Origin of the sequence: Streptomyces cyaneochromogenes, from assembly GCF_003963535.1 — a bacterium.
GTDB classification, from domain to species: domain Bacteria; phylum Actinomycetota; class Actinomycetes; order Streptomycetales; family Streptomycetaceae; genus Streptomyces; species Streptomyces shaanxiensis.
Window position 1 is genome coordinate 8,326,810 of the sequence record NZ_CP034539.1, and the last position, 111,805, is coordinate 8,438,614.

Consider the following 111,805-nt stretch of genomic DNA (forward strand, 5'->3'; position numbering starts at 1 on the left):
CCGAGCAGTCCCTCCTCACCGGCCACCCCTACCACCCCGCCCCCAAGGCGCGCGGCGGCGGCCCGGTCGCCGCCTGGCTGCCGTACGCCCCGGAGGCCCACGCCCGCTTCCCGCTGACGCTGCTCGGACTGCGCGAGGACGCGGTCGTCGAGGAGGGCGACGTCTCGGCCCTGGACGCCCTCGGCGAGGCCCCGCCCGGGTACCGCCTGCTCCCCGCCCATCCCTGGCAGCTCGACCTCGTCGACCTGACGCCCGCCTTCGCCGACGGCCGGCTGATCCGGCTGGGCACGACCGGATTCGACGTCTGGCCGACGGCCGCGATCCGCACCCTGTACGCCCCCGAGCGCGACCTGTTCCTGAAGTTCAGCCTGGACGTCCGCATCACGAACGACATCCGTCGGCTGTGGCGCCATGACCTGCTGAATCTGCGCAGGACCGATACGGCGGCCGCCCGCGCTTTCGCCACGGGCCCCGCCGCCTGGCTGTCCGACCGCGGCTACCGCACCGCCGACTTCGCGTTCGAGGAGCTGGCGGTCCTGGCGCGCGACGGGTTCCACGGCAGGCTGGCGCCCGGCGCCACTCCGTTGCTCGCCGCGGGCCTCGTCGAGGGCTTCGAAGGCAGCCCGTTCGGCGGTACGGCCTGGTGGGAGGCGTATCTGCGCGCCGTCGTGCCGCCCGCGCTGTCGGCCTTCGCCGAGCACGGCGTCGTCCTCGAGGCCCACCTGCAGAACACACTGGTCGCCGTCGACGCGGACGGCACCCCGGTGCAGGCGCTGTTCCGGGACGCCGAGGGCGTGAAGCTGCTGCGGGACGTCTCCCGTGAGTCCGGCTGGGAGCGGCTGGTGTACACCCTGGTCGTGAATCATCTGTGGGAGGTCGCGGCGGCCATGGCCGAGCGTCACCCGGGACTGGATCCCTGGCCCGCCGTACGCCGCGAACTCACCCGACACGACCTCCCCGAGATCGCCGGCCTGCTCACCGCGCCCACCCTCCCCGGCAAGACGAACCTGCTGCTGCGCTGGACGAACGCCGACGGCGCCGACGCCCGCTACCGGCCCCTGCCGAACCCGCTGGCCCGTACATGATCTGAATTACCCTGGCCGTTGTGCTGCGCGACGTGACTGCTGTTCGATACGTGACCCCGCTGCGGTCCGGCGGCTCCGTGCCCGGAGTCGTCGAGGCCGACGACCTGGGCACCTACGTCGTGAAGTTCACCGGCTCCGCGCAGGGCCGCAAGGCGCTGGTCGCCGAGGTGATCGTCGGCGAGCTGGCCCGGGCGCTGGGCCTGCGCTTCCCCGAGCTGGTCCTCGTGCACTTCGACCCGGCGATCGCGGACAGCGAGCCCCACCAGGAGGTGCGCGAGCTCCACGGCGCCAGCGCGGGCGTCAACCTCGGCATGGACTACCTGCCGGGCGCCGTCGACTTCACGCCTGAGGTCGCCAGGACCTTCCGGGTCGATCCGCTGGAGGCGGGCCGGATCGTCTGGCTCGACGCGCTGACCGTGAACGTGGACCGTACGGTGCACAGCTCGAACCTGATGGTCTGGCCGACACTCGGCACCGTGCCCCCGCGCCTCTGGCTCATCGACCACGGCGCGGCCCTCGTCTTCCACCACCGCTGGGACGCCACGGACCCCGCGAAGCGGTACGACTTCCGGCACCACGCCCTCGGCCACTACGCCCCCGAGGTACGGGCCGCCGACGCGGAGCTGGCGCCCAAGGTCACGCGGGAGCTGCTGCGCCGGATCGTCGCCGAGGTCCCCGACGCCTGGCTGACCGACTTCACGACACCCGACGAGGCACGCGAGGCCTACGTGACGTACCTCCACGCGCGCGTGGAGGCCTCCGAGGCCTGGCTGCCCACGGACTTCCCCTCCCGGGAGGAACTCGCCGCGGAGGAAGCCCTCCGGGCGGCGAGGAACCAGCAAGGACGCCCCGCGTGGCTCAAGCAGGTACCTGACCTGCACGGCAAGCCCGCGGCCGAACAGGATTGGTCGGTGCACCTCGGATGAGTGGCCGTGTCGAGATCGAGTACTGCACCCAGTGCCGCTGGCTGCCCCGCGCGGCCTGGCTGGCGCAGGAGCTGCTCACCACCTTCGAGGCGGAGCTGACGGAACTCGCGCTCAAGCCCGGCAAGGGCGGGATCTTCGTGGTCCGCGTCGACGACGAGGTGGTCTGGGACCGCAAGGAGCAGGGCTTCCCGGAGCCCACGGCGGTCAAGCAGGTCGTACGTGACCGAGTGGCCCCGGGAAGGTCCCTGGGCCACTCGGACAAGCCTGCTTCCTGAAACCGCTGCGGGACGTCAGCCCTTGAGCTGCTCGTAGGCCGGCAGCGTCAGGAAGTCCGCGTAGTTCTCGTCGAGGGAGACCTCCAGGAGCAGGTCGTGGGCCTGCTGCCAGTGGCCGGCCGCGAAGGCCTCCTCGCCGATCTCGGCGCGGATGTTCGCCAGTTCCTCGGCGGCGACCTTGCGGGCCAGCTCCGGCGTGGCCCGCTCGCCGTTCTCGAACTCGACGCCCGCGTTGATCCACTGCCAGATCTGGGAGCGGGAGATCTCGGCGGTGGCCGCGTCCTCCATGAGGTTGAAGATGGCGACGGCGCCCAGGCCGCGCAGCCAGGCCTCGATGTAGCGGATGCCGACCTGGACGGCGTTGACCAGGCCCGGGTAGGTCGGCCTGGCGTCCAGCGAGTCGACGGCGATCAGGTCGGCGGCCTCGACGTGGACGTCCTCGCGCAGGCGGTCCTTCTGGTTCGGCTTGTCGCCGAGGACCTTGTCGAAGGACTCCATGGCGATCGGAACCAGGTCGGGGTGGGCCACCCACGAGCCGTCGAAGCCGTCGCCGGCCTCGCGGTCCTTGTCGGCGCGGACCTTCTCGAAGGCCACCTTGTTGACCTCGGCGTCCCGGCGGGAGGGGATGAACGCCGCCATGCCGCCGATCGCGTGCGCGCCGCGCTTGTGGCAGGTGCGGACGAGGAGCTCGGTGTACGCCCGCATGAACGGGGCCGTCATCGTGACCGCGTTGCGGTCCGGGAGGACGAACTTGGCGCCGCCGTCACGGAAGTTCTTCACGATGGAGAACAGGTAGTCCCAGCGGCCGGCGTTCAACCCGGAGGCGTGGTCGCGCAGTTCGTAGAGGATCTCCTCCATCTCGTACGCCGCCGTGATCGTCTCGATCAGGACGGTGGCGCGGATGGTGCCCTGCGGGATGCCGACGTAGTCCTGCGCGAAGACGAACACGTCGTTCCAGAGGCGGGCCTCCAGGTGCGACTCCGTCTTCGGGAGGTAGAAGTACGGGCCCTTGCCGAGGTCGAGCAGGCGCTGGGCGTTGTGGAAGAAGTACAGGCCGAAGTCGACGAAGGCGCCCGGGACCTGCTCGCCGTCGATCTGGAGGTGGCGCTCGTTCAGGTGCCAGCCGCGCGGGCGCATGACGACCGTCGCGAGTTCCTCGTCGGCCTTGAGCGCGTACGACTTGCCGGACTTCGGGTCGGTGAAGTCGATGTTGCGGGTGTAGGCGTCGGCGAGGTTGATCTGACCGAGGACGACGTTCTCCCAGGTCGGCGCGGAGGCGTCCTCGAAGTCGGCGAGCCAGATCTTCGCGCCCGAGTTGAGGGCGTTGATGGTCATCTTGCGGTCGGTGGGACCGGTGATCTCGACCCGGCGGTCCTGCAGCGCGGGCGGGCAGGGACCCACCTTCCAGGAGTCGTCCGCGCGGATCGCGGCGGTCTCCGGGAGGAAGTCGAGTGTGGAGGTGCGGGCGATCTCGGCGCGGCGCTCCGCACGGCGGGCGAGGAGTTCGTCACGCCGGGGCGTGAACCGGCGGTGCAGCTCGGCCACGAAGGCGAGGGCCGCCTCCGTGAGGACCTCCTCCTGCCGGGGCAGGGGCTCGGCGTCGACGATGGCCAGCGGGGACGGCGCTGGTGCGGACATGAGCGTCACTTCCTTCAGCGAGCTACAAGCGAACTGCGTACGAGCTTTGGCACCGGGTGCCAGTCTTCCCGGATACGGCTTGGAGCGCCCGTGGAGCGGTCGGGCGCTTCTGAACAGTGGATACTAGTTTCCTCATGGTGGAAGTTCAATCGTTTGTTGATGTCGAGATTCTCTGAGTCGAGGAAAGGTGTCGCTCAGTGCCACCACGCTCACTCAAGGTGGCTCAGATCGGCTTCCGTGTCGATGTCGTAGGGCAGTGCCACGTCCCCGCACTCCACGAGCCGGATCGCCTCCTCGTGCTCCTTCAGATAGGCGCGTGCTCCCCGGTCGCCGGTCGCGGTCGCCGCGATGCCCGCCCAGTGGGCGGCGCCGAAGAGCACGGGGTGGCCGCGTACCCCGTCGTATGCGGCCGAGACGAGCGACGTCGTCCCCTCGTACGCGGCGAGCACCCGGGCGACCGCTTCCGGACCGATGCCGGGCTGGTCGACGAGCGAGACGAGCGCCGCCCGTGCCCCCGTGCCGGTGAGCGAGTCGAGGCCGGCGCGCAGCGAGGAGCCCATTCCGTCGGCCCAGTCCGGGTTCTCGACCAGGACGCAGCCGCCGAGCTCGGCCTGCTTCCGTACGGCGGCGGCGCGGGCGCCCAGTACGACGTGCACGCGGGCGCAGCCGGCCGCGCGCAGCACTCCGACGGCGTGCTCGACGAGGGGCCGGCCGCGGTGCCGGAGCAGTGCCTTGGGCCGTCCGCCGAGCCGTCGTCCACCGCCGGCGGCGAGGAGTAGACCGACGACCGGGGACGCCTCTTTCTCCGTCATGCGTCCTGCATACCTGACACCTGCGCGAGCGCCCGACTTCCAACGACTGAATTTCCGCCCGCGCGGTGGCGTATCGGCAACGGGTGGCGTTTACTGACCCGCGTCCCCGGCGCCCGACCGACGCGAGGGGTGCTCAGTGGGGGAGCGGGACTACTGGCGCACAACGGCGTGCGAGGGGGGAGTGCTGTGTTGCGGAGCTTGGGGCAGAGGCCGGTGACGGGCAGCGACGAGGACCCGAGGGTGGCGGAACTGCGGACGGCGGTGTCCCGTCTGCGCCGCGAACTCGCCGCGCACCCCGCCGAGTTCCCGGACCGGATGATCGCCGAGGACGAACTCGCCGCGCTGGCCGCGATGACGATCGACCGGGCGCCGGAGATTCCGCGGCTGCGCAGGTCGTTGCTGCTGATCGCCGGCGCGATCGGGTCGGTCAGCGCGTTGTCCCAGGGCCTGTCGGACGTACGCGAGGCGGTGGACCTGTTCGGGGAGCCGCCGCGCCCCTGAGAGCCGCGGCCCGTGCTCAGATCTCGACGACCAGTTCGTAGCCGCTGCTCTGCATGTCGTCGCAGAGGACGTAGGCGGCGTCGAAGTGCTCCTTGAATCCCGGGTCACCCTGCCAGGCGCGCATCGAGTCGAGGTCCTGCCAGGCGGCGAAGGACACGAAGGAGTCCGGGTTCTTGAGGTCCCGGATCAGCCGGGCTCCCAGGAACCCCTGGTGCGCCCCCTTGGTCCAGGTGAGGAATTGCCGCCAGCGCTCGATGAACTCGTCGGCGTTACCCTCCTTGACCTGCCACTTCCCCGAGGACCAGTGCTTGTTCTCCTGCAGCATGGTGGCCACCTCGCTGTGCTGAGGGTCCCCTGCTTTCCAGGGTAGGCGCGCCCGCGGATCTACGCCGTCGGGTTCGAGCTCGCCAGCGCCTCCGACAGCTCACCGGCCACCTGCTGCAGCACCGGCACGATCTTGTCCGTCGCCGCCTCGGTGACGCGGCCCGCCGGGCCCGAGATCGAGATGGCGGCCGCGGTGGGGGAGTCGGGGACCGAGACCGCGAGGCAGCGGACGCCGATCTCCTGCTCGTTGTCGTCGACCGCGTAGCCGTTGCGTCGTACGTCCTCCAGGGCGGCGAGGAAGCCGTCCGGCGTGGTGATCGTCTTCTCCGTGGCGGCGGGCATCCCGGTACGGGACAGCAGCGCGCGCACCTCCTCCGGCGGGAACCCGGCGAGCAGTGCCTTGCCGACGCCGGTGGAGTGCGGCAGCACGCGCCGGCCGACCTCGGTGAACATGCGCATCGAGTGCTTGGACGGCACCTGGGCGACGTACACGATCTCGTCGCCGTCGAGCAGGGCCATGTTCGCCGTCTCGCCGGTCTCCTCGACCAGCCGGGCGAGGTACGGCCGTGCCCAGGTGCCCAGCAGGCGGGAGGCGGACTCGCCGAGGCGGATCAGGCGCGGGCCGAGGGCGTAGCGGCGGTTGGGCTGCTGGCGGACGTACCCGCAGGCGACCAGGGTCCGCATGAGGCGGTGGATGGTGGGCAGCGGCAGCCCGCTGCTCGCGGAGAGCTCGCTCAGACCGACCTCACCGCCCGCGTCCGCCATCCGCTCCAGCAGGTCGAAGGCGCGCTCGAGGGACTGGACCCCGCCGCCGTTGGATTTGGCGGAGTCGGTGGTGCTGGCGCTGGACGTCGGCACGGCGCGTTCCTTTCGGGACCGGTGGGAGGGCAGAAGCCTACCCGTCAGTCGGTTGACTCCCCGCTTGTACGTAGCTACGTTCTGCGTGCTGGAATTCTAATTCCGCTTTGTGGAAACGTCCAGAGAGTGCGGATCGGGTGCACTGTGGAGAAGTGTGCCCTTGACGGCGCGAGAGCGGGAGTGAAGACTCCTTCAACAGAAAGTTGAATTCCGTTACGCGGAAGTAAACGGCGGCAGAGAGGGGTCCGGGTGTCCGACGCTGAACTGGTGCTGCGCTCGACGCGCGTCATCACACCCGAGGGGACGCGTGCCGCCTCGGTCGCGGTCGCCGGCGGAAAGATCACGGCTGTGCTGCCGTACGACGCCGAAGTCCCGTCCGGCGCCCGGCTGGAGGACCTCGGTGACGACGTCCTGCTGCCCGGCCTGGTCGACACGCACGTGCACGTCAACGACCCGGGCCGCACCCACTGGGAGGGCTTCTGGACCGCCACGCGCGCCGCGGCGGCCGGCGGCATCACCACGCTCGTCGACATGCCGCTCAACTCCCTCCCGCCCACCACGACGGTCGACCACCTCCGCACCAAGCAGGACGTCGCCGCCGACAAGGCGCACATCGACGTCGGCTTCTGGGGCGGCGCCCTGCCCGACAACGTCAAGGACCTGCGCCCGCTGCACGAGTCCGGCGTCTTCGGCTTCAAGGCCTTCCTGTCGCCGTCCGGCGTGGACGAGTTCCCGCACCTGAACCAGGACCAGCTCGCCCAGTCCCTGGCCGAGATCGCCTCCTTCGGCGGCCTGCTGATCGTGCACGCCGAGGACCCGCACCACCTCGACGCCGCCCCGCAGCAGGGCGGCCCCAAGTACGCCGACTTCCTGGCTTCGCGCCCGCGCGACGCGGAGGACACGGCGATCGCCCAGCTGATCGCCCAGGCCAAGCGCCTCCACGCGCGCGTGCACGTCCTGCACCTGTCGTCGAGCGACGCGCTGCCGCTGATCGCCGAGGCCAGGCGGGACGGCGTACGGATCACCGTCGAGACCTGCCCGCACTACCTGACCCTGACCGCCGAGGAAGTCCCGGACGGCGCCAGCGAGTTCAAGTGCTGCCCGCCGATCCGCGAGTCCGCCAACCAGGACCTGCTCTGGCAGGCGCTGGCCGACGGCACCATCGACTGCGTGGTGACCGACCACTCGCCCTCCACGGCCGACCTGAAGACCGACGACTTCGCGACCGCCTGGGGCGGCATCTCCGGCCTCCAGCTGAGCCTGGCGGCGGTGTGGACCGAGGCACGCAAGCGCGGCCACGGCCTGGAGGACGTGGTCCGCTGGATGTCCGCGCGGACGGCCGAGCTCGTGGGCCTCGACGACCGCAAGGGCGCCATCGAGGCCGGCCGCGACGCAGACTTCGCCGTCCTCGCGCCCGACGAGACGTTCACCGTGGACCCGGCCGCCCTCCAGCACCGCAACCGCGTGACGGCGTACGCGGGCAAGACCCTGTACGGCGTGGTGAAGTCCACCTGGCTGCGCGGCGAACGCATCGTCGCGGACGGCGAGTTCACCGAGCCGCAGGGGCAGCTGCTCTCCCGCACCCCCTGACCGTCTCTCCCGCACCCGCAGCGGCCGACTCCAGAAAGGCACACCCCGTGACGGCGATACCCAGCTTCACCGGCGACTCGAACCCCTACGGCGGCGGCGACCCCTACGCGGACTACCGCACCGCCGACTTCCCCTTCACCCAGTACGCCAACCTCGCCGACCGCCGGCTGGGCGCCGGTGTCATCGCCGCCAACGACGAGTTCTTCGCCCAGCGCGAGAACCTGCTGGTGCCCGAGCGGGCCGAGTTCGACCCCGAGCACTTCGGGCACAAGGGCAAGATCATGGACGGCTGGGAGACGCGGCGGCGGCGCGGTGCCTCCGCCGAGCACCCGTGGCCGACGGCCGAGGACCACGACTGGGCGCTGGTGCGCCTGGGTGCGCCCGGTGTGATCCGCGGCATCGTCGTCGACACGGCCCACTTCCGCGGCAACTACCCGCAGGCGGTGTCCGTCGAGGGCACGTCGGTGCCGGGCTCTCCGTCGCCGCAGGAGCTGCTGGCGGACGACGTGAAGTGGACGACCCTCGTGCCGCGCACGCCGGTCGGCGGCCACGCGGCGAATGGTTTCTCCATCGCCGTGGAGCAGCGCTTCACCCACCTCCGGGTCAACCAGCACCCCGACGGCGGCATCGCTCGCCTGCGCGTGTACGGCGAGGTCGTGCCCGACCCCGAGTGGCTGTCGGTACTGGGCACCTTCGACGTGGTCGCGCTGGAGAACGGCGGCCAGGCCGAGGACGCCTCCAACCTCTTCTACTCGCCCGCCACGAACACCATCCAGCCGGGCCGCTCTCGCAAGATGGACGACGGCTGGGAGACGCGCCGACGCCGCGACCAGGGCAACGACTGGATCCGCTACCGGCTGGCGGCGCAGTCCTGGATCCGGGCGATCGAGATCGACACGGCGTACCTGAAGGGCAACAGCGCGGGCTGGGCGTCGGTCTCGGTGAAGGACGGCGAGGACGGTGAGTGGACCGAGGTCCTCCCGCGCACCCGCCTCCAGCCCGACACCAACCATCGCTTCGTCCTGCCGACCCCCGCCGTCGGCACCCACGCGCGCGTGGACATCTTCCCGGACGGCGGCATCTCCCGACTGCGCCTGCACGGCTCCCTGACGGAGCAGGGCGCGGCAGGGCTGGCGGCGCGGCATCAGGAGCTGGGCGGCTGAGCCCGGAGGGCCTCGCTCCTGGGGTGAACGTGAAGGGCCCTCGCTCCTCGAGCGCCGTCCCGGCATTTCAGCCCGTCCGGCGTTTGAGGACGAGGCCCCTTCAGGGCCGAAGCGGGGGTCTGGGGGCGGCAGCCCCCAGCGACAGCCACCGACTCACACCCGCACCGAACCCGGCCCAACCGCCGGAGGCCTACGCAGCGTGGCCCCCGTCCACCGAGAACTCCGCCCCCGTGACGTAGTCCGCCCCGGTCAGGTACGCCACCGTGGACGCCACCTCGTCGGCCGTGCCGAAGCGGCCGAGGGCGGTCATCGCCGCCTGGCCGGCCGCGTAGGGGCCGTCGGCCGGGTTCAGATCCGTGTCGATGGGCCCGGGGTGGACGATGTTCGCCGTGATCCCACGCGGACCCAGCTCGCGGGCCAGGGCCTTCGTCAGGCCGATGAGGGCCGACTTGCTGGTGGCGTAGAGCGTGCCGCCGGGGCCCGGAACCCGCTGGGACATGCACGTGCCGATGGTGATGATCCGGCCCCCGGCGCCCATGCGGGCCGCCCCGGCCTGGGAGGCGAGGAAGACACCCCGGACGTTCACGGCGAGGACCCGGTCGACGTCCGTGAGCGAGAGTCCCTCCAGCGGTCCCAGCACGCCGACACCGGCGTTGTTCACCAGCACGTCCAGACCCCCGAGGGCGTCCGCCGTACGCCCCACCGCGCTCGCCGCCTCCTGCGGGTCGGCGGCGTCCGCACGCAGGGCCACGCCCCGCCGCCCGAGGGCCTCGACGGCCCGTACGAGTTCCTCGGCCGCCTCCTTGCCGTTCACATAGGTCACGGCGACGTCCGCACCCTCCCGCGCGAGCCGCAGGGCCGTCGCCGCGCCGATGCCCCGGCTGCCGCCGGTGACCAGAGCGACCTTTCCGTGCAGGGTTCCGTGAGTGGCCGTCGTGGGTTCATGGATGGTTGTCATGGGTCCATCCCAGCGCCGCGCGGACCGAAGGGCTGGCGGTGAACGGACACCGAGATCGTGGGGCCCGGCCACCGGTGAGGGCGCGCACGACGCACCGATGAGTTGCGGGTGCCGACGGGGTCTGAGGTGATGAACAGCAGACCGCACCCCCGAAAAGAGGCACTCCTCATGGGCAAGCTCGTCTCGACCCTCTTCGTCACGCTCGACGGCGTCTACCAGGCACCCGGCGGCCGGGAGGAGGACACCCGCGGCGGCTTCGAGCACGGCGGCTGGGTCTTTCCGTACGCCGACGACGAATTCGGCCAGTTCATCAACGAGGTCTTCGCGCGCCCGGCCGCCTTCCTCCTCGGACGCCGTACGTACGACATCTTCGCGGCGTTCTGGCCGAAGGTGACCGACCCCGCCGACCCGGTCGCGTCCAAGCTCAACGCACTCCCGAAGTACGTCGCCTCCTCGACGCTGTCGGACCCCGAGTGGGCCGGCACCACCGTGATCAGCGGCGATCTCGCCAAGGAGGTCACCGCCCTGAAGGAGCGCACCGACGGCGAACTCCAGGTCCACGGCAGTGGCGCCCTCGTCAGGTCGCTGCTGGCCCACGGCCTCGTCGACACCCTCCACCTGCTGACGTTCCCGGTCGTGCTCGGCACGGGCCACCGCCTGTTCACGGAGGGCGCCGTGCCCACCAAGTTCGAGCACACCGGCGGCCTCACCACGAGCACCGGCGTCGCCATCCACTCGTACGACCTGGCCGGACGCCCCGACTACGGCACGTTCGGGCTCCCCGAGAACGCGTGACGCCCCCTCGCCGGCGTTCTCGCACGAGCGCCTCATGGCGATCGCGTGAGGACGCCGGGGCGCACGTTAACTTCCCGAAAACTCATCGGACTTGCCGGGAAAATCTCCGGCCTTGACATTGACCTGCCACTGTCTACGCGCGTCATCATGAAGCCATGAGATTCCCCCCACGAATCACCCGCATCGGCGCCGCAGCAGCCGTCCTGTCCGCCCTCCTCGTCGGCGGCACAGTCACCGCGACCCCGGCGGCCGCCGCGGTCGGCAGCATCTGCTACAGCGACCTGCCCTCCCAGGCCCACGACACGCTCGACCTGATCGAGCAGGGCGGTCCCTACCCGTACTCGCAGGACGGCACCGTCTTCCAGAACCGGGAAGGGATCCTGCCGAGCCAGGCGTCCGGGTACTACCACGAGTACTGCCTCTGACTGCCTCTGACCGCTTAGCGTGACCATTTGTGCAGGTCAGGCGGGTGTGCGAGGGGCAGGTGAAGGTGTGGGGTCGAATCCGGGTCGAAGTGGCCGGGCAGTAAACGGAAATTCTCTGGAGGGCTGGGGAGTCTCATCCTGAGGATTGGCCGCTGGTGAATTCAGATTGATTCCCGCTCGAACAGTACCCGGCGTACAGCCTGACTCGTCTGCCGCTCCATATTTCCGCAGGCCAGAGGCAATGTTTACCAGCTGAACAAACCATCGGGGTCGAATCCGGGTCGAATCTGCGCTAGAGGTATCGTCGTTTCTGTCTGCCATCCATGCGGCATATTCGGGCAATGTGGGTGCCAAATGCGGTCCAGTGCCGTTCTGGAGCAGACATCTCGGATTTTGATGCACTCGGAAGTACATGTACGAGGTGTCTTCTTGCCTAGCTGCTCTGACTGAACCTGAGCACCGATGGCGAGTCCTCCAGTGAGCCGTGCCCGGGCCGGAACGGGTGACATTGCTCGCGGCGTGTCGAGACAGCTGCCCATGCCGCCCTCTCAGGCGTCGCGGGACGCGTCGGACTGAACCCCCGTGCGGACTGGTCAGCAGTGTGCGGTGTCCCGGCGGGTGTAGTCGAGCCGCCTTCGTGATGCCGCAGATCGCGGCGCTGATCCGTCCGCCACCCGGGAACTTGTCGGGCATGCCGCCGTTATCAGCCCGGCTCAGCCGCGCGGCCCGATCACAGGCCATGCGGACCAGTGATGACGCCGTTGGGCCCCTGTCGGGTCGTAGTGCGGCTGTGGGTGCGCCGGTACTTCTGCGACTGGAAGGCTGTTCTCGCCGGAGGTTCACTGAGCAGGTGCCGTCCGAGCGGCACCGCCGCTCCAGCACGGGCTGACGGGCCGGCTGCGTTCGGTCGCCGTCGGGTGGGCGGTCGGCCGCGAGGTTATGCCGTCGGCTGCGGCTGGCCGCGGGCCGGAACCGGCTGCTCAGACCGCTGACGGCACCGGCGGTGCCGGACCGTGCCCCGCCGGGTGCTGGGGACGAATTCCCTTCCGCCAGGGCTGCATCTACAGCACTGTGATCGTCGACGTCGAAGCAGGTCGGGCCGCGGACGAGCTGCCCGAACGCGTCTCGGAGACGTTCGCGGCCCGGCTCAAGGGTCTTCTCAGACGTCGGTGATGCGCAGGCCGGCGTGGGCCTTGTAGCGGCGGTTCACCGAGATCAGGTTGGCTACCAGCGACTCCACTTGGTGGGCGTTGCGCATTCGTCCGCCGTAGAGGCCGCGTGCGCCCGGGAGGCGTGAGGCGAGTGCCTGGACGGTGTCGGTGGCGGCGCGTTCGTCACCGAGGACGAGTATGTCGGTGTCGATCTTCTCGATCTGCCGGTCTTCCAGAGTGACGGCGGAGAGATGGTGGAATGCGGCGGTCACCCGGGAGTCCGGCAACAGCGCGGCGGCCTGTTGGGCAGCGCTGCCCTCCTCGGGTGTGAGTGCGTAAGCGCCCTTCTTGTCGAAGCCGAGAGGGTTGACGCAGTCGACCACGATCTTGCCGGCGAGTTCCGCGCGGAGCGTGGCCAGCAGCTCGGCGTGTCCCTCCCAGGGCGTGGCGACGATCACCAGGTCGCTCTCCCGTGCGGTCGTGGCGTTGTCGGCGCCCCGGACGTCAGCGCCGATGGCGGCTGCCGTGGAGGCGGCCCGGGCGGCGTCCCGTGAGCCGATGATGACCTGTTGGCCCGCGCCGGCGAGCCGGTAGGCGAGGCCGCGCCCCTGTGGGCCGGTGCCGCCGAGGATGCCCACGACCAGGCCGGACACATCGGGGAGGCGATGGGGATCGTTTCGAGTGGCTTCGGCTGGAGTGGAGGGGCGGGTGCCGGCGGCTTCGTCGGGAGTCGTCATGTCGTGGTCCTTGGCTCGTTCGGTTCGTTCTTCCGTGGCCCGGTGCCGTCGGTCGTCAGCGGGCTGCTGGGGCCGCGATGCGGGACATCGGTCGGTGGCGTCAGGCGGTCACCGACTCCACGCGGCGCATCACCTCGCGGCAGAACGCGCCCACTCCGTTCGGGTCGTCGGTGAACTGCGAGGGCTTGACGCAGAAGGTGGTGAATCCCTGGGCGACCTGCTCGGGGATGGCCTCGAGAGCCTGTGCCAGGTCGGCGCAGGAGCTGTCGTCGGGGAACACGGCGCGGGTGCTGCCGATCATCTCCAGGTCGGCGATGTCGCGGCCCGCGGCGGCCATCGCGGTCCTCAGCGTCTGCATGTGCTCGGGCGTCACCTTGCCCAGCGGGTTGAAGGCGTGGCCGTACCGGACGATCCTGCGGACCATCGCCTCGTGCATGCCCGCGCCGCCGAAGCACAGTCGGGGGCCGTCCGGGCGGTGTGCCTTGGGCTCGAAGTAGACATCCTGGAAGGCGTAGTGCTCGCTCTCGTGGGACACGGGAGAGGGGCCCCACAACTTCGCCCAGATCTCCAGGTGTTCGTCGAGGAGCTTGCCACGCCGCGAGAACGGGACGCCGAGTGCCGCGTACTCGTCCCGGCTCCAGCTGACGTTGGGCAGCACGATCAGACGGCCCTCGGAGAGAAGGTCGAGGGTGCCGAGCTCACGGGCCAGGAGCAGGGGATGGCGCAGGGGAGCGATGACCGCCGACGCGGCCAGTCGCAGGCGTTCGGTGACAGCGGCGATCGCGCTGAGCAGCATGAGCGAGTTGGGCCATGGGGTGTGGGGGTCCTGGTTGCCGGGCAGGGCGTAGTCGCGGGGGTTGCCCATCACGCCGCCTGCTCCGGCGTCGGGGCCGAGCACGATGTGTTCGCTGATCATGACGGAGTCGAATCCGGCGTCCTCGGCCTCGCGGGCCCAGCGGATCACGGCCGGCAGATCCGCGCGGCCTGCGGTCATGGTCCAGTTCTCGCTCAGGACGAGCTGCATGCGGGGAGTGGTCATCGTGGCGATCCTCCGGGCGAGTGTGTCCGAGGGCAGACATGAGGGGCGGCCGCTCGTTCGGGCCCGGTGGTCCCGGCGGCCGCCCCCGCAGGCGGTCAGGCGAGGGTGACCTCGACCGGCAGCTTCTTGATGCCGTTGACGAAGTTGGAGCGCACGCGCGGGACTTCGCCGGTCAGACGGATGTCGGCGATCCTCGGGATGAGCTCCTCGAACATGATGCGGATCTCGGTGCGGGCGAGGAGGTTGCCCAGGCACAGGTGCGGGCTGCCCTTGCCGAAGGTGACGTGGTCGTTGTCGGCGCGGGCGACGTCGAAGTCGTAGGGGTTGCCGAAGACCTCCTCGTCGCGGTTGCCGGAGGCGTACCACATGACGATCTTGTCGCCCTCCTTGACCTGCTTGCCGCCCAGTTCCACGTCACGGGTCGCCGTGCGGCGGAAGTGGTAGACGGGGGAGGCCCAGCGCAGGAACTCCTCCACCGCCGTTGGTATGAGGGAGGGGTCCTCCTGGAGGCGGGCCAGCTGCTCGGGGTGCTGGAGGAGGGCCAGCATGGAGTGGGTGATGGTGTGGCGGGTGGTCTCGTTGCCGGCCACCACGAGAAGCAGGAAGTAGTTGTCGAAGTCCTGCGGCGAGAGCGGCACACCGTCCTTCGGGGTGGTGTTCACCAGCCTGGAGACCAGGTCGGTGCCGTCGCCGCCGCGCCGCTGCCGGGCCAGCTCACGGCCGTACTCGAAGACCTCCAGCGAGGCGGGGGAGCGGAAGGGCAGGTGGCGGTACTGCTCGCTCTCCGCGCTGTCCAGCAGGACGTCGGCGTAGTCGGGGTCGGTGTTGCCGATGATGCGGTTGCCCCAGTCGATGAGCTGCTGGTTGTCCTCCGGTGGTACGTCGAGGAGGCGGGCGAGGACGTTGATGGGGAAGTCGGCGGAGACTTCCTTGACGAAGTCGAGGGTCCCCTTGGCCAGCGCCGCGTCCAGCGTGGTGGCGGTCAGGCCGCGCAGGAAGTCGGTGTAGCTGTTGATGACGCTTGCGCCGAACTGGCGCTGGAGCAGGCTGCGCAGGGCGCGGTGGCGTACGCCGTCCAGCTCCAGGATGGAGGCGCGGGTCTTGATCTGGTCGTCGTCGACCTCTTCGAGGTTCACGAACTTCGTCGAGGTGAAGGTCTCGGCGTCACGGTCGACGCGGGCGATGTCGGCGTGCCGGGTCACCGCCCAGAAGCCGGAGTTGGGGGCCTCCTCGGGCTGCCAGTGCACCGGGTCCTGGTGGCGCAGGGTGTGGAACATGCGCCACGGGGTGGTCCCGTCGGTGAAGTTGTCCAGATCGGCGAGGTTGACGTCCGCCAGCGGCATCGGTTCGTGCACGGCGGCGGTCGGGGTCTCGGTCGTCATCGCATGGCTCCCAGTCGTCACAGGTGGTAGGCGTACTCGGTGAACTCCCAGTCGGTGACGTGCCGTTGGAAGCGTTCGATCTCGTCGCGCTTGTAGGAGAGGAAGGACGCGGTGAAGTCCTTGCCGAGGATGTCGGTCAGTTCCGTGTCCGCTTCCAGGGCGTCCAGCGCGGCCGGCAGGCTCATGGGCAGTACGGCTGCCCTTGCGGTGTCGTAGCCGTACCCCTCCAGTGGGGCGGGGGGCTCCTCGCCGGCCAGGACCCCGAGCAGCGCGGCGGCTATCGCGCCCGCGATCAGCAGGTACGGGTTGGCGCTGGCGTCACCGAGGCGCAGTTCGAACCGTGCGCCAAAGCCGCGCTCGGGCGGGATGCGCACCATGGCGCTGCGGTTGTCCAGGCCCCAGTCGATCAGCCAGGGCGCGAGGGTGTCCGGGCCGAAACGCTTGTAGGAGTTCACGGTCGGGTTGGCCAGTGCGGCCAGGGCCGGGGCGTGGGCGAGGATGCCGGCGACGGCGTGGCGGGCGGTGGCGGACAGCCCGTACCGCCCGGCGGGATCGTCGAAGGCGTTACCACCCTCGTCGTTTTCGCAGGACAGATGGAGGTGGAAACCGGAGCCGCCGGCGTCGTTGAACGGCTTGGCCATGAAGGTGGCGAGTTTCCCCTCCTTCCGGGCCAGCTCCTTGATCGCGGACTTGAAGCGGAAGGCGCGGTCCGCGGCGGACAGGGCTTCGGAGTGGGTGAGGTTGATCTCGAACTGCCCGCCGTCGAACTCGTGGTTGCCGCTGGTCACGCCGATGTTCATGTCCCGTAGCAGACGCAGCGTGCGCAGCAGGTGATTGTCGCCGTCGGCGCGCAGACCGGCGGTGTAGACGACGCCGGCGGCGCCCGAGTAACGCTTCCAGCCGCTCGGGGAGGCCTGGTCCTCGTCGCAGAGGAAGTACTCGAGCTCGGGGCCGACCACCGGACGCAGGCCGTGTTCGGCACACCGGGCGAGGACGGTGCGCAGCAGATCGCGGGGTGACTCCGGTGCGGGCAGGCCGGTGGCCGGGTCCGTGACGTCGGCGAGGCAGGAGGCGACGCCGGGTTCCCAGGGGAGGGGGACCAGGGTGTCCAGGTCCGGTCGCACGGTGATGTCGGGCAGGCCGGCATCGAGACCGCCGGAGACGGGGACCACGTCGCCCTGGGGGCTGGTGTGGTAGACGGCCCGGCAGAAGGCCAGGCCGTGGTCGCAGGCCGACGGCAGGTGGTCCAGCAGGATGTCGCGTGCGCGGTCGGTGCCGATGAGGTCGGGATAGGTCACGCGCACCACGTCGATGCCCTCGGCGGCGAGCCGCTGCATGTGCTGACGGAGGCTGGGGGTTGGGGCTGCGCTCACCGATGTCTCCTCGGGCGCTTGGGGATGAGGGTGGCGAGGGAAGTCAGAGGGCCGGTGCTGGTGGGCAGGGCTGACTTGTTTGGTGCCAAACGGTATGAGGGCTGCGAGCACCTCGCAAGAGGTGAGGGAAAAAAATTATCCGCATGGATAGGTATTGACCAGGGCCAGGCGGCTTCCTATGTTGTTTGAAGCCAAATGAGTAAGGGTCCGGTCAGCCGCCGAACCCTTGGCCGGGGCCCGGCCGACCGTGATTCGACGACGGGCGGGCCCCTTTTCCTCCCACACCCCGCCCCGACGCCCTCACTTCAGGAGGACCGGCCATGAAGGTCGTCGTCGACATGAACAAGTGCCAGGACCACGGCCAGTGCGTCTTCGCCGCCCCCGATGTCTTCTCCATGGACGACAGCGGCCACCTGGCCTACGTCTCCGACCCCGACGACGCGCTGCGCGACGAGGTCGAGGAAGCCGCCGACGTGTGTCCGCTCCAGGCCATCCGTATCGAGGACTGACCATGACGTCGAGGAGTGCACGCATCGTCGTGGCCGGCGCCTCCATGGCCGGCCTGCGCGCGGCCGAGCAGCTGCGGGCCGCCGGCTGGACCGAAGCCATCACGCTCGTCGGTGACGAGCCGCACATGCCCTACAACCGCCCGCCCCTGTCCAAGGAGGTCCTCGCCGGCAAGGCCGCCTTCGAGTCGCTCTCCTTCCGCCCGCGGGCGAGCGTGGCCGACGTTCAGTGGCGGCTGGGCACGAAGGTCGTCGCCGCGCGGCTCGCGCAGAACATCGTCGAGTTCGACGACGGCGAGGCGTTCTCGTACGACGGTCTGGTCGTGGCCACCGGAATGCGGCCCCGGCGCCTGCGCTGCCCCGGCCCGCTCGCCGGCCGGCACACGGTCCGCACCATCGACGACGCGCAGGGCCTGCGGCAGGCCCTGACCAGGCCCGGAACCCGAGTGGTCGTCGTCGGAGGCGGCTTCATCGGCTGCGAGGTCGCCGCCACCGCCGTCGCTCTGGGCGCCCGCGAGGTGACCGTCGTCGACCCGCTGCCCCTGCCGATGGTCGGCCCCCTCGGCGAGCTTCTCGCCAGGGCCCTGCTGAAGCGCCACGAGGAACGCGGTGTGCGCTTCGCCCTCGGCACGGGGGTGACCGGCTTCACCGGCGACGACCACGTCACCGGCGTCGCCCTCGCCGACGGCACCGTCCTGCCCGCCGACGTGGTGGTCGAGTCGGTCGGCTCGGTCGCCAACACCGAGTGGCTGGACGGCAACGGCCTCGACCTCAGCGACGGCGTGCCCACCGACGAGCACCTGCGCGTCGGCGGACGGTCCGACGTGGTGGCCGTCGGTGACGTCGCCCGCTTCCCCAACGCCCGCTACGACGGCGTACCGCGCCGTGTGGAGCACTGGTGCATCCCCACGGACACCGCCAAGCACGCCGCGAAGACCCTCGTCGCCCACCTGACCGGCGCCAGCCACGACCTGTCCCCGTTCGCGCCGCTGCCCACCTTCTGGAGCGACCAGCACGACTTCCGCCTGCAGTCCTTCGGGGCACCGGTGCTCGGCAAGGAGGACGTGCGCGTACTCGAAGGCGACCTCGACGGTGATGTCGTCGTCGGCTACCACGTCGGTGGCCGGCTGGCTGGTGTCGTCGCCCTCGGCGGTCAGGCCGCGGCGGCCGCCGCCTCCCGCTACCGCGCCGAACTGCTCAAGCAGCCCGCCCTCACCGCCTAAGGACCTTGCTGACATGACCACCGTCCGTGGATTCTTCTTCCCCAAGACGGCGAGCGGAGCCTCGTCGCTGGTCCCCTCACCGCCCTGGCGGTACTCCGGTGACCTGCTCACCGTCGAGTACCGCACCGACCCGGCACGCGTGCGTGAACTGCTGCCCGAACCGCTGGAGTTGGCGGACGAGGACCCCGGCGCGGTGGCGCTGATCTGGGCCGACTGGCAGTCCTGCTCGGCGTCCGGCGCGGAGCTGCTCGATCCCGTGCTCTCCCAGTACAAGGAGGCCTTCGCGGTCGTCCGCTGCAAGTACCGGGGACAGACCTACTCACGCTGCGTCTACATCTGGGTCGACAAGGACTTCGCCATCGCGCGCGGCCTGCACCAGGGCTACCCGAAGAAGCTCGGCTCGATCCACCAGACCCGCCCGCACCCGTACGGCCCCGCGCCGCGCATCGAGGCGGGGGCCCGGTTCGGCGCCACGCTCGCCGCCGCCGACCGGCGCCTCGCGCACACCGTGGTCACCCTGCGCGAGCCGTCGCAGACGAACGGCTTCGTCAACGCCCACCCGATGGCCCACCACCGCTGGCTGCCCTCCATCGAGAAGGGCAAGGGCCTCGCCCTGGACGAGCTGATCGAGTCGGGCGCCGCGTCCTTCGAGGCGGGACAGGCCTGGCGCGGCGACGCCGAGCTGGAGCTGTTCGAGGCGCCCACCGAAGAACTGGCCCGCCTGGAGATCCGCGAGCCGATCGCCGCCTACTACCGCCAGGTCGGCGTCGTCTGGGACGGCGGCCGACTGCTGGAATCCGGCACCTCCGGCGCCGAGTAGACCCCACCACCTCGTGAGACCGGAGGACCAGAGCATGAGCGAACACACCATCACCGTGGCCGGGGTCGCCGTCGACACCCGGCACTGGATCGGCGACGAGCGCGTCGCCTCTCCTCAGACGTTCGAGGACGTCTCACCCATCGACGGCGACACGATCGGCCACATCTCCCGGGGCACGGCCATGGAGGCGGCCGCCGCCGTGGCCGCCGCGAAGGCCGCGTTCCCCGCCTGGGCGGCCACCTCCCGCGCGCAGCGCGCCCGCATCCTGCACGCGATCGCCGACGGGGTCGAGAAGCGGATCGAAGAGCTCGCCATCGTCGAGACCACCGACAACGGAGCCCTGCTGCGCTCCCACCGCCGCGGAGTGATGCCGCGCGTGGCGCACAACTTCCGCTTCTTCGCGGACTGGCTGCTCCAGTTGGAGCACGAGGACTTCGAGACGCGGGGCCACACCAACCACGTCTCCTGGGACCCGGCGGGCCCCTGTGTCCTGATCACCCCGTGGAACGCCCCGCTCATGCTGGCCACCTGGAAGGTCGCACCGGCCCTCGCCGCGGGCGACACGGTCGTCCTCAAGCCCGCCGAGTGGTCGCCGCTGACCGCCTCCTTGCTGGCCGACATCGCCGCCGAGGCCGGGCTCCCGGCAGGTGTCCTCAACGTCGTCCAGGGCTACGGCTCCGAGATCGGCGACGCGCTGACCTCGCACCCTGACGTGCGCCGCATCAGCTTCACCGGCTCGGTGCCCACAGCCAAGCGCATCGCGGAGTCGGCGGCCGCGAACCTCACGCCCCTGAGTCTCGAACTGGGGGGCAAGTCGCCACTGCTGGTGTTCGCCGACGCGGACCTGGACCTTGCCGTCGACCTGGCGGTGGAGCAGTACGACAACGCCGGCCAGGTGTGCCTGGCGGCCACCCGACTGCTGGTCGAGGAGTCGGTCGCGGGGGAGTTCACGCGCCTGTTCGTCGAGAAGGCGAGCGCGCTGAGGCAGGGTGATCCGCGCGACGAGGCCACCGACATCGGGCCCAACATCCACCCCCGCCAGCTGGAGAAGATCGACGGCTTCGTGCAGCGGGCCGTGGCGGCCGGGGCCCGCGCGGTGATCGGCGGGCACCGGGGGGACGGCCAGTACTACGCGCCCACCCTGCTCACCGATGTCGACCAGGATGCGGAGATCGTGCAGGAGGAGGTCTTCGGCCCGGTCCTGACGCTGCAGACCTTCGCCGACGAGGACGAGGCCGTCCGGCTGGCCAACGGCACCCGCTTCGCTCTGGCCGCCACCGTCGCCACCGGCGACCCGGAGCGCGCCGAACGCGTCACCGGGCAGCTGGTCGCGGGCACGGTCTGGGTCAACTGCTTCTTCGTCCGCGACCTCCAGGCGCCCTTCGGCGGCTCCCGCCAGTCCGGGGTGGGCCGCGAGGGCGGCACCTGGAGCTTCGACTTCTACTGCGACCTGAAGAACACGGTCACCGCACCGAACGGATGGAACAACCATGGGTGAGATCGTCGGGGCGGGCCTCCTCGCCCACGTCCCCACCATCGTGCTGCCCGAGGAGACCCGGCTGGAGCTCAACGAGGGCAAGGAGATCACCCTCGTCACGGGCCTCCAGCAGCTCCGGAAGGACGTCTTCGAGCGGGACGACTACGACACCGTCGTGGTTCTCGACTCGCACTGGGCGACCACGGTCGAGTTCGTGGTGACCGCGCAGCAGCGCCGGGCGGGGTTGTTCACCTCCGAGGAGCTGCCGCGCGGGATGTGCCGGATGCCGTACGACTTCCCCGGCGATCCCGAACTGGCCCACAACATCGAGAAGTTCGCGGACAAGCACGGCACCTGGATCACCGCGATCGAGGACGAGTACCTGCCGATCTACTACGCCACCATCAACCTCTGGAAGTTCCTCGGCGAGGGCCTGCCCGACAAGCGGTGGGTGACCATCGGGGTCTGCCAGACCGGCGACATGGAGGACCATCTGCGGCTCGGCCGCGCCCTGGCGGACGGCATCGCCGCCACCCCGGGCCGCCGGGTCCTGCTCATCGCCTCCGGCGCGCTGTCACACACCTTCTGGCCGCTGCGCGAGCTGCGCGACCACGAGTCGAGCGACCCCGTGCACATCTTCACGCCGGAAGCGCGCGAGGCCGACCACGAGCGCATCGCCTGGTTCAAGGAGGGCCGCCACGACAAGGTCCTCGACACCATGCCGGAGTTCTCGAAGCACAAGCCCGAGGCGAAGTTCTTCCACTACCTGATGATGGCCGGCGCCCTCGGCGAGCAGGCGTGCGTCGCCAAGGCCCGTCAGTACGGCGAGTACGAGAACTCGATCGGCACCGGCCAGGTCCATCTGTGGTTCGACCGCCCGGCCGACGGCTGGACCGGCACCGGCCCGTCCGCGGCCCCCGCCCCGCGCACCCCTCACAGTCGTATCTAGGAGCCCGTGAAAATGCCCGAGTACCGCCGCATCCTCCTCGACGGCGCCGCAGTCCAGGTCACCGTCGACGCTGACGAGCTGGTCGCAGGGGACGGCCGCCGCGTCAAGACCGACGAGGCGCACCACCTGCCCCCGGTCGTCCCCTCCAAGGTGATCGCGGTCCACCTCAACCACCGCAGCCGTGTCGACGAGTTCCAGATCGGCCTGCCCGACACGCCCACCTACTTCCACAAGCCGACCTCGACCCTCAACTCCCACAAGGGCGCGATCGTCCGTCCCGAGGGCTGCAAGTGGCTCAACTACGAGGGCGAGGTCGCCATCGTCATCGGGAAGACCGCGCGCAACATCTCCCCGGCCGAGGCGGGCGAGTACATCGCCGGCTACACCGTCGCCAACGACTACGGCCTGCACGACTTCCGTGACACCGACGCCGGCTCGATGCTCCGGGTCAAGGGCTCCGACACCCTGTGCCCGCTCGGTCCGGGGCTGGTCACCGACTGGGACTTCCACGGCAAGAGCCTGCGGACGTATGTCAACGGCGAGGTCGTCCAGGACGGTTCGACCGACGAGATGCAATGGGACATGCACTACCTCGTCGCCGACATCGCCCGCACCATCACCCTGTACCCGGGCGACGTCCTCCTGTCGGGGACACCGGCCAACTCCCGGCCCGTACAGCCCGGTGACGTCGTCGAGGTCGAGGTGGAGGGCCTCGGACGGCTCACCAACCACATCGTCACCGGCCCCACTCCCATCCGCGCCGACGTCGGCGCGCAGCCCACCGAGTCCGAGGAGGTGCTGTCCACCGCGCTCGGCGGCGACTGGGAGTTCCGCGGCATCCGCCCGCCGAAGCGGTGACGCCATGCGGCGGCCTGCCGGTCCCGGTGTACGGATAAGCTCGCGCTCATGAGCGATTCCTCCGAGAAGCCCCCGGCCAGGCCCCGCAAGCGGGTGGACTACGGGACCGGCCGTGAGGCTCTGCTCAACGCGGCCGTGCGCGTGGTGGCCCGGGGCGGGCTGCGCAAGCTCACCTATCGCGCCGTCGCGGAGGAGGCGGGTGTCACGCACGGGCTCGTGGTGCACCACTTCGGTTCCCGGGACGCGCTGATCGAGGCCGCCCTCGAACACGCGGTGCGCACCAGCGCGAGTACGAGCTCCCTGGAACCCGGCACAGGTGACATCGCCGACTTCGCGGCGGGACTGGCGGACATGGTCACCCGTGAGCCGGCCCTGCAGACGTTCCAGTACGAGCTCATGCTCGAGTCCCGGCGCAGGCCCGAGCTGCTGCCACAGATCCGCGCGCTGTACGACGAGTACTTCCAGGCCACGGAGAGGGAGTTGTCCCGCAGCCTGCCCGAAGGCACCAACCCTGCCTTGACCCGGCTCGTCTTCGCCGCGTTGGAAGGTCTCGTACTGCATCAGCTGGTCCTCGACGAGCCGGACGTCACCGAGGCCGCGCTGAAGGAGCTGCGGTCACTGCTGACCCGGAAGCCTGGAGAGGCAGAGTAGCCGCCCATGTCGTTGTCCCTGCCATAACAGCAGGTCAGGACGAGTCCCCGTCGCCCAGCGACGGGGACTCGTCTGTTTCAGGCGGCGTAAAGAGTTGATTACCTGCCCGCGAAGTATTGACGAAATTATCCGACTGGATAATTCTCGGCGGTGTAGGGCCCCCGTCGCCCTCCCTTTTGCCGCTCCCCACCTCCGCTCCGCCTCGCGCCCGATACGAGGAGTGCCTCGCCATGACCGTCACCACCGTCGGACCCGCGTCCGTTACCGAGGATCTGCTGCCCTTCCGTGACCCCGGCTTCCGTGCGGACCCGTACCCGTACTACGCGCGGCTGCGGCAGGAGCACCCGGTCTACCGGCATCCGGTCGGCCTGTACGTCGTCTCCCGCTACGAGGACGTCGCCCGGCTGATCCGCAACCCCACCCTGAGCGTGCAGCAGCTCGACTTCGGGGTCGCCGACCCCATCCACCACACCATGCTCGGCAAAGACGCCCCCGACCACACGAGGCTGCGGCGGATCACCAACCGCTGGTTCACGCCCAAGGCCGTCGAGGAGTGGTCCAAGGTGATGCGCGCCTGCGTGGAGGCCGTGCTCGACGAGGTCGAGAAAGGCGACGGCACCCTGGACGCTGCCGACGGCCTCTCCCTGAAGTGCACCTTCGAGACGACCTGCCACATCTTCGGCATCGAGCCGACCGAGATGGACGCCATCCAGCGCAAGACCTACGAGATCGGGCTGAGCCTCGGCCCCGGCGGCAACGACGAGGAGGCCCGCGCCACCACGGAGGCGTTCGTCTGGTTCGCCGAGCACATTCGCCGGCTGGTGGCCGACAAGCGCGCCCACCCCGGCGACGGACTGATCGACGCCTTCATCGCCGCGCAGGAGGAGGGCAGGATGACCGAGGAAGAGGTCGTCTACACGATCTTCCTGTTCTTCGCCGTGGGGCACCTCGACGTCAAGCACCTGATCAACCACGGCATCTGGCTGATGACGCAGCGGCCCGAGCTGTTCGCCGCCTACCGCGACGAGCCGGAGGCGCGGCCGGGCATCATCAACGAGATCCTGCGGATCGACACGCCCGAGTCGATGGTGGTGCGCCTGACCACGCAGGACACGGTCATCGGCGACACCACCGTGCCGGCCGGAGAGGCGCTGGCCCTGCTCATCGCCTCGGCCAACCGCGACCCCGAAGTCTTCGCCGACCCCGACACCTTCGACCACGCCCGCCCGGTCGCCGCCAGCCAGCACCTGGCCTTCGGCTCCGGCATGCACGGCTGCGCCGGCCAGGTCCTGGCCCGCGCCGAGGCCGACATCGTCTTCAGCTCGATCGTCAACCGGTTCTCCGGTGTCGAGTTGGCGGGAGAGCCCGCCTATGCGCACACCGAGTTCCTGCGCACGATCACCCACCTCCCCGTCCGTTTTCTCTGATTCCCCCGACCCCTTTCGAGAGGCAGGAGCCGTCATGAAGGTCGAAGTCGATCTCAACAAGTGCCAGGACCACGGCCAGTGCGTGTACGCGGCCCCCGACCTGTTCGCACTGGACGACGAGGGACGCCTGTCCCTGCGGTCGCAGGCGACCGACGTCTATGTGGCCGACGTGGACGAGGCGAGAGCCGAGGAACTGCATGAGGCCGCCGAGGTCTGTCCGCTCCAGGCCATCACGGTGCACGAGTAGAGACGGGCACCGAGTCGAAGCCGGTCGTCGTACGACTCGTACGCCGGGGTGCGGCCGACCGGCCCGTCGCCTGAATCACGGTCCTGTAAAGACCTCGTGTCCGCAGAAGGATCTCACCGTAACCCCTTGCCAAACGGATAGTTCCAGCCCACCATGAGGCAACTCGTTTGGCCTAAAACAAAACTCCGCCCTCCCCGTCCCCGGCAGGTGATTCGAGTGGACAGTCAGACCGCGGTCGCCACGCAGACCGCTCATGACGCATCCATGGCAGGCAGACTCAAGCCCAACTCTCTCGGTGTCCTCGGCATCCTCTTCTTCGTTCTCTCCGCCCAGGCGCCGCTGACCGGCATCGCCGGGGCCGTGCCCATCGCCATCGCCATCGGCAACGGCGCCGGCGCTCCGGCCGCCTATCTCGCGGCCGGCATCATCATCCTGCTGTTCTCCGTGGGCTTCGTCGCCATGGGCCGCCACGTCGTGGACGCCGGCGCCTTCTACACGTACATCGGCAAAGGGCTCGGCCGCTCGGCCGGCTCCGGCAGCGCCGCCGTCGCGCTCTTCGCCTACTGCGCCGTCCAGGCCTGCATGTACGGGCTGTACGGCAGCATCATGAGCGGCCTTGTCGAGCACCACACCGGGGCCCACGTGGCGTGGTGGGTCTGGGCCCTCGTCACCATGGCGATCGTGCAGGTGCTCGGCGCCTCCGGCATCGAGATGGGCGCCAAGATCCTCGCCGTCTTCGTGCTGGCCGAGTTCAGCATCCTGATCGCCTTCGCCCTCGTGACCCTCTTCAAGGGCGGCGGCCCCGAAGGGCTCGGCCTCACGGACAGCTTCTCGCCGTCCGCCGCGCTCCAGGGCGCTCCCGGCGTGGCGCTGATGTTCGCCGTAGCGTCGATGTTCGGCTTCGAGGCCACCGCCATCTACGGCGAGGAGGCCCGCGAACCCCACAAGACCGTCCCTCGGGCCACCTACCTGTCCGTCGCGGTGATCACCGGCTTCTTCGCCTTCGCCTCGTGGATGCTGGTCTCCGCGCACGGCGCCTCCCAGGCCACGGCCGAGGCGGGCAAGGCCCTGGAGAGCGGCGACGCCGCGGCCTTCGTCTTCGCGCCGATCGCCGCCCAGTTCGGCGGCTGGGTGAGCGACGTACTGCCGATCCTGCTGGCCACCTCCCTCTTCGCCGGCCTCCTGGCCTTCCACAACTCCGCCAACCGCTACCTGTTCTCCCTCGGCCGCGAAGGGCTCCTGCCGCACGGACTGACCGCCCTCAACCGGCGTCACTCGCCCTGGGTGGCGGGCGCCGTGCAGACCGCGATCGCGGTGCTGCTCGTGGTGCCCTTCGCGGTCCTGGGCAAGGACCCGGTGCTGACCCTCTTCTCCTGGTTCAGCGGGGTCGCCGTCCTCGGCATCATGCTGCTGTACTTCCTGACCTCAGTCTCGGTCATCGTGTTCTTCCGCCGCTCCGGCGCCGACACCCGCCGCTGGAACACCCTGATCGCCCCCGTCCTGGGCGCGCTCGGCATCGCCGGTGCCATCTGGCTCATCATCGCCAACTTCACGACCCTCATCGGCGGCGACCGGACCACGGCCCTGTGGCTCCAGGCCACCGTTCCGGTGGTGTTGATCCTCGGCGTCGTCGCCGCCCGGCTGACGCGATCCAGGGCAGCGACCACCGACTGAACACCGCGATCCCTCACCGATACGGCCGGAGCCTGCGCCCCGGCCGTATCGGGCCTTGTCGAACAGCGTGAGTCGTTCGTGATCGAACGAGATGAACGAGACGGATGAAACGGAGATGGAGAGCGCATGCTGAACGCCACCCGCGAGGAACTGCTGCGCCGCGCCAAGGAACTCGACCTGCCCACGCAGCACCACATCGACGGCAACGACGAGGCCGGTGACGGTGGATCGTTCGCCGTGGTCTCCCCGCGCGACGGCCAGACCCTGGTCCACGTCGCCGACGCGCGGGAGGCGGAGGTCGATCTCGCCGTCGCGGCGGCGCGCCGCGCCTTCGACACCGGGCCGTGGCCGCACCTGGCGCCCGTCGAGCGGGGCCGGGTCCTGCTGCGGATCGCCGAGCTGCTGGAGGAGCGGCGCGAGGAACTGGCGCTGACCGTGAGCCTGGAGATGGGCAAACCCATCACGGACGCGTACGCCATCGAGCTGCGCGCTGCGATCAACACCTTCCGCTGGTACGGGCAGCTCGCCGACAAACTCACGGACGAGTCCCTCCACACCGCACCGGACTCGCTCGCCCTGATCACCCGGGAGCCGACCGGTGTCGTCGGCGCCGTCGTGCCGTGGAACTTCCCGCTCACGTTGGCGAGTTGGAAAGTCGCGCCCGCGCTCGCCGCGGGCTGCACGGTCGTCCTGAAGCCGTCGGAGTCCTCTCCGCTGTCCGCCCTCCTCCTCGGCCGCGTCGCCACCGACGCCGGACTGCCGCCGGGTGTCCTCAACGTCGTCACCGGCGACGGTCCGGTGGCAGGCCGGGCGCTCGGCCTCCACCCCGACGTCGATGTCCTGGCCTTCACCGGATCCACGGCCGTCGGCCGCCACTTCCTGCGCTACGCCGCCGACTCCAACCTCAAGCGCGTCTGGCTCGAACTCGGCGGCAAGTCACCGAACATCGTGCTGCCCGACGCCCCCGATCTGGAGAGGGCGGCGGCGACCGCGGCCTGGGGCATCTTCTTCAACCAGGGCGAGATGTGCACGGCGCCCTCCCGGCTGCTGGTCCACTCCTCCATAGCCGAACAGGTCACGGAGGCCGTCGTGGCGCGGGCACGCGAGCTGCGGGTGGGCGACCCGCTCGATCCGGACACCGAGATGGGCGCGCTGGTCGGCGACAGCCACCTCGGCAGGGTCCTGGAGCATGTCGCCTCCGGCCTGGACGAGGGCGCCCGGCTGCGCGTGGGCGGGGGCCGGGCCCTGGCCGAGACCGGCGGCAGCTACCTGCGGCCCACCGTGTTCGACCGGGTCGACCCGGGCATGCGGCTGGCCCGCGAGGAGATCTTCGGCCCCGTCCTGTCCGTCCTCGCCTTCGACGACCTCGACGAGGCGGTACGGCTCGCCAACGCCACCGAGTACGGCCTCGCCGCGGGGCTGTGGACCTCCGACCTGTCCACCGCCCACAAGGTCTCGCGTGCGCTCAAGGCCGGCACGGTCTGGGTCAACTGCTACGAGGAGGGCGACCTGACCGTCCCCTTCGGCGGCATGAAGCAGTCGGGCAACGGCCGCGACAAGTCCGCCCACGCCATCGACAAGTACACCGAGCTCAAGACCACCTGGATCCAGCTGTGACCCGTACGCACCCGCGACCTCTGATCGCGATTCCGGCCCGGTTCGCCGCCACCACGTCCGCGCTCCGCTACGCCGCCGAGGTCAACGCCCGCGCGCTGGTCGAGGCCGTGTGGCGGGCCGGGGGAGAGCCGGTGAGCGTCCACCCCGCCGACCCGGCCGGAGCCGACGTGGCCGAGCGGCTCGCCCGCTTCGACGGCGTGCTGCTCCCGGGCGGCGGAGACCTGGCTCCGCACCGCTACGGCGCCACCGACACCCATGACAGCGTCTATGACGTCGACGACCTCCAGGACGTGTTCGACCTCGAAGTCGCCCGTCAGGCAATGGACTTGGGACTACCCCTGCTGGCGGTCTGCCGCGGGCTGCAGGTGGTGAACGTCGCCCTCGGCGGCAGCCTGGAACAGGACATGGGCGGCGCGGACCGCGAACACCGGTACATCGTGCACCCGGTCGCGATCCAGCGCGGCACTCTGCTCGAACAGGCCACCGGCGCCGAGAAGACGGATGCCTCCTGCTACCACCACCAGCGAGTCGACCGCCTCGGCGGCGGGCTCACGGTCACCGCGCGGGCCGCCGACGGCACCGTGGAGGGGCTCGAACTGCCCGGACATCCGGGGTGGTTCACGGCGGTGCAGTGGCACCCCGAGGACACCGCGGACCAGGACCCGGCCCAGCAGGCCCTGTTCGACGCACTGGTCCAAGCCGCCCACCCCAGACACTGACCCGGACATGGCTCTCTTCGGTCCCAAGCGACAGGCACCCCGCCTCGCCCCCGAACTCGACGACGTTCCGCTGGGCCGGGTGCTGAGAGGCATCACCGCTGCCCGCGGCCCCGGGCCGCAGGACCTCGCCGTCGCCCAGGTGGAGCGGCTCCTGCGGGAGACCGGCGACGACTGGGACCGCCGCTGCCACCGTGTCGGCGTCCTCGCGCAGGCCGCGCCCGCGCTGGCCCGGGGCTGGCGCGAGCGCCGCCCCCGCGACCCGGATGCCCTGGCGCTGGCCGTGTGGTCCGAACTGGCGACCGACCCGCACGGGGCCCTGGTGCTCTGCCGCGTCGCCTCCGATGCCCGCCCTGCTGATCCGACCCCGTGGGTGGGTGCGCTGGCGGCGCTGCGACTCCTGGGGCGGCCGAGCTCTGAACTTTCCCCCGTCTGGCAGGAGATACGCGCGCGTGATCCATGGCACCGGGAGGCGCACCTGCAGATCCTCGGCTACCTCTCCCCGGAGGAGCAGGGCAGCCAGACCGCGCTGCGGGACTTCCTCGACGACGCCATCGCGGTCATGCCGTGGGACGCGCCGACGGCATGCCTGCCCCTGACGGCGGCTGTGCGGCAGTACCACCGCGAAAGGAGCGGCGGCGGAATCCAGGCACTGGGGGTGAGCCGGTACTGGTCGCAGCCGCACACCGCACGGCTGCTGGACCAAGGCACGGACTACTGGCTGCAACCGGGGCACCCGCGTCACGCGGCCGCCGTCGCGGACCTGGGAATCCTCGCCTACGCCCTGATCCGGGCGGGCCGCAGCGGTGACGCCGGCCCGGTCTTCTCCGCGGTCGGCGGGCTGGTGACGCCTTGGCCATGGAGCTTCGAGGGCGACCCGGTGGAGTGCTACACCAACTACTCCGGTCGGGCGTAGGTGCGCGGGCGGCTCTCCAGCCGCCCGGCGACGCATGCGGAGTGGGGGCAGGACCTTCGCGCGGCCCGGCCCCCACGCACTGCGTCGACGTCAGCCGCGCTCCGCGGTCTCGACGATGTTGGTCAGCAGCATGGCGCGGGTCATCGGCCCCACTCCGCCGACCGGCGGCGCGAAGGAGCCGGCGACCTGGTCGACGTCCGGGTGGACGTCTCCGAGGATGCCCTCGACGGTCCGGGTGATGCCCACGGACAGGACGGTGGCGCCCGGCTTGATCCAGTCGGGCCTGACCAGATGGGCCACGCCGGCCGCGGCCACGACCACGTCGGCGACGCGAGCGTGGGCGGCGGTGTCCTGGGTGGCCTCGTGGCACAGGGTCACCGTGGCGTGCTCGGTGCTGCGGGTCAGCATCAGGCCGAGCGGGCGGCCCACGGTGAGCCCGCAGCCGATGACGCAGAACTGCTGTCCGGTGATGGGCACCCGGTTGCGCCGCAGCAGGTCGATGATGCCGCGCGGGGTGCAGGGCAGCGGCCCCGGCATGCCCAGCACGAGTCGGCCCAGGTTGACCGGGTGGAGCCCGTCGGCGTCCTTGGCCGGGTCGATGAGTTCCAGCACGGCGTGCATGTCGATGTGGGCCGGCAGCGGTAGCTGGACGATGAAACCGGTGCAGGCCGGGTCGGCGTTGAGCTTGAGCACGGCGGCCTCGACATCGGCCTGGGTCGCCGTGCCGGGCAGCTCCACCCGGATCGACGCGATGCCGACCTGGGCGCAGTCGCGGTGCTTGCCGCCGACGTAGGAGCGGCTGGCCGGATCGTCGCCGACCAGGATGGTGCCAAGGCCGGGAGCGATGCCCCGGCTCTTCAGCACCTCCACCCGCTCGGCGAGTTCACGTTTGGTCTCGGCTGCCGCGGCCTTCCCGTCGAGCAGCGTCGCGGTGGTCATGTCGTACGAGCCTCTCGGTGCTGGTCGTCAGGCGAAGACGACGGTGCGGGAGCCGGTGAGGACGACGCGGTCCTCCGCGTGCAGCCGGACCGCCCGGGCCAGCACGATCCGCTCGACGTCCCGGCCGATCGCGACGAGTTCGGGAGCGGTGTGGCGGTGTGCGACGCGGACGACGTCCTGCTCGATGATCGGGCCCTCGTCCAGGTCGGCGGTGACGAAGTGGGCGGTGGCGCCGATGAGTTTGACGCCCCGGTCGTGGGCCTGGTGGTAGGGCTTGGCGCCCTTGAAGCCCGGCAGGAAGGAGTGGTGGATGTTGATGACTCTCCCGGACAGCTTGCGGCACAGGTCGTCGGAGAGGACCTGCATGTAACGGGCGAGCACCACGAAGTCGACCTGGTGCTCGGCCACCAGCCGCAGCAGCTCGGCCTCCGCCTCGGGCTTGGTGTCCCGGGTCACGGGGAGGTGGACGAAGGGGATGCCGTACTGCTTCGCGACCGGTGCCAGGTCGGGGTGGTTGGAGACGATCAGCGGGATGTCGACGGGCAGTTCGCCCAGGTCCCAGCGGTAGAGCAGGTCGACCAGGCAGTGGTCGAACTTCGACACCATCAGCAGCACCCGGCGGCGCTGCCCCTCGGGCCGGACGGTCAGCACCGGGTCGAAGCGGGCCAGCCGCAGCGCGAGTTCGTCCCGCAGCTTCTCGGTGTCGGCCGCGGGTGTCTCCAGGCTCACACGAATGGTGAAGATGCCGGTTCCGGGATCGGAGAACTGGGCGCTCTCCAGGATGTTGCCCTCGGCCTCTGCGACGCCCGCGGCGAGTGCGTGGACGATGCCCGGCTGGTCGGGGCAGCGGAGCGTGAGTATGTAGCGTTGCACGTCAGGAACTCCGTCGGGTCAGGCCCGCACGCGGGCGCGCTCGGGGTCGTACACGGGCGTGGGCCGGACCGTGGCGTCGGCCTTGGAACCGTCGGCGGCGACGGCGGTCAGCGCGGTGCCGGACTTCACGGCGTCGCGGTGCACCCGGGCCAGGCCGAGGGTGACTCCGTCGAGGACGGGGGAGGGCAGCGCCATCGTCACGTAGCCGATGTCCCGGCCGTCCAACTCCAGCCGGGCGCCCTCGGCGGCCTCCGGCGCGGCGTCCACGACGACGCTGACGACGCGGCCGGTGACGCTGTCCTTCTTCGCCAGCAGTGCGTCCCGGCCCTGGAAGGGGCCCTTGTCGAAGTCGAGCGCCCAGCCCATCCGGCACTCGAACGGGGTGACCGTGTGGTCGTACTCCAGCTCACCCATGATCATCCCGGCCTCGGTGCGGCAGGTCAGCAGGGCGAGGGCGCCGAACGCCCTGATACCCAGGTCCGCTCCGGCCTCGAGGACCGCGTCCCACAGCTCCAGCGCGCGCTCCCGCGGGACCTGGATCTCGTAGCCGAGCTCGGCGGTGAACCCGAGCCGGCTGACCTGTGCGGGAATGCCGGCGATGAGGGCGTCGCGCACGAAGGTGTAGTAGGGGAACGCGGCGTTGGACACGTCGACGTGGGTGAGGCGCTGCAGGACGTCGCGGCTGCGCGGGCCCTGCAGGGTCAGGACGGCGGACTCGTCGCGGCGCTCGGTGACCGTGGTCCCGGCGGGGGTGTGCGCGGCCAGCGACTGCTGGGTGGCCGGATTGCCGCCGGTGACGACGACGTGGTCAGGCGCGAGGACGGCCACGGTCACGTCGTCCACCATCATCCCGTCGTCGTCGACCACGACCCCGTAGGCGATGCGTCCGGCGCCCAGCCCCTTGACGCTGCGCGAGAAGACGGCGTCGACGGCGGGGACCGCGTCCTCACCCTCGACATGCCACTTGTAGAGCATCGAGTACTCGGAGGCCCCGACGGTGGTGCGGATCGCCTCGTACTCCTCGGCCGGATCACCGATGGCCAGCGGTACGGCGTTGCCGTAGACGTCGATCCACTCCTCGACCCGGTCCGCGTAGCGGGGAGCGAACGGGGTGGTGCTCAGTCCTTCGGGGATGGCCATGGGGACTCCAGTGGAGAGAGGTGGCATGCGCTGCAGCGAGAATCTATCCATCTGGATAACTTGTCAATAGGATAGATTGACCTTTGGGGGCGGTAGGCAGAGGGAGGGCGAGTGACTGCCGTGGCAGAGACGGACTGCGAGGCCGGCCAGGAGGCCCGGCCCGGTTACGGCGAAGGGCGGGAGGCGCTCCTGGCGGCGGCCGTCAGGGTGGTGGCCCGGGGCGGCCTGCGCAAGCTGACCTACCGTGCCGTCGCAGCCGAAGCCGGTGTCACGCACGGGCTGGTAGCCCACCACTTCGGATCGCGTGACGCCCTGCTCGAAGAGGCGCTGCGGTGGTGTGTCACCCGCAGCATCGAGACGTCCTCGCTGGTGCCCGCCAGTGGAAGGCTGGAGGACTTCGCCGCGACCCTGGCCGACTTCATCGCGGCCGACCCCGACGTCCAGGCCTTCCAGTATGAGCTGAAGCTCGAATCCCGCCGACGGCCGGAGCTGTGCCACCACGTGGACGTGCTCTACGACGCCTATCGCGACGCCGTCCGAGAGGCCTTGGCCTGCTTCGACGTGTCACAGGAGATGACGGAGATCGTCTTCGCGGCTCTGGACGGCCTGGTCTTCCACCAGGTCACGTCCGGCGCGCCGGACCGCACCAAGGAGAGTGTCGACGCCCTGCGCCGGCTCCTCGCGGCCCATCGCGCGCAGGCGTCACCGGGGGGCGACCGGCCGTACCCTGAATGAGCCGAAACTCTCCTGCACCGGCTTCAGGAGCGGCGATGACGAGCATTTTCAAAGGGCGTGACCAGCCATTCCGGCCACACGGCAGGCTTTCCTCAGTCATGCCGGCGCCCGTCGGCGCGACCGCGGTGCTGGACCAGGGCCTGCGGTTCACCGGGTGGAGCCGGGAAGCCGAGGAGCTGTTCGGTCCGGCGTCCGAAAGAAGTCCTCGGTCGGCCCGCCGACGCCGTCCTGGCCCCAGGCCCCCGAGGACGCCGCCGTACTGCTGCTGCTCCGCTTCCACGCCGTGGCCGAGGGACTGGTGGCGACGTGGGAGGTGGCCTCCGACCCCGAGAAGTGGAACGAGCGCGTTCGCTGGCCTGCAACCAGCTTACGAAGGCTTCCTCCTCGTTGAACGCCGGAAAGAGGCGCTGCATCAGCTCCTGCCCTTCGTCGGTCAGGCTCAGGAGCACCAGCCTGCCGTCGGTGGGATGGTCTGCTCGCTGCACAAGCCCTCGTCCTTCCAACGTCCGGGCCACCCCCGTGAGCGTGCCCTTGGAAATCCCGGCCTTTTCGGCCACGTGCCGCGTCGAGCGAGATCTGCCTCCGGAGTGGGGTGCGAAGGGCGGTCCACGCGGGCGGCCTTGACCGAACGAACCGGTCGTCATCCCGGAGTCGCCCTGCCGTGCCGCCAGTAACCGACGAAAGTGATGTCGGACTTGTCGACGCCGCGCTCATGGACGAGGTGCCGCCGCAGTGTCGTGGGCAGGTGATTCTCACCCGCCACGAAGGTGGCGAAGCGCCCTGCCGGCAGGGCGGCCTTCATCACGGTCTCGAGCGCGTAGCGCCCCGGAAGTCCGGGGCGGCCGTCGCGCGGAAGCCAGTGCACGCTGACGTTCTGTGGCGTGTTCAACTTCTGGATGTCCGCGCTGCTGGGTACCTCGAGGAACACTTCGCTGGGCAACGCGCCCTCGTCGGAGTCCAGGATGGACAGGATGGCCGGTACCGCGGTCTCGTCCCCTACGAGCAGTTGCCATTCCACGCCATGGGGCGGGCTGTAGGTGGCTCCCTCGTCGAGGATGCCGACCGGTTCGCCGGGGCGGGCACCCCGCGCCCAGGTGGAGGCCGGACTGTCCCCTTCGTGGAGCACGAACTCGATGTCCAGTTCGTTGCGGTCGGGCCAGAAGTGCCGGACCGTGTAGAAACGGACGTAGGGGCGTGCCGCCTTGCCCGTCATCATGTACTGCGCCATCCATGTGGCGTCGGACCGGGAGGGCAGCCAGAGCCGGTCCTGGCCGGGCCGCCGGAACAGGAGCCTGAATGCCTGGTCGACTCCGATCGGCCGGAAGTCCTTGAGGTCCTCTCCGCCCACGGTCACCAGCAGGAAGTTTCCGGGCCTCCACTCCTTGCGCACGACTGCGACCGACAGCACCCGACGGCTGACGGGCTTGATCCGGTTCATGGTGACGTCCTCTTCCTCTGCGTCGACGCCGCAACGGGAGGTGGGTGGGTACGCACCACGCCCGGGCATCAAGTAAGGCATGCCTAACCGTAGAATGGCGCTTGTGCGCATGGTGGCCATGCGATACCCCGGAACGGCCAGACCGTGATCGGAGCACGGGGCGAACGGGACTGGTGGGCTGGGACGGGACGGATCGGCGGATGGAGAGGTGAGCGTCTTGGCTCAGGTGACAGCTCTGGGCGAGGGAACCGCCTCTCCGATCCTGGGCATCGATCACCGGCGTGCGCATCCGCCCCTCCAGATGGCACCCCATACCCATGCGGAGCCGATGCTGTTGTGGGCGTCGACCACTTCCGTCACCCTGCGCACGGTCTCGCACGACTGGCTGGTACCTCCGGGGCACGGCCTGTGGATTCCCGGCCGCGTCGAGCACACGGGGACGACACGGCACGCCGGTGAACTGTGCGTCATCCGGTTCATGGCCACGCGCTGCCCCATCGACTGGGCGCAGCCCACCGGCGTCGCCGTCGGGCCGCTGCTTCGTGAGCTCATCCGATACCTGCGGGCCGAGCCGGACGCGGCGAGCCGCCGGCATGCCGAAGCTCTCCTCTTCGAGGTCCTCCGGCCGCTGCCGGCCCACTCGATCCAGGTGCCCATGCCCGCCGAACCGCGCTTGCGTACGATCACCGAGCGACTCATCGACTCGCCCGGAGATCAGCGAGAACTGGCGATGTGGGCGGCGGAGGTGCACAGCGGGGTGCGTACTCTGTCGCGGCTCTTCCTCGCCGAGACGGGACTGACCTTCTCGCAGTGGAGGACTCGGGTCCGTGTCCGCGCCGCAGTGGGCCATCTGGCGACCGGCACGTCCGTCAAGGCCACCGCGCGGGCTGTGGGATACCGAAAGCCCAGCGCCTTCATCGCCGCCTTTCAGCGCGTGACCGGGCAGACGCCCGGTACCTACGGGGGCGAGTAGGAGCCATGCAGCGAGTGCGGTTTGGTGTCACATGATGTGACGCTCGGGTTGAGCGGGTTGTCAGCTGTGCTGGGATTGGTCCCCTTTGGCGGACATCCTCCTTCTGGAGCGGCGGCGTCAGGATCGCCGCGAACCGTTCCTCGTCATCGGCGATCGACGCGAGGATGTTGTGGACGGTGAACGACACCTCCGCAACCCGCCGGTCCTTGGGCCACTTCGACGCGGTCTGCCGGGCCTGCTTCACCGTGCAGTAGGACATCCCGATGTCCTCGGACAGGCGGAACAGCGGCTCCTTCACCGTGAAGGAGCCCTCATCCGCCGCCCCTCCGCCGCGCCCGCGCACAGCTCGATCTCTTCGGGCATGGGTTCACCGCCAACCAGCAGGCCGGGCACGGAAGTTGACCGTGACGAGACCGAGGATCGAAAACAGGTACTGATGTCCGGGCAGCGGTGTCGCACGGACGTGCCGGATTTCTCGACGATGGCCAATGGGGTATGCAGAAGCGTCGACGGCCTGTGCAAACAATTCCCGGTCTCTGGCTCTGTCACCGACCGCAGGGATTGTACGGAGGAGAATTCCACGCTCGGAGAGGCGTATCCAGGGATAAAACTGTCCTACCCGGCCGCGTAGCGGACAGCGCACACTGGCCAGTATGAACAGCAGTAAGGAGCTGGGCCAATTCCTGAAGGCCGGTCGGGTCGAGCTCAGCCCCAGTACGGTCGGCCTGCCCGAAAGTGACCGCCCGCGCCGCGTGGCCGGCCTGCGCCGGGACGAGGGCGCCATGCTGGCGGCGATCAGCACCGACTACTGCACCCGCTTGGAGCAGGGGCGCACAACTCCTCCGCGTCCGTGCTGTCCGAGCTCGTCCGGGTCCTGCACCTGAGCGACGACCAACGGAACCATATGTTCGAGCTGGCCGGAATGAGGCCGACGCCGGTCGGGCGCCGCAGAAGGCGCATCCGCGACTGCGTACCGTACTGAACGAGCTCAGCGTGACCCCCGGGGGTGATCCTGGGCCGGTACCTGGACGTCCTGGCGTGGAACCCGATGGCCACCGCCTTGTCCGGCACCGATTTCGCCGAGGTCCCCGTGCGGCAGCGCAATTAAGTCCGGCAGCTCTTCACCGACCCGGCCATGGGGTGGTGGGGAGGCGGTCATGGGGTGCCCCGCACCGGAGGTACCAAGGTGTTCCGCCACCCGGTCGCCGGTGAACTCACCCTCGCCTGGGACGCTCTCACCTACGTGGCCGACCCCGACCGGCAACTGATCGTCTGGAGCGCCGAACCCGGTTCGCGCACCTATGCGGGGCTGAGCTTCCTCTCCTCCTGGGCGGCAACCTGCGCCATGAATTCGTAAAACCAACAGGTGGCCCGGGCATAAAAGCAGGGACAGCGCAGCCAGGGACTAATCCTTCCTACCTTCGCATTCGGATTTCGTGTCACGCTTCCGGAGCACGATTCACGCAATGCTTTCCGAGGAGCAATATCCCCATGTCCTCTCTCTCCCGTCCCGCTGTCGCCGTCGCTTTCCATTCCGGCTACGGCCACACCGCCGTGATAGCCGAGGCCGTGGCGCGTGGTGCCGCGCAGGCCGGGGCCGAGGTGATCTCCATTCCTGTGGACACGATCACGGATGAGCAGTGGGTACAGCTGGACGCCGCCGACGCGATCATCTTCGGTGCCCCCACCTACATGGGCACCGCCTCCGCCGCCTTCCACACCTTCGCCGAGGCCAGCAGCAAGCGCTGGTACACCCAGACCTGGGCCGACAAGATCGCCGCCGGGTTCACCAACTCCGGTGCGAAGAACGGCGACAAGTCCTCGACCCTGGGCTATTTCTTCACCCTGGCCGCCCAGCACGGCATGCACTGGGTCAGCCTCGGCGTGCAGCCGGGCTGGGCCTCCACCGAAGGCAGCGAGGACGACATCAACCGTCTGGGCTACTTCGCCGGTGCGGGCGCCCAGACCCCGGTCGATGCCGGTCCGGAAGCGGTCCACAAGGCGGACATCGCCACCGCCGAGGGCCTCGGCGCCCGCGTCGCGCAGCAGACCGCGTTCTTCCGCGCCGGCCGCGCCGCCCTGGCCGCCTGAACCCAGAACCACCCAGCTCCGCGCCGGCCTGTACGTCGTGCGCTGGACCGAGCCGGTGACCACGTCACCCACATCGAGGACTACACCGAGGGGACCTGCATGGCCGGCTCCGTCATCGGTGGCGAGTTTGTCCAGCTCCACGGGAAGTGGACCCGCGTCCGCTGAACCCGTGGTGACGGCCGCAGGTCGCACTTCATCTTGAAGGTGAGGGGCTTCCAGGGACAAATCTCTCCCCCTGACAACACCGCTCTCCGATGTCAGGGTGATGGCATGAACCGCGATCCTCACCGCCACGATCTGGGGGAATTCCTCAAGGCGCGCCGCGCCGAGCTCGACCCGGCCGCCGTCGGCCTGCCCGACGGCGGCGGCCCGCGGCGCGTCGCGGGTCTGCGCCGTGAGGAGATCGCCGTACTGGCGGCCATCAGCACCGACTACTACGCCCGCCTCGAGCAGGGCCGTATCCAGCCCTCGCCGTCCGTGCTGGAGTCCCTGGCCCGCGTCCTGCACCTGGACGACGACCAGCGGGCCTACCTGTACGAGCTCGCGGCCAAGGAGGAGTTCCGCCCGCCCCGCCGGAAGCCTCGCCCCAAGGCGCAGCCGCAGCTGCAGCGCATGATCGACGACATGGCGCACACCCCCGCCTTCGTGATCGGACCGCGCACCGAGATCGTCGCCTGGAACGCCATGGGCGCCGCCCTGATCACCGACTTCGCCAAGATCCCCGAGAAGCAGCGTTACCACATCAGGCTGCTCATCACCGACCCCGCGATGCGCCAGCTGTACGCGGACTGGGAGGGTGTCACCCGGCAGGCCATCGCCCTGATGCGGATGCACAACACGAACAACCCCGGGGACCCGCAACTCGCTGCCATCGTGGGGGAACTCTCCGCCCGGGACGAGCAGTTCCGCCAGTGGTGGGGCGCGCACCACGTCGCCTTCTGCGACACCGGCACCAAACACCTGCGCCACCCTGTCGTCGGGGACCTGCACCTGGACTGGAACGCCGTCACCTGGGCCGCCGACCCCTACCTGCACATCATCGTCTGGACCGCCGAGTCCGGCACCCCGACCCACGACAGCCTGCGCATGCTGGCCTCATGGGCGGCCGACCCGAGCCGCACGACCAGCGACAGCTCCACCTGACCGTCCCCGGTATTCCCTTCAAAGGGGGGAGCCGAGGCGCGCTCCATCACTTCGAGCGGCAGGCGCATCTCCTTGTCCTCGACCGGGATGGCGTCGTGGATGACGGGAGAGGCGTACTTCGCAGGCGACTGCTCCGCCAGGTGGAAGCGATGCCCAGGGCATCTTCCTGATCGAGAACGAGGACACCTTCGAACAGGTCTGCAAGATTCCGGAGATCGCCGACACCTGGCTGTGCATCTGGGGCAAGGGCTACGCAACCGAAGGCCTGGCCGAATTCCTCTGCGGCCTCGACGGTCTGCCCGTCGCGGCATGGACGACCTCCACGCCCACGGCGTCCGCATCATCGGCAACCTCGCCGACCGCATTGGGCGGCCCGTCACACCCGTCGCGATGACCGCCGACCTTTACCGTGCCAGCACCAAATACCACCAGGAGCCCGCGAAACCGGAGGAGAACCGCAAGCTCGCCGCCCGGCTTGCGCACCAGGGTATCGAGGCTCTGCGCGATCTGGCCGACGAGATCGCTCGAACCGGCGGGCGCGGCTGCGAACAGGAGACCCTCTACGACGAAGTCCTGCCCACACTCCCAGGCCTGCTGAAAGCCCTGCACCTGCCCGGCAGCTGCTGACTTCACGCCAGGCGGACAGAGCGGGGTGGCGCGCAATGCGGGCGGTCGGCACACACAGCTCATGGGACGAGGGTGCTTCGGCGACCATGGCGGGGGCGAACACGCCGCCCTCCTCGGGAGAGTGGGCCGTCAGGCGCGGGCGCCGGCCAGCAGCGGGCGTGCCCAGGCAGGGACGGCGTGCAAAGGGCAGAGCCGATGGCCGACCCGGTGGAGCTCGATGGCGCAGACGTCGCCGGTGATGTCGAGGTCGCGGGTGAAGCGCAGGCTGCCCAGGCCGGCCCGGGTGAAGGCTGGCACGCTCAGTGCTCCGGCGATGATCGGGTGCGCGAGAGCGGCCGGCGCGGGGGCCTCCTCGGACGCGGCCCGGATGGCAGGGGCGGCCTGGACGAGCTGCGCCGTGGCCAACGCACCGGCACAAGGGTGTGCTCGCCGCCCGGGCCTCGTCGACGCCGCCCCGGTCCCGCGTGGCTGCGGGGAGGGTGAATGCCCCGCAGCCGTCGCCATCGCCGGGAGAGCGGGAGGGAAGGACGGGCGCGCGGGTATCGGTCCCGGCTCGGCGAGGAGCGCCTCGAACTGGTCCCGGCCGCTGATGCGGCGCTCCACGCGTGCCGGCGCAGGCGGCAGTCCGCGCGGCGGCTTCTGCCACAGCAAGGTCAGCTGAGCCACCGTCAACTCGCGCCAGGCGAGCGGCTGGTCGATCCGCCGGAGGGTCAGCAGATGGGCCCGGAGGACCACCACGTGCCGCACCCCCATCGCGACACCCCAGGCAGCCGTGGCGAGCCACGCCGCGTTCACCGAGTCCAGCCACACATCGGGGGAGTTGGGCCCGGGGGCTAGCCGCAGAGATCCGGGCTCCCTCGTCCGGGACTGCTGCGGCTCAGGCCTTGCGGCGGCCGCTGCGGCGTGGCGCGGGGGCGGCACCGCCCAGCAGATCCTGGCGGCGCTGCTCGCCGTTCTCCTCCACCTGCAGCACCACCCGGCGCAGTCCGTCGGCGACGGTTCGGCAGTCCGCGTCGCTGAGCTGCCCGGTGACGAAGGCTTCCTCCTCGTTGAACGCCGGAAAGAGGCGCTGCATCAGCTCCTGCCCTTCGTCGGTCAGGCTCAGGAGCACCAGCCTGCCGTCGGTGGGATGGTCTGCTCGCTGCACAAGCCCTCGTCCTTCCAACGTCCGGGCCACCCCCGTGAGCGTGCCCTTGGAAATCCCGGCCTCTTCGGCCACGTGCCGCGTCTCCGACTCGCCCCAGATCCAGATGACCCAGAGCACCACGAAGGCGGTCCAGGTCAGGTCGACACCGCGCAGCACGGAGTTCTCCAGGTGCTGCCGCACCGCCGAGGCGGCGCGATAGATGTTGGCGACAACGGCCATCTGGTCATGCCGGACGGGGATACCGCCGAGCCTGGCCGCTGCCAGTTTCTCGGCTTCGGCGATGGATCGATGGCCGGGCACGAGCACGCTCCTTCGGGCCGCCTGTGAAGGCATGAGACATCAGAATTGTTCGGATCCAAATCATACGGTGCCTCGTTGCCCTCGGGCTCATGGAGTCGACCCCTCCGGGCTCGGGCGCTGCGTGCTCGCACCCCACGCGGACGGCTTCCCCTGTCCTCGGACCTGCTGCGGACCTACCGCAACCTGGCCCACTCCCATGGCGAGAAGCGAGCCGAACACGGTGCGGACCTCGATACAGCCGACCTTTTATCCGGCCGGTCGGGACGGGGCTTGTCCTGCGTTGCCGAGACTCTCGCTTCAGGAAGGTTCGGGGGAGGGCGAGATGGCTGTTCGACGTGGACGGAATCCGGTTCGTCGTCGTGCGCGGGCGACAGGAGCGAAGCCGATCGTGCTCGGGGGTGGCGGGCTGCTGATCGTGCTGATGGTGTTCTGGTCGGAGGTGTGGCCGTACGTCGTTGGGAGTGTGGTCCTCGGCGGTATCGGAGCCGTGGGCTGGTGGCTGTGGCGCACCGACCGGAGGGTGCGTGCTCGGGACCGCCGTTGGCGCCAGGACGAGGCGGTGAAGGCCGGTCGGCGGACCCTGGCCGAGGTGGATGCGATGACGGGTACTGAGTTCGAGGAGTTGGTCGCCGACTTGTGCCGTAGGGACGGGTGTACGGAGGTGCGGCGGGGGGTGGTTCGCACGACAACGGTGCTGATGTCGTCGGTCGTCTGCCGGATGGCCGGACGTTTGTGATCCAGTGCAAGCGGTACGCGCCCAGCAGCACCATCGCCAGCCGTGAGCTGCGTGATCTGCTGGGTGCCAAGGTCCACTTCCAGGCCGACGTGGCGGTGTTTGTGACGACCACCAGGTTCAGCCGTCCTTCTGAGAGGTTCGCGGTGGAGCACGGCATTCTCGCTGTGCACCGCGATCACCTCGGCTTGTGGAACAACGGAGCGTCCCTTTTGGCGCTGAGCCGTGTGAACGGTCGCGGACAGGGGGACTCCCGTCACCGGGCGCGTTGGAAGCAGGCCTACGGGAAGTGACCGGCGTCCAAGAGCCGTTCACCGGTCAGCGGGTGCTCGTGTCGTACAGTCGCCACGCCGGGTACCGCAGGGCGTGAGCGCTCTCTTCGCCGCAGTCCACGAGCCGACGGCGGTGCAGCATCAGGCGCAGGTGGCGGGCTTCGTCAGCGCCTTCGTCCGGCCCGCGGTCGAGCAGGACGGCCTGTGGACGGGCAGCGTCCTGGGCTCGTACCAGGACATCGACGGGGTGGCCGTGGACGCTCTCGCCGAGCGCCGCTGTCGTTCCCGGCTGTGTGGACATGACCTGGTAGAGGCGCTGCAGCAGGTCGTCTCCCGCATGGTCTTCGATGCGAGGCCCGGTCGTGGTGGCGGCGTTCAGGAGCTCGGTGGCGACACCGCCCCACTTGCGCCACAGGTTCATGTCGCCGACCACGATGAGGTGGCTGCGGGCGCGGGTGATGGCGACGTTCCAGAGGTTGAGCTGGCGGTGGACCCAGCCGATCGCGCTGTCGTGCATGCCTTCGCCGGCGACGAGGGAGAAGACCATGACGTCGCGCTCACGACGCCGACCAGGCGCATCACGGCTGCCGTGAGCGAGCCGGACGTCCTAGACGCGCCAAGCTGGCCACGGATCCTGAACTGAAGGTGGAGGTGCAGTCGAAGCTGAATCTGGAGTGGAGCCCGGAACAGATCGCGTCCCACCTGCGCACCCGCTGGCCTGACCGGCCGGAGCGGCACCTGTGCCACGAGACCATCTACCGAGCCCTCTACCAGGGCGCGAAAGGCGGCCTGAGCAGGACTCTGACGCGTAAGCTCCGCACCGGACGGCCGCTGAGGAAGAAGCGTCGCCGCCCTGACCAGCGCATGCCGAGATTTGTCGCGCCCGCCGTCCTGATCGACCACAGGCCACCAGTCATCGAGCTGCGCGAGCGTCTCGGCGACTGGGAAGGCGACCTCGTCGTGGGCGTCCGCAGCCAGTCCGCCGTCGCCACCCTCGTCGACCGACGCACCCGCTATCTCCGGCTGGTCCCGCTGCCCGAGGGACACTCGGCCGGCCACCTACGTGATGCCCTGATCACCGTCCTCAGCCGGCTGCCGGCCCATGCCCGACGGAGTCTCACCTGGGACCAGGGCTCCGAGATGGCCCGCCATCATGAACTCGCGCCCTACTTCGCCGACGGCATCTTCTTCGCCCGCCCTGGCAGCCCCTGGCAGCGGGGCACGAACGAGAACACCAACGGCCTTCTGCGCCAGTACCTGCCCAAGCGCACGAACCTGTCGCTCTACACCGTGGACGATCTCCGCAGCATCGAGCATCGGCTGAACAACCGACCCCGCAAAACACTGAGTTGGCAGACCCCCGCCCAGGCATTCACCGCCGCTCTGGCACTATGAGCCTGCAACGTTGCGACGATCATGCAAATCCACCTTAGAACCCAAGCGTCGGAACTGGGTCACGATTCACGCGTCGCCGACAGGCACCCACCCTCACCCCGACGCCGTGAGGTGCTGATGACGCCGCGGAGTCCGGCGCATGCTCCGTCGGGACGTCCGGATCGGTTCGCTCTCAGCGGCTGACTGCTCCGCGAACACCTACGCGACGATCTCCTATGTGATCTCCCGTCGCGGCAAATCTTTCCGGCCCCGCTCCAGCCGCACGGCCAACTCGGCCGCCGCAGCTTCAAGTTCCTGCCTTGCCCCGCGGCCTACGGCGAAGTGGGGGGAACACGGGGCAAGGAGCTCTGCGGTCGGGGACTGGGGCGACGTCAATCCGCGCCGCTGTCGCCCAGACGCGGCGAACCGCGAGGCCGGGAGTTTGGCGAGTGACGGGCCTGTTTCACCTGTCGGATGCCGCATGCACCTGCTTAGTGATGCAGACCAATTGCTGGTGGCAGCTGGAGGTCCGGCTGAACGCAGGACCGGACCTCCAGCCCGTTGCGCTGTACCTCGGACTGAGTCGTGGGGGACTCAGCAGCCGTAGTTGATCAGATCGAAGGACTCGTAGTGGTCGGCCGTGTAGTAGTCCTCCCGAGTCTCCTCACCGGTGACGATGCGGCGCGCGCCGCGTGTGGAGGAGCCCGGCGTGATCACGGTGTACTCGTGATAGTAGCCAGAGGACTGACTTGGCAGGATGCCTTCCCGGTTCTGGAAGACGGTCCCGTCCTGGGAGTACGGGTAGGGGCCGCCCTGCTCGATCAGGTCCAGGGTGTCGTACGCCTGGGAGGGCAGGTCGCTGTAGCAGATGCTGCCGACCGCGGCGGCTGCGGGGGAAGCCGTGGCGACGGTTCCGCCGACGAGGAGGGCGGACAGGACGGCGGCTGCGGCGCCGATGCGAGTGATTCGTGGGGGGAATCTCATGCCTTCATGATGACGCGCGTAGACAGTGGCATGTCAATGACAACTCCGGAGATTTTCCCGTCAAGTCCGATGAGTTTTCGCGGAGTTAACTTGTGGCCGAGTGTCACCACGCCGTCCTCACAGACGGCTGTACTGCCCGGTGACGTACCAACGGAGCCGCTCGACCTCCACGCCCCGAGCAGGGCCGATACCTGGCGCTGGCGCGCGGCTACTCACCTGCGGAACAAGAGTCAGGTCGCCCCTCGGCGGCCTGCGCTGCACGTGCCAGCGTGCGGGATGTGCAACTGGTAGGACTGGTACGTAGTTCACGGGTGGATGGTGCCCGACTCGAACCAGGCGTGGAGCGTGGACTTTGCTCCGTCCGGGAGATCGTCGATGAACACGACGGCCAGGCCGCGCTGGGCTCGGGAGCAGCAGACGTAGAACAGGTTGCGTGAGCGTTCGGTGCGGTCGGGTTTGTCGGTGCCGGCGAGCATCTTGCCGATGCTGTACCTGTTCCAGGCGCGGTCGTCGACCACCACTACGACGTTTTCGAATTCGTCACCCTTGACGCCGTGCTGGGTCGAGAACGGGGTGAGTTCATCGATGAAGTGGGTGATGCTGATGACCTCACGGTAGGACACGGTGCGGAGGTTGTGGGAGAAGTCCGCTCGTCGCTGGTCGCGCTCGTCCAGGTTTGTTGCGGATCTCCGGTGTTCCAGGTCCTTGAGCTTTCCTGGCAGGGCTAGGAGATGGCCGTCGGCCATCAGATCGAGCACCTCGCCGATGGTGCCGGTTGTGCGTACGGCGTCGAGTGCACGGATCGCGTCACTGATCGCGCGTTTGTGGGCGTGACGGGTGATCCGGGTCCGTCCCTCGTCCAGCAGCTCGGTCAGCTCGGCGAAGTCGTTGTTGTGGAACGCGGTGCTTACGGCTTCGACGCGTGTGAGGTACTGGATGTACGGCTCGTTGCGGGCCATGAGGTCGTCGGGGCCGTAGCGGCCCAGCTTTCGGTACTGTTCCAGGAGGTTCGCGTACTCCAGGGTGCCGGCTATCCCTCGGTGGGTGAGCAGCAGGTACTTGGAGTTCTCCCGGGTCCAGCCGTTCCGGGCCAGGACTGCTTCGGCGGCGGTGAGTCGCTCAGGGCCGGCTGGGGTGCTGCTGTTGAGGAAGAGGTGGACTTCGCCGGTCTGCTGCTCGCCGACGGCATCCTGGGTGAGCTCGGGACGCATCCGGTTGAGCACCTCGACGACCGGAGGCGAGCACCGGTAGTTCTCGTGCTTGGTGATCTCGGTGAGGAGACCGGGCCGTTTTACCGCTCCGACTCCGGACTCGTAGATCTTCTGCATGGAGTCGCCGAAGAGGCCGACCACGCATTTCTCGCGGCCTGCGCCTGCCAGGTGGTCCCGCAGCAGCTGGATCGTCTTGGGTGAGGTGTCCTGGTACTCGTCGACAAGGATGGCCGGGTACTTGCTGGTGATGATGCGTACGAGTTTGGGGTGGGCCGTGACGAGACGCAGCGACAGCGCGATGACGTCGTCGTGGGAGATGCGCCCCTCGTGCAGCCTGCGCCCGCGGTCGGAATACTCGATGGCGGGAGGATCGGTGACGTCATCAAGGTCTTCTGGTTTGGACAGGTCCTTGTTGTAGTCGAGGATTTGCTGCCAGAGCTCATGCTGGTACGGCTGGATGACACTCCACAGGAATTCGTGGATGGTGTCGACATCGACGAGCGGATCTGCGGCGATGCGTTCGTGGATCTTCTTCTTTGCGACGTTGGTGTAGGTGATGCAGGCGATCCGCCGGCCGTGTGCTTCCAGGTCTGCACGGCGGTGGGTCAGGAGGTGCTGCAGGGCGCGTACCAGGGTGGTCGTCTTGCCGGCGCCGGCCCCTGCTTCGACGAGGAAGCTGCGCCGGGCTTCCAGTTCGGTGGCGACGGCTTCGAGGGTGTCTAGGCGAGCCACTGCAGTCCTTCGGCGATGTAGCGGGGAACGGCCCAGTCCTCCAGGAGCATGACGTCGAAGGCGAAGTCCGTTTTGTGGTCGCTGAGTTGCTGTGCGATGTCGTAGGCCTTGGCTTCGATGTCGTCGGCGGTGGGGTCGGCCCCGACTTCCTTGACGAAGGCCGCCTTCAAGGCGAGCTGGCGAAAGCCACGTACGAGGGACTCTGCGTTGGCGATGATGAAGGCGTCCTCGAAGCTCCGCGCGCAGGCTCCCGAATCCTTCTCCGGGATCTGGTAGGCGACGCGGACGTGTCCTTGCTCCTTGTCAGCCGGGTCGGTGGCGAGCAGCTCGGCGATGCTGGACTTTGCGGGCAGCCAGGTCTTGAGCGTCGTATTCGAGGTGACCGTCTGCCCCTGGCCGGGTGGGCAGGCCTTGCGGTGCTTCGGGCACACGGAGTCGATGTCGGTGATGACGAGTGTCTTGACGTTCAGGAAGGCGAGCAGTTCCCGGAAGCGGACAGCGTAGGCGTCGCCGACCTCGATGACCGATACGTACTGGTGCAGAAGCCCCTTGGCACACCGCCGGACCATCTCCGGCAGGATCAGCCGTTCGGCGGTGCCCTCGATCAGGATCACCTTGTCCGCGAAGAACATGTCACACCGGTGCAAGACCATGTACTGGCGCAGGAAGCGCAGGGTCTCGTCACCCTGTGGAGTGGCCTTCACATTGGCCTCGAAGGTCGAGAGGTCCTTGACCGTGAGCTGCGGATCGGAACGGTCGAAGTAGCGCACCGTGTGGAAGCCGCTGCTGGCAACGATGTGGGAGGAGTGCGTGGTGATGACCACCTGCACCTTCCAGCCCGTCTTACGGTCAATGAAGTCCTGGATGTTCTTGATGAACGTCTCCTGCATCTGGGGATGCAGATGGGCTTCGGGCTCCTCGATGAACAGCACCTGCAGCGCCGGTTTGGGCGTGGTGCGCTCATAGGTCTGGTGAAAGCTGATGACCTGCAGGATCGTAAAGATCAGCTTGCTGTAGCCCAGCCCATTGTGCCCTTCGGGAATATGGAAGTCGTCGTCCCCGGATGGGTACTGGATGCGGGTACTGCCGCGCAGAATGCCGGAGGCCTCGATGAGGGAGACGATGCGGGGCTTCTGGACCGGGGTGATGGTGCCCACCCCGAAGGTGCGCAGGTCCTCAAAGATCGGGTCGAACAGCGTGGCGTAGTTGTCGTCGAGCTGCTGCGAGGCGGACGCCAGAGCTGTCTCGATCTGCTCGATGCTCTGGTGACGGTCCTCCTGCCCGCTGTTGACCTTGTAGTAGGCCTCGAACGTCTTCGACAACGTGCGGGCCTTGTCGCTCGGTGTGTCATCCATCTTGGTCTGCGCGTAGACGAACTTGACCGACAGGATGGACTCGGCGGCGCCGCGCTTGATCTCCTTGGGAACGTTCTCGTCCAAGGGGCTGACCGCGCGATAGGCCGGGGCGAAGTAGTCCGAGAAGTTCTTGCGCAGCCACTTGATGCGATCAAACTGCTCCCGCTGGCTGGCCGACCAGAAGTCCTTGAGGAACTCGTGCGGGCGTGCGACCTCTAGCGCCGCTTCGATCTTGACCTCGAAGCAGGTGTCGTCCAGGTCGAGGATCACACCCGTTGTATTGACCCGCAGGGTTGTTGACTCGACTGATGGGCGGCTGACCACCGAGCGCGGTGTGGCTGCGGTGGTGGTTGTATGTGTGGATGAATTCCGCCAAGGCGTCGGTGCGTTCGGCATTGCTGGAGTACGGGCGTACATAGGCCCACTCATCGAGCAGGGTGCGATTCAGGCGCTCGACCTTGCCGTTCGTTTGCGGGCGGTAGGGGCGGGTGCGTTTGTGAACGATGCCGGCATCGCTCAAGATCTGCGCGAACACCTTGGACCTGTAGCAGGAGCCGTTGTCGGTGAGGCCTCGCTCGACGGTGATTCCGTGCCCGGCGAAGAAGGAGTTGGCGCGCTCCCAGAAGGCTGCGGCGGTCTCCTTACGCTCGTCGGTCAAGGCTTCGCTGTAGGCGAGCCGGGAGTGGTCGTCTACGGCTGTGTGGACGAAGCTGTAGCCGATCACGGGACTGCCGCCCTTGCGGACCTCGGTTGTGGCCTGTCAGTTGCCAGCAGCCTGCTGGCGGGGCACGATCCGGTGCCCGCCGCCGTCAGGGATGTTGCCAAGTTTCTTGATGTCGACGTGGACCAGTTCGCCTGCGCGTTCGCGTTCGTAGCGGCGGATGACCTGGCCGGTGGGTCGGTCCAACCAGCGCAGACGGTTCAGGTTGTACCGGGTAAGAACTCGGTGGACGGTCGAGGTGGGCAGTCCCAGAATCGGGCCGATCCTCGCTGGGCCGAGCTTTCGTTCACGCCGCAGCTCGCAGATGCGGGCCTCGACGTCGGCGGGAGTGCGGTGGGGAGTGGTCCGTGGCCGACTGGGGCGGTCGTACAGGCCGGCGTCGCCTTCGGCTTTCCAGCGGCGGGCCCACTTGTGGGCTGTAGCACGGGAGATGCCCATCTCATCGGCCACGTGGGCGATGGGCCTGCCGCCTCGGACCCGGTCGACGAGGAGCCGTCTGCCGTGGACGGTCAGCCGGGCGTTGGGGTGGGACAAGAAGACCTCTGCGGTGATGTGTGCGGGGGATGTCGCCGGTTACCGCGGACACGCCACTGGACCCGGCTTCGGGCGGGTCGCAGTCATGAGGGGTGCAATCGAGATGCGTGGAGCCGGGACGTTCGCGTCGCTGCCGCGGCGGCCGTGGAGATCCTCGGGCCGTTCGGGCGGCCCGAGGATGACATCGGTTCAGTTCACGTGCGCGATGTTGTCGGCCAACCAGTCGTCGAAGCTCTTGAGCGCGGGGTTGAGCTGCCGTGCCGTGGTCAGGTCGCGGGCCCCGGTGAATTCCCGGTCGAAGTCGCCGTAGTACTGGAACATGTTGCCGACCTCGTCGGCGGCCGGGACGTCGAGGGAGCGGAAGACGTCGTAGGGCACCGCCTGGAAGCGCACCGGCTCGCCGAGCGCGGCCGCGAACTTCTCCGCGTACTGCGCCCCGGTCAGGTGGTCGCCTGCCAGGCCGATGGTCTCGCCGATGAACCGCTCGCCACTATTGAGCACGGCGAATGCGGTGCGGCCGATGTCCTCGACGTCCACCCCGGCGAGCAGCTTGCCGTCCTCGAGGGGCAGGGCAAGGGTCAGCACGCCGTCCTCGCCGCGCCGGGGAGCGAAGTTACGCTGGAAGCCCTGGAAGAAGAAGGTGGTGTTCAGGAAGGTCGTGGGGACCCCGGCCTGCCGGAACAGTTCGTTCGCCGCGCCCTTGGCGTCGAAGTGCGGCACGTTGTACTCACCCTGGAGGACGGGCATCCGGTCGTCCTCCAGGGGAAGCAGCTCGCGGGTGTCCTCGAGCGTCGACCAGACCACGTGCCGAAGGCCCGTCGCCTTGGCGGCCCGCACCAGAGCGTTGATCTCCTCGGTCTCCCTCGCCGCCGAGCCGTGGGCCCAGAAGTTGGTGACCAGGAAGGCACCGTAGGCGCCCTCGAATGCTTTGTGCACGCTCGGTTCGTTGTCGAAGTCGGCCCGAACGACCTCGGCACCACGTGCGGCGAGTTCCCTGGCCGCGGGCGAATCGGGATTCCTGGTGAGGGCGCGCACTGCGAAACCCGCATCAGGGTCGGCGAGGATCGCCCGGGCGGCACCGCCACCCTGGCCTCCCGTGGCGCCGGTGACCGCGATGATCTTCTTGCGGTTCATGGCTGCTTCTCCTTCGAAGCATCAAGTTGATGCTCCAGCTCAACTGAATTGCGGCCGATGCCTTCAGCTCTCGGCCAGCGGTGCTTACTGCTGGATGAAACGGAGCGGCACCGCCTCCTCGGCGACTCCGGTGGCCTTGGCTTCCGAGCGGAATTCGCCGTCACTCAGTGCTGCAACACTGGTGCACCACAGCTGTGGTCAGGTCGTGAGTGCTGGCGTTTCGCCGTCACCGGCGACAACCTGGACGGCTGCACGCAATGCGTCGAGCCGGTCAGGTCATAAGCAGGATCAAGGTGGCCAGGCGTGGTGTTAGCCGGCCGCGGGCCCGGCGGTGAGGGTGGTGGCGGACAAGGGCCACTCGTCCCGCAGGATCCTGGCCTACCTGCGCAGACTCGGCCCGCTCCAGGAGGGCCCACGGTCGGTGTTGCCGCCAAGGGTGGTGCGGGAGCGGGACGGAAACGGACCGGGAGGGTGCCTCGGGTTCAGTCCACGTGCTTGTCGAACCATTCGACCAGCTGCTCGGGGTGCTCGGAGAAGTAGTTGTAGCCGTCCCAGCGCCGGGTGCTGCCCTCGATCCAGAACAGCTTCTTGTCGCCTACAGGGACGGCGTCGAAGATCGCCTGCACGTCGGAGGGCTTGGTCAGTGCGTCGTCATGCACCTGGGTGATGAAGGTGGGCACCTGGCAGTTCTTGGCGTACTCGATCGGCGACACCTCGTCGATGGTGAAGCTGAGGTTGAGTTCCACCTCCCGGTCCACGGCCTCGAACTGGTCCGCGATCCCCATCGCTTCCAGGTTGCGCTCGACCATCGCGCGCATCGAGATCGGCTGGATGGCGACCAGGGCGTGCACGTCCGCGAAGAGCTCCGGATGCCGGTTCATCGCCATGAACGTGGCATTGGCGCCCATGCAGCGGCTGAGCAGGCCCACCTTCATGGTGGCCGCGTCGGGGCGGGACCTGGCGTACCGCAGCGAGCCGGCCACGTCGCGGGACTCGAACTGGCCCCAGGTGAAGATGAAGCCGTTGGCGTCGCCGCTCTGGCCATGGTTGCGTGCGTCGTAGGTCAGCACGTTGTACCCGGCCTCATGCAGGTGCTGGTACTCGCGCATGTAGTTGACCTCGATGGTGTTGCCGGGGACGAACTGCCACGGGGGCAGGTGCGAGGGGAAGCCGTAGCGGTTCATGGGCATCGGGTGGTTGGCGATGATCAGCTTGTCCGAGCCCGGGCAGGGAATCCACCACGCTTCCAGCGGGGTGCCGTCCAGGGACGGGAACGTGACGTCCTCGTACGCCATCCCGTACTCGTCCGGCGTGTGCAGGATCGGCGCACGCACCGGGCTGCTGAGGCCCTTCGCCAGACCCTTGACCATCTCCGAAATATCCGCCATGACAGTATCTCTTTCTGTTTCTCGGTGAGATCATCTGGTATTTCCTTCGGCTATAAGAACGTAACTTTCGGGCTGGGGAGAAGCCACTGGTGAAAGGTGTACTGGCAGGGCACCCCTCATTCAGGGATGGCTCCGAGATGTCGCCCTAATCTGGAAACCGTGGACAATGCAGCCGAGACCCGGGAGTTTCTGACCTCCCGCCGCGCCAGGATCAGCCCGCAGCAGGCGGGGTTGCCCGCCCATGGCCCCCGTCGGGTACCGGGACTGCGGCGCGCCGAGGTCGCGCAGCTCGCCGGCGTCAGCGTCGAGTACTACGCGCGGCTGGAGCGCGGTGACCTGTCCGGAGTCTCTGAGCAGGTCCTTGACGCCCTCGCTCGGGCGCTGCGGTTGAGTGAGGACGACCGCACCCATCTCGAGGATCTTGCCCGTGCCGCCGGTCAGGGACGGCGACGCCGACGCCGGGCGGTCGCCGCCTCGGTGCGGCCGAACCTGCAGCGTCTCCTGGACTCCATGGCCTGCCCGGCGTTCGTCCTGAACGGCCGTGGTGACGTCCTGGCCGCCAACAGCCTCGGCCGTGCCCTGTACGCCCCCATGATCGAAGCTGCCGGGGGAGCCACCCCCAACCATGGCCGGTTCATATTCCTGGACCCCCGCTCCCGCCAGTTCTGGGGCGACTGGGAAAGCGCCGCCGACAACCTGGTCGCTCTCCTGCACGCCCAGGCCGGCCGCGACCCCTACGACAAGGACCTCACCGACCTCATCGGTGAGCTGTCCACCCGCAGTGACGATTTCCGTACCCGCTGGGCCGGCCACGACGTCCGCCAGTACCACCAGGGCGCCAAAGCCATCCACCACCCCCTGGTCGGCACCCTTCACCTCGCCTACGAATCCCTCGACCTGCCCGCCGACGGCCTCATCCTGTTCGCCTACGGCGCCGAGCCGGGCAGCGACTCCGAAGACGCCCTGCGCATCCTCGCCAGCTGGGCCGCCGACCACGATCCCGACCCAGCCGCGCACCCGCACCGATAGCAGCCGGGCGTTGGGCCGACGCCCTCGCGTGGGACCGACGTCGCGCGACAAGGGCAGCTCCCGCTCCCGTCAGTCCATCACTACGACGAGCGGTGCCATCAAGTTCCCGGGCCCGGCATACCTGTTCGCTGCGGAGAGCAGCCAGGTGCCCCGTCGACCTCGACACGCTGACGCGCCAGTCCTGAGGACCTGCTGGGATCGAGAACACTGTCAACAACGCTCGTGGTCACTACAGGCTGCTCGTCGAACGCGTCCGTGCCGGCCGCCCGGTTGCGCATGTCGCGGCCGAGATGGGCATCTCACGCGTCACGGCCCACAAGTGGATCCGCCGCTGGCGGGCAGAAGGTGAACCAGGGCTGCACGACCGCTCCAGTCGCCCGGTGACGACACCCCACCGCACCGCGGCCGCCATGGGGGCCCGGGTGTGCCGACTGCGCCAGGACCGCAAGCTCGGACCCGCCCGCCTCGGCCCGATCCTGGGCCTGCCCGCCTCGACCGTGCACCGCATCCTGACCCGGCACGGCCTGAACCGGCTGGCGTTCATGGACCGGCCCACCGGACAGGTCATCCGCCGCTACGAACGCGCCCGGCCCGGCGAGCTGGTCCACATCGACGTCAAGAAACTCGGCCGGATCCCCGACGGCGGCGGCCACAGGACGCTCGGCCGCCAGGCCGGCCGGGCCACCCGCGGCGGCATGGGCTTCGACTACATCCACTCCGCCGTCGACGACCACACCCGCCTCGCCTACAGCGAGATCCACGCGGACGAGAAGGCCACCACCTGCGCCGGCTTCCTCACCCGCGCCGCCGCGTTCTTCCACACACACGGCATCACCCGCATCGAGCACGTGCTCACCGACAACGCCTGGGCCTACCGCAAGAGCCTGGCCTGGAAAGAAGCCCTCGCCCGGATCGGCGCCACCGGCAAACTGACCCGCATCTACCGGCCCCAGACCAACGGCAAGGTCGAACGCTTCAACCGCACCCTGCTCGAGGAATGGGCCTACCTGCGGCCCTACACCAGCAACACCGAACGCACCGCAGCCCTCGACAGCTTCCTGCACACCTACAACTACCATCGCTGCCACACCGCACTCGGCGGCCACCCACCGATCACCCGCGTCAACAACCCTGCGGGTCAATACATCTAGGGCGCTCATGAGCGCTTCCTCGGGGCGCGGGCCGGGCCGTGGTTGTGCTTGGGGCGCATGCGTGTGCCCGCCAGGTGCAGGAGCCGGTACACGGTGCCGACGGAGTAGCTGCACTCCTCGGCCAGGTCCGGCACCGTGGCGCCGGCCTCGTACCGCGCCCGCAGGGACAACGCGAGCTTCATGCGCCGTGCGGCATGGGCTGCGGAACGGATGCGCAGCGTCTGCTGAGTGGTACGGGGCGTGCCCCCGGCCTCGATCAACAGCCGCCGCGCCACACGTCGCGTCACCGACCCCGCCACAGCCAACTCCGCGAGCGTGGCGCCCTGTTGCTCGTAGAGGCGGCGCAGGCGAGCCGCGAGGTTGCGGCGGGCTTGCCCGTCGCGCAGCCTGCGCGTCTGCCACGAGGTACGCATCACGGTCCCGGCCTCGCGCAGACGGTTGAGGACCGTGCCGTACGACAGACCGCTCGTGGCGACGAGTTCGGCGACCGTGGCACCCAACTCGTACTGCTCACGCAGACCTTGAGGAGTGACCGATTCACTCTCGACATCGATAGGTGGAGGCTGTGGAGTCACGCGGCGGAGTTCCATTCCCTGAGGGCTTCGGCATGGGCAGCGGCCAGCTCGTCGTAACTGCGCTGGTCAGCAGGGGTGATGAGGATCAGTCGGCCATCGGTGGCCAGGCGCCAATCGGCGGCAGCCCGACCGGTGACCGGGTCGAGGACGCTCCCGCCCGGCGTCTGCCACGCGGACGGGACTTCATCGGGCCGCGGTGCCGGAACCAGGACCTGGCGCCCGTCGCGGACGATCACAACGGCCTTGCTGCGGTGCTCCGCGAACCGGTCCAGCGCCTCCCGGTACGCCGCCCGCTCGGCTGTGTGCAGAGTCCTGCGGCGGACCGCGACGCCCGCCGTGGCGTAGCACTGGGCGATGCCGTCCCAGCCCTCAGCCGGCCGTGCACCCAGTTCCGAGGCCGCGTCCTGAGAGCTGTTACCGAAGCCCTCCACGGCGTGGGGAGCGAGGGTCCAGGTCTCGCCCTCGTGGTGCACCAGACCGTGGTCGGCCAGGCGCCGCAGGGTCCGGTAGGCAGTGGCGCGGGACACGGAGGCCGTACCGACAAGATCGCTGACCGTCTGAGCGGGCCGGACGTGCAGCGCCCCGATGATCACGAGGGCGGAGCTGCCAAGGCCGCGGTGGGCGAAGGCGTCGTGGCCCATCAGGCGGGCGATGACGGTCGAGTCGATGTCGGCCGTCATGGCCGTCTCAGGGGTGGTCCACTCCTCAAGTGCCAGGTCGGGGGGGTACTGAGTGGTCCAGAAACGAGACAGTGAGGCGGAGCCACGACGGCCACCGGCGCTGCCGTGGTCGAGGTACCAGGTGGAGCCCTCCCGGCCGTGACCGACCCGCAGCCGCCGCAGCCAGCCCCCAGGCTTGAGAACGGTCTCGTAGACCACGCGCAGCGTCGTCCGCGAGATCCCTGCTTCCTCCGCGGTCTGCCGTTCGCTGGCGTGGTGCAGCGGGCCACCGGCAATCTCGGCGAAGTTCAGATGGGCCCGCAGCACCCGTAGCGCGGTCCGTCCCCGCTCGCCGGGCCAGGGCGTGGTCTCGATGCGGTCCCGCAGTGCGGCGAGAACCTCGTAGGCGTGGTGACGAGAGTCCAGCACCCGGGTTCCGGCGACCACAGCTGTCGCGCTGGCCCACACCCGGCGGATGTAGTCCAGGGCGCGTGCCTGCCCGAACGCAGTGCGATGTGCCGGGCGTGCCGGCCACCCTCGTGATCGGGGTGCAGCAGCAGCCGGATCAGCTCGTCGATGCTTCCGCCGGGCCGGGCGACATGGCAGGCGATCGCCGCTGTGACGCGGTGCCCGTGCTCGGCTGCCCCTGCCTGGTCGGGGCGCACGGTCACGGTCCGGCCATCGGAGCCGAGCCTGCTGTAACTGCCCGTCGCGTAGCGGCCGGTGAGATCCCCGAGCAGGACGAGTTCGGCCGCAGCCGGGCGAAGGTGGTGAAGGCCCAGTCGGCCGAACGGGTGAGGGATCTGCCGCTGTGGTTCTGCCTGATGACTGTGGTGTGGCACGGTGAGGTCGTCTCGCAAAGACAAGGGCGCCACCCAGGCCCGCTAAAACCACGGGTGATGCCCGGAACCGACCTCCAATCGGTGCCAGCGATGCCTCCAGGATTGCCGTCCTGGAGGCATTCGTATGCCTGGCCCCGCTCCGGAGGCAGGCGTCCCCATCACAACTCGACCAAGGCAGGAACAGAGAGAGCCGCCGAGGTCACCGCTCCTGATCGATCTCCGTCAACTCGGGTCCCTCAGCGGCAAGTTACAGAAGGATCGCCTCTGACTGCCTCTGAGCGACCCAGGTCGAACCGGGGTCGAATCGAGCGTTTCCCTCTGACTGCCTCCGATCGCCTCTGCAACCCGTCCTAGCAGGTCACAGCCGCTTCGACCTTCATGAGCCCAGGTCAGAGGGGTGCGGTCGGATTACCACGAGTACACGGTCATCACGCCTGGCTCCTCCACGCGCGGAGCTCGCCGGATCGTCACCGGTGAGGAGAACCAGGAGGACTACTACACGGCCGACCACTACGAGTCGTTCGACCTGGTCGACTACGGCTGCTGAGCCCCTGAAGGGCACGGTCGACGCCGCGCAGCGGCGCGATCGGCCGGAAGTCCGGTCCGAGCTCAGCCGGACTTCCGGCTCTCGGCCGCCGCGAACAGCGCGAACGCCAGCACCAGCAGTGCGACGCTCGCGTAGATCTCGAAGCCGTCGAGGAAGTCGAGTCCTTGGACGAGGCCCCAGTCCCAGTCGGTGAACTCGTTCACCAGGCCTGCGACGCCCTGCACCAGGGCGACGACTCCGAGGATCTCCAGAAACTGCTTCATGCCATGACTCTCGCCCCGCGGACCCCCCACGCCAATCGGCCGCGGGGCGAGCCATGTCCGACGGAAGTCCACGTTCCGGAGCGGCTCGCCGCGACCAGGGTCTCGGATGCCGCGACCAAGGTCTCCGACGGCGCGACCAAGGTCTCCGACGGCGCGACTTTGGTCGGCGATCACGCCCGAACGGACGCGTCGGGACCCCATACTGCGTAGATTTGTCGACCGTGAGTGGTGACAAGCAGGTGTCCGCACCGCAGGCGTTCGCGGGGCGGCGCTGGCTGCTGCCCTCGGCTCTGATCAAGGAGTTCGACCCGGACCCCGAGCGCTCCGGGCGGCCCCGGCGCACCGCGCGCGACTGGGTGGTCGACTTCACCTGCTTCCTGCTGGCCGTCTTCATCGGGCTGCTCGCCGCGGACACGATGAAGAGCGAGGACCTTCCGCCGGGCTACGCCGCCTTCGACCAGGTGGTGGGCGCGCTCTCCTGCGCCGCGGTGTGGCTGCGGCGCCGCTGGCCGGTCGGATTCGCCGTCGCGATGGTCCCGCTCGCCCTGGTGTCGAGCACCGCGGGCGGCGCGAGCATCATCGCCCTGTTCACCCTCGCCGTGCACCGGCCCTTCCGGTACGTGGCCTGGGTCGCCGGAACGTACGCGCTGCTGAACCCGGTGTACTTCCTGTACCGCCCCGAGCCCGACCTGTCGTACCTGTGGTCGGTCTTCCTGGCCTCGCTGCTGACCGTGGCAGTGGTCGGCTGGGGCATGGTCGCCCGGTCCAAACGGCAGCTCATGGTGAGCCTGCGCGACCGCGCCCGGCGTGCCGAGACGGAGGCGCGGCTGCGTGCCGAGCAGGCGCAGCGGCTCGCCCGTGAGGCCATCGCCCGGGAGATGCACGACGTCCTCGCCCATCGGCTGACCCTGCTCAGCGTGCACGCGGGCGCGCTGGAGTTCCGGCCCGACGCGCCCCGCGAGGAGATCGCGCGGGCGGCCGGTGTCATCCGGGAGAGCGCCCACGAGGCCCTCCAGGACCTGCGGGAGATCATCGGCGTGCTGCGGACGGGCGAGGGCGACGACGCCGGCCGCCCGCAGCCGACCCTCGCGGCCCTGGAGGGGCTGGTCACCGAGTCCCGCGAGGCGGGCATGAAGGTCACCCTCGACCAGCGCGTCGCCGACCCGGCCGCCGTGGCCGCCTCCGTCGGTCGCACCGCCTACCGCATCGCACAGGAGGGCCTGACCAACGCCCGCAAGCACGCTCCCGGCACGGAGGTGACGGTGACGGTGACCGGCGCACCGGGCGAGGGGCTGTCCGTGGCGGTGCGCAATCCCGCGCCCGACGGCGAGGTTCCGCATGTGCCCGGCTCGGGGCAGGGCCTGATCGGCCTGACGGAACGGGCCACGCTGACGGGCGGCCGGCTGGAGCACGGGCCGGCCGCGGACGGAGGCTTCGAATTGCGGGCCTGGCTGCCGTGGGGGTGACGCCGGGCGGTCCGGCCGCGCGGTGCCCAGGAGCCGCCCGGGTGTGGGCTGTTGCGGTTCCCGCGGTTCCGCGCCCACGCGCGCGTGCGTCACGGGATCACCGCTCGTGCCCGAGGGGCACGCTCCAGGCAGTCCGGCACCTCCACGCCGTACAACCGTGATTACGTAAGGCACATGACTGCGATCAGACTCCTCCTCGTCGACGACGACCCGCTGGTCCGGGCCGGCCTGTCCTTCATGCTGGGCGGCGCCGACGACATCGAGATCGTCGGTGAGGCGGCCGACGGCTCCGAGGTGGAGACGCTGGTCGACCGCACCCGCCCCGACGTGGTCCTGATGGACATCCGGATGCCGTCGGTCGACGGGCTCACGGCCACCGAACGGCTGCGCGGCAGGAAGGACGCCCCGCAGGTCGTGCTGCTGACCACCTTCCACGCCGACGAGCAGGTGCTGCGCGCCCTGCGCGCCGGAGCCGCCGGGTTCGTGCTCAAGGACACCCCGCCCGCCGAGATCGTCGACGCCGTGCGCCGCGTGGCGGCCGGCGACCCGGTCCTGTCGCCCACCGTGACACGCCAGTTGATGGACCACGCGGCCGGCAGCGCCGCCGACACCCGCCGCACGAGCGCGCGTGAGCGGCTCGCCGCGCTCAACGACCGCGAGCGCGAAGTCGCCGTCGTGGTGGGCCGGGGCCTGTCCAACGCCGAGATCGCCGCGGAGCTCTTCATGAGCGTCGCCACCGTCAAGACCCATGTCTCCCGCGTCCTGGCCAAGCTCGACCTCAACAACCGTGTGCAGATCGCCCTGTTGGCGTACGACGCGGGACTTCTGGAGGAACTGGAGGGCGACGGGCACTAGCGAGGCTTCCCCTGCGTTGTCGGGGTGGTGGGAAGGGGAGGGGCATGGCCGAAGTGATCGACCTGGGGGAGTTCGGGGGAGAGGGGTTCCGCGAGAACCCGCATCCTGTGTACGAGCGCCTGCGGGCAAGGGGCCCTGTGCACCGGGTCCTGCTGCCCGGCTGGCAGTCCGAGGTCTGGCTCGTCGTCGGGCACGAGGAGGCACGCGCGGCCCTCGCCGATCAGCGGCTGTCCAAGGACGGTGCCAAGATCGGCCTGAAGTCGCTCGAGGAGGAGCTGATCGGCAAGAGCCTGCTGGCCACTGATCCGCCCCAGCACACCCGGCTGCGCGGGCTCATCTCACGCGCTTTCACGATGCGCCGTGTAGAGGCACTGCGCCCGAGGGTCCGCCGGATCACCGACGACCTGCTCGACGCGATGCTGCCGCGGGGCCGCGCCGACCTCGTGGAATCGTTCGCCCACCCGCTGCCACTCACGGTCATCTGCGAACTGCTGGGCGTGCCCGATATGGACCGCGTGGAGTTCCGCAAGATGTCGACGGAGGCGATAGCGCCCACCACCCCGGGCAACGAGCTCGAGGCCTTCACCCGCCTCGGGGCGTACTTCACCGATCTGATCGAGGACAAGAGGTGCGCCGGCCCGAGCGGTGACCTGCTGAGCGACCTGATCCGCACCACGGCCGAGGACGGCGACCGGCTTTCCCCCGACGAACTGCGGGGCATGGCCTTCATCCTGCTGATCGCCGGCCATGAGACGACGGTCAACCTCATCACCAGCGGCGTCCACGCCCTGCTGACCCACCCCGACCAACTCGCCGCCCTGCGCGCCGACATGAGCCTTCTGGACGGCGCGGTGGAGGAGATGCTGCGCTACGAGGGCCCGGTGGAGACGGCGTCGTTCCGGTATGCCGCCGAGCCCCTGGCGATCGCCGGCACCCACATCGAGAAGGGCGAAGCGGTGATGGTCGGTCTCACCGCGGCCAATCGGGACGCGAGCCGCTATGCCGCTCCCGACACCTTCGACATCCGGCGCGACACTCGCGGCCACGTCGCCTTCGGCCACGGCATCCACTTCTGCCTGGGCGCACCCCTGGCCCGTCTGGAGGCCCGCACGGCGATCCGGTCGCTGCTGGAGCGTGCTCCGGACCTGGCTCCGGACGGCCCGCCGGGGGAGTGGCTGCCGGGGATGCTGGTACGCGGGGTGCGGAGTCTGCCGGTGCGCTGGTAGCTGAGCGGTGCCAAGGCCTTGTGCGACGGGCGCTTCACAGTGCCGCGGTCGCAGACCCGCCCGCGACCTCCGCGAGGGCGACCGGTCTTCGCTCCCGCCTCGACACCTCGCAGGCCTCCGAGATCCGCAGCGCCTGCAAGGCCTCCCGCCCGTCGCAGGGGTTGGCCCGCTCCCCGCGGACCACCTCCACGAACGCGTTCAGCTCCGCCTCGTACGCCGGCCCGAACCGCTCCAGGAACCCCGACCACGGCTTGTCCGCCGCGGGCGGCCCGGTCGGCTCGGTGGACGCGATCGGCGTACGGTCGTCGAGGCCGACCACGATCTGGTCCAACTCCCCGGCCAGCTCCATGCGTACGTCGTACCCCGCGCCGTTCAGCCGCGTCGCCGTCGCCGTGGCGAGCGTGCCGTCGTCCAGTGTGAGCACCACCGCCGCCGTGTCGACGTCGCCGGCCTCACGGAACATCACGGGCCCGGCGTCCGACCCGGCCGCGTACACGTCGACGACCTCGTGCCCGGTCACCCAGCGCAGCACGTCGAAGTCGTGGATCAGCGTGTCCCGGTACAGCCCGCCGGACAGCGGCAGCCAGGAGACCGGCGGCGGCGCCTGGTCGCTGGTCAGCGCGCGCACCGTGTGCAGGCGCCCGAGCCGGCCGGACCGCACCGCCTCGCGCGCGCCCGCGTATCCCGGGTCGAAGCGGCGCTGGAAGCCCATCTGGAGAATCGTCCCGGCCGTCTCCACCTCCCCGATCGCCTGCAAGGTGCCCGGCAGATCGAGCGCTATGGGCTTCTCGCAGAACACCGGAAGCCCCGCCCGTGCTGCCCGACCGATCAGTTCGGCATGGGCCGACGTCGCCGTGGTGATCACCACAGCGTCCACGCCCCACCGGAAGATCTCGTCCACCCCGGGCGCCGCGGTCTCGCCCAGCCGTTGCGCCAGTGACTGGGCCCGCGCGGCGTCCGCGTCCGTGAGGATCAGGGAGCCGACGTCGCGATGCCGGCTGAGAGTGTTGGCGTGAATCGTGCCGATGCGGCCCGTACCGATGACCCCGATGCGCATGGAAACAAAGTGCTGCTTCAGCGCGTACGCTGTCAATGCATATGTCAGGACAATCGAACTACACTACTTCCCGTCAACAACGCGTAGAGCTACGCTCGGCCCGTGCCGAAACCAGAAGTGGACCCGACCGTGGAACTCGAGCTCAGTGTGGACCGGAGCAGTCCGGTGCCGTTGTACTTCCAGCTGTCCCAGCAGCTCGAGGCCGCGATCGAGCACGGAGCGCTCACCCCCGGCAGTCTGCTGGGCAACGAGATCGAACTTGCCGCCCGCCTCGGCCTGTCCCGGCCGACGGTCCGCCAGGCCATCCAGTCGCTGGTCGACAAGGGCCTGCTGGTGCGCCGCCGAGGCGTCGGGACGCAGGTCGTGCACAGCCAGGTCAAGCGGCCGCTGGAGCTCAGCAGCCTCTACGACGACCTGGAGTCGGCCGGCCAGCGCCCGGCGACCAGGGTGATCGTCAACACGGTCGTCCCGGCGTCCGCCGAGGTCGCGGCCGCGCTCGGGGTGGCCGAGGACAGCGACGTGCACCGCATCGAGCGGCTGCGACTCGCGCACGGCGAGCCGATGGCGTACCTGTGCAACTACCTGCCGCCCGCCCTGCTCGACCTGGACACCGCGCAGCTGGAGGCCACCGGCCTCTACCGCCTGATGCGGGCCGCCGGGATCACCCTGCACAGCGCCCGCCAGACCATCGGCGCCCGCGCGGCCACCGCCGTCGAGGCCGAACGCCTCGCGGAGGAGGAGGGCGCCCCGCTGCTCACCATGCAGCGCGTGACGTTCGACGACACCGGCCGAGCGGTGGAGTACGGCACGCACACGTACCGGCCCACGCGGTACTCGTTCGAGTTCCAGTTGCTCGTACGGTCATGAGCCCGGCCGCCGTACGGTCCTGGCCGACGGGGGAGTCCGGGGACCCGGCTGGTCGCAATGTCCGGACAAAGTGCTGTGACCTGTGCCCCCCTTTGGCGCCCCGTTCGGCACCCAGCGTGAGCGTGCGGCACAATCGGCCCTGATGAGCACCTACCGCGACTTCACGGCCCCCATCGGCTCCCGCCGAGCCCCCGTGCTCCGAACGGTCGGCTCCCGGGAACGCCGGTCACATCTGACCGCACCCCGGGTGCCGACGGTCGGTATCGACATCGGTGGCACCAAGGTGATGGCGGGCGTCGTGGACGCCGACGGCAACATCCTGGAGAAGCTCCGCACGGAGACGCCGGACAAGTCCAAGAGCCCGAAGGTCGTCGAGGACACCATCGTCGAGCTGGTCCTGGACCTGTCCGACCGCCACGACGTGCACGCCGTCGGCATCGGCGCGGCCGGCTGGGTCGACGCCGACCGCAACCGCGTGCTGTTCGCACCCCACCTGTCCTGGCGCAACGAGCCCCTGCGGGACCGCCTCGCCGGCCGGCTCGCCGTGCCTGTCCTGGTCGACAACGACGCCAACTCCGCCGCCTGGGCCGAGTGGCGCTTCGGCGCCGGCCGTGGCGAGGACCACCTCGTCATGATCACGCTGGGCACCGGCATCGGCGGCGCGATCCTGGAGGACGGTCAGGTCAAGCGTGGCAAGTACGGCGTCGCCGGCGAGTTCGGCCACATGCAGGTGGTCCCCGGAGGGCACCGCTGCGCGTGCGGCAACCGCGGCTGCTGGGAGCAGTACAGCTCCGGCAACGCGCTGGTACGCGAGGCGAAGGAGCTGGCCGCCGCCGACTCTCCGGTCGCGTACGGGATCATCGAGCACGTCAAGGGCCAGATCGGCGACATCACCGGCCCGATGATCACCGAGCTGGCTCGCGACGGCGACGCCATGTGCATCGAGCTGCTGCAGGACATCGGCCAGTGGCTCGGCGTCGGCATCGCCAACCTCGCGGCGGCCCTGGACCCGTCCTGCTTCGTCATCGGCGGCGGTGTCTCGGCCGCCGACGACCTGCTGATCGGCCCCGCGCGCGACGCCTTCAAGCGCCACCTCACCGGCCGCGGCTACCGCCCCGAGGCCCGCATCACCCGGGCCCAGCTCGGTCCCGAGGCCGGCATGGTCGGCGCCGCCGACCTGGCCCGCCTGGTCGCCCGCCGCTTCCGCCGCGCCAACCGGCGCCGGGTCGAGCGCTACGAGCGCTACGCCCGGTTCGCGGAGGCCCGCCGTGCGTCGCAGGGGCCGGCCTGACCGTGACCGTACCCCGCCAGGCCGACTCCCCGGACGAGCCCCAGAAGCCGGCCGAGGACCGTCGCCACATGATCCGCCGCAGGGCGCTCACCCTGCTCATCATCGTGCTGCTCATCGGCGTACCCGCCGGCTATCTCGTCATCTCCGCCAACCAGAGCCGCGAGAGCGGCAAGGACAAGGAGGAGAAGTACTCGGCGACCGGCCTCACCCCGCACTGGCCGTCGAGGGTCCAGCGCCGCATCTACCAGGTGACGATCCCGGTCCCGTCGTACAACGTCGGCTACTACGAGACGAACAACTGGCGGACCAGCAGGCTCTACGTCCAGTTCTCGACCACCGACGAGAACCTGGACGCCTACCTGGCGACCATGGGTTTCGACCGGGACGACCTGAAGCCGGACGAGATCACCATCAGCGCCCGTGACCAGAAGATCACCGGCTGGAACTTCACCGGCCCGGGCCCCTGGTACGGCCTCATCCACCACCAGAAGAACCCGGCTCCCACGCACGACGTCGTCGTGAGCATGGCCGACCCGGAGAACCCGTTCGTGTACGTCGTCTCGCGCACGGTCCCTTGATCACGCCGTGACGCATCCGGTCCGAGCCGGACGCCGGGGCCGATTGTCAGACCCCGCCCGTAGAGTCGAAGACGGTTGATCCGACTCATGGGCGGGAGGTGACAGGACGTATGAGCGACAGGGCCGCGCACAGCGGCGGCACGGCGGTGGCCGAGCGTGCGGGGGAGACCGTCCCCGTCCGGCTCGCGGCCGTCTTCCTGCCCGCGCCCCTCCCGCGCGAGGGGCGGATGGCCTTCTGGGACCCCGAGGGCGGCCCGCTGCCCGGTGAGGACACCGAACTCACCGTCGTACGACGCCATGGAGCCGCAGTCCGCCGCAGGACCACCCCGGCGCTGTCGTTGCCGCTCGCCGAGGCGCTGCCGCTGCTCGTGCGCGCCCGGCGCGATCCGGCCGCCCACCCCGCCACCGCCTGCTGGGGCGCGGCCGCGCTGCACGCCCTGCGGCTCACCGCGCGCGGCCGGCTGCTGCCCGGCCTGACCCCGCTCGGCCACGACGCCTGGCGGGCCGGCCCCCTCGACCCGGACGACATCGCCCACCTGCGAGCGGTCGCCGCGGCCCTGCCGTACGAAGGGCACGCAGTACCCCTGACCGGCCCTGGCCCCCTCCGGCTGCCCGAGCCGGAGGCGCTGATGCGCTCCTTCCTGGACGCGGTGGCGGACACCCTGCCCCGCACCCCCGCCGCCCCGCACACCTCGGGCAGGCCCTTCGCCGCACGCGAGGCCCAGCGCCTGCCCGACGCGCACGACTGGGCGGCCGAGGTCGCCGCGGGCATGGACGCGGGCGTGCGGATCTCGCTGCGACTGGATCTGTCGGCCTACGACCTCTTCGACGACAGCGGCGACGGCGTACGCAGCGCGGGCGCGGCGATCGTCCAGGTGCACAGCCTCGCCGACCCCACCCTGGTGGCCGACGCGGCAGCCCTCTGGTCCGGCGGGGCGGACGCGGCGTTCGGGCCACGCGCGCGCGTGGACGCGGCGCTTGCGGTGCGGCGCGCGGCCCGGGTGTGGGCACCGCTCGACCGGCTGTCCGAGCAGGACGCGCCCGACGTGCTGGCCCTGTCCGACGAGGAGTTGGGCGACCTGCTGGGCGTGGCCGCGACGCGGCTCGCGGCGGCCGGGGTTGCGGTGCACTGGCCCCGGGACCTGGCGCACGACCTGAGCGCGGCCGCGGTCGTACGGCCCGCGCCGGGCTCGGCGACCGACGGCACCGGTTTCTTCGAGAGCGAGGAACTGCTCCAGTTCCGCTGGCAGTTGGCGATCGGCGGCGACCCGCTCACCGACGCCGAGATGGACGAGCTCGCCGAGGCGCACCGCCCGGTCGTCCGGCTGCGGGACCACTGGGTGCTCGTCGATCCGGGCCTCGTCCGCAAGGCCCGCAAGCGCGAACTGGGCCTGCTCGACCCGGTCGACGCGCTGTCCGTCGCCCTCACCGGCAGCGCGGAGGTCGATGGCGAGACGGTCGAGGCGGTACCCGTCGGCACCCTGGCCGCTCTGCGCGACCGGCTGACGGCGGGGGTGCGGCCGGCCGCACCGCCACCGGGACTGCGGGCGACCTTGCGGGACTACCAACTCCGGGGCTTGGCCTGGCTGGACCTCATGACGTCCTTGGGGCTCGGCGGCTGTCTGGCCGACGACATGGGACTGGGCAAGACGATCACGGTCATCGCCCTGCACCTCAAGCGTGCCCGTACGGCCCCGACCCTGGTGGTCTGCCCGGCCTCGCTGCTCGGCAACTGGCAACGGGAGATCACCCGTTTCGCGCCCGGCGTCCCCGTCCGCCGCTTCCACGGCCCGGACCGCACCCTGGAGGACCTGGACGGCGGCTTCGTCCTCACCACGTACGGCACGATGCGGTCCGCGGCGGCGACGCTGGCCCGGCACGACTGGGGCATGGTCGTCGCCGACGAGGCCCAGCACGTCAAGAACCCGTACTCGGCGACGGCAAAGGCACTGCGCACGATCCCGACACCCGCGCGCGTGGCGCTGACCGGCACACCCGTCGAGAACAACCTCTCCGAACTGTGGGCCCTGCTCGACTGGACGACACCGGGTCTGCTCGGCCCTCTCAAGTCCTTCCGCGCCCGGCACGCGCGCGCGGTGGAGAACGGCGAGGACGAGGAGGCGGTGACCCGGCTGGCCGCCCTGGTCCGCCCCTTCCTGCTGCGCCGCAAGAAGTCCGACCCCGGCATCGTGCCCGAACTGCCGCCCAAGACGGAGACCGACCACCCCGTCCCGCTCACCCGTGAACAGGCGGCGCTCTACGAGGCGGTGGTGCGTGAGTCGATGCTCGCGATCGAGACGTCGGAGGGGATGGCGCGCAGGGGCCTGGTGCTGAAACTCCTCACGTCCCTCAAGCAGATCTGCAACCACCCCGCGCTGTACCTGAAGGAGGAGGCGGCGACGCCGACCGAGCGACTGGCGGCCCGCTCCGGCAAGTTGACGCTGCTGGACGAGCTCCTGGACACCGTGCTGTCGGAGGACGGCTCGGCGCTGGTCTTCACGCAGTACGTCGGGATGGCGCGGCTGATCGCCTCCCACCTCGCCGCCCGGGCCGTCCCCGTCGACCTGCTGCACGGCGGCACGCCGGTCCCGGACCGCGAACGGATGGTGGACCGCTTCCAGAGCGGCGCGACACCGGTCCTGGTCCTGTCCCTGAAGGCGGCGGGCACCGGCCTGAACCTGACCCGCGCGGGCCACGTCGTCCACTTCGACCGCTGGTGGAACCCGGCCGTGGAGGAACAGGCCACCGACCGCGCCTACCGCATCGGCCAGACCCAGCCCGTCCAGGTCCACCGCCTCATCACCGAGGGCACGGTCGAGGACCGTATCGCGGAGATGCTGGAGGCCAAGCGGGCGCTGGCCGACGCGATCCTCGGCTCCGGCGAGTCCGCCCTCACGGAACTGACGGACCGTGAGCTGTCCGACCTGGTGTCGCTGCGGAGGGAGTCATGAACGGGGCGGGGGAGTGGGGGAGTTCGGGCGAGCGGGAGGCGGGGTCGGGGGAGGTGGAGCTGCGGGAGGCTGAGCTGCGGGGGGCGGGTCCGGGGGAGGCCGAGCTGCAGGAGGCGGAGTCGGGCGAGGCCGAGTTGCGCGAGGCGGGGATGTCCGACGACGAGCGGCCCACGGACTTCGCCCCGACCGCGGACGAGTCGAGCGGACGGGGGGACCCCGAGCCTCGACCGGCCGATGCGGCACGCCGGGCGCTGCGGGCCGCGCGGGAGCGGCGGGAGGGGGCGGCGGGGAGGAACGGGCGGCGTGGACCCGTGTCCGACGACTCCGCGGGTCAGAGTTCGCCTTCGGGGGCGGCGAGTTCCACCGTGCGGCGCGAGGAGTCCGCGGCCTCCGAGGGGCTGGAGCCGAGGGAGGGGCTGTCCGCCGGCGAGGAGTCGGTACCGGAGACGCACGACCACCCCGCAGCCCGGCCGGGTGATGCGGCCCGTGCGGCGCTGCGGCGTGCGGTAGCCCCCGCATCCGGTCCGGATCCGGAACGGGGCGGTGCCACCGGGGGGACCCCGACGGAGGGGGCCGACCCCGCGTCCGTCCGACAAGGGGCGCGTCCCGCGGACGTCGCCCGTGAGGCGCTGCGCGCCGCCCTGGGGGAGAGGCGGCGGGCTCAGGCGGAGGCTGCCGACAGGGGGGCCGAGGACACGCGACGGTCGCGCCGAACCGCATCGACCGGTTCCGCGGGCGGCCGGGCCGTGGGGGAGGGTGCCGAGGTCCGGCGTGCCCGGGATGTACGGAGCTTGCTCGCCGGCGCCTTCCAGATGCCGTCGTGGGACTCGCCCTCCGGCGAGGACGGGGCGGCGCCCGAACTGTCCGCACAGCGGCCGAACCAGCCTACGGACGCCACCGCGGCCTCGCCCCCACCCTCGCCCTCTACCCCGGCTCCTGCCACACCTCCCTCGGAGCCCACCACGTCCCTGCCGCGGACCGATCCAGGCTCACCCAAGGCAGAACCGCCCACAGGAACCACCGCACACCACCCCGTCCCCCGCACGTCCCCCGGACTCCCCCCTCCCGCCACCCCCCAGGTCCCCCGCTCCATGGCCGCCCCCGGCCGTGACGGTGAACTCCGCCGTACGTTCCCCGCCTTCGCGCCCCGCGCCTCCGACAGCGGCGACGCCCGCTTCGCCGAGACCTGGTGGGGCAACGCCTGGGTGAGCGCTCTGGAAGAGGGCGCCCTCGATCCCAAGCGGCTGGCCCGCGGACGCGGTTACGCGGAGCAGGGGCATGTCGACGCCATCACCGTGACCCCGGGGCTCGTGCTGGCGTATGTGCAGGGCAGTCGGCCGCGGCCGTACCGCGTGCAGGTGCGGCTGCGGACGCTCGATGAGGACGACTGGGCGCGGTTCCTGGACGCGGCGGCCGACAGGCCGGGACACATCGCCGCGTTGCTCGACAAGGAGATGCCCCACTCCCTCGCCGAGTGCGGCGTGCCGCTGCTGCCGGGTCCCGGCGACCTCGACCCCCACTGCAGTTGTCCCGACCGCGGCCATCCCTGCAAGCACGCCGCCGCCCTCTGCTACCAGACCGCACGCCTGCTGGACGCCGACCCCTTCGTCCTGCTCCTGCTGCGCGGACGGGGCGAACGCGAGCTGCTCGACGCCCTGTCCCGTCGCAACGCCACCCGTGCCGCCCGCGCCGCACAGGAGCGGGCACCGGAGCCGCTCCCGGGCGTGCGGGCCACCGACGCCCTCGCGCCGGACCGCCGGCTCCCACCCCTGCCGACGCCGTTGCCCGTCCCCGCCCACCCGGAGCAGCCCCCGGTCTACCCGGCGGCGCCCGGTGGCCCGGACCCCTTCACGCTGGACCAGTTGGCGACCGACGCCGCCGCCCGCGCCCACGCCCTGCTGAGCACCGGCCGGGACCCGGTCGCCGAACTGACCCTGTGGCAGGACGCGGTACGGCTCGCCGCCGCACGCCCCGGCTCCGGCCTCACCGCCACCACCCGCGCCCTGTACTCCTCGCTCGCCTCCGCCGCCGACCGCACCCCGGCCGAGCTGGCCCGCGCGGTGGCCGCGTGGCGCCAGGGCGGCCTGGAAGGTCTCGCCGTGCTCGAAGAGCCTTGGGACCCGCCCGCGGGCCGCTTCGACCGGGCCCGTCCTCTGCTCCTCGCCGCCGACCTCCCCGCCTTCCGCCCCTGGCGCAACCGCCTCACCCATCCCCGCGGCCATGTCCAACTCCGACTGGGCCGCGACGGCCTCTGGTACCCGTACGAGTCGGAACCGGGCCATGACGACTGGTGGCCCCATGGCACCCCCGACCTCGACCCGGTCGGCGCCCTGACGGGCCTGGGTACGTCGTCGGAAGGCTGACAACGACCGTGGCGCACGCCCCACTTGAGCCACTCGGCGGGTCACCGCACCGCCGGCGGCATGCCGTGGGAGACGCGGCGCGCGCACCCGGTTCGGGGCCACCGCTCGCGGCTGAGCGCCTGTGGTTCGCCCCCTACCGATGGCAAGGCCCTCCCCCACCGGGGTGAAGGGGCCCACGTGATGCAGGCCAACCCCTAGCAGCACGCCGCTGTGGAACAGCTACGAGTGGGGCTGTGGACGAGTGAGACGGGGACCCGGGCGCCCAATGTTGGATTCAGGCGCCGTCTTTCAGGCGTGCCCAGGGACGGCGATGCGAAGATCGAGGAGTTGTTGCGTATGCACGGGCACGTGGTCTTCGGCGAGGCCATCGATGAGGCTCGACAGTGGAATCGGCTGGTCCAGCACGAGTGCGTCGTTGGACAGGAGGAGCGACGGCACCAGAACCGTGGCGGCTTCCGCGTTGAGCTGGTCGGCGATGTCACACAGGACGGTGGCCTGGCTCCGGACATGATCAATCAGGTCCGCCCGGCCCGAGTGCTCGGCGATGATCCGGTCAAGATTCCAGCGGTCGAGGGAGACCCGGTTGTCGAAGGTGGGCCGCGAGCCGGCGACGACGCCCATGGCAACCGCTGCGATCGAGGCGTCGACGCTGAGGAGATGAGCCAAGATCTGGTCGGCGTTCCATCCTCCATCGTCCGCCTCGCCGAGGTCGGGGGTGGCCGCTGCATCGAGCAACCTGTCGTAGGCGCTGCGAAGGGCTGTCGTGTCCATAACGTGCTTCCCTTCAGTCGGGGCGTGTCGAACTCGAATCCCGCTCCGCTGCCTCAGCGACGCGTTTGATGTTCGCCAACCGCCGGTCCCATTCGGCCGCGAGTGAGGCCATCCACCGTGCCGTTGCGTCCAACGCCGCAGGCCGCACCGCGTACCGCACCTCACGTCCGACCCGGCTGCCTGAAACCAGCCCGGCGGCGTCCAGGACGGCGAGGTGCTTGACCACCGCCTGCCGCGAGATGGGAAGTCGTTCGGCGAGCGTCGTTGCAGTGGCCTCGCCCTGTGCGGCGAGCAGATCAAGCAGTTGGCGTCGCGTCGGGTCGGCCAGCGCACCGAGGACGCTGTCGACGACCTCGGCGGCGCCGGGAGGTTCTTCCGTCACGTGGAGGGCTGTTCGGCGCGTGCCTTGAGCGCGTCGAGCTCCAGGGGCCAGCCTTCGCTGTGGTCCTTCAGATTCTGACTGCGCAGCTCCTCGGACCCTGCCAGCGCCGCGAACCCGCTCTCGACGACGCGCAGCCGCGTCTGGTCGCCTTCCGGGGTCAACGTGAACTCCACGAGGGTGCTGTTGTCCTCGCGCAGCTCTTCTCCGGGGAACGCGCTGGTCCAGCGGTATGCCAGGTACGTCGGCGGCTCGACCTTCTCCACGCGCACCGGGAAGTCGCCGTGCTCGGCGTTCTTCACCACCATCGACTCGCCCTCCTTGGCCACGGTACCGGCCAGGCTCGCTTTGTCGGCCACCCAGAACCCGGGTTGGGCCACCAGCGACCAGACCCGCTCCAGGGGTGCCGCGATCAGGGTTTCGCGTTCGATCCGGTCCGCGCTCATGAGGGACTCCTCCATCGTCGACATCGAATGCAACCCCAGAGTTGCACATCGACCCCCTAGGCGCAACCCAAAGGTTGCACCTAGGGGGTCATCGTTGGTTGGTGATGATGGATGGAGGCTGGGTGAGGGCCGTGAGGCTGCTCAAAGACCGTAATGGTCGCGTCCCACCAGCGGTCGGCACATCCGTGCGCCTCGGCCACGAAACCAACCGCCGCGTCAACCCCCGAAGGACTTCCGGAGGTGTAGGAGGGCCCGCGCAGGCCGCCTACGAGGTCGGCAGGGACTGGTGCGACGTCCTCCCGCTGGAGGGCGGCAGGACCGCTCTCGTCGTGGGCAACGTCATGGGCAGCGGCATCGAAGCCGCCGCCACGATGGGTCGCCTGCGCGCCGCCACCGCCGCCTTCGCCGACCTCGACCTGGAGCCCGACCAGGTCCCGCAGCGCCTCGACACGAGCACGTCACGGTTGGAGCAGTACATCGCCACCTGCCGTTACGCCGCCTACGATCCCCACCGCGGCGAGTGTCACATCGCCAACGCCGGACACCTGCCACCCGCCCTCGTCCGCGGCGGCGGCCACCCCCGACTGCTCGACCTGCCCACCGGCACCCCACTCGGCGTCGGCGGCGTCCCACCGGACGAGTTGCGCGCAGTTACGCACCGTCGTCCGGCCGCCCTCAACAGGCTCATCGCAGCCTGTCCGAGCGCGACGAGACGTGCGCCGCGAACGAGCTATGCACCCTCGTTGTCGCCGCGCAGGGAATGGATCATGCTCTGCAGGATCCGGAACGCGTCCTCCTCCTCGGTCTCGTTCAGGCCGGCCAGCATTCTGGCCTCGACGGACCGGACGGCTGCGCTCGCCTTCTCGAGGCTTCGTCGGCCGCGGGGCGTGAGCCGCGTGGGAAGCGCCTTCCCGACGGGTGCCTCCGCGGGCCTGGTCACGTAGCCGTCTCGTTCCAGGGCCTGGAGCAGTACGTTCATCGTCTGCCGTGTCACGAACGCGCCCCGCGCGAGCTCGGAGTTCGACAAGCCCGGTCGTTGCGCCAGCAGCTCGAGGCAGGAGTAGTGGGTCACGCTCATCCCGAGCGGCCGCAGCACTTCCTCCATGGCCGCGCGCAGCGCGCTCGACGCTTCTTTGAGCAGGTAGCCCAGTGACGTCTCCAGGTCGACGCCGACACCTTCTTGCCTCATGTCAGTATTCTGACATAGGTTGATGCGTGTCAGAAAACTGACACGAAGAGAAGGAGTGTCATCATGCCCGCCACCGGCCCCGACTTCATCTCGCTCCAAGTGCGCGACCTCGACGCTTCGCAGGCGTTCTACGAGCAGTACCTGGGCCTCGTCCGCTCGCCGGCCGGACCTGCGCACGCCGTCGTCTTCGAGACGAAGCCGATCGCGTTCGCCGTCCGCGACGTCATTCCCGGCACCGACCTCGCATCCGTCGCTCAGCCCGGTATCGGTGCCGCGATCTGGCTCCACGCCACCGACGTCCAGGCCATCCACGACGCACTCGTCGCCGACGGTCACACCATCGTCTCCGCACCGATCGACGGTCCCTTCGGGCGGACGTTCACCTTCGCCGACCCCGACGGCTACCAGGTCACGCTCCACGACCGCGCTTGATCGACCAGACGCCACCGGACGATCATCAGCGGTTGCGCCCCAGGCCCGTGCGTGACGCTACCTTCTGCTCTGCTGATCTGACGACGTTTCGCTCCGCACACCACGCCGGGCTGAGGGACCGGTTCAGTCCTTCGCCGCAAACGGCAGGCGGGTGAGGCTGCGGTCGTGCAGGCGGCTGAGGAGCAGCAGTGAGCAGGTGGCGCCGATCAGCGCGCAGAACATGTCCCACTGGGTGTCCCAGACATCGCCCTGGGTGGCCAGGAACGCGTCGGCGGCCTGTCCGCCGATCACGGCCGCCGCCCACTCCAGCATCTCGAAGACGGCGCTGAAGGCGAGGCAGGCGCAGACGGCCAACGGGGCGAGCCAGCGGCTGCCGCGCAACGGCGAGGTGCGCACGAGGAGTTCCCGGACCAGGATCGCCGGGACGAAGCCCTGCATGAGGTGGCCGAAGCGGTCGTAGGGGTTGCGCTCCAGGCCGAACCAGTCGCGCACCCAGTCACCGGCCGGGACCTCCGCGTAGGTGTAGTGCCCGCCCACGATCAGGACCAGCGCGTGCACGGCGAGCAGACCGCACAGCAGGCCGCTCAGCGGGAACCGCCGCCGCAGCAGGATCGCCAGGGGCAGGCCCACCATCACCCACACCGTCTCCAGCAGCCAGGTGGTCGGGTCCTTGGCACCCCACGCCGACGCCATGAGCGCCGCGGCGACGACGGCCACGAGAACGGCGGGCAGTCGGCGACCGGTACCGCCGGGGACGGATGGTGCGTCCGATGGCGAGGGGTTGACGGCCATGTGGATGGCGGACATTGGGTGCTCCTCGTGTCTGTGTGGTGGCGCCATCCTCGGGGTCGTCGCGAAGCCCGGCATGAGTACGCCTACTCATCTGCCGTGTGGGGACGCCTGGTTGGGAACTCAGCGGAGGCTCGGGCCGGAACTCAGGAAGTGGGCGGCGGCGGTGCGGCCGGGTCCAGGTGGTGGCCGTCGTCCTTCACTCGGTCGCCCTGAGTGGCCAGCATGTGGCGGACGACGGGCTCCGGCATACGGATCACCACCGGGTGCGGCAGGGTCAGCTCCCGTACCGCCGTGCCGGCGCGGTCCCGCGCCCGGCCCGTCACGGTGGCCTGCACTCTGACATCCAGGGTGAACTGCACCAGGACCGCCTTCATCTTCGGTTTGGTCACGGGCATCGAGCCGGAGGAGTTCGCCATGGCGTCGTTCGTGCCGCCGGCGCCGCCCGCGTTGCCGATCAGCTGGTTGAGGCGGAACTCGGTGGCGTTGAGCACTCCTGCGCCGACCAGCGCGCGGGCGGTCCTGCTGTGATCGGTGCTGCTCTGGCCGTCGGCCTGGGTCGGCCGGGGAGCGGCCAGATCGCTCTGCCCGAGAGTCTCGAAGGTCATCTTGCCGCCGAGACCGAGGACCTGCCCGTTGCGCAACCGCGCGTGCACGGAAGCCCGCAGGTCCTGCCCTTCCAACCCGGTCGCGTACACGGGCGGCAGGTCGGCCCCGGCGGCGGTGAGCAGCGGCAGCGCGCTGATCATCCACTCGGTGGACACCGCCTCGTCGAGGGCGTAGGCGGCCGCCTGTCCCTTGGCGCGGAACCGGTCGCCGCCGCCGGCCGCCCGTACGGCGGAGCTGACCAGCTCCCGGACCTGGGGCGCGCCCTGGAAGCCGTTGACCTGTGCTTCCAGGGGCAGCTTCACACCCGCGTCCCGCCAGGCGGGGGTGAACGCCGTGGCGCCGCCGTCGCGGCTTCCCCGCGAGGCGAGAGCATGGTCCTCCACCGGCATCCGCACCCGGGAGAGCGCCTCCAGGTCCGAGCGCAGGATGCGATGGGTCAGTGCGGTCCTGCCGAGATCGGCGCGGGCCAGCCTCTTGTCGCCCTTGTAGAGTTCGAGGCTCGCACGGATCGGCACCCGCACCTTCTCCGAGGTCAAAGAGCTGTCCGCGACGGACTTCATGCCGAGCTGGCCGCGGCGCACGTCGGCGTCGCGTCGTGAGTGGCCGGACGCGTAGCCCATGCCCCCCGCTCCGCCGACGTTCCTCAGCCCACCGGTGCCGTTCTCGGGTCTGAGGGATCCGGCGAGGACACCCTCGACGCCGGTGGTGTGTCCCTTGTCGCGGGAGGTGGCCTGCTGCGCGACGGCCGAAGTGATGTACTCCATGTCCCGGCCGTCGCTCGCGGGCCCCGTCGACATGCCGTCGCCCGCCCTGCCGAGCTTGAACACCGCCCAGTACGGTGTCCTGCGGTCGTCGAGGAGCTCGACGGTGACTCCGCCGTCCATCGCACTGGACAGCAGCCCGGCGGAACCGTCCCGGTCGAGAACACGCAACAGCCGTTGCACGTTGTCGTTGCGGTCGTCGGTCTGGCGGCGGGGCAGCAGGCGTTCCACGAGGATCGCGTGCGGGCCCCGGGCGAGGCGGCCGCGCAGCTGTGTGAGCAGGGGGACGAAGTCCGGCAGGTCCTCGATCATGCCGAAGCCGAGGGCGCGGTTCGCCGCGAGCGCCGGTGCGGATGAGGTGGTCGTGGTCGTCGCCGTCGCGGTGTCCGTGTGGGCGGCCGGTGTGCGGGCGGCGGCCGTCCGGGAACTCTCCGCCTGCGTCTCACCGCTCGGATGCGGAGCCGTGAGGCCATGGTCGGCGGGCGGCGTTGTCCGAGCGGCCACCTCCTGCCGTACCGACTCCGGCAGCTGTGCCTCCGTCAGCCATACGGCCGCCGCCGCAGGCAGGGTGCGCACGCCCTTGGTGACATAGGGGCCCCCGCCGGTGACCTTGACCTCCGCGACCATGTTCAGCAGCACATCGCACTGGACCAGGTACAGCTGGCCCTTCTTCGGGGTGTGGGCGTTGCGCTCCACCGTACCGGCCACGGTGAGCGCCTCGGCGTTGCTCCTGCCCGAGGTGTGGGAAACCGCCAGGCCCTGGCCCGCGCGCCAGCTGGGACCGGTCTCCACACCACCGACCGTGTACTGGAAGGCGTGGGAGGTTCCCTTGCCCTTCTGCCCGGTGGACTGGTGCCCGCCGAGCACGAAGGTCTCGGTGCCCGGCCCCTGAGCCAGGTGCAGGAACTTCGGGTTGGCCAGGGAGATCCGGGTCCCCACCGCGCCGTTGAGCCCGGCGAGGCGCCGCGGATAGGTGAGGTTCTTCACGACCCAGCCGGCGGACGCGGCCTGCCGCAGCGCGCCCTGGATCGCCCGCTCGCCGAACCGCTCCTCGATCGCCTGCCGAGGCGCGAGCCCCTCCGTCGCGAGCGCCGGGTCCTCGCGCAGACCCTTGTCGCGGGCCGCCGCCCGGGACAGCAGCTGGAGGGCGAGGTCCCGTACCGGTTCCCCGTCGAGCGACTCCACCAGCTGCCACTGCGTCAGCAGTTCTCCCACGGACGGCCGTGGAGTGAGCTCGGCCAGATCGCCAATCCCCTTGGCTTCGAACTGGTGCTCGGCGGCGGCGGGCGCGCTCCGGCGAGCGGCGGACACGGCGGCGATCCGGTCCATGTCCGCCCTGTCCACGGTGAATTCGGTCGGGGTGAGCAGCCGTATGTCCTGTGGACCAAGGTTGAGGTAGGCGACCGTCTCGGCCTCCGGCACGTCCCGGCCCGGTGTGCCCGGGGTGACACCACGGAGGAGTTTGCGCGGCCTGGAGGTCATGGTGACCTCCACATCGAGTCGCATGGCCGCCGTGAACGCGCTCGCGCTGTCGGAGCCGTTGGACACGATGTCCGTACGGCTGGTGGGGCCGGCCTGGTTGCGGCGGGCGCCGCTGCGGTGATGCTCGTAGCGGGCTCCCATGGTCATGATGCCGGGAACCACCCGTGCCTGGCCCAGGAGCAGACCGCCGATGGACCGTGAACTGCCCCTGCCGCTCTGCGAGTTGCTGGTGACGCCGGCGTGGCTGCGCACCGACCAGTCCTTGATGTCGCCCTCGAAGGCGGTCTCGCCCAGCGCGCCCTTGAAGAGGAGTTGCACGTCGTGCGCGTGCAGGCTCGTCTTGCGGCGCAGCCGTACCCGGATGCCGGTGGACAGCAGCTGGTCCTTGTTGACCCGGAGGTTGGTCTCCGACATGGCGGCCATCAGCGCACGGTAGTTCTGGCGCTGGGTCTCGGCCTCCTCCTGGCCGATCTCCGCGGGCGCGGGATCGGTGCCGAAGGCGGGGAGGTAGCCGGCGAGCCGGGGGTCGGTGGCGAACAGTCGGCGGACGGTCCGCACCATGGGCCCGGTGTCGAGTCGGCTGAGCGCGACGTTCGCTCCCTTGCCGCCGAAGGGCAGGAACCGCTCGACTTCGACCTCGGCGCCGTGTGCGTCGGTCGTCCTCGGCTTCTCGGTGAACTCACCGGCGTTCATTCCCTGTGGCAGGGGCAGACCCAGTGCCTTGGCCTCGTCGGCTCTCAGACTGAACCAGACGTCCATCGAGTGACGGGCCACCCGGGGCCCGGGACGCAGGGCCATGTCCCCCGCGCGTTGGCCCGTGCCCTCCGCGGTGAGGGTCATCCTGCCGAAGTACAGGGCCTTCGCCCCGCGGACCTCGGCGCCCTGCCGGCTGGAGACGGCCTGTTCGGCCGCGGTGCCGCGCGCCTTGCGGGCACCGCCGACCGGCATCGCGCCACCACGGACGACGGCCGCGTTGGCCACGGCCCCGACCCCGATCGCCGGGCCCGCTCCGGCCTGGAGCGCACGGCCCTTGCCCGCGCTCTGCGCGACCGACGTCTGGGCCTGCTGGTGGTTGCGGAGCTGGGTGTTGCCGGTTCCCCAGGCGGGGACGACCCGGTCGAGCGTCGCCCGCAGGTGGTAGCTGCCCACCGTCTTGCCGTCCTTGGCCACGAGGTCCTCGCCGACGACGCCGTCGCGCAGCAGCCGGGGCAGGTCCTCCAGGACCGTCGCCGTGGCGGTCGCCGCGTACAGCCGGGCCCGGCCGGGGGCGCCGGGTGAGGTGACGGCGGGATGCATGACGGAGGCGACCGTGTCGAAGAGTCCGCCGCCGCCTTCATGGGGTGCGGCGGTCTCGGTCACCCCGATGGGGGCCAGGGAGTCCGAGAGGGAGACGGCCCGAGCCTGGGCGGTCGACCCCACTGGACGCCGGGAGCGCTGTGTCGTTCCGGGCCCGCCGGTGCCCGCCGGGGTGAGGTGCTCGACCGGGACCCGGTGGGTGAGCCCGCCCGGGACCTGGGCGGTCCGCGTCGACCCGTCGCCGACCTTGCGCACCCGTACCGTGTACCGCACCTTTCGGTGCACCTCGACCGTTCCCTTGTCGCTGCGCAGTACGCGGATCTCCGCCACGTTCCGCTGGTGCCGGGACTCGCGGGAGGACTGCCAGGGCTGGACGTTGCCGGTGACGGCGCCGCCGAGCCACAGTCCCGGCACGACGGGCGCGAGACCGAAGGCCACGCCACCGGCGCCCTTGCTGGAGGAGCCCCCGCCGGTGCTGCTCACGGTGGCGGCGCTGGTGTGGTGGACGTCGAGCTTCGTGTCCTTGCCCTCGGGATCCTCCAGTTCGGCGAGCGGCTGCGCCGTGACGTCGGCCGGGAGTCCCGCCTGGAAGAGGGGAGGGCGGTCGCCGGGGGCCCGGGAGATGCTGACGGTGACGTCGTACCACTCGGCGCCGCTCGTGCCCGGGACGGGGAAGGCGCGGCCCGCCCCGAAGAAGCTCTCCGGCCGCCCGGCCAGCTCCGCCTCGATGTCGGCGAGGGCGCCGTCGTCCTGCCCGACCAGGGCGGCGATCCGGGATCGCACCAGATCGTCGCCGGTCAGCCCGTACGTCATGGAGAGCCCGCCCGCCTCCAGGTTCAACAGGTACGACGGCAGTTCGAACCGCTGCGGTGCGGGCGGGCTCGGTTTCCCCTTCTCTTTGGCCTGGGGGGCGGCGGGCCTGATGCCGGACACCGCCGTCAGATGCGGCTCTTCCGGTAAGCCGAACGGCTTTTCCGGCGGAAGAACGCCCGCCCTGCCCTTCCCCTTGTTCGGGCCGACGCCGACCTCCTCGGGGCCGGGCTGCCGCTCGGAGAACCCGCTCCAGCTGCCTGAGCGCGGTTGCTGCCCCTGCCCGTTCCGCGCGGCCCGAATCGCCTCAGCGGCCGCCCTGTTGCCCGCCGTCTGCTGGACGGCGCGCACGGCGAGGGGCGCCCTCCCCGGTCTCTCGATTCCCTTCTCCTGGGCATCGGGGCGGGAGCCGGACCGCTGTGGGGAAGCGCCGCTCCGGCCGCTTCCCGGCTGCTGGTGACTGCGCACGCTGTCTCGCTTCCCCTTGGCGGGACGACCGGCCTACCGGGATCTGCCGCTGTTGGACGGGCCGAAGAACTCGATCTCGGCGATGGCGACCTGTTTGTCGGCGGAGGCCGCGTAGGCCGAGCGCACGATGAGACGTACGGCGGTGACCTCATCGGCCCGGAAGGCGCGGCGCTGGCCCCCGGCGGCCTGGTCGAGGGTGAGGAAGCGGGATTCCTTCTTGCCGCCCGCGGTGGTGATCACGGCCTCGACGCGCCGGGGGAGTGCCGACTCGGAGAGCTCGTCGGCGCGCACGGAGACGCCGGGGGTGATGATGACGTCGAGCAGTCGGGTGGGCTGGTCGAAGCGGGCCTCGACCCATTCGCCCTCACCGGACTGGTTGACCCCCGGCCCCCACCAGGTGTTGTTGAGCTTGTCGAAGGCGAGTTCCGGACCGTGCCGCGGATAGGAGCGCGAGGCTTTGACGCTGTCCGGTCCGACCGGGCCGCGCTTGGAGAAGTGGTCGCGGACCGCGCTGACGGCGTCGTCGGCGTTGACGACGGCGGTGATCAGCACAGTGAGCAGCACCGCCCAGAGCGCCCAGGTCATGAGGTAGCCCAGACCGCGCTTCAGACGCGGCCGGTCACCGGCCCACGGTGCCTCCCGCTGACGGAAGTCCAGCACGCGGCGCCACCATGGGCGGCGTCCGGGGACCGCGGGGCCGCCGGATTGCGGCATGGCACACAGGACGCAGTAGTGCCGGTCCGGCCGGTTGGACGTGCCGCACCAAGGGCAGGGCACACCGCCGTCGGCGCCGGGTTCCCGGCCGGGGTTGCGGACCTGCGGGCGGTCCGCGACCGGGCGGCCCGGCAACACCGGCGGGATGGACGCTGTCGGCGCGTCCCGGCGGTCGCTGTCGGCGACCGGCACGATCAGAGACCTGGCCCGGGCGACCGTGTCGTCTCCGGCGGCGGGGGTTGCGGAGGACGCCGAGGGACGCGGTGCGGTAGGGGCGGCTTCAGCCCCGCCTGTGCGGGTGGGCTCGTCGGTTGCCCCAGTCGTGTGCGGATTCGGGGTGAGCGGCTCGCTGCGGCGCGACGCGCTCGTGCCGGGGTCCTCGGTGCTCGACGCGCTGGTGTCCGGTCGGCCGGGGCTCGGACGGTCCGGGTCCGGCCCAGGCTCTCCAGAGGTACGCGTGCCGGACGGGGTGCCGTCCGTTTCCGAGGTTCGCGTCGCGGTCGACGGGGCCTCCCCGAACGAGGCCACGACATCGGCGTACGCGTTGTCCTCGGCATCGGCGTACTGCCCGGTGGCCCGCCCCGATCCCGGCGACGGCTCGGTGCTCCCGGTCGCGGACGCCCCGAGATCGACTGACCGGCTTCCGTCCCGGTCGTCCGGGCCCGTGTCCCGGCCGACCCCACCCTCAGCTGCCCGGTCGCCTTCGGCCCGGGAGGCCGATCGCCCGGCGGCTGGGCGGGCTTCCGCGGTGTGCGCGTCGTCCGTTCCACGGGCGTTGCCGGTCCGGGTGGCGAACTGCCCGGACGCCGGCTCCTCGGTGCGCGGGGCGTCCGACTCGCGGGCGTGGGCGTCTTGGGCCGTCTCACCGCGCGCCGTGTGGCGGGCCCAGCGCAGCACGGCGCCGCAGGAGTCGCAGAAGAACTGGCCGGGCGCCGCCCGGGTGCCGCAGTCGGCGCAGCGCGCTGCCCCGTCCCTGCCGGAACCGGTGGCGGGGGGCTGGCTGGTCATCTCTCGGGAATCCTTTCCGCGGCGGTCACCTGGACCGTGTAGGGCATATGGGCGGGGCGGGCCGCGGCGACGAGGCTGTCGAGCCGGTGTCTATCCGCGGGGGCCGGGTCGGGCAGCCGCAGGGTGACGTGCAGCCGTGGCCGGGGCTCGCCGGGGACGGGGCCGAGTGGCCCGGCGCTCCAGTCGGCGGCTCCGCTCTCGCTGATCTCCGGCTCCACACCGAAGGCCAGCCGGACCGTCTCGGCCAGTCCGCGTCGCGTGCCGCGTACCCGGTGCAGATGCGCGGCGGTCGCCACGGCGGCCCGCAGCCACTCCTCGGGCTCAGTGCCGTCGGTCTCGGCGCCGACCCAGCCGCCGAGCCAGCGGGTGAAGTCCGCCGGGGCGAGCGCGGGGGTGAAGTAGGAGTCCAGGCAGTCCAGGACGTTCAGGATCGGAGCGAGCACCTCGTCGAGACCCGCGACGAAACGCTGTGCCAGGTCGTCGTCGGCGAACACGGCGGGCAGCATCTCGCCGAGCGGTGCGGAGGACCTCAGCCCGTCGACGGAACCCCTCGCACTCATGCGCCGTCCCCCATCACGCGCACCCGGTGGTCGAAGGAGAACACCAGCGCCGCCGGGTCCAGGTCGATCCGGTCCGTCGCCTCGCCCCGCTTTCCGGTCAGTGGGTCGGCCGGGTGCAGCAGCACCTCGTCGACCAGTTCCACACCGGCCACGCGCTGCAGCACAGCGAAGATCTCGCCCGCCTGGACCCGTCGGCCGAACGGCCAGCCCGTGCCGTCGGCGCCCCCGGTCAGCGGGTCGAGGTGGCGGTAGAGGGCGTCCTGCGCCTGCCGCCGCACCCGGTCGGCGTCCACGCCCCGGAAGGCGTGCACCGTCGCGACGACGGTCACACCCTGGTAGAACGGCGGCCCCACCGCCAGCCGGGTCCCGATGAGCCTGCGCTCGTCGAGGAAGCGGGTGATGCGTCGCAACAGGCCGTCCCCGGGGACCAGTTGCTCGAATCGCAGCCTGCCGCCGGGGTCCGGCACCGCCTGCGGGACCACCAGCACCCGTACCGCGTACGCCCCGTGCTCGCTCTCCTCGCCCTCCAGGCAGGAGATACGGGCCGTCTCCGGGGCGGCACGCCGCGCGAGTTCCTCGTAGTCGCGCAGGGTCACCGCGCGCTCCTGCGCCCGCAGGGTGATCGGCGCCCGGGTCTTGGCCTCCTCCACCGTTTCGCCCTCGACCCCGCCCCGCGCCGCCTCCCGGTTGACGACCGATGAGACGTACGGGACGGAGGTGCGCAGCACCCGCACCGCTCCGCGGGCCACGTTCCCGGCCCGGCCGCCGCCGACCCGGTAGCGGCGCACCCGTACGACCGCGCCCTGCGCAGGCACCATCCCGTACTGCCGCAGGGTGCCGTCGGGTTCCCGGACCGCCGGCCCGAAGGCGATCTCCCCGGTCGTGGCGTCGACGGTGATGTGGCGGTCGTGCGGTCCGGAGGCGGCGAAATGGGGTACGACGTCCCAGTCCTGCCAGCCGTCGTCCTCGGCCGTCTGCAGCAGCACCGGCGGATCGTCCCCGACGACGGGCGCGTGAGCCAGCCGGAACCGCTGGCCGGGCAGGCTGGTGGACTCGCCGAGGGACTCGTCGTACACGGTCTCGGCGTGCACCACGCCGGTGGTGCCGCCCACGGTGAACGCCTCGGCGGCACGCACGGTCGGCGAGGTGGTGTAGAAGGGCTGGCCCGGTAGCGGCTCGGTGACCCGGCAGCGCAGCCAGCCGGCCTCCCGCCCGCCGGTACGGGACAGCACATGCCCGCCGGGAACGTGCAGCACGGCCTCGCCCGGCCGGTTGAGGCCGCCGGTGCCGTCCCGGTCCACCTCACACGCCGCCCAGCCGTCCTCGGTCCACGCCTCCCAGACCAGCGGCGGCTGCCGCGGGTCGACGCCGACACCGTCGACCCGGCTGTCCAGACCCAGCGCCACCGCACAGTGCGGCACGGCGGCGTCCAGCCCGAGCAGCATGCAGTCACCGGGGCGCGGGGCCTCGGCGAAGCACATCACGTCCTTCGCCTCGGCGAGATCGGCGGTCAGATCGGTGACGGGCTCGCCCTGTCGCTGCACCATGAGATGGCGCAACGCGCTGGGTACGACGACCAGTTCACGCTCGGTCGCGAAGACGACCGCCTCCTCGCTCTCGGTGCGAGCGGTGGCGACCTCGGTGCCGACGGGCAGCACCACCGGTTCCTCCTGCGGGGCGGAGAGCCAGAAGGTGACCTCGGCCCGGGCGGCCGACGGCGGGAACAGCCGGATGCCGACCAGGTCGAGGAAGGCCACGTGGTTCTTCTCCGGCACCCGGTTCAGCCGGTAGACGATCTGGTCGGCCATGTGGGCGACGGTCTCGACGAAGGTGATGCCCGGGTCGGAGACGTTGTGGTCGGTCCACTCGGGGGCGCGCCGCTGGATGTAGCGCTTGGCGTCGTCGACGAACTGCTGGAAGCGCCGGTCGTCGAGGTTCGGGGAGGGCAGGGCCATCAGCGGGCGCCTTCCGGGGAGGGGGCCGAGCCGTCGTCATCGGGCTCGTCGTGGGAGGGGATGACGTAGAACGGGAAGACCAGGCTGCGCGGGTTGTTGGTGCCGCGGATCGCATAGCGGACGTCGATGAAGAGCACCCCCTGGTCGGTGCTCGCGGTGACCTCCACCTCGGTCACCTCGATCCGTGGCTCCCACCGGTCGAGGCTGACGTAGACCTCGTGCTGGATGCGGCCCGCGGTGGCCTCGTTGACCGGTGCGAACACCAGATCGTGGATGGCGCAGCCGAACTCCGGCCGCATCGGCCGTTCCCCCGGCGCCGTGGACAGGACCAGCCGGATGGCCTCCTCGATCTCCCGCTCCCCGCTGACCAGGGCGATGCCCCCGGTCGGCCCGATGCGCAGGGGGAACGCCCAGCCGGCCCCGACGAACTGCTCGGCCATCAGCAGACCACCCGCCTTCTCCCGCTCCTGGCGGACTTCACCAACATCACGAACGTCATGAACTTCACGGACTTCATGGACCCGACGACTCTCATGTACTGCGCGGACCGCACCGGACTCCCGCCGTCACGGGATCGGATACGGCTTGTTGTTGACCAGCACGACGCCCTGCAGCATGAGCGTGGCGGCCCGGATGCCCACGTTGGCGGCGGAGTTGACCTGGACGGTCCCTCCCGCGGTGACCGTTGCCGCGCCCGCCGCCTTGAGGCTGAGCGCGCCCAGCGCGTCCACGTTGACGGCCCCGGCGAGCGACTTGAGGTTGACCAGACCCCTGCCCTGGAGGGTGAGGGGTCCGCCGCTCTTGATCGTCAGGGCCCGCCGCGCACTCAGGGTGAGGTCCGTGCCCGCCTCCACCGACACCGACCGGCCGCCCTTGATGGTGACGGAGCCCTTGCTGTCCACCGTGATCTCGGTCCTCGTCCGGTCGAGATTGATGGTGAGCCGGTCGTCGCCGCTCGCGACGCGCACGCCCTGCCGACGGGCGCCGGTGGTCTGGCTGAGCAGGTCCACCCGGTTCCCGTCCCGGTCGGACAGCGTGTGCCGGATGGCCTTCTGCCGCAGTCCGTCGTGCAGGGGCACGTCCGGTACAGGGGTCGGCACGTCCCGGCCGTTGTAGAGGCCGCCGATGACGAACGGATGGTCCAATGCCCCTCGGTCGAAGGCCACCAGCACCTCGTCACCGACGTCCAGCGGGAAGATCCCGCCGCCCGACTTGCCGCCCCACTGCACGGTGCGGGTCCAGTCGCTGACGTAGGTGTCGTCCAGCCACGGGAACCGCAGCTTCACCCGGCCCTGCTTCAGCGGGTCCTGTACGTCGGTGACCAGGGCGTTGGCCACGCTCGGCAGCCTTGGCGCGGCGGTGCCGCCGGCGCCGGAGGCGAGCCCGTACAGGGAACGCCACTGCCGGCCGCTGACGGTCACCCAGGTCTGATAATGGCTGTCGTCGCCGAAGACGTGCCGTACGGAGGTGACCGTGTACTTGCCCTCGAAGGGGACGCCCACGTCCCTGAGTGTGACCGGCACACCGGGGCGCAGTTTCGGGTTGCCGCGCACGGTGACCTCCAGCTCGGCGAAGGAGGACGCGATGTCGTCGGCGAGCGCGTTGGCGGCGTGCCCGACCTCGGACTGACGGTCGTACGGCGTCTCGGTCTCCACCAGTCTCCCGGGCGGGAACGCCGAGGCGGCCGCGCCCGGAGTGGTGCCGATGGCGACGGCTGGGGTGCTGGTCGTGGGCGCCGTCGCGGTGAGCGTCCTCTTGGTGGTGACGTCCCAGCCCCGCGACTCGACCCTGCCGATCTGGTCCGCGGAGGTGACCGCGGCCCGGCAGCGCAGCACGTCCTGCCCGGCGTGCAGCACGAACGGGCTCTTGTCGCCGTCGGTGCTGGTCGGTGGAGCTCCGGACGCCGGCGCCGCCTCGACGAACTGGAATTTCCCCCGCGAGTCCAGCGACATCACCATGCCGTTCTCGCCGGCGAGCCGGGAGAGGAAGTCCCAGTCGGTGACGTTCGACTGGCTGATGAACTCATAGACAGTCTTGGTCGACTGCACCCTGCCGATCGCGATGCCGCTGCGCGCGGCCAGTTTGCGGGCGATGTCTGCGGCGGTCTGGTTGCGGTACGCGGCGACCCGGCGCTGCCGCATCAGACGGTGGCCCAGGTCGTATCCGCGGATCACGGTGAACGTGCCGGTGCCGTCGTAGTCGGTCTCCATGCCGGTCACCTCGCCGGTGAGCAACGGCGATGCCGCGCCCTGGCTGTCCGAGACCGGCGCCACGACCACCTTGGTGCCGAACCGTACGTTCAGCTCGCCGAGCAGCAGGCCGTGCGGGTCCCGGAAGGTGAGCCGGAACGCGCCGGGGACGCCGGCCCCGAGGTCCACCCAGGCCCCGACGAGATCGTCGGCGATGTGGTCCGGGAGCTTGCCGCCGCCGATCGAGACATGGACGACGTTGGAGAAGGACGCCTGCGCCATCAGTGACCGCCCACCTCTTCGGCTGCCGGAAGCACCACTTCCGTGCCGGTCCGCAGCCGGGACGGGTCGTCGATGCCGTTGGCCTCGGCGATCGCCCGCCAGACGTTCGCGTCGCCGTACTCCCGCCACGCCAGCGACTGCAGCGTGTCGCCCGCGACGACGCGGTGCACACGCCGCGCGGTGAGCGCTCCCGAGGTGGGGTTCTGTCCCCTGGTCCGGCTGGGGATCTCGTGCAGTCGCACCTGGCAGGTGGCTCGGATCGGTACTCCTGTGGTGCCGAACAGCGAGTAGGCGGCTTCCACGGAGGAGACGTACGCGGTGAAGCGGGCCGTCGAGAAGGATCCCCACTGGAACACGACCCAGGGGGTGGAGGGCTGTTTGGCGGCGATACTCTTCGCGGTCACCTCACAGCACGAGAACAGTGCCTCCACCTTCTTCAGCACGCTGTTGCCGCCCGGGTCGGCGGAGGTGTCCAGGAAGATCTCCACCGTCATCTGCCGTGGCTCGGGTCCCATGAACTCCGGTACGGAACCGTCGCGCACCGCGGCGGTCGGGGTGCTCTTCCACTGGGCCTGCCGGCTGAGCGCGAGCTGGGAGGGGTTGAACTCGAAGGTGAAGTTCCTGATCAGCGCGCCCGGGGTGGTGCTGCGGCCGATCGGCGGCTCGTGAATGGCCAGCGAGGCCCGCACCAGGCTCTTGCCCGCGCCGCCTCTTCCTGCCTTGACTGCCATGTGCGCTCGCCCCTAGTCCGTGAACCCGTGATGGGTGATTTCCAGAACCTCCGTCGCCACGGCGGGACTCGCCGGGTCAAGGGAGGGTCCCTGCCAGCTGACCGGCAGCACGTCGATCAGCCCCCAGCGCGCCACCTCCGAGCCGTCCGCGCGCAATGCCGCGATCTGGCCGGTGGGCCGGGTGATGCCCGTGCTCACGGAGGAGATCCAGGCCGCGACCTTCGCCGTGTCCGGGGTCAGGGGCCGGGTCAGCCGGATCGTCGAGAACGTGACCCGGGACGGGAGCTGCCAGACGAACCCGTTGTTCCCGCCCTCCTGGCGCTGCTCGATCTCCACGGTGGAGGCCAGCCCTTCGCACCCGTTGAAGTAGCCGAGGCTTTCGCCGTCGATGGTGAGGGTGAAGAAGATGGTGGATCCCGGGTCGAGATCGCGGGGCATCGGGTGGGCCTTTCTGGGACGGAGCTGGTCGGTCGAGCCGTGGGGCGGGGACGGGGATGGGGGCGGGGACGGGGGGCGGGTCAGTCGCGCGGATCTCGGAGCCTTCCGACGCGCTCCCGGTCGAGCCGGAGTTCGGTACGCAGGTGCCGTGTGATCCGGCCGACGAGCCGGTGCGTCAGGTCGTCGAGCTGGAAGTCGGTCAGGGAACGGGGGTCGAAGGCGGGGCCGGGCGCCGGGGTCCGATCGGTCCGATCGGTCCGATCGGTCGGATCGGCCGTCGACGGAGGGGAGTCGGTGTGCCTCGAAGGCGACAGGGGCGTTCTGCGCGAGGTGGGTGCGGCGGATGTTCTGTTCGGCCCGGGTTCGGGGGCGCGCTGAACGACCGGAGGACTCGGCGGAGGTGCGGGAGCCGGCGCCGCCCGGGTGACCGGCGGCACGTGCGGGGTGGACGGGAAGCGCTGCACCGGCATGACGGGGGTGGCGGGCTGAGGCGGCACAGGTGTGACGACGGGCATCGGAGCGCGCTGTACGGAGACGGGTACGTCGCCGCCGCCGGGCGGTCGCACGGGTGCGCGTGGACCTGCCGACCGGACCGGAACCGCGTCGCCGTGGGTCTTTGGCTCGTGGTGAGCGAGCCGTTGAACGGCGAAACGCCGGGCGGACGGCTCGGGACCGCGGGACGGGGCCAGGGCCGGGCGGTTCATCGGAGTGGGGGCGGTGCCGACCTGTCGGCGTTCCCCGCCGCCGAAGACGCCGCTGAGGTGGGCGTCGGGGTGCGCGTCGGTGCGGGGCGTCACCGGAGACGTGGCGGAGGCCATGCGCTGGACGGGGAAGGCGGGGGCAGCGGAACCCCCGCCCGGCGGGACGGCAGGGGAACGGGAACCGGCGCCCGGGGTGAGGGTGCGCTGCACTGTTGGATGCGCACCGGCGCGTGGCAATGGGGCGGTTGCGTCGGCCTGTCGGAGTGCGGGACCGGTACTCGAGGGGACGGCAGGGGTGGCAGAGCCGACGCCTGGCGCGGGGGCGCGCTGCACCGTCGGACCGGGAGCGGTGCGGCGCAGTGGTACGGCTGCCCCGGCCTGGCGGTGGGGCGGGGCAAGGGAAACGGGGGCCGGTGTGGTCGGGACGAGGGAGGTCAGTGCCCGTTCGGGAGTGAGCGCACGCAAGGGTGGAGGCACGGGCTGGGGGTGACCCGTGCCTCCACCGGTCTTCCTCGTCCGGTGGTCTGGATCGTGCTCGGACACGACGGGGGCGCCTGGAGTGGCAGCACGTTGAACGGCGTGTCCGGGCCCGTACGGCCGTGTTGGTGGCGCGGGTGCGGGGAGGGGTGTTCCGGTGCGGTGAGCCTTGTGGGGGGCGTCCGATGCCGGGGGCGCCGATCCACTCACCGTGCGTTGGACGGTGCGGGGTTCGCGCGGCGTCTGCTGGTGGGGTTCTCCGGCGTGGCCCCCGCCGGGCTTGGTGGTGAGGGTGGCGGCGCTGATCGGCATGCCCGTCTGCCCGCCCGGCGTAGGGCGCGTCGGTGCCTTGGTCCCGTCCGGGGCCGGTCCGGCGAACCGCGTGCCGTCGGCGGTGCTCCGCTGAATCTGGGCCGTGCCGACGGCTGGAGCCGTGTGCGACTGCGGACCTGGAGCCGTGGTCGGCGTGGGCGCAGGTGTCGAGGCGGTGGGCAGCGGGAGACCGGATGCTGCCTGTGTCCCGCCGCCGACGGCGGTCCGCTGGACCGAGGGTTGCCCAGCGGGTGCCGAAGAGCTCCGGGACGTGGAAGCGTTGCCGGGCTGCCCGGACAACGGCTCGGAAGCCGCCGACAGGACCGGGATCGAGGCCGAGTCGGGGGCTATCGGTGCGCCGAGTCCCGCGCGCCGCCCGTCGTCAACAGCACTGCGCTGAACCGGAGCGGCCTGACCGGCTGGTGGCGTGTCGCGGGACACGGCCATACCCTCGGCCGTCACCCGGGCCGGGCCGCCGGACGTCGGTGTGCCGAGGCCCGTGCGCCGTACGGCATGGGTCGGTGCCGTGGGCGGTTCTGTCTGGGGCCTCGTACTGACGGGCACACTGCGCTGGATCAGGGCCGCCGTACTGGATGACGGAGAAACCAAGGGAGTCGCCTCGCCGACGGGCCGGGAATTCGACCGCTCCGCAGACACGGGCACGGCCGGGGCCGGGCCGCTGGACGTCGGTGTGCCGAGCCCCGCGCGTCGCGCGCCGCCGATGGGACCGGCGCCTGCGGGGGCCTGCCGACCGGCCGACGATGTGTGGCGTGACGCGGTCGCGGAGGCCGAGGCGGAGCTGGTGCCTGCCGAAGAACCGGGCCTTGTCCCGGCAGCCCCGTCGACAGCGCTTCGCTGGACCGGGGCCGGCGTACCCGGTGTTGGTTCCTTCCCGGGCGTGGTCGCGCGGTTCACACGGGCAGCCGGAGTCGGAGCCGGACCGAGGTCCGAGGCCGCCGAGTCGACCGGGGTACTCCCCGTCCGACCTGTCGCGCTCCGCTGAACCGGCGCAACCGCACCGGCGGACGGCGCCCTTCCTGACACGGAAGCGGAGGAGGACACGCCGGCAACGGGAACCGCGCCCGAGCCACTGGACGACTCCCGCGTCGGGCCCACGGCGGGCGTACGCCGCTGGACGGAGTCCGGCTCACTGTCGGCCATCAGGGCCTGGGGCGAGCCCGTGGCGGCCGTCCGTCCGGAGCCCGCGGCAGGCGTCCGCTCGGGCGCCGTGCTCCGCTGGACGGAGGCCGACGCACCCTCGGCCATCGGGGCCCGGAACGAGTCTGCGGAGGTACCCTCGGACGCCGAGGAAGGCGTATGCCCCACTACCGCGCTCCGCTGGACCGAGGCCGAACCACCAGGCGACGCCACGTCAGGGATCGGAGTTCGGAGCGGGTTGCCGGAGGACCCCTGGGCGGGGGCGGAGGCACTCCGCTGGACGGTGGCCGACGATGTGCCCGAGGAGCGGGACGCACCCGCCGCCGGGGCCGGGGCGGGGCCGTCCGAGGGCTCCCGGTCCGGGCCGGAGGTCGTAGCAGCCGAGGGCGCCGGTGCACCCTGGCTGCCGGCAGCCGACGCGGCCCGGCGGGCCACCGGCAGCGCCCGGCGCTGCACCGGGGGCGCCTGCCGGGACCTGGTCAGTGTGGTCGGCGGGGTGGGCGAGGGCTTTGGCGGGATGACCGCGACGCCGGTCGGGCGGGACACCGGAACCGGAAGGGCCGCCCGTTGGACCGGCGTGGCGTCGTCGGAGCGACCGGGCGTATCGCCGTAGGCCACCACGGGCAGGGCGAGAGAGGGCAGTTCGAGCCCGGCGCCGGGTACCGCCGACGCCGTGAGCGCGTCCTTGATCAGGCCGCCCGGCGCGTCGTCGAGCACCGCGTGGGACATTCCGCTGCGGAACGACGGGTTGCGCCAGGTGGTCAGCCGACCGCCGAACCCCGCGTCCGCGACCGGCCCGGCCGTGTCGGTGATCGCCCGCTGAATGGGGGGCAGCGTGGGCCATCCGGCCGACCGGGGCGTCTCGGGAGCGGGCCGAACCGCTCCGGTGTCCGGTTCCGCCGCGCCCGTCGACCGCTCCCGGCCATCCGCCGGTTCACCTGTCAGGGCGTTCCTCAGCCGACTCAGAAGTCCCACGCCGTCACCCCTCCGCCGAGGCACGGGCGACGAACCCGGCGATCTGCTCGGTGTACCGGCGGCGGTCACGGTGTTCGAGGTCCAGGATCTCCTCCAGGCTCCAGTGGAAGTGGTAGGCGATGTACGCGATCTCCTCGTGCAGCCGGTCGGTCGCGTACGTCACGATTCCCCCAGGCGGCTCCCGCCGAGTTCGACCTCGAACGGCTGCTCGCAGTGCGGGCAGGTGACACCCGCCCGGGTGTGGCCCTCGGCGTTGATCTGCCGGTAGAAGTCCTGGAGGAACGCGAGGTCGGAGGCGAACATGTTCTCCACCACCCCGTCGTGCACCACCGCCAACGTGCCCAGGCGGGTGATCACCCGGCCGAGCAGTACCACCGACAGATAGGCCGGGTTCTCCTGCACCCGCAGGTCCCGCAGCGGGATCAGCTCGTCCCGCGCGGTCGCGAGCCGCATGGTTCCCTCGCGGTGCACGACTCCGGCCTCGTCGACGAATCCGCGGGGCAACTCGAAGGCGAACTCCGTGAGCAGCCGCTGCGGTGCCGGGGCGGCGGCCGGGGCGCCGGTCTGCCGCCCCGGCACCGTCGCCGCCACGGCCTCCTCCGGTACGGCTCCGGCGGACGGGACCGCATCCGTGGCCGGGCCCCGCTCGGCGATCGTCGCCCCCGCCCCGCGTGCCGAACGACGCATTACTCGATGACCAGTTCTTCGAACGTGATGGTCACGGTCTCGGTGAGCGCGGCGGCCTCACCGGCCTTCACCGTGCTGGTGTCGACCTTGCTGCACCAGGCGTTGCGCATGTTGTAGCGCTTGACGGGGTTGTCCTGATAGTCCATCACCAGGATGGTGGCGTTCTTGCGGGCGCTGCCCATGTTCCCGGCGACCGACTCGCTGATCCACTGGTTGAAGGCGGCCGACTGTGTCATACCGCGGACCACGGTGCACGTGCCTGCCTTCTTCACGCCCGGCAGCTTCTTCGTCACCGCCCTGCCCTGCGACGAGACCTGCTGGTACTCGATGACGTCCTGTTCGAGGCTGAGGCCACTGACCTCCGCGAGGTACTCCACCATCACGCCGTCGATCTGGAGGCCGAAATTGTGTGAGGTGAGGGCGTCACCCGGCTGCAGACTCATCCGTGCTCTGTCCTTCCGAGGGGTACTTGCTGCTTGCGGTGCGGGGGCTGGGACGGGTGGTCATCCGCTACTCCTCCAGCTCCCCGCTGCCGCTGGAGAACTGGGCCAGGCGGAAGATCACGAACTCGGCCGGCTTGACCGGTGCGATGCCGATCTCGCAGACGACCCGGCCGAGATCGACCGACTCCGGCGGGTTGGTCTCCTCGTCGCACTTGACGTAGTAGGCCTCTTCGGCCCGGGAGCCGAAGAGGGCGCCGTTGCGCCACTCGTTGACGAGGAAGGCGGAGATGTTGCGCCGGATCCGGGCCCACAGGTGCTGGTCGTTGGGCTCGAACACCACCCACTGGGTGCCGATCAGGATCGACTCCTCCAGGTAGTTGAAGTAGCGGCGCACGTTCAGGTACCGCCAGGCCGGGTCGGAGGAGAGCGTGCGGGCGCCCCAGACGCGGATGCCACGCCCCGGGAAGGCGCGGATGCAGTTGACGCCGACGGGGTTGAGCAGGTCCTGCTCGCCGCGGGTGATCTGGATCTCCAGGTCCACCGCACCTCGTACGACCTCGTTGGCGGGCGCCTTGTGCACGCCGCGCTCGAAGTCGTTGCGGGCCCAGATCCCGGCGATGTGGCCGCTCGGAGGCATCGTCCGGGACTGGCCGGTGGCCGGGTCGAACACCTTGATCCAGGGGTAGTACAGGGCCGCGTACTTGGAGTCGTAGCCAGCCGTTTCCTGGCGCCAGACGCGGATCTGACGGGCATTCAGACCCGGCGGCGGGTCGATGACGGCGACGCGGTCGCCCATCAGCTCGCAGTGCGCGATCAGTCCGAGCTGCACGGCCTTGACCGCTTCCAGGTCGATCGCGCCACGCTGGTAGGCGGCCATCAGGTCGGGAACCGCGACCATCGAGACCTCGTCCACCGCCTCCAGACCACCGAAGCCGGTGCGGTCGGCGGAGTCGCCGAGGTACTCGGCGGGGCCGGGGTGCGCGGTGTCCGTCTCGGACGGGGCGAACGGCGCGGGCGCCGGGGCCGGCAGGGCCACCGTCTGGTTCTCGGGCCGGGTCAACTGTCCGGCGGGCGCCGCCTCCTGCACGGTGATGAGCTTGGACTGCTCCTTCACCTGCGTGACGACGTAGTTGCGGCCGCCCTTCTTGGCGGTCACGTCGAAGGTCTCGGCGACCTTGCCGCTGTCCTTGACGATCAGCCGGAACCGCTCGGCGGGGCCGTCGCCCTCCGGGTCGGCCACCTCGACGCTCAGCGAACCGGGAGCGGCGGCCGTCACCGTGAAGGTGCCCAGCCGCTGCGGCTCGCCCGGCGGCAGCGCCGTGGGGGTCGAGGAGCCCTTCAACGCCGCGGCGGGGGCGGCCGAGTCGCCGGACGCGCCTTCGGGGGCGCCGCCGACCCGGACGACGTAGGCGGCCGAACCGCCGTTGTTGAAGAAGCCGTAGACACTGTGCGCCAGGTAGTAGCCCTCGGTGAAGTCGCCGAAGGACGCGACGTACTGGGTCCAGTTGGTAACCAGCGTCGGCTCGTTGAGCGGGCCGGTCGGCGCGAGACCCACGAAGGCCGCCACCGAGGTGCCCACCCCCTCGATGGGGCGGGAGCCGCTGGCCACCTCCTCGACGTAGACGCCCGGCGACAGGTAGGACGGCATGCTCGGCTCTCCTCGGGGTTCGAGACAGGTCGTCATTAAGCGTCGGTCGCCGGCCGGTCCCTGGGAACGTCCTCGGGTACCTGTCCGAGGGCAGCGGCGTTGCCCGCGCGGCTGCCCGCCGGGATCGAAGCCCCGCGGACCTGCCCGGCCCGGCCAGGGCCCCGGCTCTCCCGTGCCCGTAGGGGCAGCGAAGGCTGCCCCATGGCCTCTGACCGACGCTCTGTGCGTCCGCGTAGCGTCGCGGCGTGAGCCTATGGACTTCCCTGGAACCCGCCTCCGCAACCGTGGACCCGGGCACCAGCACCACCGTGCGGCTGCGGCTGCGCAACACCGGTGACGTCGTCGACGAGTACCGCTTCGAGGCGGTCGGCGACACCGCACCGTGGACCACCGTGGAACCGGCCACGCTCCGGCTCTATCCGGGGACCACGGGGACGGTGGAGCTGACGTTCGCGCCGCCGCGCACACCCGACGCGACAGCAGGCCCCAACCCGTACGCCGTACGCATCACGCCGACCGAGCATCCCGAGGCGGTCACCGTCCCCGAGGGCAACCTCACCATCACCCCGTTCAGCGAGGTCCGCGCGGAGCTGGTGCCGCCCACCGTCAAGGGCCGCTTCCGCGGACGGCCCAGGCTCGCCGTCGACAACCTCGGCAACACCACCCTGACGGCGTCCGTCAGCGGCGGCGACAACGGTGACGAACTGTCGTACGACATTGTTCCGAGCAACGTGCAGATCGAGCCGGGACGTGCCGCGTTCGTGCGGGCGACGCTCAAGCCGCGCCAGATCATCTGGTTCGGCTCGAAGCAGCGGCGCCCCTACACGCTGACCGTGCAACGGTCGGGGACGACGCCTCTGGAGGTCGACGGCACCTATGTCCAGCGCGGGTTCCTGCCCGGTTGGCTCGCCACCTCCCTGGGCGTGGCCCTGGCACTGGCCATCACCTTCGTGATGCTCTGGATCGCGTACAAGCCACAGGTCCGTACCGCGGCCGTGGAGCAGCTCCAGAAAGCCGGCGTCAGCACCCTGCCGCCGCCCGACGCCGAGGAGACCGACGTGGCCGGCGAGCCTTCGCCGCCCGGCTCGGAGCCGACCGCCGCACCGCCGCTGGAGGAGGCTCCTGAAGACTCTCCGCGGGGCAGCGGAAGCGGGGGCGGGGGCAGCGGCGGCGGCAAGGAAGGCGGGGGAAGCGGCGGAGGCGAAGCCACCTCCCCGAGGGCCGAGAAGGAGTCCGGCCAGCGGACCGTGAACAACGTCCTGCTCAGACTCAGGTCGGTCAAGCGATGCGCGGACGTCCCGGGCACGGACGAGCCTGAGCGGGGCGACCTGGTCACGGTGAGCACCTGCAACCCGAGCTCCGAGAAGAACGAACGCTGGAACATCGAGGTGGTGAAACCGAAGGCCGGTCCCGGGGACACCGCCCTCTTCCAGATACGCCAGGTCAAGGGCGGGCTCTGCATGGACCTCAATGGGTTGGGGGCCAAGCCCGCGGCCAGCGCGGTGTTCACGTACGCCTGTAATGGAACCACCGGGGACAACCAACTGTGGTGGCTCGACCAGCAGGACAAGGACACCTACTGGATCCGTAACTTCGCCAGCCACGGTGCCTGCCTGGACATGGCGGGCACCAGCGTCAGGGGGAATCCCGACAGGCTCGTCATCAGGGATTGCGTCGAGGGCGAGGCCCAGAGGTGGCAGATCGTCAACCCGACCGTCCCGAACTGGACGATCGTCCACCCCTGAGATCCGCGCACCCCTGACATCCGCGTCCGCTACCAGCCGCCCTCGCCCGGCACCAGGCGGCCCGCCTTGCGGTACTCGCGGCGGGCCCCCTCCAGCAGGTCGGCCGTGGTGACCGGTTCACCGCGGCCGGCGGCGGCGTAGGCCGCGGTGACGACGGCGCTGCGGATCGACCCGCCGGCCAGCTCGAAGTCGCGGGCGCACCCGCCCGGGTCGGCGTCCGCCGCACAGGGCACCCCGGCGAGGCTGTGCCGCCACAGCGCCAGTCGCTGCTGCGCGTCGGGGAACGGGAAGTCGACCACCAGGTCCAGTCTCCGGGTGAACGCCTCGTCGATGTTGGCCCGCAGATTGGTGGTCAGCAGCGCGATACCGTCGAACGACTCCAGGCGCTGCAGCAGATAGGCGCTCTCCATGTTGGCGTAGCGGTCGTGCGAGTCCTTGACTTCGGAGCGTCGGCCGAAGACGGCGTCGGCCTCGTCGAACAGCAGGACGGCGTCGGTGCGGTCGGCCTCGGTGAAGATCCGCTCCAGGTTCTTCTCGGTCTCGCCCACGTACTTGTCGACGATCGAGGAGAGCTGGACGACGTACAGGTCGAGGCCCAGTTCGGCGGCGACGACCTCGGCCGACAGTGTCTTTCCGGTGCCGGACTCGCCGGCGAAGAGCCCCAGCACGCCGCGGCCCCGTCCGCCGCCCGCGCTGAGCCGCCAGTCGCCGAGCACCCGGTCGCGGTGGCGGGCGCGCAGGGCCAGTTCCCGCAGCTGGGCCAGCGGCTGGTCCGGCAGGAGGAGGTCGGCCCAGCCGACGTCGGGCCTGATCCGGCGGGCGTGCCGCTCCAGACCGGAAGCGGACTGCTGGCGGGCGGCGAGCCGCAGATGGGCGGCGGTCAGCGCGGTCCCGTCGAACGCGGCGAGCTCCCGGGCGGCCCGCGCGACCCGGGCGATCCCGTCGGCGCCGAGACGGTACGGCGCCACGGCCGCCGCCAGCTCGAACCCCGGTGCCTCGCCGAGCGCGGCCGACCACTCGGCCCCGGCCCCCGCCGAGCGGCGCGGCACCTCCAGGACCAGTGGGTCACGGTCGCACCACTGGGGATCGTAGGGCCGCTCACCGACGAACAGCACCGGGATGTCGGGGGTGGTCAACTCCCGGATCAGTGGGGACGGATCGTCGGGGAGCCGGGACACGACGAGCGCGCAGCCGCGCAGCCGGGCCTCGCGGAGCAGCTCCGGGAGCGGCGGCCCACCGGAGGCGATGACGTGCAGCGCGTCGAGTCCCGCCGCGCCCAGCGCCGCCGCGGCGAGGGCCGGTCCGTCACCCGGGCGGCGTTCGCGCAGGTAGGCGACGATTGGGGAGGCGTTCAGGCGCGCGGCGAGTCTGCGCGTGAACTCCTCGTCGTAGGGGCCCGAGGGCTCGTCGAGCGGGCGCAGGTGCGCGGCGAGGGCGGCGTCCGGGGTGTCGTCGCCCAGCAGATGAGCCACGAGCCGGTCGGGGACACGCAACGTCCGGCTGAGGAACGGCCGTTCCGGCTCCTCGACCTCGACCAGTCCGAGCGCGCACAGCGGGGCCGACGGATGGAACCTGGCTCGCGCCCACGCCAGGTGCACGGGTGCCCCGCACACCTCGAGAGCGAGCCCGGTGGTGGCTCGGCGGCGGCTAACGTCGTCGTTCAGGTATCCGTACAGCGCCTCGAAGACGCGGTCGACATCGGGCGCCAGGGCGATCAGGAGCAGGGCGGTGTCCAGTTCGGTGAGCGCGTGCCGCTCCACGAGGAGCGCCAGCCGGTCGCTTCCCGACGCTGTGGCCGGGGGCGCAGGCACAGGCGCGTCCACCGGCTCCGCGTCCGCGCGGCCCAGCAGATGCCGTACCGCGTCCTCGGTCAGGTACATGCCGCGCAGTGGGTCGTCCGCGGTGGGGTCGGTGGCGCTGCGCCGCTCCACCAGCAGGGCGGCCCGGTCACGGATCAGGTCCAGCCGGGCGAGCAGCGCGCGGGAGACGTCCGATACGGGGTCGCAGGAATACGTCGGCGCGTCTTCGGAGAGCGCGGAGGTGTACGGGGTCATTTCTGTGCCGGCTCCGGATTCGGGTGGCCGGCCGCCGTCGCGTTCGACCCGTGTTCGCCCGGCAGACCACGTGCGGCCGCCCTGGCCGCCGCGGCCTGCGCCACCTGGCGCGGCCGGTGCCGCCGCTCCGGCGAGCCCTCCGCGCTGCCGTCAACCGCGCGTACCCGCACGGCGGCGCCCTCCGTGACCGGCGGCCCGACGTCGTACTCGGGGTAGGCCGGGAACGGCGCGGTCACCACCAGGTCCAGGGACGGCTTGAGTTCACCGCCGAGCGCGGACCAGATCTCCGCCAGCGACCGCGCCTCGGTCTGGAGACCGGCGACCGTTAGGGGCATCGACAGACCCAACGCACCCAGCGCGCCCGGGAGTTCGTCGGCTGGGATGAGCTCACGGGGGAGCAGGGTCGCCAACACCGCGGAAAGGAGCCGGTGTTCGTCCTTCGGCTGCTTCGTCCAGGCCGTGACGAGGTACGACAGCCGGAACCAGCGCGGCGGCTGGCGCCGTTTCAGCACGATTCCACGGCCGTCCTCGACCGGGGCCGAGCCACGGTGCCGCCGTCGCACGTCCTCACGGATGTCGTACAAGTAGGCGTTGACCGCAGTGGTGTTGCGTCGGGCGGCCCAGTCGCGGGTCGGGGCCTCGAAGGAGACGTCGACGCCGGAACCGGCCAACGCGCCCCCTTTGAGAAGCCGTTCGATGACTTCGTCCACCTCGTGGATCACCGTCGTCTCCCGTTCCTGGCTCAGGTACCGCCGTGCCGCTCCGTCGAGTCCGCCGAACGGGCGTGTGCGTCCGATTCTTCGCGTCTCCGCACCCGGTGCCCAGGCGCGGGAGGGACGATGCCGGGGTGGAGCGGCCTGCCCGGGCGGCCGTGCGTCGTTGCCCTCGCGGTCAGATGAAACCCTCGCGCAGGGCATAGGCCACGGCATGTGCCCGGTTGCGCAGGTGGAGTCGGGTGGTCAGCCCGTGCAGCACGTTTTTGACGGTACGTTCGGAGTACGCGAGCTTGGCGGCGATCTCCGTGGTGTCCAGTCCCTGGGCGACCAGCCGCAGAACGTCCGCCTCGCGTGCCGTCAGCCCCGTCACGGGGGCGCCGGTGTTTCCCGCGGCGCAGCGCTGGAGCGTTCCCACCTGACTCATCAGCCGGCCGAGCAGATCGGCGGGCAGGTCGCCGTCGCCCCGCGATGCCGCGATGACGGCCTGCAACAGCCGCTGCGCGGTCGCCTCGTGACGCCAGACGACGGCTCCGACACCGCACTCGATGACCGTGAGGAGTTCACTCTCCCGAAGTGCGCTCACCACAAGGACCGTGCGGGCGGCCTCTCCGCGCACGAGTCGGCGCAGCCGCTCGAAGGTCGTCTCGTCCGGTGTCTCCTCGACCAGCACTGCCACGGCATCGGCCCCGGGCCGGGCCTCGTCACGAAGGTCGATCACCGGATGCTGCCGCAGCTGACTGGCCGCCCCCGCCCCGGAGATGGGGTCCCGCGCGTGGACCACGACGCCGATCCGGTACCCGGAACCGTCCGGTTCCCTGCCCGTGGTCCCGGCCGAACCGGTGTCCGAGGTGCCCGACATACCACTCACTCTTCCCCCATGTTCCTCTGTGGCCTGCCTTACAGATTCAAGTTCCCCAAGGTCAAGGGGCTGCTGGCGGCGAAGGACGACCTGACCGCCTTCGCCGCCTTCCCGAGCGCCCCGAAAACGCCCCCGCGCTACCTCGGGGCTGCCGGTTGTCAGCAGGTCTTGGTGGAGCTCGGCTGCTTCTCGGGGGCGGTGGAAGGCATGTCGGAGTGGGCAGCCCTCGCGCGGCGCAGTTCGTCGGCCTCGTCGCGGACCGCGTCGAGCCTGACCTCCAGCATGCTCACTCGCTCGCGGTAGCGCTCCAGCTCGGCCCGGACGAACTCGGCGTCCGCCACCTGGCGGGCCGCGTCCTCGCGGATCGCGGCGGTCTCCTCCGCGAACTTCTGCTCCGCGGCGTCCAGGGCGGTGACGGCCATGTCGGCCGCGGCCTCGGCGAGCGCGGTCCGTTCCTCGGCGGCCAGGATGCGCTGTGCCGCGGCTCGGGTGACGGTGTCGATGCGGGCCTCGGCCGCGGCCGAGTCGGTGATGATCGCCAACTCCTCGATGTAGGCGGGGAGTTCGGCCGAGAGCTGCTTGATGAGGGCGACCAGGCCGTCACGGGACTGCGCGGCCCGGCCGCTGTCGTCCGCCGCCGACATCGAGGCCATGAGCTCCATCGTCTCGCTGTCCACGGCCTCCATCGCGACCGCGGCCTTCACCGGAGTCGTGACCTGCGCCGGGACCTGCGCCGGGACCTGGGACGCGACTGGCGCCTGCGCGTAGCCGTGCGGGTGGCCCTGGGACGCCGGCTGGGCCTCCTCGACGGCCGGCGCCTGTACGAACTTCGCCGCTTCCTTGGCCCTGGCGGCCGCGCGCTTCTCCTCCTTGCGCTGCTGCCGCTTGGCGCGGAACTTCCGGAACGCGCCGAGCGCGTTGTGCTCCGGGTGCCCGCAGAAGTGGGGCCCCGTTCCCTGGGCGCCCGGTTCGGCCGGCTGGGTGCAGTCCGGGTACGAACAGGTGGGGGCGGCGGTCTCGACGGCGTTGGTGCTCATGGTTCTGCCTCTCGTTGCTGGCTCGGAGGTTTCCGGAGGTCGTACGTCACGAAGCTGAACTTCCGCCCTGTGCCCGGTTGTTCAGTCCGGCGCGACCGGGGCGTCGTCGCTTGTGCCTACTCAGTGCGCCGAAGCCGCCGAACGTTACAAGCCGATCCGGCGTCGGGTTCCGCGCATGCCTCCTGGAGCGAATTCCGCGAGGGGTGTGTAACGTTCGGCGCCCCTTCCGTCTCTGAAGCGCTGTGACCACGACACCGGGTCACAGCGACCACCGAACAGAAACGGAAACTCCCATGTGCCGAACCAAGCGCCGCCGCCCCGCTCTCTGGATCATCACCGCACTGGTCGTCGTGGCCGCGGCCGTCGGCCTCTACGTCTTCCAGCCGTGGCGGGCGTTCACCACGGTCCGGGTGGACGAGGCGCCGCCGGGCGTCGTCGCCGCGGCACGACCGCTGAGCGGTACGTTCGTCTCACACGAGCACGAGACCAGCGGCTCGGTGGCGGTTCTCGAGTCCGGGGACGGGGTGCGGACGCTGCGCCTGACGAACCTGCGCACCTCCGACGGCCCGGCTCTGCATGTGTGGCTCAGCGACCAGCCCGTCGAGGGCGGCGGCGGCAACCTCGACGACGGTGAGCACATCGACCTCGGCTCGCTGAAGGGCAACGAGGGCAACCAGAACTACCTGATTCCGGCGACCGCCGACCTCGGCAGGTTCTCCACGGTGACGATCTGGTGCGAACGCTTCAGCGTGTCCTTCGGCGCGGCCGAACTGAACCAGGCGGCCTGACGGACGCTTCAGGGCCGGTTCACGACCGTCGCCAGTCCCGGAACGCGGTGAGCAACAGGCCCCGGGCATCGTCAGAGATGCTTTCCGGGGTCAGCTCACCCGTCGTGGCGATCGTCTGCCGGAACTGATCCAGATACAGCTCGCACTTGGAGCACTCGGCCAGGTGGCCCACGAAGCGCTGCTCGTCCTCCTCGGACAGGGAGCCGTCCAGAAAATCGGTCACCAACTCCACGAACTCATCGCAGTTCACGCTTGCCCCCTCCCGATCGCGCCCTCGTGGGCTCCCGACAGATACGTTTCCAACTTGCCGCGCAGCAAAGCTCTCGCCCGGTGCAGGAGAACACGCTGGTTCCCAGGCGAGATCTCCAGCAGGGAGCACACCTCCTCGGAGCCGTACCCCTCGACATCGCGCAACGTGATCACGGTGCGGAGACGCGGCGGAAGCCCGTCTATCGCGTCCTCGATCACACCGCGGACCTCACCACGCAGCACATGGTCCTCGGGAAAGTGCCAGGGGCGCGGCTCCTGCCCGACGGCCCAGTGCCCCGCATACGGTTCACCACGGCCGCGGAACCGAGCGGGATCCACCGTCGGGCCCTCCTCCTCCGCCAGGAGATCACCGAAGGGAACGGTCCTGCTCTCCTTCGTGCCGCGCGCTTTGGCCGTGTTGACCAGAATCCGGTAGACCCAGGTCTTCAGACTCGAGCGTCCCTCGAAGTCGCCAATGCCCTTGATGACCGCCAGCCAGGTGTCCTGAACGGCCTCTTCGGCGGAGTCCCTCGTCGACACGAACGACATCGCGACCCTCAACATGCCACCGGACCAACTGTCCAGCACCAACGCGAAGGTCCGCTCGTCACCATCACGCAGTTGCTGTACCAGGACGTCGTCCGGGGGCATTTCGAGTACGCCCGCCATCGTCCCTCCTCACGGCCATCAACGGGGAGCCTCAGCCTACGGGGTGTGGCAGAGGACCATGCAGACGGGAGGCCCTGACCGAGGGGTGGACGTCGGCGAGGGCGCCGATGAGGGCGGTGGCCGACGGACCGGCGGCGAGCGCGGGCAGGGGGACGAACACGGGCCGATGGTGGAAGGCGGCGTAGGCGGGCGCGGACAGAACGCCGAACGCCGTGCCCGCCAGACCGCCGAGTGTGGACAGCACGACCGACTCGGTGAGGAACTGGAGCCGGATCTGGCCTCGACTCGCGCCGAGGGCCCGCCGCCCGGAGCCGCGGTCGAGGAACCGCCCCGCCGCGACCCGCCCGTTGATCAGGGACAGCGGGTCGGCCTTGGCCGCCAGCACGCTCAGGCCCGTGTAGTCGGCGCGGTTGTTCCGGTCGTACCGGTCGTACCGGTGTACCTCGGCGTGGGGTGGCGCGTCCGAGCGAGATCGCCAGTGCCGACAGAACGGAGGGGATCTCGCGGCCGCCGACGCGGGCAAGATGCGCCTGCGTCCGGAACCCGTCGACGTGCGCGGCGTCCTCGACCACGTCACCGCGGTCCACGGCCCAGCCGTCGATCGGGCGTCACGGTCACGGTCACCGCGCAGGACGCGCTCGACGTGTCCGCGGACCCTTTGCGACTGCGCCGGATACTCGGCAACCTCGTCTCCAAGGCCGTCCGTCACACCTCGGCCGGCGACACCATCGCCTTGCGCGCCCTGCGCGCCCTGCGCGACGGCGCCTTCGTCACCGTCGACGTGCGGCCCGGGTCCTACCCGGTCGGTGTGAGCCAGGGCATCGGGTCCACGTACTGTCCGTCCAGGAGGACCTCGAAGTGCAGGTGGGGGCCCGTGGACAAGCCGGTGGAACCAACCCGGCCGACCGGGGAGCCCACCGACACCGACTGGCCCGGGACGACCTGGATCGCGGACAGGTGGCTGTAGGTCGTCTCCAACCGCTTGCCCGCTATGGTTCCGTGGTGGATCACCACGCGATTTCCGTACGCGGGCGTCATTCCGGCGAACTCCACCCGGCCCGAGCGCGCGGCGGACACCAGCGCTCCTTGAGGCCCACCGAAATCCACTCCCGTGTGCAGCTTGGTCACTCCGGTGAGCGGGTGTTCGCGTCTGCCGAACGCTGAGGTGACAGTGGGGGTGCGGAGGGGAGCGGACATGAGCGCCGACGCGGTCGGGACCTCGGTCGCTTCGGGGTTCTGCCGCACGAGCGACTCGTACTGCGCAAGCCGCGCCTCGACCTCGTCGAGGACGTCACGGGCGGCGGCCGGAACCCGGCCCGCTCGGGCCACCGCGTCCGTACCCACGGTGTGAGCGGCGAGGGTCAGGTCGACGAGGTCCCCGTTGACGGTGCCGCGGGTCCTTAGGGCGGTCACCTCTCGCGCGAGCGAGCAGTCCTGTCGGCCCAGTGCCATGATCGCGTCCACCGGATCGCGCGGCGAGGAACGTCCGCTGCCGTTGTCGTCGCGGCCCCACTTCTTCCACTGGGCGTCGGTGAAGCGCGCGATGCCCTGCCGCGACACGCTCGGGGTGTCGTCGTTCCACCCGGAGAGCTGGTCGATCTGGGCGGCGAGAACCGCGGGCGTGACAACCGGGCAGTCGCGGGTCGCCTTGCGCAGCCAGGGGACGTAGGAGCCGTTGACCTTGCCACCCACCGTCTCCGTGACGCCGGCCCCACCGGACGGCCCCGGAGACAGGTGATCGCTCCGCAGAGCCAAGAACGTCGACACTCCGGCCACCGCGACCAGACTCGGCATGACGACGAGCGTGAAGAGACCGGGGCCACGTTGGCGCGGGCGCCGATCGACACGATCAGCACGATCGGGATGATCGGGACGACTCAACGCGCCTTCGCCAACCGCTGGTTTGTCCGCGTCCTGTTCCTTGACGAGGGGAGTGCCTTCCGCCACGCTCCGAGGCTAGCGATCAAGCGCCGCGGCATCACAGGACCTTGCGGCCAAGCTCAGTGCCCCAAAGGGCAGTTCTCGGTCCGACCTTGTATGCGCGCACCCGTCGTGGGACTCCCCGGCCTCTCACGCTGAGGAGAGCAGCTGGACACGTCGGCGCCGTGACACGGTCCGGGATCCGGGTCCGATCACGGTCGGCGTCGGCCCGCGACTGCGTACCCTGCCCCGATCTCGCTGCCACGCACCCGGCACAGGCGGGCGCTACCGGGCCCGCTGCCCTTTCGTGAGGACTGTTCGATCCACCACACGGCACCCTGATCTGCCCGCCCGGGCCTTCCGTCGTCCACCGCGCGAAGGGCAGATTTCCGTCACCGCGCGAAGGGCAGATTTCCGTGGGGTATTTCCGGGCTGCCCGGGGTCGCCGCACCGCGAGACCCCTCAGCGCCCTTGATCGCCATCGCACCGAGGAGAGATCGGACGTTGCCCACACACCACCGGGCCCCTGCCAAGGCGGACACCTCCGGCCCCGCAGCCACGCGCGGGTGCAAGACGTCCTCCGTCCCGACGAGGGCGCGGGCCGTGCTCGCTCTGCAGCAGAGCGCGGGCAACGCCGCTGTCAGCCGTGCGATGACCGTCCAGCGGGCACCGGGCGGCGCACAGCAACAGCAACCCCAGCAGCAACAACCCCAGCAGCAACCCCAACCACAGGTGCCCAGCCAGATCGCCCCGCTGATCGCCAGACTCGAACGTGATCTGAGGGCCTACGACGGGTTTCGCCTTCATCACGAGAAGGCCCTCAAGAACGGGGACTACTGGAACAGCAGGACTCCGGAAGACCTGCTCCCGTGGTGCACGCACATCCAGCAGCTCTTTCAGCATCTCGATGCCTGGAGAGCCGCCGATCCCGCGGTTGAGCGGTGGTACACCGCCTCCCCGGCGCTGGACACCCTGCGCGGCACGATCGCAGGCCACCTCGTGCGCTACACCGAACAGACACAGAATTACGGCTACTTCCTGATGTACCACTTCGGACGGATGTGGCGCGAACCGCAGATGCGGGGACAGCCATTCAACGGCTCCTATCTCGGCCACTTCGCGTCCCTGTCTGCCGAGACCAGGCATACCCTGGAGGTCGACCTCGATGTGAGCACCGAGCGGGTGCGGCACAACCTCGGCGGCGCCCAGGGCCCGGCATGGGTGGACAGCAAGCGCGCGGAGATCGAGGCCGGCCTGCGGCAGTGTGTGCTGCGGCACTACTCACCGGCCGACCGCGTCGAGAGCATCATGGGCACAGCGCAGGCCCCCCGGCCGAACCCCGCTCTGAAGTCAGCCGCGATCCTGGAGAAGGAACCGACGCCATTCCAGCACAACACCGGCGGCTTCGATTTCGTGGACTTGACCAATCACGGTTTCGTCTTCTTCTACATCGAGCAGGCTGGGGCGGGTTTCCGCGGCAGCCGCTTCGGCGGACCCGATCCCGCCCGCATCACACTCCCCATCAGTATGCTGGAACAGCACAACGGCTGGGTGATGCAAAACGACTTCCTCGACAGGGAGTTCCCCACCATCCGTGCCACCGATCAAGGGGAGATGCTCTCCTACACTCGTAAGCCGGACGTTGCACAGAAACAAGATAAATACCTTTCGGTTCCGGCCAAGTCCCCCGAGGGACAGCTGAAGAACGCGGTGCACGAGGCCAAGGCGCTCTACGCCGCTGCCGAGGAGCGTGTCCAGCGGGTGGCCAAGACCTCCGAGCAGGTGGGTCGGCTGGCCCAGCAGGGAGACAAACCTGACGTCCTGATCAGAAAAATGCGGCAGCTCATGCAGCAGGAGAAGGCACTGCGGGACGAAGTGGCGAAGATCGACCAGGTGAAACTGGGCGAACTGCAGCAGAAACGCGCGAGCGCTCTCGACAATTCCAAGAAGTACTCGCGCCAAGTGCGCATCCACCGGCCGGCCGACATGCCGGCGATGACCGGGCACACCCAGTACACCGGTCCCGCGAGCCAGACCGTCCGCGAGGAGAAGACCCGGTCGAACGTGCTCGTCGGCGGCGACATCATCCCGGGGCTGGCCCAGCGCTGCATCGTCGAGATCGCCCGCATCCAACGCCAGCAGCCATCCGTAGGCGCCCGGCTCCGCGCCATGTCGGGCGACGAGCTGATCAACGTGCTGCTCAAGGACTTCATCCGGCCACAGGCGATGTTGCAGAAAACGGTCCCCTTTACACGCGCGGACGTCGAGTTCAAGAACCCGCGCCCTTGAGAGGGCGTTCCGTCCGTCTCCTGTCGCGGCCTCTTTCGGTTCGGGTGCGGAAGCCTTGGCGGGTGAACGCAGCCCGGGTCCACGTATCGACGTACGGGCCGCAGCCCCACGGCATCGTGGCTGACAAGTGGCTTACGCCGCCCGTCCCTACCGCTGCCACGTTGTGCCCGTACGGCCGCTGAACCCTGCCCGCGGATACCTGGCCCTCGGCCGCACCTTGTGTCCACAGTGAGTCGACCGGTCACCCGAGGAAGGCATATGCACGCACCAGACAGAGACAAGAACACCGCCGAGGCCGCACGCGGCGGCCTCCCCAACCGCCGCCCCGAGACTCTGGACGGCAGATCGCCGCTCCACGCGCTGCAGCGCAGTGCGGGCAACGCCGCGGTCGTCCAGTTCCTCCGCCGATCCGGCGGCGCCCAAGGGCAGAATCGCCACCGGCACGGGGTCGGTTGCGGCCACCAGACAGCGCAGTCCCAGATCCAGCGCGCCGCCGTCCACGATGTCCTGCGCGAGGGCGGCCGCCCCCTGGACGACGCCACCCGCAGCGACATGGAAGCACGGCTCGACGCCGACTTTTCCGACGTCCGTATCCACACCGGCGGCGCCGCCCAGGCGTCCGCGGCGGAGCTGGGTGCCCGTGCCTACACCTCCGGCAACCACGTGGTCATCGGGGCCGGCGGCGCGGACAAGCACACCCTGGCCCATGAGCTGACCCACGTCATCCAGCAGCGCTCGGGCCCCGTGGCCGGCACGGACCGCGGCGACGGACTGCGCGTGAGCGATCCGTCCGACCGCTTCGAACGTGAGGCCGAGGCGAACGCCGTCCGTGCCCTGTCCGGGAGCGTGCCGGTGAGCCGTGCGGTGCAGCGGGCCGATGCCTCGCCGACGCGAGCCGGCGAGGCGCCGCAGGTGCAGCGGATGGAGGCGATCAAGAAGCAAGCCAGCGCCGCACTAAGCCTCTTCGGGCTCCGCAGAGACGAGGTGGCCCCCGGCGCCCCCCGCCAGAAGGCCGCCCAGCACATCCGCGATGTGCTGAAGGCGCGAGGGCTCGAGGGTGAGGACACGGTGGGTTCACGCGTTGCCGATGCCATTGACGGCATCAGGACGGTGGCGGGTGAGCACGGGTCCCGGGATATCCACACCGTGTTCACGCAGCCCGAACTGGCGGAGCTGTACGCGATCCCCAACAGCGACCCGCGCTCGAAGGATGCACACGAGAAGATCGCCGAGTGTGAGCGGGAGTACTGGCTGGCGCAGCACAAGGCGAACCCGACGAGGGGCACGCAGATCGCGATCGATGTGGATGTACAGACCCGTGTGCGCCTGCAGAGGACGGTCGGCGGCACCACCTCGTACATGCGCCAGTTCCAGGAAGCCTTCCGCAAGAGCATGGGCGACGAATGACGTCGCCCGCGGACACGGGGGCCGGCACCTCGGCGCGTTCGGGCCCGGCCAGGACGCGGCGGCGGTCCCCGCGACCTGGCCCTGACGCTGTTGGGTGACGTGCGTGACCTCATGGCCAGGGTGTGCCGGTCCGCACCGCGGGAACAGGACGGCGGCATTGCCGACCGAGCACTGGAGGTCGGGCGGGACCGCGGGGTTCGTGGGCGGCAAGGCGCCGAGCACGGCCATCGGGCGACCGGTGGTGGGCGGGACGACACCCGTCCGGGAATACGACGCGTCCGCGCTCGACCCCAACGGCATTCCTCTGTCCGACAGCCTCGGAACCCTCAACCGCTACCAGTCGATCTGCAAGACGCTCCAGGCAGCGCCGCTCCTACGAACACGGCGGCCGGGGGGACGGGGCCCAGCGCAAGCCCCACGGCGCCTGGTAGGGCTCCGTCACCGGCTCCCTACGTGTTTCTCTTGTTGTGCTTCTTGATACCGGAGTGCAGGTCATTGGGGTTGTTCGGCAGCAACAGGTTTCGGCCGGGCGGGCTGTGGCCGGTGGCGGCCTTGTGCACCCCGATCGCGAAGTCGGTGCAGTTGTAGCGCAGCAGGTTGTATTCCCGGTTCAGATTCTTCTGAATGTACTTCTGGGCTTTCGAGAACTGCTTCTGTGTGAGGGGGACTGACAGTTCGGTGGTCGCGTTGCTCGGATCGTCATAGTTCATCCTTACTTCCCCGGGCACGCTCTGGTGCGGCGCGTCCTGATTGATCTGTCCGCCCTTGGGATAAAAGCCCGCAGAGGACTCGAACTTGTTGTCCTTGTAGAACGCCACCCAGGAGTGACCGACCCGCTGAAGGTAGTTCTCGTCACGGAAACTGGCATTCTTCCGCACCAGAATGCGCAGCGTGATGGGGTCGTCCCCGGCCTCCTGCTCCTGCTCCTGCTGCGCAGCCTCCGTCCGGGGGCCACCTGCCAACTCCCCGGTCGCCGGCACCCGGATTCTGCTGAGCTCACCCTCCTCGTTCCACTCCCAGCCCGGCGGTGGCGCAACGCGTTGACGGGCCGCGGCCGCGGCCGCGTCGGCCCAGTCGGGCACCCGCTGGACGACCTGAGCGGCAGCGGGCACGACAGCACCCGCTGCGCGCCGCACGGGCTGCGCCGTGAACTCCTCGTCGGTGTGTGCCGGAGTGGTCGTGATCCGCTGCACGGGCGCCGCCTCGGTGGGTGCGGGACCGGACATGACACGGCGGGCGTTCTCCTCCGCGGCGCGCTCGAAGTGGTCGGAGGGGTCCGAGACGCTGAGTCCGGAGCCGTTGTCGGTCCCCGCGACCGGTCCCTGACGCTGTTGGATGACGTGCGTCAGCTCATGGGCCAGGGTGTGCCGGTCCGCACCGCCGGAACCGATGACGATGTGGTTGCCGGAGGTGTAGGCGCGGGCCCCCACGTCGGCCGCCGAACGCTGGGCGGCCGGCCCGGTGTGCAGCCGTACGTCGGAGAAGTCCGCTCCGAGACGGGCTTCCATGTCGGTGCGGGTGGCGGGGTCGAGCGGCTGCCCAGGGGCACGCAGCACACTCTGCACTGTCCGCTGGACGGACATCCGGGCCGTCCCCGCGCCTGTCGCACGGTCGGTGCGGATCGTCCGCGCGACAGCGGCATTGCCGGCCAACCGCTGGAGGACAGGCAGGACCGCGGGGTTCGTGGGCGACAAACCGCCCGCTCCGGCCGTCGGACGACCGGCGGTGGGCGGGACGGCGGAACGCGAGGGGGCGCGGCCCCTCGCCTCCTCGCGATGCGAATGCTGCATTGCCACTGACGCTCCCGGGCCCGCGCGGACATGACCAACCACCAACATCGACCGAATGGCTCGGCGTGCCCAGAGCCAAGGGGCCAGGAATTCGCGCAGCCCAGTGCCGAAGGAGGGGCAGATCCGGTTGCGTCCAGGGAAGGTGGTGTACGGGTTCGACGCCGCGAGCGAGTGAGCATGTTGGAGGTCAGGCTCGACGCGGTCCGCGACGAGGCCGACGAACTGCGCCGCGCGAGGGCTGCCCACTTCGACATGCCTTCCACCGCCCCCGAGAAGCAGCCGAGCTCCACCGAGACCTGCTGACAACCGGCAGCCCCGGCCGGAACGTTCGTCCTGAGGGGGACGGGGCCGTTTCCCGCTGGACGGGCGTCGCTCAACCGATCGTGAAGGTCGCCGTCTTGTCGTCGAAGGCGGTGTCGCCGTCCTCCGCCGTGGCGAGGGTGGCGACGTGCCAGCGGCCGTGCTCGGACTCGGAGGCATCGGCAGCGTTCACCGTGACCTTGTAGGTGCAGCGGGCGGTGTCCTCACCGGCGGGATTGCACGTGGCCGACTCCGCGGCGGCCAGTTCCTTCTCGGTCAGCCCGTTCTTCGCGAAGGGGCCGTCGGCCGGCCAGGCCAGGACCTTGAGACTCTTGACGCCGGAGGCCGCAGTGACTTCGGTGGTGAAGGTGAGGGAGCCCTCGCGGTCTCCGGCGGGGGCCGTGTAACGGGCGGTGCTGTTCTCCAGGGCGGGCGGTTGCTCCCCGGCGTAGGCCAGGACGAACGCTCCGGCGCCGCCGAGGACGACGAGTGCGGCGGCCGAGCCCAGGATGATGCGTCGAGACATGACAGTTCTCCCCGTGATTGCGTCAACTTGAGCGGCGCCTTTGGCTGCGCCGCTGCATCAATAATCACCGCTCGGGGCGGCCCGGCCGTAAGTACGAATACTCATCTCTGGATGGGGATTTGGGCGCCGGCCTTGCCCTTTCGTGCAGTTCGTGCTGTGCAGGCTTTGCTCAGCCAACTACCCGGTCCGGAGGGGTACGTAGGGGACGAGCGGGGTCACCGGACGTCAGCGGAGGCGTTCATCAGGGGGCTGTGCAGGCAGATGCGGCCGGCGGCGATACCACCGGTGAGCTGGCCCACCAAGCTGATCACGGTCGGGGACCCGGACGCCTGGGCAGTGAGGCGTCCTTCGCAGCGCTGTGCGGTGTCAGCCCAGTCGAGCGTTCCTCGGGCAGTCGGCAGTACCGTCGCCTGAACCGGGGCGGCGACCGGCAAGCGAACGCGGCCCTGCACCGGGTCGTGCAGACCCGCCTGCGCGCTGACCCGCGCACCCAGGACTACTACGAACGCCGCGGCAAGGAGGGCAAAACCCGGCGCGAGATAGTCCGAAGCCTCAAGCGCTACGTGGCCAGGGAGGTCTTCCACCTGGTCAGACATGTGCAGTCGCAACCCCCGTCATAGGGGCAGTCGTGATACGTGAGAGGGTCTGAGGCGTGAGTGAAACACCGTCGAACACCCTGCAATACCGCTTTGACGGGCCAGAAGAGGCTCCCGTCCTGATCTTGGGTCCCTCCCTGGGTACCACATGGCACATGTCGTAGATACCGTCCAGGGGCGTCCACGTGGTCCAGAGTGAGTGGGTATGTTCGGGTTGGGGCCTTGTGGTGCGAGAGCGTCCACGGGGTTGGTGACACGCTCGTGACACCTGCAGCGCTCCTGCCGCCGTGTCCCGACGGGGAGTCGGTGTAGACGGGACCTGATGCGACTTGCATCGCCGGACTGTTCCGACGATGCCCGTCGTGCAGTTGGTCAAGGTGCCCCGGCAGGACCTCTCTTCGTGGTCCTTGCCGATCAATGAGCTTCTTCGAGCTGGCCACCGATCAGGTGACGGCCCACACAGCGCAACGAGCGAGGCCCCCGAGCTGTTGATCGAGATGTCTGACGTCTCAACCACGCTGCTCGGGGGCCTCGTTGGTCATCCATCCCGCCGTACTCGACCTGCCCCATGCACTCGTGGAGTGGGTGACCATGCTCGTCGTCACCCGTGAGGGCGACCGGCGCTGCAAGCTCCGCCCGTCGCAGCGCGCGATGGTGGCACTGGTGTACCTGCGCGAACACATCACCTTGGCGAAGATCGCTGCCGGATTCGGGATCAGCGAGTCCACCGCCCACGCCTACACCAGCGCAGTCGTCCACTTGCTCGCCGGACGCGCCCCCGGTCTGCTGAAAGTCCTGCGCGAGGCCGACGCGGACTTCGCCTGCTGGACGGCACGCTCGCCGAGTGCGACTGGGTCGGCGACGGACGGGCCGACTACTCCCACAAGCACCGTCGGCACGGGGTGAACGTGCAGGTGGTCACCGATCCGGACGGCCGGCTGCTGTGGCTGTCACCCGCGCTGCCGGGCCGGACTCATGACCTGACCGCTGCTCGCACCCACCGGATCATCCGCATCTGCGAGCGCCAGGGCGTCCCCATCCTGGCCGACCTCGCCTACCAGGGCGGCGGCCCCTGGGTGACCACGGGCATGAAACGCAGACCCCTGCAGGAACTCACTCTCACCGAGAAGACTGTCAACCGGGCCCTGGCCGCGGCACGGGCACAGGTCGAACGAGGCGTCGCGCGCCTGAAGTCCTGGCGGATCTTCCGCAGATCCCGGTGCAGTCCAAACCGCATGACGTCAATCGCCAAAGCCATCCTCACCCTGGAGCGGCAACGCTGAAGAAGCTCAATGTCCCAGCGCCTCGGCGAGCGTCCAGCAGTTGCGCCGTTCCAGCTCCATCAGCATTGGCTGGGTCATCTGCCATGCCGGCAGCCGCGAGTCGCGACGCGGGAAGCGGCAGGCCACCACTGGTCCGCATCGACCAGCCCGCCGTGGCCGGCCTCAGCCACCACGGCCCGGCACGCTCCTC

General features: G+C 70.3%; 103 protein-coding genes and 9 pseudogenes (2 of these 112 running past the window's edge). 56 read left to right on the forward strand and 56 right to left on the reverse strand.

Features of this window, described 5'->3' with window-relative positions; genetic code table 11:
* The 3 genes in view from EJ357_RS37620 to EJ357_RS37630 are tightly spaced (at most 20 nt apart) and all read left to right on the forward strand, a layout consistent with a single transcriptional unit that may run on beyond the window.
* A protein-coding gene (locus EJ357_RS37620) for an IucA/IucC family protein (RefSeq protein WP_407698439.1) crosses the window boundary here: on the forward strand, positions 1-1,085 show its 3' portion. Its footprint begins 388 nt before the window's first position; the window shows 1,085 of its 1,473 coding nt (coding positions 389-1,473); its start codon lies off the left edge, out of view; it ends in the stop codon at positions 1,083-1,085.
* Positions 1,086-1,105: 20 nt separating this feature from the next.
* Complete coding sequence (locus EJ357_RS37625; protein ID WP_126396135.1) at positions 1,106-2,011, forward strand: HipA family kinase; 906 nt, start codon at positions 1,106-1,108, stop codon at positions 2,009-2,011.
* The gene (locus tag EJ357_RS37630; RefSeq protein WP_126396136.1) at positions 2,008-2,286 is read left to right on the forward strand and encodes a SelT/SelW/SelH family protein; all 279 of its coding nucleotides are present in this window, start codon (positions 2,008-2,010) and stop codon (positions 2,284-2,286) included. The genes EJ357_RS37625 and EJ357_RS37630 overlap by 4 nt, the downstream gene beginning before the upstream one ends.
* Positions 2,287-2,301: 15 nt before the next feature.
* Here EJ357_RS37630 and aceB read toward each other — a convergent pair whose 3' ends face one another.
* Positions 2,302-3,924, reverse strand: coding sequence for a malate synthase A (gene aceB, locus EJ357_RS37635; protein WP_126396137.1), 1,623 nt, complete (start codon positions 3,922-3,924; stop codon positions 2,302-2,304).
* 209 nt (positions 3,925-4,133) lie between these two features.
* Positions 4,134-4,736, reverse strand: coding sequence for a nucleotidyltransferase family protein (locus tag EJ357_RS37640; protein WP_126396138.1), 603 nt, complete (start codon positions 4,734-4,736; stop codon positions 4,134-4,136).
* 213 nt (positions 4,737-4,949) lie between these two features.
* On the opposite strand from EJ357_RS37640, the gene EJ357_RS37645 reads away from it, so the two are divergent.
* Positions 4,950-5,237: a DUF5955 family protein gene (locus tag EJ357_RS37645; RefSeq protein ID WP_228472731.1), complete on the forward strand. Its 288-nt coding sequence runs from the start codon at positions 4,950-4,952 to the stop codon at positions 5,235-5,237.
* Between the two features lie 16 nt (positions 5,238-5,253).
* On the opposite strand, the gene EJ357_RS37650 is transcribed toward EJ357_RS37645, so the two are convergent.
* Entirely contained in the window at positions 5,254-5,562 is a 309-nt protein-coding gene (locus EJ357_RS37650; RefSeq protein ID WP_126396140.1) for an antibiotic biosynthesis monooxygenase family protein, read from the reverse strand.
* A 59-nt stretch (positions 5,563-5,621) separates the two neighbouring features.
* On the reverse strand, positions 5,622-6,419 hold the full coding sequence (locus tag EJ357_RS37655; RefSeq protein ID WP_126396141.1) for an IclR family transcriptional regulator: 798 nt from the start codon (positions 6,417-6,419) through the stop codon (positions 5,622-5,624).
* Between the two features lie 249 nt (positions 6,420-6,668).
* On the opposite strand from EJ357_RS37655, the gene allB reads away from it, so the two are divergent.
* Both allB and alc read left to right on the forward strand, forming a co-directional pair.
* Positions 6,669-8,009, forward strand: a complete 1,341-nt coding sequence (allB, locus tag EJ357_RS37660; protein WP_126396142.1) for an allantoinase AllB — start codon at positions 6,669-6,671, stop codon at positions 8,007-8,009.
* A 47-nt stretch (positions 8,010-8,056) separates the two neighbouring features.
* Positions 8,057-9,172 carry an allantoicase gene (alc, locus tag EJ357_RS37665; protein WP_126396143.1) on the forward strand — a complete coding sequence of 372 codons (1,116 nt, stop codon included), beginning with the start codon at positions 8,057-8,059 and terminating at the stop codon, positions 9,170-9,172.
* Positions 9,173-9,362: 190 nt separating this feature from the next.
* On the opposite strand, the gene EJ357_RS37670 is transcribed toward alc, so the two are convergent.
* Positions 9,363-10,130: an SDR family oxidoreductase gene (locus EJ357_RS37670; protein ID WP_126396144.1), complete on the reverse strand. Its 768-nt coding sequence runs from the start codon at positions 10,128-10,130 to the stop codon at positions 9,363-9,365.
* A gap of 168 nt (positions 10,131-10,298) precedes the next feature.
* Here EJ357_RS37670 and EJ357_RS37675 point away from each other — a divergent pair, with 168 nt between their 5' ends.
* Both EJ357_RS37675 and EJ357_RS37680 read left to right on the forward strand, forming a co-directional pair.
* Entirely contained in the window at positions 10,299-10,925 is a 627-nt protein-coding gene (locus EJ357_RS37675; protein WP_126396145.1) for a dihydrofolate reductase family protein, read from the forward strand.
* A gap of 155 nt (positions 10,926-11,080) precedes the next feature.
* Positions 11,081-11,341, forward strand: a pseudogene (locus tag EJ357_RS37680) (ribonuclease domain-containing protein); the annotation flags it as partial.
* Positions 11,342-12,509: 1,168 nt separating this feature from the next.
* Here the strand turns inward: EJ357_RS37680 and npdG are convergent.
* From npdG to EJ357_RS37700, 4 genes are all read right to left on the reverse strand, one after another.
* Positions 12,510-13,238 carry an NADPH-dependent F420 reductase gene (gene npdG, locus EJ357_RS37685; protein ID WP_126396146.1) on the reverse strand — a complete coding sequence of 243 codons (729 nt, stop codon included), beginning with the start codon at positions 13,236-13,238 and terminating at the stop codon, positions 12,510-12,512.
* 100 nt (positions 13,239-13,338) lie between these two features.
* Positions 13,339-14,277, reverse strand: coding sequence for a TIGR03619 family F420-dependent LLM class oxidoreductase (locus EJ357_RS37690; protein ID WP_126396147.1), 939 nt, complete (start codon positions 14,275-14,277; stop codon positions 13,339-13,341).
* A gap of 95 nt (positions 14,278-14,372) precedes the next feature.
* The gene (locus tag EJ357_RS37695) at positions 14,373-15,659 is read right to left on the reverse strand and encodes a cytochrome P450 (RefSeq protein WP_126396148.1); all 1,287 of its coding nucleotides are present in this window, start codon (positions 15,657-15,659) and stop codon (positions 14,373-14,375) included.
* 17 nt (positions 15,660-15,676) lie between these two features.
* Complete coding sequence (locus EJ357_RS37700; RefSeq protein ID WP_407698534.1) at positions 15,677-16,996, reverse strand: glutamine synthetase family protein; 1,320 nt, start codon at positions 16,994-16,996, stop codon at positions 15,677-15,679.
* A 356-nt stretch (positions 16,997-17,352) separates the two neighbouring features.
* On the opposite strand from EJ357_RS37700, the gene EJ357_RS37705 reads away from it, so the two are divergent.
* The 13 genes from EJ357_RS37705 (at position 17,353) to EJ357_RS37765 (ending at position 30,113) form a co-directional block, all read left to right on the forward strand.
* Entirely contained in the window at positions 17,353-17,541 is a 189-nt protein-coding gene (locus EJ357_RS37705; protein ID WP_126396150.1) for a ferredoxin, read from the forward strand.
* Between the two features lie 2 nt (positions 17,542-17,543).
* Positions 17,544-18,761 (forward strand): NAD(P)/FAD-dependent oxidoreductase, encoded by a 1,218-nt coding sequence (locus tag EJ357_RS37710; protein ID WP_126396151.1) that lies wholly within the window; start codon positions 17,544-17,546, stop codon positions 18,759-18,761.
* A 13-nt stretch (positions 18,762-18,774) separates the two neighbouring features.
* The gene (locus EJ357_RS37715; RefSeq protein ID WP_126396152.1) at positions 18,775-19,581 is read left to right on the forward strand and encodes an acetoacetate decarboxylase family protein; all 807 of its coding nucleotides are present in this window, start codon (positions 18,775-18,777) and stop codon (positions 19,579-19,581) included.
* Between the two features lie 34 nt (positions 19,582-19,615).
* On the forward strand, positions 19,616-21,079 hold the full coding sequence (locus tag EJ357_RS37720; protein ID WP_126396153.1) for an aldehyde dehydrogenase: 1,464 nt from the start codon (positions 19,616-19,618) through the stop codon (positions 21,077-21,079).
* Complete coding sequence (locus EJ357_RS37725; protein WP_126396154.1) at positions 21,072-22,007, forward strand: 3,4-dihydroxyphenylacetate 2,3-dioxygenase; 936 nt, start codon at positions 21,072-21,074, stop codon at positions 22,005-22,007. The genes EJ357_RS37720 and EJ357_RS37725 overlap by 8 nt, the downstream gene beginning before the upstream one ends.
* A 12-nt stretch (positions 22,008-22,019) precedes the next feature.
* Positions 22,020-22,865, forward strand: coding sequence for a fumarylacetoacetate hydrolase family protein (locus EJ357_RS37730; RefSeq protein ID WP_126396155.1), 846 nt, complete (start codon positions 22,020-22,022; stop codon positions 22,863-22,865).
* A gap of 48 nt (positions 22,866-22,913) precedes the next feature.
* A complete protein-coding gene (locus tag EJ357_RS37735) occupies positions 22,914-23,516 on the forward strand; it encodes a TetR/AcrR family transcriptional regulator (RefSeq protein WP_126396156.1) in 603 nt (200 codons plus the stop codon).
* Between the two features lie 230 nt (positions 23,517-23,746).
* Entirely contained in the window at positions 23,747-24,943 is a 1,197-nt protein-coding gene (locus EJ357_RS37740; RefSeq protein ID WP_126396157.1) for a cytochrome P450, read from the forward strand.
* 34 nt (positions 24,944-24,977) lie between these two features.
* Positions 24,978-25,190: a ferredoxin gene (locus EJ357_RS37745; protein WP_126396158.1), complete on the forward strand. Its 213-nt coding sequence runs from the start codon at positions 24,978-24,980 to the stop codon at positions 25,188-25,190.
* A gap of 216 nt (positions 25,191-25,406) precedes the next feature.
* The gene (locus tag EJ357_RS37750; protein ID WP_126396159.1) at positions 25,407-26,864 is read left to right on the forward strand and encodes an APC family permease; all 1,458 of its coding nucleotides are present in this window, start codon (positions 25,407-25,409) and stop codon (positions 26,862-26,864) included.
* Positions 26,865-26,990: 126 nt separating this feature from the next.
* On the forward strand, positions 26,991-28,481 hold the full coding sequence (locus EJ357_RS37755) for an aldehyde dehydrogenase (protein WP_126396160.1): 1,491 nt from the start codon (positions 26,991-26,993) through the stop codon (positions 28,479-28,481).
* Complete coding sequence (locus EJ357_RS37760; RefSeq protein ID WP_126396161.1) at positions 28,478-29,200, forward strand: gamma-glutamyl-gamma-aminobutyrate hydrolase family protein; 723 nt, start codon at positions 28,478-28,480, stop codon at positions 29,198-29,200. Before EJ357_RS37755 ends, EJ357_RS37760 begins: the two co-directional genes overlap by 4 nt.
* A gap of 7 nt (positions 29,201-29,207) precedes the next feature.
* Positions 29,208-30,113: a tetratricopeptide repeat protein gene (locus tag EJ357_RS37765; protein ID WP_126396162.1), complete on the forward strand. Its 906-nt coding sequence runs from the start codon at positions 29,208-29,210 to the stop codon at positions 30,111-30,113.
* A gap of 90 nt (positions 30,114-30,203) precedes the next feature.
* Here EJ357_RS37765 and EJ357_RS37770 read toward each other — a convergent pair whose 3' ends face one another.
* From EJ357_RS37770 to EJ357_RS37780, 3 genes are read right to left on the reverse strand one after another with little or no spacing between them, the layout of a single operon-like run.
* Positions 30,204-31,052 (reverse strand): bifunctional methylenetetrahydrofolate dehydrogenase/methenyltetrahydrofolate cyclohydrolase, encoded by an 849-nt coding sequence (locus EJ357_RS37770; RefSeq protein ID WP_126396163.1) that lies wholly within the window; start codon positions 31,050-31,052, stop codon positions 30,204-30,206.
* A gap of 27 nt (positions 31,053-31,079) precedes the next feature.
* Complete coding sequence (gene purU / locus EJ357_RS37775) at positions 31,080-31,925, reverse strand: formyltetrahydrofolate deformylase (protein WP_126396164.1); 846 nt, start codon at positions 31,923-31,925, stop codon at positions 31,080-31,082.
* Positions 31,926-31,943: 18 nt separating this feature from the next.
* Entirely contained in the window at positions 31,944-33,065 is a 1,122-nt protein-coding gene (locus tag EJ357_RS37780) for an aminomethyltransferase family protein (protein ID WP_175647659.1), read from the reverse strand.
* 111 nt (positions 33,066-33,176) lie between these two features.
* Here EJ357_RS37780 and EJ357_RS37785 point away from each other — a divergent pair, with 111 nt between their 5' ends.
* Positions 33,177-33,800, forward strand: a complete 624-nt coding sequence (locus tag EJ357_RS37785; RefSeq protein ID WP_126396166.1) for a TetR/AcrR family transcriptional regulator — start codon at positions 33,177-33,179, stop codon at positions 33,798-33,800.
* A 317-nt stretch (positions 33,801-34,117) separates the two neighbouring features.
* On the opposite strand, the pseudogene EJ357_RS37790 reads toward EJ357_RS37785, so the two are convergent.
* Positions 34,118-34,366, reverse strand: a pseudogene (locus tag EJ357_RS37790) (MarR family transcriptional regulator); the annotation flags it as partial.
* Positions 34,367-34,440: 74 nt separating this feature from the next.
* Positions 34,441-35,238, reverse strand: a complete 798-nt coding sequence (locus tag EJ357_RS37795) for a siderophore-interacting protein (protein WP_126396167.1) — start codon at positions 35,236-35,238, stop codon at positions 34,441-34,443.
* Between the two features lie 226 nt (positions 35,239-35,464).
* On the opposite strand from EJ357_RS37795, the gene EJ357_RS37800 reads away from it, so the two are divergent.
* Positions 35,465-36,211: a helix-turn-helix transcriptional regulator gene (locus EJ357_RS37800; protein ID WP_228473228.1), complete on the forward strand. Its 747-nt coding sequence runs from the start codon at positions 35,465-35,467 to the stop codon at positions 36,209-36,211.
* On the opposite strand, the gene EJ357_RS49730 is transcribed toward EJ357_RS37800, so the two are convergent.
* Positions 36,153-36,470: a DUF6192 family protein gene (locus EJ357_RS49730; RefSeq protein ID WP_228473229.1), complete on the reverse strand. Its 318-nt coding sequence runs from the start codon at positions 36,468-36,470 to the stop codon at positions 36,153-36,155. The two genes, EJ357_RS37800 and EJ357_RS49730, sit on opposite strands and share 59 nt — an antisense overlap.
* Positions 36,471-36,864: 394 nt before the next feature.
* Here EJ357_RS49730 and EJ357_RS50600 point away from each other — a divergent pair, with 394 nt between their 5' ends.
* The 7 genes from EJ357_RS50600 to EJ357_RS37825 all read left to right on the forward strand — a co-directional run bounded on the left by EJ357_RS50600 (position 36,865) and on the right by EJ357_RS37825 (position 40,072).
* Complete coding sequence (locus EJ357_RS50600) at positions 36,865-37,095, forward strand: hypothetical protein (protein ID WP_323377651.1); 231 nt, start codon at positions 36,865-36,867, stop codon at positions 37,093-37,095.
* 164 nt (positions 37,096-37,259) lie between these two features.
* On the forward strand, positions 37,260-37,319 hold the full coding sequence (locus EJ357_RS50605) for a hypothetical protein (RefSeq protein ID WP_323378086.1): 60 nt from the start codon (positions 37,260-37,262) through the stop codon (positions 37,317-37,319).
* 54 nt (positions 37,320-37,373) lie between these two features.
* Positions 37,374-37,568, forward strand: coding sequence for an MmyB family transcriptional regulator (locus tag EJ357_RS50610; protein ID WP_323377652.1), 195 nt, complete (start codon positions 37,374-37,376; stop codon positions 37,566-37,568).
* 134 nt (positions 37,569-37,702) lie between these two features.
* The gene (locus tag EJ357_RS37815) at positions 37,703-38,302 is read left to right on the forward strand and encodes a flavodoxin family protein (protein WP_175647660.1); all 600 of its coding nucleotides are present in this window, start codon (positions 37,703-37,705) and stop codon (positions 38,300-38,302) included.
* Between the two features lie 270 nt (positions 38,303-38,572).
* Positions 38,573-39,445, forward strand: coding sequence for a helix-turn-helix transcriptional regulator (locus tag EJ357_RS37820; protein ID WP_126396169.1), 873 nt, complete (start codon positions 38,573-38,575; stop codon positions 39,443-39,445).
* A gap of 205 nt (positions 39,446-39,650) precedes the next feature.
* A complete protein-coding gene (locus EJ357_RS50320; protein WP_267132866.1) occupies positions 39,651-39,839 on the forward strand; it encodes a hypothetical protein in 189 nt (62 codons plus the stop codon).
* A complete protein-coding gene (locus EJ357_RS37825; protein ID WP_267132821.1) occupies positions 39,755-40,072 on the forward strand; it encodes a Wadjet anti-phage system protein JetD domain-containing protein in 318 nt (105 codons plus the stop codon). Before EJ357_RS50320 ends, EJ357_RS37825 begins: the two co-directional genes overlap by 85 nt.
* A 129-nt stretch (positions 40,073-40,201) precedes the next feature.
* On the opposite strand, the gene EJ357_RS37830 is transcribed toward EJ357_RS37825, so the two are convergent.
* Together EJ357_RS37830 and EJ357_RS37835 are read right to left on the reverse strand one after the other, a co-directional pair.
* The gene (locus tag EJ357_RS37830) at positions 40,202-40,867 is read right to left on the reverse strand and encodes a hypothetical protein (RefSeq protein ID WP_126396170.1); all 666 of its coding nucleotides are present in this window, start codon (positions 40,865-40,867) and stop codon (positions 40,202-40,204) included.
* A gap of 82 nt (positions 40,868-40,949) precedes the next feature.
* The gene (locus EJ357_RS37835; protein WP_126396171.1) at positions 40,950-41,519 is read right to left on the reverse strand and encodes a MarR family winged helix-turn-helix transcriptional regulator; all 570 of its coding nucleotides are present in this window, start codon (positions 41,517-41,519) and stop codon (positions 40,950-40,952) included.
* Positions 41,520-41,907: 388 nt separating this feature from the next.
* On the opposite strand from EJ357_RS37835, the gene EJ357_RS49735 reads away from it, so the two are divergent.
* Positions 41,908-42,255, forward strand: a complete 348-nt coding sequence (locus EJ357_RS49735) for a hypothetical protein (RefSeq protein WP_228473284.1) — start codon at positions 41,908-41,910, stop codon at positions 42,253-42,255.
* Complete coding sequence (locus EJ357_RS49740; protein ID WP_267132822.1) at positions 42,252-42,545, forward strand: restriction endonuclease; 294 nt, start codon at positions 42,252-42,254, stop codon at positions 42,543-42,545. Before EJ357_RS49735 ends, EJ357_RS49740 begins: the two co-directional genes overlap by 4 nt.
* 25 nt (positions 42,546-42,570) lie before the next feature.
* Here the strand turns inward: EJ357_RS49740 and EJ357_RS37845 are convergent, their stop codons facing one another.
* Positions 42,571-43,071, reverse strand: a complete 501-nt coding sequence (locus EJ357_RS37845) for a hypothetical protein (RefSeq protein WP_126396172.1) — start codon at positions 43,069-43,071, stop codon at positions 42,571-42,573.
* Between the two features lie 68 nt (positions 43,072-43,139).
* Between EJ357_RS37845 and EJ357_RS37850 the strand changes: the two are divergent.
* Positions 43,140-43,919 (forward strand): annotated as a pseudogene (locus EJ357_RS37850) (IS30 family transposase); the annotation flags it as partial.
* 573 nt (positions 43,920-44,492) lie between these two features.
* Here EJ357_RS37850 and EJ357_RS37855 read toward each other — a convergent pair.
* The 6 genes and pseudogenes from EJ357_RS37855 to EJ357_RS37880 all read right to left on the reverse strand — a co-directional run bounded on the left by EJ357_RS37855 (position 44,493) and on the right by EJ357_RS37880 (position 51,957).
* Positions 44,493-44,882 (reverse strand): ribonuclease domain-containing protein, encoded by a 390-nt coding sequence (locus tag EJ357_RS37855; RefSeq protein ID WP_126396174.1) that lies wholly within the window; start codon positions 44,880-44,882, stop codon positions 44,493-44,495.
* Positions 44,883-45,187: 305 nt separating this feature from the next.
* A complete protein-coding gene (locus tag EJ357_RS37860; protein ID WP_126396175.1) occupies positions 45,188-46,825 on the reverse strand; it encodes a UvrD-helicase domain-containing protein in 1,638 nt (545 codons plus the stop codon).
* Entirely contained in the window at positions 46,813-48,504 is a 1,692-nt protein-coding gene (locus EJ357_RS37865; protein ID WP_228472733.1) for an ATP-dependent nuclease, read from the reverse strand. The genes EJ357_RS37860 and EJ357_RS37865 overlap by 13 nt, the downstream gene beginning before the upstream one ends.
* A pseudogene (locus EJ357_RS37870) lies at positions 48,458-49,435 on the reverse strand (IS481 family transposase); the annotation flags it as partial. The pseudogene EJ357_RS37870 and the gene EJ357_RS37865, both read right to left, overlap by 47 nt.
* A gap of 189 nt (positions 49,436-49,624) precedes the next feature.
* Complete coding sequence (locus EJ357_RS37875; protein WP_126396176.1) at positions 49,625-50,569, reverse strand: NmrA/HSCARG family protein; 945 nt, start codon at positions 50,567-50,569, stop codon at positions 49,625-49,627.
* A 482-nt stretch (positions 50,570-51,051) separates the two neighbouring features.
* On the reverse strand, positions 51,052-51,957 hold the full coding sequence (locus EJ357_RS37880; RefSeq protein WP_126396177.1) for an alpha/beta hydrolase family protein: 906 nt from the start codon (positions 51,955-51,957) through the stop codon (positions 51,052-51,054).
* 159 nt (positions 51,958-52,116) lie between these two features.
* Here EJ357_RS37880 and EJ357_RS37885 point away from each other — a divergent pair, with 159 nt between their 5' ends.
* Both EJ357_RS37885 and EJ357_RS37890 read left to right on the forward strand, forming a co-directional pair.
* Positions 52,117-52,986, forward strand: coding sequence for a helix-turn-helix transcriptional regulator (locus EJ357_RS37885; protein WP_126396178.1), 870 nt, complete (start codon positions 52,117-52,119; stop codon positions 52,984-52,986).
* Positions 52,987-53,183: 197 nt separating this feature from the next.
* Entirely contained in the window at positions 53,184-54,137 is a 954-nt protein-coding gene (locus EJ357_RS37890) for an IS481 family transposase (RefSeq protein ID WP_126396179.1), read from the forward strand.
* A 5-nt stretch (positions 54,138-54,142) separates the two neighbouring features.
* On the opposite strand, the gene EJ357_RS37895 is transcribed toward EJ357_RS37890, so the two are convergent.
* Positions 54,143-54,712 carry a helix-turn-helix domain-containing protein gene (locus EJ357_RS37895; protein ID WP_323377653.1) on the reverse strand — a complete coding sequence of 190 codons (570 nt, stop codon included), beginning with the start codon at positions 54,710-54,712 and terminating at the stop codon, positions 54,143-54,145.
* Positions 54,709-55,800, reverse strand: coding sequence for a helix-turn-helix domain-containing protein (locus EJ357_RS37900; RefSeq protein ID WP_228472734.1), 1,092 nt, complete (start codon positions 55,798-55,800; stop codon positions 54,709-54,711). The genes EJ357_RS37895 and EJ357_RS37900 overlap by 4 nt, the downstream gene beginning before the upstream one ends.
* Positions 55,801-56,622: 822 nt before the next feature.
* On the opposite strand from EJ357_RS37900, the pseudogene EJ357_RS37905 reads away from it, so the two are divergent.
* Positions 56,623-56,760 (forward strand): annotated as a pseudogene (locus EJ357_RS37905) (ribonuclease domain-containing protein); the annotation flags it as partial.
* Positions 56,761-56,822: 62 nt separating this feature from the next.
* On the opposite strand, the gene EJ357_RS37910 reads toward EJ357_RS37905, so the two are convergent.
* Positions 56,823-57,023: a hypothetical protein gene (locus EJ357_RS37910; protein WP_126396181.1), complete on the reverse strand. Its 201-nt coding sequence runs from the start codon at positions 57,021-57,023 to the stop codon at positions 56,823-56,825.
* 212 nt (positions 57,024-57,235) lie between these two features.
* On the opposite strand from EJ357_RS37910, the gene EJ357_RS37915 reads away from it, so the two are divergent.
* The 3 genes from EJ357_RS37915 to EJ357_RS37925 all read left to right on the forward strand — a co-directional run bounded on the left by EJ357_RS37915 (position 57,236) and on the right by EJ357_RS37925 (position 60,570).
* Positions 57,236-58,489, forward strand: a complete 1,254-nt coding sequence (locus tag EJ357_RS37915; protein ID WP_126396182.1) for a sensor histidine kinase — start codon at positions 57,236-57,238, stop codon at positions 58,487-58,489.
* 174 nt (positions 58,490-58,663) lie between these two features.
* On the forward strand, positions 58,664-59,344 hold the full coding sequence (locus EJ357_RS37920; protein ID WP_126396183.1) for a response regulator: 681 nt from the start codon (positions 58,664-58,666) through the stop codon (positions 59,342-59,344).
* 44 nt (positions 59,345-59,388) lie between these two features.
* On the forward strand, positions 59,389-60,570 hold the full coding sequence (locus EJ357_RS37925) for a cytochrome P450 family protein (RefSeq protein ID WP_126396184.1): 1,182 nt from the start codon (positions 59,389-59,391) through the stop codon (positions 60,568-60,570).
* Positions 60,571-60,604: 34 nt separating this feature from the next.
* Here EJ357_RS37925 and EJ357_RS37930 read toward each other — a convergent pair whose 3' ends face one another.
* The gene (locus tag EJ357_RS37930) at positions 60,605-61,627 is read right to left on the reverse strand and encodes a Gfo/Idh/MocA family protein (RefSeq protein ID WP_126396185.1); all 1,023 of its coding nucleotides are present in this window, start codon (positions 61,625-61,627) and stop codon (positions 60,605-60,607) included.
* A 129-nt stretch (positions 61,628-61,756) separates the two neighbouring features.
* On the opposite strand from EJ357_RS37930, the gene EJ357_RS37935 reads away from it, so the two are divergent.
* The 5 genes from EJ357_RS37935 to EJ357_RS37955 all read left to right on the forward strand — a co-directional run bounded on the left by EJ357_RS37935 (position 61,757) and on the right by EJ357_RS37955 (position 69,677).
* Positions 61,757-62,494, forward strand: a complete 738-nt coding sequence (locus EJ357_RS37935) for a GntR family transcriptional regulator (protein WP_175647873.1) — start codon at positions 61,757-61,759, stop codon at positions 62,492-62,494.
* A 142-nt stretch (positions 62,495-62,636) separates the two neighbouring features.
* Positions 62,637-63,785 carry an ROK family glucokinase gene (locus tag EJ357_RS37940; protein WP_126396186.1) on the forward strand — a complete coding sequence of 383 codons (1,149 nt, stop codon included), beginning with the start codon at positions 62,637-62,639 and terminating at the stop codon, positions 63,783-63,785.
* Complete coding sequence (locus EJ357_RS37945; RefSeq protein ID WP_126400549.1) at positions 63,782-64,363, forward strand: sugar kinase; 582 nt, start codon at positions 63,782-63,784, stop codon at positions 64,361-64,363. The genes EJ357_RS37940 and EJ357_RS37945 overlap by 4 nt, the downstream gene beginning before the upstream one ends.
* Before the next feature lie 110 nt (positions 64,364-64,473).
* Complete coding sequence (locus EJ357_RS37950) at positions 64,474-67,314, forward strand: DEAD/DEAH box helicase (protein ID WP_126396187.1); 2,841 nt, start codon at positions 64,474-64,476, stop codon at positions 67,312-67,314.
* Positions 67,311-69,677, forward strand: a complete 2,367-nt coding sequence (locus EJ357_RS37955) for an SWIM zinc finger family protein (protein ID WP_228472735.1) — start codon at positions 67,311-67,313, stop codon at positions 69,675-69,677. Before EJ357_RS37950 ends, EJ357_RS37955 begins: the two co-directional genes overlap by 4 nt.
* Before the next feature lie 288 nt (positions 69,678-69,965).
* Here EJ357_RS37955 and EJ357_RS37960 read toward each other — a convergent pair whose 3' ends face one another.
* From EJ357_RS37960 to EJ357_RS37970, 3 genes are read right to left on the reverse strand one after another with little or no spacing between them, the layout of a single operon-like run.
* Entirely contained in the window at positions 69,966-70,448 is a 483-nt protein-coding gene (locus EJ357_RS37960; protein ID WP_126396188.1) for a hypothetical protein, read from the reverse strand.
* Positions 70,449-70,461: 13 nt separating this feature from the next.
* Positions 70,462-70,830, reverse strand: a complete 369-nt coding sequence (locus tag EJ357_RS37965) for an ArsR/SmtB family transcription factor (protein ID WP_126396189.1) — start codon at positions 70,828-70,830, stop codon at positions 70,462-70,464.
* Complete coding sequence (locus EJ357_RS37970) at positions 70,827-71,273, reverse strand: SRPBCC domain-containing protein (RefSeq protein ID WP_126396190.1); 447 nt, start codon at positions 71,271-71,273, stop codon at positions 70,827-70,829. The genes EJ357_RS37965 and EJ357_RS37970 overlap by 4 nt, the downstream gene beginning before the upstream one ends.
* Positions 71,274-71,524: 251 nt before the next feature.
* Between EJ357_RS37970 and EJ357_RS37975 the strand changes: the two are divergent.
* Positions 71,525-71,905, forward strand: a pseudogene (locus EJ357_RS37975) (PP2C family protein-serine/threonine phosphatase); the annotation flags it as partial.
* A 98-nt stretch (positions 71,906-72,003) separates the two neighbouring features.
* On the opposite strand, the gene EJ357_RS37980 reads toward EJ357_RS37975, so the two are convergent.
* On the reverse strand, positions 72,004-72,462 hold the full coding sequence (locus tag EJ357_RS37980; protein WP_126396191.1) for a MarR family winged helix-turn-helix transcriptional regulator: 459 nt from the start codon (positions 72,460-72,462) through the stop codon (positions 72,004-72,006).
* A gap of 63 nt (positions 72,463-72,525) precedes the next feature.
* Between EJ357_RS37980 and EJ357_RS37985 the strand changes: the two genes are divergently transcribed.
* Positions 72,526-72,894 (forward strand): VOC family protein, encoded by a 369-nt coding sequence (locus tag EJ357_RS37985; protein WP_126396192.1) that lies wholly within the window; start codon positions 72,526-72,528, stop codon positions 72,892-72,894.
* Between the two features lie 123 nt (positions 72,895-73,017).
* Here the strand turns inward: EJ357_RS37985 and EJ357_RS37990 are convergent, their stop codons facing one another.
* The 10 genes from EJ357_RS37990 to EJ357_RS48600 all read right to left on the reverse strand — a co-directional run bounded on the left by EJ357_RS37990 (position 73,018) and on the right by EJ357_RS48600 (position 87,804).
* Positions 73,018-73,701, reverse strand: coding sequence for a DUF2238 domain-containing protein (locus tag EJ357_RS37990; RefSeq protein ID WP_407698440.1), 684 nt, complete (start codon positions 73,699-73,701; stop codon positions 73,018-73,020).
* Positions 73,702-73,829: 128 nt separating this feature from the next.
* Positions 73,830-78,992, reverse strand: a complete 5,163-nt coding sequence (locus EJ357_RS37995) for a hypothetical protein (RefSeq protein ID WP_126396193.1) — start codon at positions 78,990-78,992, stop codon at positions 73,830-73,832.
* A gap of 150 nt (positions 78,993-79,142) precedes the next feature.
* The gene (locus EJ357_RS38000) at positions 79,143-80,831 is read right to left on the reverse strand and encodes an NADase-type glycan-binding domain-containing protein (RefSeq protein WP_126396194.1); all 1,689 of its coding nucleotides are present in this window, start codon (positions 80,829-80,831) and stop codon (positions 79,143-79,145) included.
* Complete coding sequence (locus EJ357_RS38005; protein WP_126396195.1) at positions 80,828-81,391, reverse strand: phage tail protein; 564 nt, start codon at positions 81,389-81,391, stop codon at positions 80,828-80,830. The genes EJ357_RS38000 and EJ357_RS38005 overlap by 4 nt, the downstream gene beginning before the upstream one ends.
* A complete protein-coding gene (locus EJ357_RS38010; RefSeq protein ID WP_126396196.1) occupies positions 81,388-83,346 on the reverse strand; it encodes a putative baseplate assembly protein in 1,959 nt (652 codons plus the stop codon). The genes EJ357_RS38005 and EJ357_RS38010 overlap by 4 nt, the downstream gene beginning before the upstream one ends.
* Positions 83,346-83,786 carry a GPW/gp25 family protein gene (locus EJ357_RS38015; protein WP_126396197.1) on the reverse strand — a complete coding sequence of 147 codons (441 nt, stop codon included), beginning with the start codon at positions 83,784-83,786 and terminating at the stop codon, positions 83,346-83,348. The genes EJ357_RS38010 and EJ357_RS38015 overlap by 1 nt, the downstream gene beginning before the upstream one ends.
* 126 nt (positions 83,787-83,912) lie before the next feature.
* Positions 83,913-85,817, reverse strand: coding sequence for a VgrG-related protein (locus EJ357_RS38020; protein WP_126396198.1), 1,905 nt, complete (start codon positions 85,815-85,817; stop codon positions 83,913-83,915).
* Positions 85,817-86,548, reverse strand: a complete 732-nt coding sequence (locus tag EJ357_RS38025) for a CIS tube protein (RefSeq protein WP_126396199.1) — start codon at positions 86,546-86,548, stop codon at positions 85,817-85,819. Before EJ357_RS38025 ends, EJ357_RS38020 begins: the two co-directional genes overlap by 1 nt.
* Before the next feature lie 12 nt (positions 86,549-86,560).
* Positions 86,561-86,986 (reverse strand): phage tail protein, encoded by a 426-nt coding sequence (locus tag EJ357_RS38030; protein WP_126396200.1) that lies wholly within the window; start codon positions 86,984-86,986, stop codon positions 86,561-86,563.
* Positions 86,987-87,066: 80 nt separating this feature from the next.
* Positions 87,067-87,804 carry an extensin gene (locus tag EJ357_RS48600; protein WP_175647662.1) on the reverse strand — a complete coding sequence of 246 codons (738 nt, stop codon included), beginning with the start codon at positions 87,802-87,804 and terminating at the stop codon, positions 87,067-87,069.
* A 2,068-nt stretch (positions 87,805-89,872) separates the two neighbouring features.
* Here EJ357_RS48600 and EJ357_RS38035 point away from each other — a divergent pair.
* Together EJ357_RS38035 and EJ357_RS48605 are read left to right on the forward strand one after the other, a co-directional pair.
* Positions 89,873-90,247, forward strand: a complete 375-nt coding sequence (locus tag EJ357_RS38035; protein ID WP_126396201.1) for a hypothetical protein — start codon at positions 89,873-89,875, stop codon at positions 90,245-90,247.
* 60 nt (positions 90,248-90,307) lie between these two features.
* Positions 90,308-90,457, forward strand: a complete 150-nt coding sequence (locus tag EJ357_RS48605; RefSeq protein ID WP_175647663.1) for a hypothetical protein — start codon at positions 90,308-90,310, stop codon at positions 90,455-90,457.
* A gap of 156 nt (positions 90,458-90,613) precedes the next feature.
* On the opposite strand, the gene EJ357_RS48610 is transcribed toward EJ357_RS48605, so the two are convergent.
* The 4 genes from EJ357_RS48610 to EJ357_RS38050 form a co-directional block, all read right to left on the reverse strand.
* Positions 90,614-90,772: a DUF6760 family protein gene (locus EJ357_RS48610; protein WP_175647664.1), complete on the reverse strand. Its 159-nt coding sequence runs from the start codon at positions 90,770-90,772 to the stop codon at positions 90,614-90,616.
* The gene (locus tag EJ357_RS38040; protein WP_126396202.1) at positions 90,769-91,296 is read right to left on the reverse strand and encodes a hypothetical protein; all 528 of its coding nucleotides are present in this window, start codon (positions 91,294-91,296) and stop codon (positions 90,769-90,771) included. Before EJ357_RS38040 ends, EJ357_RS48610 begins: the two co-directional genes overlap by 4 nt.
* Positions 91,296-91,739: a phage tail protein gene (locus EJ357_RS38045; RefSeq protein ID WP_067228587.1), complete on the reverse strand. Its 444-nt coding sequence runs from the start codon at positions 91,737-91,739 to the stop codon at positions 91,296-91,298. The genes EJ357_RS38040 and EJ357_RS38045 overlap by 1 nt, the downstream gene beginning before the upstream one ends.
* Positions 91,740-91,806: 67 nt before the next feature.
* On the reverse strand, positions 91,807-93,387 hold the full coding sequence (locus EJ357_RS38050) for a phage tail sheath family protein (RefSeq protein WP_126396203.1): 1,581 nt from the start codon (positions 93,385-93,387) through the stop codon (positions 91,807-91,809).
* A gap of 245 nt (positions 93,388-93,632) precedes the next feature.
* On the opposite strand from EJ357_RS38050, the gene EJ357_RS38055 reads away from it, so the two are divergent.
* Positions 93,633-95,132: an RICIN domain-containing protein gene (locus EJ357_RS38055; protein WP_126396204.1), complete on the forward strand. Its 1,500-nt coding sequence runs from the start codon at positions 93,633-93,635 to the stop codon at positions 95,130-95,132.
* 29 nt (positions 95,133-95,161) lie between these two features.
* On the opposite strand, the gene EJ357_RS38060 is transcribed toward EJ357_RS38055, so the two are convergent.
* From EJ357_RS38060 to EJ357_RS38075, 4 genes are all read right to left on the reverse strand, one after another.
* Positions 95,162-97,186: an AAA family ATPase gene (locus EJ357_RS38060; protein ID WP_126396205.1), complete on the reverse strand. Its 2,025-nt coding sequence runs from the start codon at positions 97,184-97,186 to the stop codon at positions 95,162-95,164.
* Positions 97,183-97,908, reverse strand: coding sequence for a DUF4255 domain-containing protein (locus EJ357_RS38065; RefSeq protein ID WP_126396206.1), 726 nt, complete (start codon positions 97,906-97,908; stop codon positions 97,183-97,185). The genes EJ357_RS38060 and EJ357_RS38065 overlap by 4 nt, the downstream gene beginning before the upstream one ends.
* A gap of 169 nt (positions 97,909-98,077) precedes the next feature.
* Complete coding sequence (locus EJ357_RS38070) at positions 98,078-98,761, reverse strand: helix-turn-helix transcriptional regulator (protein WP_228472736.1); 684 nt, start codon at positions 98,759-98,761, stop codon at positions 98,078-98,080.
* A gap of 158 nt (positions 98,762-98,919) precedes the next feature.
* Positions 98,920-99,798, reverse strand: a complete 879-nt coding sequence (locus EJ357_RS38075) for a hypothetical protein (RefSeq protein WP_126396208.1) — start codon at positions 99,796-99,798, stop codon at positions 98,920-98,922.
* A gap of 293 nt (positions 99,799-100,091) precedes the next feature.
* Between EJ357_RS38075 and EJ357_RS38080 the strand changes: the two genes are divergently transcribed.
* On the forward strand, positions 100,092-100,586 hold the full coding sequence (locus EJ357_RS38080; protein ID WP_175647665.1) for a DM13 domain-containing protein: 495 nt from the start codon (positions 100,092-100,094) through the stop codon (positions 100,584-100,586).
* A 19-nt stretch (positions 100,587-100,605) separates the two neighbouring features.
* On the opposite strand, the gene EJ357_RS38085 is transcribed toward EJ357_RS38080, so the two are convergent.
* The 4 genes from EJ357_RS38085 to EJ357_RS38100 form a co-directional block, all read right to left on the reverse strand.
* On the reverse strand, positions 100,606-100,836 hold the full coding sequence (locus EJ357_RS38085) for an anti-sigma factor family protein (RefSeq protein WP_126396210.1): 231 nt from the start codon (positions 100,834-100,836) through the stop codon (positions 100,606-100,608).
* Positions 100,833-101,504: an RNA polymerase sigma factor gene (locus EJ357_RS38090; RefSeq protein WP_126396211.1), complete on the reverse strand. Its 672-nt coding sequence runs from the start codon at positions 101,502-101,504 to the stop codon at positions 100,833-100,835. The genes EJ357_RS38085 and EJ357_RS38090 overlap by 4 nt, the downstream gene beginning before the upstream one ends.
* Before the next feature lie 31 nt (positions 101,505-101,535).
* On the reverse strand, positions 101,536-102,027 hold the full coding sequence (locus EJ357_RS38095; protein WP_228472737.1) for an ABC transporter permease: 492 nt from the start codon (positions 102,025-102,027) through the stop codon (positions 101,536-101,538).
* 272 nt (positions 102,028-102,299) lie between these two features.
* Positions 102,300-103,385 carry a M23 family metallopeptidase gene (locus tag EJ357_RS38100; RefSeq protein WP_407698535.1) on the reverse strand — a complete coding sequence of 362 codons (1,086 nt, stop codon included), beginning with the start codon at positions 103,383-103,385 and terminating at the stop codon, positions 102,300-102,302.
* A gap of 642 nt (positions 103,386-104,027) precedes the next feature.
* Here EJ357_RS38100 and EJ357_RS38110 point away from each other — a divergent pair.
* On the forward strand, positions 104,028-105,713 hold the full coding sequence (locus EJ357_RS38110) for a hypothetical protein (RefSeq protein ID WP_175647666.1): 1,686 nt from the start codon (positions 104,028-104,030) through the stop codon (positions 105,711-105,713).
* 258 nt (positions 105,714-105,971) lie between these two features.
* Positions 105,972-107,120: an eCIS core domain-containing protein gene (locus tag EJ357_RS50840; protein WP_126396216.1), complete on the forward strand. Its 1,149-nt coding sequence runs from the start codon at positions 105,972-105,974 to the stop codon at positions 107,118-107,120.
* A gap of 449 nt (positions 107,121-107,569) precedes the next feature.
* Here EJ357_RS50840 and EJ357_RS50845 read toward each other — a convergent pair whose 3' ends face one another.
* The gene (locus EJ357_RS50845; protein WP_407698441.1) at positions 107,570-108,676 is read right to left on the reverse strand and encodes an eCIS core domain-containing protein; all 1,107 of its coding nucleotides are present in this window, start codon (positions 108,674-108,676) and stop codon (positions 107,570-107,572) included.
* A gap of 411 nt (positions 108,677-109,087) precedes the next feature.
* On the opposite strand from EJ357_RS50845, the gene EJ357_RS50325 reads away from it, so the two are divergent.
* Complete coding sequence (locus EJ357_RS50325) at positions 109,088-109,213, forward strand: hypothetical protein (protein WP_267132823.1); 126 nt, start codon at positions 109,088-109,090, stop codon at positions 109,211-109,213.
* A gap of 70 nt (positions 109,214-109,283) precedes the next feature.
* Here the strand turns inward: EJ357_RS50325 and EJ357_RS38125 are convergent, their stop codons facing one another.
* Entirely contained in the window at positions 109,284-109,736 is a 453-nt protein-coding gene (locus tag EJ357_RS38125) for a DUF5707 domain-containing protein (RefSeq protein ID WP_126396217.1), read from the reverse strand.
* 311 nt (positions 109,737-110,047) lie between these two features.
* Between EJ357_RS38125 and EJ357_RS38130 the strand changes: the two are divergent.
* From EJ357_RS38130 to EJ357_RS49755, 3 pseudogenes are all read left to right on the forward strand, one after another.
* A pseudogene (locus EJ357_RS38130) lies at positions 110,048-110,356 on the forward strand (transposase); the annotation flags it as partial.
* A gap of 510 nt (positions 110,357-110,866) precedes the next feature.
* Positions 110,867-111,615: pseudogene (locus EJ357_RS38145) on the forward strand (transposase family protein).
* Between the two features lie 128 nt (positions 111,616-111,743).
* Positions 111,744-111,805, forward strand: a pseudogene (locus tag EJ357_RS49755) (metallophosphoesterase) (its annotated part continues 112 nt past the right edge of the window); the annotation flags it as partial.

What these genes read in the sequence shown, in the direction of transcription:
- EJ357_RS50840 (WP_126396216.1), top strand. Translation starts at nt 105,972, where the DNA reads ATGCACGCACCAGACAGAGACAAGAACACCGCCGAGGCCGCACGCGGC.
- EJ357_RS37950 (WP_126396187.1), top strand. Translation starts at nt 64,474, where the DNA reads ATGAGCGACAGGGCCGCGCACAGCGGCGGCACGGCGGTGGCCGAGCGT.
- EJ357_RS50325 (WP_267132823.1), top strand. Translation starts at nt 109,088, where the DNA reads ATGTTGGAGGTCAGGCTCGACGCGGTCCGCGACGAGGCCGACGAACTG.
- EJ357_RS38015 (WP_126396197.1), bottom strand. Translation starts at nt 83,786, where the DNA reads ATGGCCGAGCAGTTCGTCGGGGCCGGCTGGGCGTTCCCCCTGCGCATC.
- EJ357_RS37705 (WP_126396150.1), top strand. Translation starts at nt 17,353, where the DNA reads ATGAAGGTCGTCGTCGACATGAACAAGTGCCAGGACCACGGCCAGTGC.
- EJ357_RS38045 (WP_067228587.1), bottom strand. Translation starts at nt 91,739, where the DNA reads ATGAGTCTGCAGCCGGGTGACGCCCTCACCTCACACAATTTCGGCCTC.
- EJ357_RS38020 (WP_126396198.1), bottom strand. Translation starts at nt 85,817, where the DNA reads ATGGCGCAGGCGTCCTTCTCCAACGTCGTCCATGTCTCGATCGGCGGC.
- EJ357_RS37880 (WP_126396177.1), bottom strand. Translation starts at nt 51,957, where the DNA reads ATGGCGGATATTTCGGAGATGGTCAAGGGTCTGGCGAAGGGCCTCAGC.
- EJ357_RS38005 (WP_126396195.1), bottom strand. Translation starts at nt 81,391, where the DNA reads ATGAGTGCGAGGGGTTCCGTCGACGGGCTGAGGTCCTCCGCACCGCTC.
- EJ357_RS37640 (WP_126396138.1), bottom strand. Translation starts at nt 4,736, where the DNA reads ATGACGGAGAAAGAGGCGTCCCCGGTCGTCGGTCTACTCCTCGCCGCC.
- EJ357_RS37745 (WP_126396158.1), top strand. Translation starts at nt 24,978, where the DNA reads ATGAAGGTCGAAGTCGATCTCAACAAGTGCCAGGACCACGGCCAGTGC.
- EJ357_RS38010 (WP_126396196.1), bottom strand. Translation starts at nt 83,346, where the DNA reads ATGGCCCTGCCCTCCCCGAACCTCGACGACCGGCGCTTCCAGCAGTTC.
- EJ357_RS37710 (WP_126396151.1), top strand. Translation starts at nt 17,544, where the DNA reads ATGACGTCGAGGAGTGCACGCATCGTCGTGGCCGGCGCCTCCATGGCC.
- aceB (WP_126396137.1), bottom strand. Translation starts at nt 3,924, where the DNA reads ATGTCCGCACCAGCGCCGTCCCCGCTGGCCATCGTCGACGCCGAGCCC.
- EJ357_RS38000 (WP_126396194.1), bottom strand. Translation starts at nt 80,831, where the DNA reads ATGACCAGCCAGCCCCCCGCCACCGGTTCCGGCAGGGACGGGGCAGCG.
- EJ357_RS49730 (WP_228473229.1), bottom strand. Translation starts at nt 36,470, where the DNA reads ATGTCCTACTGCACGGTGAAGCAGGCCCGGCAGACCGCGTCGAAGTGG.
- EJ357_RS37960 (WP_126396188.1), bottom strand. Translation starts at nt 70,448, where the DNA reads ATGGACACGACAGCCCTTCGCAGCGCCTACGACAGGTTGCTCGATGCA.
- npdG (WP_126396146.1), bottom strand. Translation starts at nt 13,238, where the DNA reads ATGACGACTCCCGACGAAGCCGCCGGCACCCGCCCCTCCACTCCAGCC.
- EJ357_RS37755 (WP_126396160.1), top strand. Translation starts at nt 26,991, where the DNA reads ATGCTGAACGCCACCCGCGAGGAACTGCTGCGCCGCGCCAAGGAACTC.
- EJ357_RS37795 (WP_126396167.1), bottom strand. Translation starts at nt 35,238, where the DNA reads ATGAACCGGATCAAGCCCGTCAGCCGTCGGGTGCTGTCGGTCGCAGTC.
- EJ357_RS37845 (WP_126396172.1), bottom strand. Translation starts at nt 43,071, where the DNA reads ATGGTCTTCTCCCTCGTCGCCGGCGAAGGCATGCACGACAGCGCGATC.
- EJ357_RS37670 (WP_126396144.1), bottom strand. Translation starts at nt 10,130, where the DNA reads ATGACAACCATCCATGAACCCACGACGGCCACTCACGGAACCCTGCAC.
- EJ357_RS37820 (WP_126396169.1), top strand. Translation starts at nt 38,573, where the DNA reads ATGAACCGCGATCCTCACCGCCACGATCTGGGGGAATTCCTCAAGGCG.
- EJ357_RS37690 (WP_126396147.1), bottom strand. Translation starts at nt 14,277, where the DNA reads ATGACCACTCCCCGCATGCAGCTCGTCCTGAGCGAGAACTGGACCATG.
- EJ357_RS37780 (WP_175647659.1), bottom strand. Translation starts at nt 33,065, where the DNA reads ATGGCCATCCCCGAAGGACTGAGCACCACCCCGTTCGCTCCCCGCTAC.
- EJ357_RS37990 (WP_407698440.1), bottom strand. Translation starts at nt 73,701, where the DNA reads ATGTCCGCCATCCACATGGCCGTCAACCCCTCGCCATCGGACGCACCA.
- EJ357_RS37770 (WP_126396163.1), bottom strand. Translation starts at nt 31,052, where the DNA reads ATGACCACCGCGACGCTGCTCGACGGGAAGGCCGCGGCAGCCGAGACC.
- EJ357_RS38040 (WP_126396202.1), bottom strand. Translation starts at nt 91,296, where the DNA reads ATGCGTCGTTCGGCACGCGGGGCGGGGGCGACGATCGCCGAGCGGGGC.
- EJ357_RS38090 (WP_126396211.1), bottom strand. Translation starts at nt 101,504, where the DNA reads ATGGCGGGCGTACTCGAAATGCCCCCGGACGACGTCCTGGTACAGCAA.
- EJ357_RS38125 (WP_126396217.1), bottom strand. Translation starts at nt 109,736, where the DNA reads ATGTCTCGACGCATCATCCTGGGCTCGGCCGCCGCACTCGTCGTCCTC.
- EJ357_RS37765 (WP_126396162.1), top strand. Translation starts at nt 29,208, where the DNA reads ATGGCTCTCTTCGGTCCCAAGCGACAGGCACCCCGCCTCGCCCCCGAA.
- EJ357_RS37730 (WP_126396155.1), top strand. Translation starts at nt 22,020, where the DNA reads ATGCCCGAGTACCGCCGCATCCTCCTCGACGGCGCCGCAGTCCAGGTC.
- EJ357_RS38060 (WP_126396205.1), bottom strand. Translation starts at nt 97,186, where the DNA reads ATGACCCCGTACACCTCCGCGCTCTCCGAAGACGCGCCGACGTATTCC.
- EJ357_RS37650 (WP_126396140.1), bottom strand. Translation starts at nt 5,562, where the DNA reads ATGCTGCAGGAGAACAAGCACTGGTCCTCGGGGAAGTGGCAGGTCAAG.
- EJ357_RS48600 (WP_175647662.1), bottom strand. Translation starts at nt 87,804, where the DNA reads ATGGCCTCCGCCACGTCTCCGGTGACGCCCCGCACCGACGCGCACCCC.
- EJ357_RS37855 (WP_126396174.1), bottom strand. Translation starts at nt 44,882, where the DNA reads ATGAGATTCCCCCCACGAATCACTCGCATCGGCGCCGCAGCCGCCGTC.
- EJ357_RS37940 (WP_126396186.1), top strand. Translation starts at nt 62,637, where the DNA reads ATGAGCACCTACCGCGACTTCACGGCCCCCATCGGCTCCCGCCGAGCC.
- EJ357_RS37700 (WP_407698534.1), bottom strand. Translation starts at nt 16,996, where the DNA reads ATGCAGCGGCTCGCCGCCGAGGGCATCGACGTGGTGCGCGTGACCTAT.
- EJ357_RS37725 (WP_126396154.1), top strand. Translation starts at nt 21,072, where the DNA reads ATGGGTGAGATCGTCGGGGCGGGCCTCCTCGCCCACGTCCCCACCATC.
- EJ357_RS37815 (WP_175647660.1), top strand. Translation starts at nt 37,703, where the DNA reads ATGTCCTCTCTCTCCCGTCCCGCTGTCGCCGTCGCTTTCCATTCCGGC.
- EJ357_RS37630 (WP_126396136.1), top strand. Translation starts at nt 2,008, where the DNA reads ATGAGTGGCCGTGTCGAGATCGAGTACTGCACCCAGTGCCGCTGGCTG.
- EJ357_RS37875 (WP_126396176.1), bottom strand. Translation starts at nt 50,569, where the DNA reads ATGAACCGCAAGAAGATCATCGCGGTCACCGGCGCCACGGGAGGCCAG.
- EJ357_RS50600 (WP_323377651.1), top strand. Translation starts at nt 36,865, where the DNA reads ATGAACAGCAGTAAGGAGCTGGGCCAATTCCTGAAGGCCGGTCGGGTC.
- EJ357_RS37720 (WP_126396153.1), top strand. Translation starts at nt 19,616, where the DNA reads ATGAGCGAACACACCATCACCGTGGCCGGGGTCGCCGTCGACACCCGG.
- EJ357_RS37920 (WP_126396183.1), top strand. Translation starts at nt 58,664, where the DNA reads ATGACTGCGATCAGACTCCTCCTCGTCGACGACGACCCGCTGGTCCGG.
- EJ357_RS37970 (WP_126396190.1), bottom strand. Translation starts at nt 71,273, where the DNA reads ATGAGCGCGGACCGGATCGAACGCGAAACCCTGATCGCGGCACCCCTG.
- EJ357_RS37695 (WP_126396148.1), bottom strand. Translation starts at nt 15,659, where the DNA reads ATGACGACCGAGACCCCGACCGCCGCCGTGCACGAACCGATGCCGCTG.
- EJ357_RS38070 (WP_228472736.1), bottom strand. Translation starts at nt 98,761, where the DNA reads ATGTCGGGCACCTCGGACACCGGTTCGGCCGGGACCACGGGCAGGGAA.
- EJ357_RS37735 (WP_126396156.1), top strand. Translation starts at nt 22,914, where the DNA reads ATGAGCGATTCCTCCGAGAAGCCCCCGGCCAGGCCCCGCAAGCGGGTG.
- EJ357_RS38075 (WP_126396208.1), bottom strand. Translation starts at nt 99,798, where the DNA reads ATGAGCACCAACGCCGTCGAGACCGCCGCCCCCACCTGTTCGTACCCG.
- EJ357_RS37910 (WP_126396181.1), bottom strand. Translation starts at nt 57,023, where the DNA reads ATGAAGCAGTTTCTGGAGATCCTCGGAGTCGTCGCCCTGGTGCAGGGC.
- EJ357_RS37955 (WP_228472735.1), top strand. Translation starts at nt 67,311, where the DNA reads ATGAACGGGGCGGGGGAGTGGGGGAGTTCGGGCGAGCGGGAGGCGGGG.
- EJ357_RS38050 (WP_126396203.1), bottom strand. Translation starts at nt 93,387, where the DNA reads ATGCCGTCCTACCTGTCGCCGGGCGTCTACGTCGAGGAGGTGGCCAGC.
- EJ357_RS37930 (WP_126396185.1), bottom strand. Translation starts at nt 61,627, where the DNA reads ATGCGCATCGGGGTCATCGGTACGGGCCGCATCGGCACGATTCACGCC.
- EJ357_RS37825 (WP_267132821.1), top strand. Translation starts at nt 39,755, where the DNA reads ATGGACGACCTCCACGCCCACGGCGTCCGCATCATCGGCAACCTCGCC.
- EJ357_RS37715 (WP_126396152.1), top strand. Translation starts at nt 18,775, where the DNA reads ATGACCACCGTCCGTGGATTCTTCTTCCCCAAGACGGCGAGCGGAGCC.
- EJ357_RS38025 (WP_126396199.1), bottom strand. Translation starts at nt 86,548, where the DNA reads ATGGCAGTCAAGGCAGGAAGAGGCGGCGCGGGCAAGAGCCTGGTGCGG.
- EJ357_RS38080 (WP_175647665.1), top strand. Translation starts at nt 100,092, where the DNA reads ATGTGCCGAACCAAGCGCCGCCGCCCCGCTCTCTGGATCATCACCGCA.
- EJ357_RS37740 (WP_126396157.1), top strand. Translation starts at nt 23,747, where the DNA reads ATGACCGTCACCACCGTCGGACCCGCGTCCGTTACCGAGGATCTGCTG.
- EJ357_RS38030 (WP_126396200.1), bottom strand. Translation starts at nt 86,986, where the DNA reads ATGCCCCGCGATCTCGACCCGGGATCCACCATCTTCTTCACCCTCACC.
- EJ357_RS37985 (WP_126396192.1), top strand. Translation starts at nt 72,526, where the DNA reads ATGCCCGCCACCGGCCCCGACTTCATCTCGCTCCAAGTGCGCGACCTC.
- EJ357_RS37980 (WP_126396191.1), bottom strand. Translation starts at nt 72,462, where the DNA reads ATGAGGCAAGAAGGTGTCGGCGTCGACCTGGAGACGTCACTGGGCTAC.
- EJ357_RS37925 (WP_126396184.1), top strand. Translation starts at nt 59,389, where the DNA reads ATGGCCGAAGTGATCGACCTGGGGGAGTTCGGGGGAGAGGGGTTCCGC.
- EJ357_RS37675 (WP_126396145.1), top strand. Translation starts at nt 10,299, where the DNA reads ATGGGCAAGCTCGTCTCGACCCTCTTCGTCACGCTCGACGGCGTCTAC.